This is a genomic window from Frigoribacterium salinisoli, from assembly GCF_054781095.1.
Genome location: NZ_BAAGVB010000001.1, coordinates 1,078,231 through 1,189,913, shown reverse-complemented (window position 1 = coordinate 1,189,913; position 111,683 = coordinate 1,078,231). Strand labels below are relative to the sequence as shown.

General features: G+C 73.5%; 109 protein-coding genes, 1 tRNA gene, 1 other RNA gene and 1 pseudogene (2 of these 112 only partly in view). 59 read left to right on the top strand and 53 right to left on the bottom strand.

Annotated elements, in window-relative coordinates; genetic code table 11:
• The 10 genes from ACYVHQ_RS05580 to ACYVHQ_RS05535 form a co-directional block, all read left to right on the top strand.
• Positions 1–977 carry the 3' portion of a sugar porter family MFS transporter gene (locus ACYVHQ_RS05580; RefSeq protein WP_460511148.1) on the top strand. It extends 469 nt beyond the left edge of the window, so the window shows 977 of its 1,446 coding nt (coding positions 470–1,446); its start codon lies off the left edge, out of view; it ends in the stop codon at positions 975–977.
• Positions 978–1,271: 294 nt separating this feature from the next.
• Positions 1,272–2,207 carry a 30S ribosomal protein S2 gene (gene rpsB / locus ACYVHQ_RS05575; protein ID WP_460511147.1) on the top strand — a complete coding sequence of 312 codons (936 nt, stop codon included), beginning with the start codon at positions 1,272–1,274 and terminating at the stop codon, positions 2,205–2,207.
• A gap of 45 nt (positions 2,208–2,252) precedes the next feature.
• Positions 2,253–3,080 (top strand): translation elongation factor Ts, encoded by an 828-nt coding sequence (gene tsf / locus ACYVHQ_RS05570; RefSeq protein ID WP_460511146.1) that lies wholly within the window; start codon positions 2,253–2,255, stop codon positions 3,078–3,080.
• Positions 3,081–3,234: 154 nt separating this feature from the next.
• On the top strand, positions 3,235–3,954 hold the full coding sequence (gene pyrH / locus ACYVHQ_RS05565; protein ID WP_460511145.1) for a UMP kinase: 720 nt from the start codon (positions 3,235–3,237) through the stop codon (positions 3,952–3,954).
• A gap of 32 nt (positions 3,955–3,986) precedes the next feature.
• The gene (gene frr, locus ACYVHQ_RS05560; protein WP_460511144.1) at positions 3,987–4,544 is read left to right on the top strand and encodes a ribosome recycling factor; all 558 of its coding nucleotides are present in this window, start codon (positions 3,987–3,989) and stop codon (positions 4,542–4,544) included.
• Complete coding sequence (locus tag ACYVHQ_RS05555) at positions 4,544–5,542, top strand: phosphatidate cytidylyltransferase (RefSeq protein WP_460511143.1); 999 nt, start codon at positions 4,544–4,546, stop codon at positions 5,540–5,542. Before frr ends, ACYVHQ_RS05555 begins: the two co-directional genes overlap by 1 nt.
• Positions 5,543–5,626: 84 nt before the next feature.
• Positions 5,627–6,199: a DivIVA domain-containing protein gene (locus tag ACYVHQ_RS05550; RefSeq protein WP_460511142.1), complete on the top strand. Its 573-nt coding sequence runs from the start codon at positions 5,627–5,629 to the stop codon at positions 6,197–6,199.
• Positions 6,200–6,262: 63 nt separating this feature from the next.
• Entirely contained in the window at positions 6,263–7,063 is an 801-nt protein-coding gene (locus ACYVHQ_RS05545) for an aggregation-promoting factor C-terminal-like domain-containing protein (RefSeq protein WP_460511141.1), read from the top strand.
• Positions 7,064–7,123: 60 nt separating this feature from the next.
• Positions 7,124–7,423, top strand: a complete 300-nt coding sequence (locus tag ACYVHQ_RS05540; RefSeq protein WP_460511140.1) for a hypothetical protein — start codon at positions 7,124–7,126, stop codon at positions 7,421–7,423.
• Positions 7,420–8,169 carry an alpha/beta hydrolase gene (locus ACYVHQ_RS05535; RefSeq protein WP_460511139.1) on the top strand — a complete coding sequence of 250 codons (750 nt, stop codon included), beginning with the start codon at positions 7,420–7,422 and terminating at the stop codon, positions 8,167–8,169. Before ACYVHQ_RS05540 ends, ACYVHQ_RS05535 begins: the two co-directional genes overlap by 4 nt.
• Before the next feature lie 82 nt (positions 8,170–8,251).
• Here the strand turns inward: ACYVHQ_RS05535 and ACYVHQ_RS05530 are convergent, their stop codons facing one another.
• Positions 8,252–9,310: an AI-2E family transporter gene (locus ACYVHQ_RS05530; RefSeq protein WP_460511138.1), complete on the bottom strand. Its 1,059-nt coding sequence runs from the start codon at positions 9,308–9,310 to the stop codon at positions 8,252–8,254.
• Positions 9,311–9,370: 60 nt separating this feature from the next.
• A complete protein-coding gene (locus tag ACYVHQ_RS05525; RefSeq protein WP_460511137.1) occupies positions 9,371–10,825 on the bottom strand; it encodes a DivIVA domain-containing protein in 1,455 nt (484 codons plus the stop codon).
• Between the two features lie 252 nt (positions 10,826–11,077).
• On the opposite strand from ACYVHQ_RS05525, the gene ACYVHQ_RS05520 reads away from it, so the two are divergent.
• Both ACYVHQ_RS05520 and ACYVHQ_RS05515 read left to right on the top strand, forming a co-directional pair.
• Positions 11,078–12,847, top strand: coding sequence for a hypothetical protein (locus ACYVHQ_RS05520; protein ID WP_460511136.1), 1,770 nt, complete (start codon positions 11,078–11,080; stop codon positions 12,845–12,847).
• A complete protein-coding gene (locus ACYVHQ_RS05515) occupies positions 12,844–13,875 on the top strand; it encodes a tetratricopeptide repeat protein (RefSeq protein ID WP_460511135.1) in 1,032 nt (343 codons plus the stop codon). Before ACYVHQ_RS05520 ends, ACYVHQ_RS05515 begins: the two co-directional genes overlap by 4 nt.
• An 85-nt stretch (positions 13,876–13,960) precedes the next feature.
• On the opposite strand, the gene glgB is transcribed toward ACYVHQ_RS05515, so the two are convergent.
• Both glgB and ACYVHQ_RS05505 read right to left on the bottom strand, forming a co-directional pair.
• Positions 13,961–16,084, bottom strand: coding sequence for a 1,4-alpha-glucan branching protein GlgB (gene glgB / locus ACYVHQ_RS05510; protein ID WP_460511254.1), 2,124 nt, complete (start codon positions 16,082–16,084; stop codon positions 13,961–13,963).
• A 117-nt stretch (positions 16,085–16,201) separates the two neighbouring features.
• Entirely contained in the window at positions 16,202–18,202 is a 2,001-nt protein-coding gene (locus ACYVHQ_RS05505; RefSeq protein WP_460511134.1) for an alpha-1,4-glucan--maltose-1-phosphate maltosyltransferase, read from the bottom strand.
• 405 nt (positions 18,203–18,607) lie between these two features.
• Between ACYVHQ_RS05505 and ACYVHQ_RS05500 the strand changes: the two genes are divergently transcribed.
• The 6 genes from ACYVHQ_RS05500 (at position 18,608) to ACYVHQ_RS05475 (ending at position 23,915) form a co-directional block, all read left to right on the top strand.
• Complete coding sequence (locus tag ACYVHQ_RS05500) at positions 18,608–19,180, top strand: alternate-type signal peptide domain-containing protein (protein ID WP_460511133.1); 573 nt, start codon at positions 18,608–18,610, stop codon at positions 19,178–19,180.
• Positions 19,181–19,277: 97 nt separating this feature from the next.
• The gene (locus tag ACYVHQ_RS05495) at positions 19,278–19,886 is read left to right on the top strand and encodes a TasA family protein (protein WP_460511132.1); all 609 of its coding nucleotides are present in this window, start codon (positions 19,278–19,280) and stop codon (positions 19,884–19,886) included.
• Entirely contained in the window at positions 19,883–20,806 is a 924-nt protein-coding gene (locus tag ACYVHQ_RS05490) for a hypothetical protein (RefSeq protein WP_460511131.1), read from the top strand. The genes ACYVHQ_RS05495 and ACYVHQ_RS05490 overlap by 4 nt, the downstream gene beginning before the upstream one ends.
• Positions 20,797–21,846, top strand: coding sequence for a hypothetical protein (locus ACYVHQ_RS05485; protein WP_460511129.1), 1,050 nt, complete (start codon positions 20,797–20,799; stop codon positions 21,844–21,846). The genes ACYVHQ_RS05490 and ACYVHQ_RS05485 overlap by 10 nt, the downstream gene beginning before the upstream one ends.
• Positions 21,843–22,511 (top strand): signal peptidase I, encoded by a 669-nt coding sequence (locus ACYVHQ_RS05480; RefSeq protein ID WP_460511128.1) that lies wholly within the window; start codon positions 21,843–21,845, stop codon positions 22,509–22,511. Before ACYVHQ_RS05485 ends, ACYVHQ_RS05480 begins: the two co-directional genes overlap by 4 nt.
• An 87-nt stretch (positions 22,512–22,598) precedes the next feature.
• On the top strand, positions 22,599–23,915 hold the full coding sequence (locus ACYVHQ_RS05475) for a UDP-glucose dehydrogenase family protein (protein WP_460511127.1): 1,317 nt from the start codon (positions 22,599–22,601) through the stop codon (positions 23,913–23,915).
• 1 nt (position 23,916) lies between these two features.
• Here ACYVHQ_RS05475 and ACYVHQ_RS05470 read toward each other — a convergent pair whose 3' ends face one another.
• Entirely contained in the window at positions 23,917–24,213 is a 297-nt protein-coding gene (locus ACYVHQ_RS05470) for a DUF1294 domain-containing protein (RefSeq protein ID WP_460511126.1), read from the bottom strand.
• On the bottom strand, positions 24,210–25,106 hold the full coding sequence (locus ACYVHQ_RS05465) for a LysR family transcriptional regulator ArgP (RefSeq protein WP_460511125.1): 897 nt from the start codon (positions 25,104–25,106) through the stop codon (positions 24,210–24,212). Before ACYVHQ_RS05465 ends, ACYVHQ_RS05470 begins: the two co-directional genes overlap by 4 nt.
• Positions 25,107–25,174: 68 nt before the next feature.
• On the opposite strand from ACYVHQ_RS05465, the gene ACYVHQ_RS05460 reads away from it, so the two are divergent.
• A complete protein-coding gene (locus tag ACYVHQ_RS05460) occupies positions 25,175–26,011 on the top strand; it encodes a LysE/ArgO family amino acid transporter (RefSeq protein ID WP_460511124.1) in 837 nt (278 codons plus the stop codon).
• Positions 26,012–26,066: 55 nt separating this feature from the next.
• Here ACYVHQ_RS05460 and ybaK read toward each other — a convergent pair whose 3' ends face one another.
• Both ybaK and glgX read right to left on the bottom strand, forming a co-directional pair.
• Positions 26,067–26,570 (bottom strand): Cys-tRNA(Pro) deacylase, encoded by a 504-nt coding sequence (gene ybaK, locus ACYVHQ_RS05455; RefSeq protein WP_460511123.1) that lies wholly within the window; start codon positions 26,568–26,570, stop codon positions 26,067–26,069.
• Complete coding sequence (glgX, locus tag ACYVHQ_RS05450; RefSeq protein WP_460511122.1) at positions 26,567–28,603, bottom strand: glycogen debranching protein GlgX; 2,037 nt, start codon at positions 28,601–28,603, stop codon at positions 26,567–26,569. Before glgX ends, ybaK begins: the two co-directional genes overlap by 4 nt.
• A gap of 147 nt (positions 28,604–28,750) precedes the next feature.
• Between glgX and ACYVHQ_RS05445 the strand changes: the two genes are divergently transcribed.
• The 8 genes from ACYVHQ_RS05445 (at position 28,751) to ssrA (ending at position 36,469) form a co-directional block, all read left to right on the top strand.
• Positions 28,751–29,923, top strand: coding sequence for a cysteine desulfurase family protein (locus ACYVHQ_RS05445; RefSeq protein WP_460511121.1), 1,173 nt, complete (start codon positions 28,751–28,753; stop codon positions 29,921–29,923).
• 584 nt (positions 29,924–30,507) lie between these two features.
• Positions 30,508–31,491, top strand: a complete 984-nt coding sequence (locus tag ACYVHQ_RS05440) for a hypothetical protein (protein ID WP_460511120.1) — start codon at positions 30,508–30,510, stop codon at positions 31,489–31,491.
• Positions 31,492–31,765: 274 nt separating this feature from the next.
• A complete protein-coding gene (locus tag ACYVHQ_RS05435) occupies positions 31,766–32,368 on the top strand; it encodes a hypothetical protein (protein ID WP_460511119.1) in 603 nt (200 codons plus the stop codon).
• Positions 32,369–32,458: 90 nt separating this feature from the next.
• On the top strand, positions 32,459–33,565 hold the full coding sequence (gene prfB, locus ACYVHQ_RS05430; protein ID WP_460511118.1) for a peptide chain release factor 2: 1,107 nt from the start codon (positions 32,459–32,461) through the stop codon (positions 33,563–33,565).
• A 178-nt stretch (positions 33,566–33,743) separates the two neighbouring features.
• On the top strand, positions 33,744–34,487 hold the full coding sequence (gene ftsE, locus ACYVHQ_RS05425; RefSeq protein WP_460511117.1) for a cell division ATP-binding protein FtsE: 744 nt from the start codon (positions 33,744–33,746) through the stop codon (positions 34,485–34,487).
• Positions 34,484–35,398, top strand: coding sequence for a permease-like cell division protein FtsX (gene ftsX / locus ACYVHQ_RS05420; RefSeq protein WP_460511116.1), 915 nt, complete (start codon positions 34,484–34,486; stop codon positions 35,396–35,398). Before ftsE ends, ftsX begins: the two co-directional genes overlap by 4 nt.
• A gap of 104 nt (positions 35,399–35,502) precedes the next feature.
• Complete coding sequence (smpB, locus tag ACYVHQ_RS05415) at positions 35,503–35,979, top strand: SsrA-binding protein SmpB (protein WP_460511115.1); 477 nt, start codon at positions 35,503–35,505, stop codon at positions 35,977–35,979.
• A gap of 112 nt (positions 35,980–36,091) precedes the next feature.
• Positions 36,092–36,469, top strand: a transfer-messenger RNA (tmRNA) gene (gene ssrA / locus ACYVHQ_RS05410).
• 100 nt (positions 36,470–36,569) lie between these two features.
• Here the strand turns inward: ssrA and ACYVHQ_RS05405 are convergent.
• Complete coding sequence (locus ACYVHQ_RS05405) at positions 36,570–37,907, bottom strand: LPXTG cell wall anchor domain-containing protein (RefSeq protein ID WP_460511114.1); 1,338 nt, start codon at positions 37,905–37,907, stop codon at positions 36,570–36,572.
• 300 nt (positions 37,908–38,207) lie between these two features.
• Here ACYVHQ_RS05405 and ACYVHQ_RS05400 point away from each other — a divergent pair, with 300 nt between their 5' ends.
• Positions 38,208–39,683: an MFS transporter gene (locus tag ACYVHQ_RS05400; protein ID WP_460511112.1), complete on the top strand. Its 1,476-nt coding sequence runs from the start codon at positions 38,208–38,210 to the stop codon at positions 39,681–39,683.
• 21 nt (positions 39,684–39,704) lie between these two features.
• Here ACYVHQ_RS05400 and ACYVHQ_RS05395 read toward each other — a convergent pair whose 3' ends face one another.
• Both ACYVHQ_RS05395 and map read right to left on the bottom strand, forming a co-directional pair.
• Entirely contained in the window at positions 39,705–39,917 is a 213-nt protein-coding gene (locus ACYVHQ_RS05395; protein WP_460511111.1) for a hypothetical protein, read from the bottom strand.
• Positions 39,918–40,141: 224 nt separating this feature from the next.
• Positions 40,142–40,915 (bottom strand): type I methionyl aminopeptidase, encoded by a 774-nt coding sequence (map, locus tag ACYVHQ_RS05390; protein WP_460511110.1) that lies wholly within the window; start codon positions 40,913–40,915, stop codon positions 40,142–40,144.
• 175 nt (positions 40,916–41,090) lie between these two features.
• Between map and ACYVHQ_RS05385 the strand changes: the two genes are divergently transcribed.
• Entirely contained in the window at positions 41,091–41,402 is a 312-nt protein-coding gene (locus ACYVHQ_RS05385; protein WP_460511109.1) for a helix-turn-helix domain-containing protein, read from the top strand.
• Here the strand turns inward: ACYVHQ_RS05385 and ACYVHQ_RS05380 are convergent.
• The 3 genes from ACYVHQ_RS05380 to aroA form a co-directional block, all read right to left on the bottom strand.
• Positions 41,399–42,391, bottom strand: a complete 993-nt coding sequence (locus tag ACYVHQ_RS05380) for an inositol monophosphatase family protein (RefSeq protein ID WP_460511108.1) — start codon at positions 42,389–42,391, stop codon at positions 41,399–41,401. The two genes, ACYVHQ_RS05385 and ACYVHQ_RS05380, sit on opposite strands and share 4 nt — an antisense overlap.
• Before the next feature lie 408 nt (positions 42,392–42,799).
• Positions 42,800–43,876 (bottom strand): ribosome small subunit-dependent GTPase A, encoded by a 1,077-nt coding sequence (gene rsgA / locus ACYVHQ_RS05375; RefSeq protein ID WP_460511107.1) that lies wholly within the window; start codon positions 43,874–43,876, stop codon positions 42,800–42,802.
• Positions 43,877–44,066: 190 nt separating this feature from the next.
• On the bottom strand, positions 44,067–45,482 hold the full coding sequence (gene aroA, locus ACYVHQ_RS05370) for a 3-phosphoshikimate 1-carboxyvinyltransferase (protein ID WP_460511105.1): 1,416 nt from the start codon (positions 45,480–45,482) through the stop codon (positions 44,067–44,069).
• A 95-nt stretch (positions 45,483–45,577) separates the two neighbouring features.
• Between aroA and ACYVHQ_RS05365 the strand changes: the two genes are divergently transcribed.
• The 3 genes from ACYVHQ_RS05365 (at position 45,578) to ACYVHQ_RS05355 (ending at position 47,043) form a co-directional block, all read left to right on the top strand.
• On the top strand, positions 45,578–46,210 hold the full coding sequence (locus ACYVHQ_RS05365; RefSeq protein ID WP_460511104.1) for a sigma-70 family RNA polymerase sigma factor: 633 nt from the start codon (positions 45,578–45,580) through the stop codon (positions 46,208–46,210).
• Entirely contained in the window at positions 46,207–46,449 is a 243-nt protein-coding gene (locus ACYVHQ_RS05360) for a zf-HC2 domain-containing protein (RefSeq protein ID WP_460511102.1), read from the top strand. Before ACYVHQ_RS05365 ends, ACYVHQ_RS05360 begins: the two co-directional genes overlap by 4 nt.
• A 153-nt stretch (positions 46,450–46,602) precedes the next feature.
• Entirely contained in the window at positions 46,603–47,043 is a 441-nt protein-coding gene (locus ACYVHQ_RS05355) for a GNAT family N-acetyltransferase (protein ID WP_460511101.1), read from the top strand.
• Between the two features lie 148 nt (positions 47,044–47,191).
• On the opposite strand, the gene ACYVHQ_RS05350 is transcribed toward ACYVHQ_RS05355, so the two are convergent.
• Complete coding sequence (locus ACYVHQ_RS05350) at positions 47,192–51,037, bottom strand: multifunctional oxoglutarate decarboxylase/oxoglutarate dehydrogenase thiamine pyrophosphate-binding subunit/dihydrolipoyllysine-residue succinyltransferase subunit (RefSeq protein WP_460511100.1); 3,846 nt, start codon at positions 51,035–51,037, stop codon at positions 47,192–47,194.
• Positions 51,038–51,207: 170 nt separating this feature from the next.
• Between ACYVHQ_RS05350 and guaB1 the strand changes: the two genes are divergently transcribed.
• From guaB1 to ACYVHQ_RS05335, 3 genes are all read left to right on the top strand, one after another.
• On the top strand, positions 51,208–52,647 hold the full coding sequence (gene guaB1, locus ACYVHQ_RS05345; RefSeq protein ID WP_460511099.1) for a GMP reductase: 1,440 nt from the start codon (positions 51,208–51,210) through the stop codon (positions 52,645–52,647).
• A 142-nt stretch (positions 52,648–52,789) separates the two neighbouring features.
• Complete coding sequence (locus ACYVHQ_RS05340) at positions 52,790–54,259, top strand: hemolysin family protein (RefSeq protein ID WP_460511098.1); 1,470 nt, start codon at positions 52,790–52,792, stop codon at positions 54,257–54,259.
• Complete coding sequence (locus ACYVHQ_RS05335) at positions 54,256–55,302, top strand: hemolysin family protein (protein ID WP_460511097.1); 1,047 nt, start codon at positions 54,256–54,258, stop codon at positions 55,300–55,302. Before ACYVHQ_RS05340 ends, ACYVHQ_RS05335 begins: the two co-directional genes overlap by 4 nt.
• A gap of 94 nt (positions 55,303–55,396) precedes the next feature.
• Here the strand turns inward: ACYVHQ_RS05335 and ACYVHQ_RS05330 are convergent, their stop codons facing one another.
• The gene (locus ACYVHQ_RS05330; RefSeq protein WP_460511096.1) at positions 55,397–56,518 is read right to left on the bottom strand and encodes an NADH:flavin oxidoreductase/NADH oxidase; all 1,122 of its coding nucleotides are present in this window, start codon (positions 56,516–56,518) and stop codon (positions 55,397–55,399) included.
• Between the two features lie 119 nt (positions 56,519–56,637).
• Between ACYVHQ_RS05330 and ACYVHQ_RS05325 the strand changes: the two genes are divergently transcribed.
• Positions 56,638–57,456, top strand: coding sequence for an ADP-dependent NAD(P)H-hydrate dehydratase (locus tag ACYVHQ_RS05325; RefSeq protein ID WP_460511095.1), 819 nt, complete (start codon positions 56,638–56,640; stop codon positions 57,454–57,456).
• Between the two features lie 16 nt (positions 57,457–57,472).
• Here the strand turns inward: ACYVHQ_RS05325 and ACYVHQ_RS05320 are convergent, their stop codons facing one another.
• From ACYVHQ_RS05320 to ACYVHQ_RS05305, 4 genes are all read right to left on the bottom strand, one after another.
• Positions 57,473–58,165 carry a YceI family protein gene (locus ACYVHQ_RS05320; RefSeq protein ID WP_460511094.1) on the bottom strand — a complete coding sequence of 231 codons (693 nt, stop codon included), beginning with the start codon at positions 58,163–58,165 and terminating at the stop codon, positions 57,473–57,475.
• A 125-nt stretch (positions 58,166–58,290) separates the two neighbouring features.
• Positions 58,291–59,082: an amino acid ABC transporter ATP-binding protein gene (locus ACYVHQ_RS05315; RefSeq protein WP_460511093.1), complete on the bottom strand. Its 792-nt coding sequence runs from the start codon at positions 59,080–59,082 to the stop codon at positions 58,291–58,293.
• Positions 59,079–59,900 carry an amino acid ABC transporter permease gene (locus ACYVHQ_RS05310; protein WP_460511252.1) on the bottom strand — a complete coding sequence of 274 codons (822 nt, stop codon included), beginning with the start codon at positions 59,898–59,900 and terminating at the stop codon, positions 59,079–59,081. Before ACYVHQ_RS05310 ends, ACYVHQ_RS05315 begins: the two co-directional genes overlap by 4 nt.
• Positions 59,901–59,965: 65 nt before the next feature.
• Complete coding sequence (locus ACYVHQ_RS05305; RefSeq protein ID WP_460511092.1) at positions 59,966–60,796, bottom strand: ABC transporter substrate-binding protein; 831 nt, start codon at positions 60,794–60,796, stop codon at positions 59,966–59,968.
• A 165-nt stretch (positions 60,797–60,961) separates the two neighbouring features.
• On the opposite strand from ACYVHQ_RS05305, the gene ACYVHQ_RS05300 reads away from it, so the two are divergent.
• A complete protein-coding gene (locus ACYVHQ_RS05300) occupies positions 60,962–62,293 on the top strand; it encodes a hypothetical protein (protein WP_460511091.1) in 1,332 nt (443 codons plus the stop codon).
• Here ACYVHQ_RS05300 and ACYVHQ_RS05295 read toward each other — a convergent pair.
• Positions 62,218–62,610, bottom strand: coding sequence for a VOC family protein (locus tag ACYVHQ_RS05295; protein WP_460511090.1), 393 nt, complete (start codon positions 62,608–62,610; stop codon positions 62,218–62,220). The genes ACYVHQ_RS05300 and ACYVHQ_RS05295 overlap by 76 nt on opposite strands.
• 157 nt (positions 62,611–62,767) lie before the next feature.
• Here ACYVHQ_RS05295 and ACYVHQ_RS05290 point away from each other — a divergent pair, with 157 nt between their 5' ends.
• Positions 62,768–63,085, top strand: coding sequence for a thiamine-binding protein (locus ACYVHQ_RS05290; RefSeq protein WP_460511089.1), 318 nt, complete (start codon positions 62,768–62,770; stop codon positions 63,083–63,085).
• 37 nt (positions 63,086–63,122) lie between these two features.
• On the opposite strand, the gene ACYVHQ_RS05285 is transcribed toward ACYVHQ_RS05290, so the two are convergent.
• Entirely contained in the window at positions 63,123–64,739 is a 1,617-nt protein-coding gene (locus tag ACYVHQ_RS05285) for a hypothetical protein (RefSeq protein ID WP_460511088.1), read from the bottom strand.
• 189 nt (positions 64,740–64,928) lie between these two features.
• Between ACYVHQ_RS05285 and ACYVHQ_RS05280 the strand changes: the two genes are divergently transcribed.
• On the top strand, positions 64,929–66,224 hold the full coding sequence (locus ACYVHQ_RS05280) for an MFS transporter (RefSeq protein WP_460511087.1): 1,296 nt from the start codon (positions 64,929–64,931) through the stop codon (positions 66,222–66,224).
• A gap of 79 nt (positions 66,225–66,303) precedes the next feature.
• Here ACYVHQ_RS05280 and ACYVHQ_RS05275 read toward each other — a convergent pair whose 3' ends face one another.
• The 5 genes from ACYVHQ_RS05275 to ACYVHQ_RS05255 form a co-directional block, all read right to left on the bottom strand.
• Positions 66,304–66,981, bottom strand: coding sequence for a response regulator (locus tag ACYVHQ_RS05275; RefSeq protein WP_460511086.1), 678 nt, complete (start codon positions 66,979–66,981; stop codon positions 66,304–66,306).
• Between the two features lie 105 nt (positions 66,982–67,086).
• Positions 67,087–68,349 (bottom strand): hypothetical protein, encoded by a 1,263-nt coding sequence (locus ACYVHQ_RS05270; RefSeq protein WP_460511085.1) that lies wholly within the window; start codon positions 68,347–68,349, stop codon positions 67,087–67,089.
• Positions 68,346–69,503, bottom strand: a complete 1,158-nt coding sequence (locus tag ACYVHQ_RS05265; protein ID WP_460511251.1) for a sensor histidine kinase — start codon at positions 69,501–69,503, stop codon at positions 68,346–68,348. The genes ACYVHQ_RS05270 and ACYVHQ_RS05265 overlap by 4 nt, the downstream gene beginning before the upstream one ends.
• A 92-nt stretch (positions 69,504–69,595) precedes the next feature.
• Complete coding sequence (gene metX, locus ACYVHQ_RS05260) at positions 69,596–70,804, bottom strand: homoserine O-acetyltransferase MetX (RefSeq protein ID WP_460511084.1); 1,209 nt, start codon at positions 70,802–70,804, stop codon at positions 69,596–69,598.
• 97 nt (positions 70,805–70,901) lie between these two features.
• Complete coding sequence (locus tag ACYVHQ_RS05255; RefSeq protein WP_460511083.1) at positions 70,902–72,239, bottom strand: bifunctional o-acetylhomoserine/o-acetylserine sulfhydrylase; 1,338 nt, start codon at positions 72,237–72,239, stop codon at positions 70,902–70,904.
• Positions 72,240–72,398: 159 nt separating this feature from the next.
• On the opposite strand from ACYVHQ_RS05255, the gene ACYVHQ_RS05250 reads away from it, so the two are divergent.
• The 7 genes from ACYVHQ_RS05250 to ACYVHQ_RS05220 all read left to right on the top strand — a co-directional run bounded on the left by ACYVHQ_RS05250 (position 72,399) and on the right by ACYVHQ_RS05220 (position 76,887).
• Positions 72,399–73,187: an SDR family NAD(P)-dependent oxidoreductase gene (locus ACYVHQ_RS05250; protein ID WP_460511082.1), complete on the top strand. Its 789-nt coding sequence runs from the start codon at positions 72,399–72,401 to the stop codon at positions 73,185–73,187.
• A gap of 37 nt (positions 73,188–73,224) precedes the next feature.
• Positions 73,225–73,971 (top strand): YqjF family protein, encoded by a 747-nt coding sequence (locus tag ACYVHQ_RS05245; RefSeq protein WP_460511081.1) that lies wholly within the window; start codon positions 73,225–73,227, stop codon positions 73,969–73,971.
• A 93-nt stretch (positions 73,972–74,064) separates the two neighbouring features.
• Positions 74,065–74,673: a phosphoribosyltransferase gene (locus tag ACYVHQ_RS05240; RefSeq protein WP_460511080.1), complete on the top strand. Its 609-nt coding sequence runs from the start codon at positions 74,065–74,067 to the stop codon at positions 74,671–74,673.
• A complete protein-coding gene (locus ACYVHQ_RS05235; protein ID WP_460511079.1) occupies positions 74,670–75,413 on the top strand; it encodes a type 1 glutamine amidotransferase family protein in 744 nt (247 codons plus the stop codon). Before ACYVHQ_RS05240 ends, ACYVHQ_RS05235 begins: the two co-directional genes overlap by 4 nt.
• On the top strand, positions 75,410–76,090 hold the full coding sequence (locus ACYVHQ_RS05230; RefSeq protein ID WP_460511078.1) for a uracil-DNA glycosylase: 681 nt from the start codon (positions 75,410–75,412) through the stop codon (positions 76,088–76,090). Before ACYVHQ_RS05235 ends, ACYVHQ_RS05230 begins: the two co-directional genes overlap by 4 nt.
• Before the next feature lie 23 nt (positions 76,091–76,113).
• Positions 76,114–76,713: a GNAT family N-acetyltransferase gene (locus tag ACYVHQ_RS05225; protein ID WP_460511077.1), complete on the top strand. Its 600-nt coding sequence runs from the start codon at positions 76,114–76,116 to the stop codon at positions 76,711–76,713.
• Positions 76,714–76,746: 33 nt separating this feature from the next.
• Positions 76,747–76,887 (top strand): hypothetical protein, encoded by a 141-nt coding sequence (locus tag ACYVHQ_RS05220; RefSeq protein ID WP_460511076.1) that lies wholly within the window; start codon positions 76,747–76,749, stop codon positions 76,885–76,887.
• Positions 76,888–76,959: 72 nt separating this feature from the next.
• On the opposite strand, the gene ACYVHQ_RS05215 is transcribed toward ACYVHQ_RS05220, so the two are convergent.
• The 4 genes from ACYVHQ_RS05215 to ACYVHQ_RS05200 all read right to left on the bottom strand — a co-directional run bounded on the left by ACYVHQ_RS05215 (position 76,960) and on the right by ACYVHQ_RS05200 (position 79,438).
• Positions 76,960–77,349 carry a DUF2382 domain-containing protein gene (locus ACYVHQ_RS05215; protein ID WP_460511075.1) on the bottom strand — a complete coding sequence of 130 codons (390 nt, stop codon included), beginning with the start codon at positions 77,347–77,349 and terminating at the stop codon, positions 76,960–76,962.
• A gap of 85 nt (positions 77,350–77,434) precedes the next feature.
• On the bottom strand, positions 77,435–78,079 hold the full coding sequence (locus ACYVHQ_RS05210) for a hypothetical protein (protein ID WP_460511074.1): 645 nt from the start codon (positions 78,077–78,079) through the stop codon (positions 77,435–77,437).
• A 75-nt stretch (positions 78,080–78,154) separates the two neighbouring features.
• Positions 78,155–78,982: a DUF2382 domain-containing protein gene (locus tag ACYVHQ_RS05205; protein ID WP_460511073.1), complete on the bottom strand. Its 828-nt coding sequence runs from the start codon at positions 78,980–78,982 to the stop codon at positions 78,155–78,157.
• A 156-nt stretch (positions 78,983–79,138) separates the two neighbouring features.
• A complete protein-coding gene (locus ACYVHQ_RS05200; RefSeq protein WP_460511072.1) occupies positions 79,139–79,438 on the bottom strand; it encodes a hypothetical protein in 300 nt (99 codons plus the stop codon).
• A gap of 195 nt (positions 79,439–79,633) precedes the next feature.
• Between ACYVHQ_RS05200 and ACYVHQ_RS05195 the strand changes: the two genes are divergently transcribed.
• A complete protein-coding gene (locus ACYVHQ_RS05195) occupies positions 79,634–81,058 on the top strand; it encodes an amidase (RefSeq protein WP_460511071.1) in 1,425 nt (474 codons plus the stop codon).
• A 749-nt stretch (positions 81,059–81,807) separates the two neighbouring features.
• Here ACYVHQ_RS05195 and ACYVHQ_RS05190 read toward each other — a convergent pair.
• From ACYVHQ_RS05190 to ACYVHQ_RS05170, 5 genes are read right to left on the bottom strand one after another with little or no spacing between them, the layout of a single operon-like run.
• Positions 81,808–82,653 (bottom strand): ABC transporter ATP-binding protein, encoded by an 846-nt coding sequence (locus ACYVHQ_RS05190; protein WP_460511070.1) that lies wholly within the window; start codon positions 82,651–82,653, stop codon positions 81,808–81,810.
• Positions 82,650–83,429 (bottom strand): ABC transporter ATP-binding protein, encoded by a 780-nt coding sequence (locus tag ACYVHQ_RS05185; protein ID WP_460511069.1) that lies wholly within the window; start codon positions 83,427–83,429, stop codon positions 82,650–82,652. The genes ACYVHQ_RS05190 and ACYVHQ_RS05185 overlap by 4 nt, the downstream gene beginning before the upstream one ends.
• Positions 83,426–84,307 carry an ABC transporter permease gene (locus ACYVHQ_RS05180; protein WP_460511068.1) on the bottom strand — a complete coding sequence of 294 codons (882 nt, stop codon included), beginning with the start codon at positions 84,305–84,307 and terminating at the stop codon, positions 83,426–83,428. Before ACYVHQ_RS05180 ends, ACYVHQ_RS05185 begins: the two co-directional genes overlap by 4 nt.
• Positions 84,304–85,257 carry an ABC transporter permease gene (locus ACYVHQ_RS05175; protein ID WP_460511067.1) on the bottom strand — a complete coding sequence of 318 codons (954 nt, stop codon included), beginning with the start codon at positions 85,255–85,257 and terminating at the stop codon, positions 84,304–84,306. Before ACYVHQ_RS05175 ends, ACYVHQ_RS05180 begins: the two co-directional genes overlap by 4 nt.
• Positions 85,254–86,771 (bottom strand): ABC transporter substrate-binding protein, encoded by a 1,518-nt coding sequence (locus tag ACYVHQ_RS05170; protein WP_460511066.1) that lies wholly within the window; start codon positions 86,769–86,771, stop codon positions 85,254–85,256. The genes ACYVHQ_RS05175 and ACYVHQ_RS05170 overlap by 4 nt, the downstream gene beginning before the upstream one ends.
• A gap of 279 nt (positions 86,772–87,050) precedes the next feature.
• On the opposite strand from ACYVHQ_RS05170, the gene ACYVHQ_RS05165 reads away from it, so the two are divergent.
• Both ACYVHQ_RS05165 and ACYVHQ_RS05160 read left to right on the top strand, forming a co-directional pair.
• Positions 87,051–87,491: an SIP domain-containing protein gene (locus ACYVHQ_RS05165; RefSeq protein ID WP_460511065.1), complete on the top strand. Its 441-nt coding sequence runs from the start codon at positions 87,051–87,053 to the stop codon at positions 87,489–87,491.
• Between the two features lie 77 nt (positions 87,492–87,568).
• Positions 87,569–88,504 (top strand): siderophore-interacting protein, encoded by a 936-nt coding sequence (locus ACYVHQ_RS05160; protein ID WP_460511064.1) that lies wholly within the window; start codon positions 87,569–87,571, stop codon positions 88,502–88,504.
• A 143-nt stretch (positions 88,505–88,647) separates the two neighbouring features.
• Here ACYVHQ_RS05160 and ACYVHQ_RS05155 read toward each other — a convergent pair.
• Both ACYVHQ_RS05155 and ACYVHQ_RS05150 read right to left on the bottom strand, forming a co-directional pair.
• Positions 88,648–89,001: pseudogene (locus ACYVHQ_RS05155) on the bottom strand (Fe-S oxidoreductase); the annotation flags it as partial.
• The gene (locus tag ACYVHQ_RS05150) at positions 88,998–90,401 is read right to left on the bottom strand and encodes a dihydrolipoyl dehydrogenase family protein (RefSeq protein ID WP_460511063.1); all 1,404 of its coding nucleotides are present in this window, start codon (positions 90,399–90,401) and stop codon (positions 88,998–89,000) included. The pseudogene ACYVHQ_RS05155 and the gene ACYVHQ_RS05150, both read right to left, overlap by 4 nt.
• Before the next feature lie 155 nt (positions 90,402–90,556).
• On the opposite strand from ACYVHQ_RS05150, the gene ACYVHQ_RS05145 reads away from it, so the two are divergent.
• A complete protein-coding gene (locus ACYVHQ_RS05145) occupies positions 90,557–90,727 on the top strand; it encodes a CsbD family protein (protein WP_460511062.1) in 171 nt (56 codons plus the stop codon).
• A 120-nt stretch (positions 90,728–90,847) separates the two neighbouring features.
• Here ACYVHQ_RS05145 and ACYVHQ_RS05140 read toward each other — a convergent pair whose 3' ends face one another.
• The 6 genes from ACYVHQ_RS05140 to ACYVHQ_RS05115 all read right to left on the bottom strand — a co-directional run bounded on the left by ACYVHQ_RS05140 (position 90,848) and on the right by ACYVHQ_RS05115 (position 96,920).
• A complete protein-coding gene (locus tag ACYVHQ_RS05140) occupies positions 90,848–91,639 on the bottom strand; it encodes a crotonase/enoyl-CoA hydratase family protein (protein ID WP_460511061.1) in 792 nt (263 codons plus the stop codon).
• The gene (locus ACYVHQ_RS05135; RefSeq protein WP_460511060.1) at positions 91,636–92,460 is read right to left on the bottom strand and encodes an arginase family protein; all 825 of its coding nucleotides are present in this window, start codon (positions 92,458–92,460) and stop codon (positions 91,636–91,638) included. The genes ACYVHQ_RS05140 and ACYVHQ_RS05135 overlap by 4 nt, the downstream gene beginning before the upstream one ends.
• A 4-nt stretch (positions 92,461–92,464) precedes the next feature.
• Positions 92,465–93,634 carry a DUF418 domain-containing protein gene (locus ACYVHQ_RS05130; RefSeq protein ID WP_460511059.1) on the bottom strand — a complete coding sequence of 390 codons (1,170 nt, stop codon included), beginning with the start codon at positions 93,632–93,634 and terminating at the stop codon, positions 92,465–92,467.
• Entirely contained in the window at positions 93,631–94,353 is a 723-nt protein-coding gene (locus tag ACYVHQ_RS05125; protein ID WP_460511058.1) for a PspA/IM30 family protein, read from the bottom strand. Before ACYVHQ_RS05125 ends, ACYVHQ_RS05130 begins: the two co-directional genes overlap by 4 nt.
• 91 nt (positions 94,354–94,444) lie before the next feature.
• The gene (locus ACYVHQ_RS05120; RefSeq protein ID WP_460511057.1) at positions 94,445–96,412 is read right to left on the bottom strand and encodes a TPM domain-containing protein; all 1,968 of its coding nucleotides are present in this window, start codon (positions 96,410–96,412) and stop codon (positions 94,445–94,447) included.
• Positions 96,413–96,512: 100 nt separating this feature from the next.
• Positions 96,513–96,920 (bottom strand): sortase, encoded by a 408-nt coding sequence (locus ACYVHQ_RS05115; protein ID WP_460511056.1) that lies wholly within the window; start codon positions 96,918–96,920, stop codon positions 96,513–96,515.
• Between the two features lie 52 nt (positions 96,921–96,972).
• On the opposite strand from ACYVHQ_RS05115, the gene ACYVHQ_RS05110 reads away from it, so the two are divergent.
• The 3 genes from ACYVHQ_RS05110 to ACYVHQ_RS05100 all read left to right on the top strand — a co-directional run bounded on the left by ACYVHQ_RS05110 (position 96,973) and on the right by ACYVHQ_RS05100 (position 99,473).
• Positions 96,973–97,890 (top strand): EamA family transporter, encoded by a 918-nt coding sequence (locus ACYVHQ_RS05110; protein ID WP_460511055.1) that lies wholly within the window; start codon positions 96,973–96,975, stop codon positions 97,888–97,890.
• 95 nt (positions 97,891–97,985) lie between these two features.
• Positions 97,986–98,201, top strand: coding sequence for a hypothetical protein (locus ACYVHQ_RS05105; protein WP_460511053.1), 216 nt, complete (start codon positions 97,986–97,988; stop codon positions 98,199–98,201).
• Between the two features lie 423 nt (positions 98,202–98,624).
• Positions 98,625–99,473, top strand: coding sequence for a DUF6602 domain-containing protein (locus tag ACYVHQ_RS05100; protein ID WP_460511052.1), 849 nt, complete (start codon positions 98,625–98,627; stop codon positions 99,471–99,473).
• On the opposite strand, the gene ACYVHQ_RS05095 is transcribed toward ACYVHQ_RS05100, so the two are convergent.
• The 7 genes from ACYVHQ_RS05095 to ACYVHQ_RS05065 form a co-directional block, all read right to left on the bottom strand.
• Positions 99,470–99,940: a hypothetical protein gene (locus ACYVHQ_RS05095; RefSeq protein WP_460511051.1), complete on the bottom strand. Its 471-nt coding sequence runs from the start codon at positions 99,938–99,940 to the stop codon at positions 99,470–99,472. The genes ACYVHQ_RS05100 and ACYVHQ_RS05095 overlap by 4 nt on opposite strands.
• A 5-nt stretch (positions 99,941–99,945) precedes the next feature.
• Positions 99,946–101,076 carry an ImmA/IrrE family metallo-endopeptidase gene (locus ACYVHQ_RS05090; protein ID WP_460511050.1) on the bottom strand — a complete coding sequence of 377 codons (1,131 nt, stop codon included), beginning with the start codon at positions 101,074–101,076 and terminating at the stop codon, positions 99,946–99,948.
• Positions 101,077–101,401: 325 nt separating this feature from the next.
• Complete coding sequence (locus ACYVHQ_RS05085; RefSeq protein WP_460511049.1) at positions 101,402–102,244, bottom strand: phage major capsid protein; 843 nt, start codon at positions 102,242–102,244, stop codon at positions 101,402–101,404.
• 175 nt (positions 102,245–102,419) lie between these two features.
• Positions 102,420–103,019 (bottom strand): hypothetical protein, encoded by a 600-nt coding sequence (locus tag ACYVHQ_RS05080; RefSeq protein WP_460511048.1) that lies wholly within the window; start codon positions 103,017–103,019, stop codon positions 102,420–102,422.
• Positions 103,020–103,054: 35 nt separating this feature from the next.
• Positions 103,055–103,882, bottom strand: coding sequence for a hypothetical protein (locus ACYVHQ_RS05075; RefSeq protein WP_460511047.1), 828 nt, complete (start codon positions 103,880–103,882; stop codon positions 103,055–103,057).
• A gap of 85 nt (positions 103,883–103,967) precedes the next feature.
• A complete protein-coding gene (locus tag ACYVHQ_RS05070) occupies positions 103,968–104,261 on the bottom strand; it encodes a hypothetical protein (protein WP_460511046.1) in 294 nt (97 codons plus the stop codon).
• Positions 104,262–104,481: 220 nt separating this feature from the next.
• Positions 104,482–105,264, bottom strand: a complete 783-nt coding sequence (locus ACYVHQ_RS05065) for a phage antirepressor KilAC domain-containing protein (protein WP_460511045.1) — start codon at positions 105,262–105,264, stop codon at positions 104,482–104,484.
• 439 nt (positions 105,265–105,703) lie between these two features.
• Between ACYVHQ_RS05065 and ACYVHQ_RS05060 the strand changes: the two genes are divergently transcribed.
• Positions 105,704–106,243, top strand: a complete 540-nt coding sequence (locus ACYVHQ_RS05060; RefSeq protein ID WP_460511044.1) for a helix-turn-helix domain-containing protein — start codon at positions 105,704–105,706, stop codon at positions 106,241–106,243.
• A 5-nt stretch (positions 106,244–106,248) separates the two neighbouring features.
• Positions 106,249–107,415, top strand: a complete 1,167-nt coding sequence (locus ACYVHQ_RS05055) for a tyrosine-type recombinase/integrase (protein WP_460511043.1) — start codon at positions 106,249–106,251, stop codon at positions 107,413–107,415.
• Positions 107,416–107,430: 15 nt separating this feature from the next.
• Here ACYVHQ_RS05055 and ACYVHQ_RS05050 read toward each other — a convergent pair.
• A tRNA-Arg gene (locus ACYVHQ_RS05050) sits at positions 107,431–107,505 on the bottom strand.
• Positions 107,506–107,621: 116 nt separating this feature from the next.
• On the opposite strand from ACYVHQ_RS05050, the gene ACYVHQ_RS05045 reads away from it, so the two are divergent.
• Together ACYVHQ_RS05045 and ACYVHQ_RS05040 are read left to right on the top strand one after the other, a co-directional pair.
• Entirely contained in the window at positions 107,622–108,284 is a 663-nt protein-coding gene (locus tag ACYVHQ_RS05045; protein WP_460511042.1) for a pyridoxine/pyridoxamine 5'-phosphate oxidase, read from the top strand.
• Between the two features lie 129 nt (positions 108,285–108,413).
• Positions 108,414–109,184: a gamma-glutamyl-gamma-aminobutyrate hydrolase family protein gene (locus ACYVHQ_RS05040; protein WP_460511041.1), complete on the top strand. Its 771-nt coding sequence runs from the start codon at positions 108,414–108,416 to the stop codon at positions 109,182–109,184.
• Here the strand turns inward: ACYVHQ_RS05040 and ACYVHQ_RS05035 are convergent.
• Entirely contained in the window at positions 109,181–109,753 is a 573-nt protein-coding gene (locus ACYVHQ_RS05035) for a hypothetical protein (protein ID WP_460511040.1), read from the bottom strand. The two genes, ACYVHQ_RS05040 and ACYVHQ_RS05035, sit on opposite strands and share 4 nt — an antisense overlap.
• Before the next feature lie 62 nt (positions 109,754–109,815).
• On the opposite strand from ACYVHQ_RS05035, the gene argS reads away from it, so the two are divergent.
• Together argS and ACYVHQ_RS05025 are read left to right on the top strand one after the other, a co-directional pair.
• A complete protein-coding gene (gene argS, locus ACYVHQ_RS05030) occupies positions 109,816–111,480 on the top strand; it encodes an arginine--tRNA ligase (RefSeq protein WP_460511039.1) in 1,665 nt (554 codons plus the stop codon).
• On the top strand, positions 111,477–111,683 hold the 5' end (the start) of the coding sequence (locus ACYVHQ_RS05025; protein ID WP_460511038.1) for an LmeA family phospholipid-binding protein. The gene runs 591 nt beyond the window's last position; only the first 207 of its 798 coding nucleotides appear in the window; the start codon lies at positions 111,477–111,479; its stop codon lies beyond the right edge, outside the window. Before argS ends, ACYVHQ_RS05025 begins: the two co-directional genes overlap by 4 nt.

Below are 111,683 nucleotides of genomic sequence, written 5' to 3'. Positions count from 1 at the left end.
GCATCTTCGCCGCCCTGCTCTCCGACCAGCTCTTCGCGGTCACGGCGGGCGGCGCGTCCGAGCCCAGCCTCTTCGGCCTCGCCGCGTGGCGCTGGATGTTCCTCGTCGGCCTCGTGCCCGCCGTCGTCTACGGCCTGCTCGCGCTCAAGCTGCCCGAGTCGCCCCGCTACCTCGCCGGCAAGGACCGCGAGGACGAGGCGCGCGAGGTGCTCACCGAGATCGTCCCCGCCGACACGGTCGACACGTCGCTCAAGGAGATCACCGACTCGATCGCCACCGAGGCGGCCCTCGAGAAGAAGTCGTCCGTCCGCGGCGACCGCTTCGGCCTGCAGCCCATCGTCTGGGTCGGCATCATCCTCGCGGTGCTGCAGCAGTTCGTCGGCATCAACGTGATCTTCTACTACTCGACGACCCTCTGGCAGGCCGTGGGCTTCCAGGAGGAGGACTCGTTCCTCATCTCGACGATCACGGCCGTGGTCAACGTCGCCGTCACCTTCATCGCCATCGGCCTCGTGGACAAGGTCGGCCGTCGCCCGATGCTGCTCGTCGGCTCCGCGGGCATGTTCGTCAGCCTCGCCGTCACGGCCCTCGCCTTCAGCCAGTCGCAGATCGTCGACGGCGAACCGCAGCTGCCCGGTGCCTGGGGCCCGATCGCCCTCGTCGCGGCCAACCTGTTCGTCGTCTCGTTCGGCGCCACGTGGGGTCCGCTCATGTGGGTCCTGCTCGGGGAGATGTTCCCCAACAGCATCCGCGCCACGGCGCTCGGCATCGGCAGCTCGGCCAACTGGATCGCGAACTTCCTCGTCACGGTGTCGTTCCCGTCGCTCGCCGACTTCAGCCTCGCGTTCTCGTACGGGCTCTTCGCCTTCTTCGCCCTCGTCTCGTTCTTCTTCGTGTTCACGAAGATCCCCGAGACCAAGGGTCGCTCCCTCGAGGAGATGGGCGTGACCGCCTCGAAGGGCGCCCGCACGCGCTGACCCGCCGCACCGCCACGACGCCCCCGTCCGGACGCTCCGGACGGGGGCGTCGTGCATCCCGGGCGCCGGGGCCCTGGTGCTACCATGAGCGAGCAGCCTGCCCAGCAGGCTGACTTCGCGTGCCCAGTCGTCCCCGACGATCACCGGCCTCCGCATCCACTCGGTCCCCTCAGAGCGCCTCGGCGCCGTGCGGGGCGGATGCGCGCCCGGGCACCAGGCAGGGGCGACCGACCGGTCGCCCGTCCAACCGACAAGCAGGCACGCACCGCCGTGCCACGAACGAGGAGAACGACCATGGCCGTCGTCACCATCCGCCAGCTGCTCGACAGCGGCGTCCACTTCGGACACCAGACCCGTCGCTGGAACCCCAAGGGCAAGCGCTTCATCCTGGCCGAGCGCTCGGGCATCCACATCATCGACCTGCAGCAGAGCCTGGCCTACATCGACCAGGCCTACGACTTCGTCAAGGAGACGGTCGCCCACGGCGGCACCGTCCTCTTCGTCGGCACGAAGAAGCAGGCCCAGGGCGCCATCGCCGAGCAGGCGAACCGCGTCGGCCAGCCCTACGTCAACCAGCGTTGGCTCGGCGGCCTGCTCACGAACTTCCAGACGGTGTCCAAGCGCCTCGCGCGCATGAAGGAGCTCGAGGACATCGACTTCGACGACACCACGCAGGGCTTCACCAAGAAGGAGCTCCTGATCAAGAAGCGTGAGCTCGACAAGCTCCACAAGACGCTCGGCGGCATCCGCAACCTCACCAAGACGCCCTCGGCGCTCTGGATCGTCGACGCCAAGAAGGAGCACCTCGCCATCGACGAGGCCAAGAAGCTCGGCATCCCGGTCGTCGGCATCCTCGACACCAACATCGACCCCGACGAGATCACCTTCCCGATCCCCGGCAACGACGACGCGATCCGCTCCGTGGGCCTGCTCACGCGCATCGTCGCCGACGCCGCGGCCGAGGGCCTCGTCCAGCGTCACCAGAAGCCCGAGGACGCCGAGGCGCCCGTCGAGCCCATGGCCGAGTGGGAGGCCGAGCTGCTCGCGCAGAGCCAGGCCGCCGAGTCCGCCGCCCCCGCCGCCGAGTCCCTCCCCACGCAGGAGAACGACGCCGACGCGCAGGTCGCCGAGAAGCCCCTGGGCGAGTCCGTCGTCGAGCCGGTCGCCGAGCCGGCCGAGGACGTCGCCACGGCGACCGACGCCGACGCCGCAGCGGTCGACGCCAAGTAGTCCTCCCCTCCTCTTCCTCCGACTCCACGAAAGGACGTCAGACACATGGCCAACTTCACCGCAGCCGACGTCAAGGCCCTCCGTGACCGCCTGGGCGCGGGCATGCTCGACAGCAAGAACGCGCTCGTCGAGGCCGACGGCGACATCGAGAAGGCCGTCGAGATCCTCCGCGTCAAGGGACTGAAGGGCGTCGCCAAGCGCGAGGGCCGTCAGACCACCGCGGGGCTCGTCGCCGCCAAGGCGAGCTCGGGCTACGCGACGCTCATCGAGCTCGCCAGCGAGACCGACTTCGTCGCGAAGAACGACAAGTTCATCGCGCTCGCCGACACGATCCTCGAGGCCGTCGCGGCCGCGGGCTCGTCGTCGACCGAGCAGGCCCTCGAGGTCACGCACGGCAGCCAGACGATCGGCGCCTTCATCAACGACGAGGCCGCCCTCCTCGGCGAGAAGGTCGAGCTCCGCACCGTCCGTCGCGTCGACGGCGACGACTTCGCGATCTACCTGCACAAGACCAGCAAGGACCTCCCCCCGCAGGTCGGCGTGGTCGTCGGCTACACGGGCGACGACGCCGAGACGGCGCGCTCGATCGCGCAGCACGTCGCGTTCGCGGCGCCGACCTACCTCTCGCGCGACGAGGTCCCCGAGGACCAGGTCGCCAAGGAGCGCGCCATCGTCGAGGAGACCGCGAAGAACGAGGGCAAGCCCGAGGCGGCTCTGCCCAAGATCATCGAGGGACGCCTGACCGGCTTCTTCAAGGAGATCGCGCTGCTCGACCAGGCCTACGCGAAGGACAACAAGCTGTCCGTCGCCAAGGTCGCCGAGCAGGCCGGCCTGACCCTCACGGGCTTCGCCCGCATCAAGGTCGGCAGCTAGGCACCACCACGACGGGGTCCGGGACGCACGTGTCCCGGACCCCGTCGTCGTGTCCGGGGGTCCGACGGACCCCGGGGCGCGACACGCGGTCACGGGCCTCGGAGCCCGGCACCGCTACCCTGGCCCAGGGCCACGACGAGACTGAGGAGTGCACATGACGAACGGGACGACGAAGCGGCGACGGGTCCTCCTGAAGCTCTCGGGCGAGGCGTTCGGGGGCGGCCAGCTGGGCGTGAACCCCGACGTCGTCGGGGGCATCGCCCGCGAGATCGCGCAGGCCGCGACCGAGGTCGAGATCGCCGTGGTGGTCGGCGGGGGCAACTTCTTCCGCGGGGCCGAGCTGAGCCAGCGCGGCATGGACCGGGGCCGGGCCGACTACATGGGCATGCTGGGCACGGTCATGAACGCCCTCGCCCTGCAGGACTTCCTCGAGCAGGCCGGCGCCGCGACGCGCGTGCAGTCGGCGATCGCGATGACGCAGGTCGCCGAGCCGTACATCCCGCGCCGGGCCGAGCGGCACCTCGAGAAGGGCCGCGTCGTCATCTTCGGCGCGGGCGCGGGCCTGCCCTACTTCTCGACCGACACGGTCTCGGCGCAGCGTGCGCTCGAGATCGGTGCCGACGAGGTCCTGGTGGCCAAGAACGGCGTCGACGGCGTCTACTCGGCCGACCCGCGGCACGACCCCTCGGCGGTCAAGCTCGACCGCCTGACCTACCAGGAGGCCCTCGTCCAGGGGCTCAAGGTCGTCGACTCGACGGCGTTCAGCCTCTGCATGGACAACGGCATGCCGATGCACGTCTTCGGCATGGAGGGCGACGGCAACGTCGCCGCGGCCATTCGGGGCGAGCGCATCGGGACCCTCGTCAGCAACTGACGACTAAGCTCGACACGAACCTAGGGAGCACCATGGCGATCACCGACGTACTGACCGACACCCGCGAGAAGATGGAGCGGGCGCTCGAGTCGGCCAGGACCGACTTCGGTCAGGTCCGCACGGGCCGCATCAACGCGGCCCTCTTCCAGAAGATCCCCGTCGACTACTACGGCACCCCGACCCCGCTCGCGCAGCTGGCGTCGTTGCAGGTGCCCGAGGCGCGCACGATGATCGTGACGCCCTACGACAAGTCGGCCCTGAAGGAGATCGAGAAGGCCATCGCGACCTTCCCGAACCTCGGAGCGAGCCCCACCAACGACGGCACCATCGTCCGCGTGACGATCCCGGAGCTCACCCAGGACCGCCGCAAGGAGTTCGTCAAGATCGTCCGGGGCAAGGGCGAGGACGCCAAGGTGCAGGTCCGCAACGTGCGCCGCAAGGCGAAGGACGACCTCGACGCCCTCAAGGGCGAGGTGGGCGACGACGAGGTGGCCCGTGCCGAGAAGGAGCTCGAGGCCATCACCAAGAGCTACACCGACCAGGTCGACGAGGCGCTCAAGAAGAAGGAAGCCGAGCTGCTCGAGGTCTGATGAGCGACGCTCCCGACGACGGCCGGCAGGAGGCCCCCGGCCCGGTCCGCAAGACGACGCTCGGCAGTCGACGGGCCGAGTTCGACGCTCGCGCCCAGGCGGCGCGGCACGACCTCGAGGCCCAGTTCCGCACGCGCAAGGCGCAGATCGACGAGCGCAACGCGGCGCTGACGGCCCGCACCGGGCGGAACCTGCCGGCGGCGATCGCCGTGGGCGTGGGCCTCGGTGCGGCCGTGGTGCTGAGCCTCGTCTTCGTGAAGGCGCTCTTCATGGTGGTGGCCGCGGCGCTCATCGCGTCGTTGTGCTTCGAGCTGGCGAGCGCGCTGCGCTTCGCGGGGCGTGACGTCCCGCGCCTGCCGAGCGTGCTCATCGGTCTCGCCATGGTGCCGGCCGCGTTCTACGCCGGTGCCCGGGGCCAGTTCCTGGCCCTGCTCGTCGGCGTGCTGCTGGTCACCGTCTGGCGGCTCGTCGAGACGCTGCGACCGTCCCACCGTGCGTCGACGGCCGAGCTGGTCCGCGACCTCGGCGCCGGGGCGTTCGTGCAGATCTACTGCTCGTTCCTCGGCACGTTCATGGTCGTGCTGGCCGCGGAGCCCGGCGGGCAGTGGTGGACCCTCGCCGGCCTCATCGTCGTCATCGCCGTCGACACGGGGGCGTACGCGACCGGCCTGAACTTCGGCAAGCACCCGATGGCACCCCGCATCAGTCCGAAGAAGACCTGGGAGGGCTTCGCGGGGGCCGTCGTCATCAGCCTCGTCGTGGCCGTGCTGCTCAGCGTCCTCATGCTCGGTCAGCCCTGGTGGTTCGGCCTGATCTTCGGTGGGCTCATCATCGTCACCGCGACGATCGGCGACCTCGCCGAGTCGCTCATGAAGCGCGATCTCGGCATCAAGGACATCAGCACCTGGTTGCCCGGGCACGGTGGGTTCCTCGACCGGCTCGACAGCACGCTGCCCTCGGCCGCGGTGGCGTACGCGCTCTACCTCGTCTTCGCGTGAGCGACTGCCCGTGCCCGTGCCCGTGCTCGTGCTCGTGCCCGTGCCCCCAGGCGCTGCGCGGTCGACGTGCGGCATGATGTCCGGGTGACTGCGACCTTCCCCACCGCTGCCAAGGGCCAGCTCGGCTACGACGTCGAGGAGGTCGACGCCTTCCTCGCGGAGGCCCGCCGGGCGTACACGAGCGGGGCCGAGGTCGGCGACGACGCGGGCGCCGACGGGGCCTCCGTCGACGCGACGCGCATCCGCCGCACGGCGTTCACGATGCGCAAGGGCGGCTACTCGACGAAGCACGTCGACGCGGCCCTCGAGCGCCTGGAGGACGCCTTCGCGAGCCGGGAGCGCGAGCGGGCGCTGGCCGGCGGAGGAGAGGCCGACTGGTACAGCGGGGCGCGGGGCGTGGCCGAGCAGCTGGTGGCCCGGTTCGACCGCCCCCAGGGTCACCGCTTCGACCGCGTCGGCCTGCTCACGCAGGGGTACCACCCGGACGACGTCGACCGCCTGGTGCGACGGCTGCAGGCCTACTTCACGGCGGGTCAGCCGCTGAGCATCGACGACGTCCGGTCGAGCGTGTTCCGGGCCAAGCGGGGCGGCTACCGCGAGGCCCAGGTGGACCACGTCCTCGACGCGGTCGTCGACGTCATGCTCGCGGTGCGCTGACCTCGTCCTCCCCGCGCGGGGTGCTGGTCGTCCGCAGCACCATCGGGTAGCCTCGAGCCACTCATGGCCAGGCACTCCGCACCCTCCGTCCCCGACGCGTCGAACGAGCGCGTCGCCGTGGTCCAGCGACCCCGCGCCGAGGTGCCCCGCGCGAGGCGATCCGCGTCCGCCCCCCTGCGCCTGGCGCCCGGTCGAGCGGTCGCCACGGGTCCCGTCGTGCGTCGGCGCCGTCACGTGCTGCCCCTGCTGGGCTTCTGCGCGTCCTTCGCCTTCGTCTCGGCCTCCCTGGTCAACCCGCTCGCGGGTGCCCAGGCGGCCACGGCGACGACAGGGGGCGCGGCGGCCCTGGTCGCGCCCGGCCAGTCGTTCACGGTCGACTCGGCCGTGGCGGCGACCACCGCGTCGCGCGACGCGTACGAGATCACGCAGTACGTGCCCCCTGCGCCGGTCGTGACCGAGACGCCCGAGCCCGGGGCGACCGAGGCCCCCGACGGGGCGGCGGACGCCCCTGCGGCTCCCGCGGCACCGAAGAGCAGCGGTGCCCCTGCGGCCGGCACGCCCGACCCGGGCAGCGCGAAGGCGGCTGCCGCCGAGCTCATCGCCGCGCGGGGCTGGGGCACGGGGGAGTACGACTGCCTCGTCGCGCTCTGGCAGAAGGAGTCCGGCTGGAACACCTACGCCTACAACCCGAGCGGTGCGTACGGGATCCCCCAGGCGTTGCCCGGCAGCAAGATGGCGAGCGCGGGAGCCGACTGGCAGACGAACCCCGCCACGCAGATCACCTGGGGACTGGGCTACATCTCCGGTCGCTACGGCACGCCCTGCGGCGCCTGGGGCCACTCGCAGTCCCACAACTGGTACTGAGCACGACGCGGCACCGTCGTCGCTGACCCCACCCAGCGCGGGGTCGCTACGCTGGACGGCATGCCCCGCAGCAACCGGCCCCGTCGCCCCCGTGGCGTGCAGCCGGACGAGCCGGAGCGCGACCTGTCGCAGGTCGTCCTCGGCGGGCGTCGCACCGAGACGCGCAGCGGCCGGGACTGGACCGTGCAGCCCGTGAGCCGCGCCTCGGCGACGAAGGAGTACCGCTGCCCCGGGTGCGAGCTCGTCATCGCGCCCGGCACCGCCCACGTGGTCGCCTGGAGGGCCGACGGCCTGTTCGGCGACGCCGCCGACCTCGCCGCCCGACGACACTGGCACGAGCACTGCTGGAGGATCGCATGACCGACACCGACACCGACGCCGTCGAGATCCGGGGCGGCGTGCTGCTGCCCGCGCGTCGCCGCGACGTGGAGCTGCGCACGAGCGACGGGCTGACGCTCGTCGGCGAGCTCAGCCTGCCGCTCGACCGGGAGCCGGTGGCGACGATCGTGGCCCTGCACCCCCTGCCGACCGCGGGCGGCTTCATGGACAGCCACGTGGTCCGCAAGATGGCCGCTCGGCTGCCGGCGCTGGCCGGCGTCGCGGTCCTCCGCTTCAACTTCCGCGGCGTGCGGTCGCCGCGCGGCACGAGCGAGGGCAGCTTCGGCGAGGGCGTCGACGAGGCGGCCGACCTCGAGGCCGCGGTCCGCCTCGTCCGCGAGGAGGGCCTGCCGACGCCGTGGCTCGTGGGCTGGTCGTTCGGCACCGAGGTCGCGCTCAAGCACGGCCTCGGGCACGAGATCGCCGGAGCGGTCCTCCTGTCGCCCCCGCTGCACCGCACGAGCACCGAGGAGCTGGCCCGCTGGGCGGGCAGCGGCGTGCTCCTCGCGGCGATCGTGCCCGAGCTGGACGACTACCTGCGCCCCGAGGCCGCCCAGGAGCGCTTCGCCGTGGTGCCCGGAGCGGACGTGGTGGCCGTCGAGGGGGGCAAGCACCTCTGGGTGGGCGAGAAGCAGACGGCGCGCGTGCTCGGCGAGATCGTCGCCCGCGTGGCCCCGCAGGCGCTCCCGCTGCCGACCACCTGGCCCGAGCCCGGCACGGACGCCTGAGGCGCCCCTCCTGCGCGTGCCCCGCCGGCAGGAGGCGCCGGTCGTCCGGCCCGCCCGCTCGCCCTCGCGAGGCGCGGACCGGTCAGACCGTGTTCTGCCGCGGGACGACGACCTCACGGAGCACGATGAGCACCGAGGCGGCGACGGGGATCGCGACGAGCGCGCCCAGCACGCCCAGCAGGGTGCCGCCGACGAGCGCGGCGATGACGACGAGCACGCCGGGGACCTCGACGGCGCGGTTCATGATGCGCGGGCTGAGCACGTACGCCTCGACCTGCATGTAGACCAGGTACCAGATCGCCGCGGTGATCCAGGTCGCGGGGGAGCTCGGCAGGAGGGCCACCTGCGCGAGCACGATGACCGCGGACCCGCTGATGGTGCCGACCAGGGGCACGAGCGAACCGAGGAACGCGACGAACGCGAAGACCACCGGCAGCTCGGCGCCGATGACCGTGAGGAAGACGAAGCTCAGGACCCCGTTGACGGCGGCGAGCGTGAACTGGCCGGCGACCCAGCGGCCGACCGACTCGGTCACCTGCTCGGAGATGTCGACGAACCGGGCGCGCTTCGAGAGCGGCACGAAGCGGTAGAGGCTGCGCTTCACCGAGCCGAGCGACGAGGTGAAGTAGATGGTCAGGATGATGACGACGATCGTGCCGAAGACGCCGTTGCCGACGGCGACGCCGACGGCCAGCACCCCGCCGCCGATGGTGGCGACGTTCTGGGGGTCCGTGAGGAAGGTCAGCAGCTGGTCGAAGGTGGCCTGGACGTCGAAGAACTCCTCGGGCACGAGCGCTTGCAGGTTGTCGACGAACTGCTGCGTCGTGACGCTCTGCAGGTACTCGACCATGTTCGTCACGAGGACCGTGATCTGCTGGACCAGGACCGGGACGATCGCGAACACGACGCCGGCGAACGCACCGAGGGCCACGAGCAGCACGATGACGATCGCGAGGCTGCGCGGCACGCGCCGCTGCTCGAGCCAGGAGACGACCGGGTCGAGGCCCAGCGCGATGAACAGCGAGGCCCCCACGTAGGTGAGGATCGTCGAGAGCTGCCCGACGGCGCCACCGATGACGAGCGCCGTGAGCACGCCCAGCCCGGCGAGGAGCCCCAGCCGGAACGGGTCCTTGATCTTCACGCGGTGGCGCTCCTGTCGACGGGCGGGTGGGCCGCCCGATCGGTCGGCTCCCCGTGCTGTCTACTCTGTCGCAGGATCGCCGGGCTGGCCGAGCATGCCGCGGAGGTTCTCGAAGTACGCGGCGATGCCGTCGCGTTCGCGCCGCAGCGCCTCGAGGCGCTCCTCCGCGTCGCGCGTGAGCTCGTCCGCCTCGGTGCGGGCGTCGCGGACGAGGGCGGCGGCCCGCGCCTCGGCGTCGCCGGTCACGCGCTGCGCGTGCTCGTCGGCCTCGGCCCGCGTGCGCCGGGCCTGCTCGTAGGTGGTGGCGGCCAGTTCGTCGGTCTCGGCGCGCACCTCGGCGGACCGGGAGGTCGCGTCGGCCAGCTCGGCCTTGGCCACGTCGAGGTGGCCCTGGATCTCGGCGACCGCGTCGTGGTGGCGCTGCAGGAGCTCCTTCTCGGCCTCGTCGCGCCACGCCACGAGCTCGAGCTCGACGTCGGTGCGGGACTGCGCGAGCTCGGCCTCGAGCTCGTCGGTGGCCCGGGCCCGCTCGCCCTCGAGCGCGGCGCGGACGGACTCCTGCTCGGCCGCGAGGCGTGAGGCCTGGGCTGCCTCGTCGTCGGTGAGACGGGCACGGACCTCCGCGGTCTCGGCCGCCAGCTGGGCCCTGACCCGTTCGGCCTCGCCCGTGAGCTCGGCGCGCTGCTGCTCGGCCTCGCGCTCGAGGCGCTCGGCCTGTTCGGCGATCTCGCGGGCGAGGCGCTCGTGGGTCTCGGCGGTCTGACGCTCGAGGGTCTCGCGCACGGAGGCGGCCTCGCGCTCGAGGTCGGCGCGCTGGCGCTCCTCGTCGGCGGTCAGCTGCTGGCGCACGCGCTCGTTCTCGCGCTGGAGCTCGCCCGCCTCGTCGCGGGCGTCGGACAGCTCGCGCTCGACGTCGGCCCGGCGCTCGGCGACCTCGCGCTCGACCTCGGCCCGGAGGGCGGCGGCCTCGCGCCGGGCGGTGGCGACGTGCTCGGCGGCGTCGGTGGCGGCGGAACCGCGCTGCGCGGCCGCGTCGCGGTGGGCGGCCTGGAGGAGCAGGTCGGCCTCGGACCGGGCGCGGGCGACGAGGCGGTCGGCCTCGCCCGTGCTCTCCTCGACCTGCGCGGCCGACCGACCCCGGGCGTCGTCGAGCAGCCCCGTCGCCCGCTCGGTGGCGTCGGCGAGGACCTGCTCCGCCTCGGCGCGCGACTCGCGCCGGAGCCGCTCGGCGTCGACGTCGGCCTGCCCGACGAGGCGGGTGGCTTGTTCCTCGGCGATCCTCAGGGTCTGCTCGAGGCGCGTGCCCAGGCCGGAGTAGGTGGGGGAGCCGGTCTCGTCGAGCTCGGCCTGCAGCTCGTCGACGCGGGTCTGGAGGTGCTTGACCTCGGCGGCCACCTGCGCGCGGGAGGCGTTCGAGGCGATGAGCTCGCGCCGCAGGTCGCCCAGGGCGCGGTCGACCTCGTCCTTGCGGTAGCCCCGCAGCTCGGTGCCGAACTCGTTCTCGTCAGCTGCCACGGTGTCGTCTCCTCTTGGTCTGCGCCGGGCCCGTGTTCGTGGTGGTCCGGCTCGCCGATGCTACCGGGCGGGCACGACGCCGGAGCTGGGCGGCAGGATGGTGTGGGACGGCTCCCAGACAGGGCTAGTACGCTGAGTCGTCTTGATTTCTGCTGCCGCGCCCGGCCACCACGCCGAGCCCGTGCGAGCCCGGGTGCACGACGGCGCCCGGTGCTCCGACCCGACCGGGAGGCGGCACGGAGGGAGAGCTCAGTGCGTTTCATCATCGCGGCGGTCGTCGTCGTGCTCGCGGCGCTCATGGTCGCGCTCGGCTTCGCCCAGCGCACCGTGTTCGCGCCGCCCTCGTCGGTGACGTCGTCGGTGACGACGTCGGGCACGCCCCTGACGGTCGTGCCGGCGTCGGCCCTGCAGGGGCACGACGGGCGGCAGACGATCCGCATCTCCGGGGGAGACGAGGCGTTCGCCGCCTACGGGCGGGCGAGCGACGTCGAGGCGTGGGTCGGCGACGCCCCCCACGACGTCGTGGGCTGGGACGACGAGAGCGGCGAGCTCGTGTCGCGCGCGGTCGCCGGCGCGGACGAGCCCGTGCCGGACCCGGAGGGCTCCGACCTCTGGTACCGCGAGTACGACGGGTCCTCCTTGACCTTCACCGTCGACGTGCCCGACGACGTGTCGCTCGTCGTCGCCTCGAACGGCACGGCGCCCGCCCCGGACGAGATCAGCGTCACCTGGCCCCTGTCGACCTCGACGCCGACCGCGGGTCCGCTCATCGTGGGCGGCCTCGTCCTGCTCGTCGTGGGCCTGAGCCTCTACGTCTGGGCGCTGCGGCACCACCGACGCCTGCGCGGCCCCCGCCGACGCGGTGGCGACGGCGGTCGGCCGCAGCGCGCGTCGCGCCGGTCGAGCCGGCGCGCCCTCGCGGCCGCGGGCCCGGGAACGGTCCCGCGCCAGGGCGGTGCCCGCCGCGGACGCCGCTCGCGCACGGCGCTCCTGCCCGTGCTCGTCGTGGGCGCGCTGGCGCTCTCGGGCTGTTCGGCCGACTACTGGCCGAGCGGCGACGGCGGTGCCGCCGCCACGCCGACGCCGAGCGCCGCCACCGCGTCGCCGCAGGCGGACGACATCCAGCCCCCGGTGCTCACCTCCAACCAGGCCGAGCGCATCGTCGAGCGCATCGCGGCGACCGCCGCCGAGGCGGACGCGGCCCTCGACGCCGACGCGGCGGCCGCCCGTTTCACCGGCCCGGCCCTCGAGCAGCGGGAGGCCGTCTACGCGATCCGCGACAAGGACCCGGCCGTGGCCGGTCCCGTCGCCGTCCCCTCGGGCGACGTGACGCTCACGCTGCCGCAGCAGGCCGACGCCTGGCCGCGCACGGCCTTCGTCGTCGTCCAGGGCGAGGACGCCTCGGTGGCACCCGTCGCCCTGACGCTCGTGCAGGAGGAGGCGCGGGAGCCCTACAAGGTCCTGTACCTGACCAGCCTCGAGGCGCAGGCCACGCTGCCGACGGTCGCGCCCGCGGCGGTGGGCGCCGCGCGCCTGGCGCCCGACGTGAAGCTGCTCAAGGTGCAGCCCGGGGACATCGCGTCCGAGTACGCGGACATCCTGCGCAACGGCGACGAGAGCGAGTTCGCCAGCCTCTTCCAGTCCGAGGGCGACACCCTCCGCGAGAAGATCGGCAAGCCCTACAAGGACGCCAAGCGCGAGTCGTTGCCCAGCACCGCGACCATCGACTACACCTCGACCGTCGACGACAGCCCGGCCGTGGCGCTCGCGACGAACGACGCCGGAGCGATCGTGTCGGTCGCGCTCGAGGAGGTCGAGACCGTGAAGCCGGCCGCCGCCGGCGCCGAGGTCAACCCCGCCGGGCAGGTGAAGACGCTGCTCGGCATCGAGAAGTCCACGAAGGGCGTCGAGGCCACCTACGGCGTGCAGCTGCTCTTCTCCGTGCCCCCCGTGGGCAGCGACGACGGCGTCGTCCTGCTCGGGTTCAGCCAGTCCCTCGTCTCAGCCAAGGAGCTGCCATGAGCAACGTCCCGCCCCTCCCCGCCGGCCTGCGCGGCGCCGTCGACCTCTCGTCGCTGGTGAACCGCCCCGCCCAGCCCCCGCACCAGCACGCCCCCGCGCCCGGCGCCACGGGCGGGACCGCCTCCGGCGCCGACGGCGCGGCCGGGTCGACCGCGGTCGACGCCACGGGCGCCCCCGCTGCGGTGCAGGTCCCCTCCCTCGTGCTCGACGCCACTGACGCGACGTTCTCGCAGGTGCTGGAGCTCAGCAACGTGGTGCCGATCGTCGTCGACCTCTGGGCCGAGTGGTGCGGCCCCTGCAAGCAGCTCTCGCCGGTGCTCGAGAAGCTCGTCGCCGAGCTCGGGGGGCGCCTGCTGCTCGTCAAGGTCGACGTCGACGCGAACCCGCAGCTCACGCAGGCGTTCCAGGCCCAGTCGATCCCCACCGTCGCGGCCGTGGTGGCGGGACGCCCCGTGTCCCTCTTCGTCGGGGCGCTGCCCGAGGCGCAGGTGCGCGACGTCTTCGACCAGGTCCTCGACCTGGCGGCGCAGAACGGCGTCACGGGCACCGTCACGGTGGCGGGCGCCGACGGTGCCGCCGAGGGCGAGGACGCGGCCGAGCCCGCTCCCGAGCCGCTGCCGCCGCACCACCAGGAGGCCTACGACGCCATCGACCGGGGCGACTACGCCGCGGCGCAGGCGGCCTACCGCACCGCCATCGCCCAGGACCCGCGCGACCAGCTCGCGGTGGCCGGGCTGGCCCAGGTGTCGCTGCTGGCCCGGCTCCAGGGCGCCACGATCGCCGAGGTCCGCGACGCGGCCGCGGCGGCACCGACCGACCCCGGCGCGCAGCTCGCGGTGGCCGACCTCGACGTCAGCGGCGGCCACGTCGACGACGCCTTCGACCGCTTGCTCACGCTCTTCCCCCAGCTCGACGCCGCGGGCAAGGACGCCGTCCGCACCCGTCTCCTCGAGTACTTCGAGATCGTCGGCACCGACGACCCGCGCGTCGGCGCCGCGCGGCGTCGGCTGACGATGCTGCTCTACTGACGCGCGACCACCGCGACGTCGCCGCACGACGAAGGGCGCCCCTCCTGCAGGAGGGGCGCCCTTCGTCGCGTGCGACGCCGACCGGTCAGCGGTCGAGCTGCAACCAGACCACGCCGAGCGGCGGCAGCTGCACGTCGGCCGAGGCGGGCCGACCGGCCCAGGGCTCGTCGACGGCCGTCACCGAGCCGTGGTTGCCCACGCCCGAACCGCCGTACGCGGCCGCGTCGGTGTTGAGCACCTCGCGCCAGGTGCCCGCCTCGGGCAGGCCGAAGCGCATCGCCACGGGCTGGCCCGAGAAGTTCGCCAGCACGGCGAGGCGCTGCCCGTCGTCGGACTTGCGCAGGAACGCCACGACGCTCTGCTCGGCCGCGCCGCCGTCGATCCACTCGAAGCCGTCGGTGTCGAAGTCGTGCTCCCAGAGCGCCGGCTGCCCGCGGTACACGGCGTTGAGCTCCTGCACCAGGGTGAAGAGCTGCTGGTGCTCGGGCCGGTCGAGGGCGGACCAGTCGAGGCCGTTCTCCTCGCTCCACTCGGTGGGCTGCCCGTACTCGGAGCCCATGAACAGCAGCTGCTTGCCCGGGTGGCCCCACATGTACGCGAGGTACGCGCGCAGGTTCGCGCGCTGCTGCCAGTCGTCGCCGGGCATCTTCGTGAAGAGCGAGCCCTTGCCGTACACGACCTCGTCGTGGCTGATGGGCAGGACGAAGTTCTCGCTGAACGCGTAGTGGAACGAGAAGGTGATCTCACCGTGGTGGTACGGGCGCCAGAGCGGGTCCTTCTCGATGTAGTCGAGGGTGTCGTGCATCCAGCCCATGTTCCACTTGAGCCCGAAGCCCAGCCCGCCCTCGCTGGTCGGCCTGGTGACGCCCGGCCAGCTCGTGCTCTCCTCCGCGATCATGACGATCCCGGGGTTGCGGCGGTAGGCCGTCGCGTTCGTCTCCTGCAGGAACGAGATGGCCTCGAGGGCCTCGTTGCCACCGTGCTCGTTCGGCAGCCACTCGCCGTCGTTCCGGCTGTAGTCGAGGTAGAGCATCGAGGCGACCGCGTCGACGCGGAGGCCGTCGATGTGGAACTCCTCGAGCCAGTACAGCGCGTTGGCGACGAGGAAGTTCCGCACCTGCGAGTCGCCGAAGTTCGGCACGAGCGTGCCCCAGTCGGGCTGCTCGCCGCGACGCGGGTCGGAGTGCTCGTACACCGCGCGGCCGTCGAACCTGCCGAGCGCCCACTCGTCCTTCGGGAAGTGCCCGGGGACCCAGTCCATGATCACGCCGACGCCTGCCTGGTGCAGGCGGTCGATGAGGTACCGCAGGTCGTCGGGGCTGCCGAAGCGGCTCGACGCGGCGTAGTAGCCGGTGACCTGGTAGCCCCACGAACCACCGAAGGGGTGCTCGGCGAGGGGCATGAACTCGACGTGCGTGAAGCCCAGGGCCGTGACGTACTCGACGAGCGGGTCGGCGAGGTCGCGGTAGCCGAGGCCCGGCCGCCACGAGCCGACGTGCATCTCGTAGACGCTCATCGGGCCCTGGTGCGGGTCGCGCTGGGTGCGCTGCTGCATCCAGTCGCCGTCGGCCCACTCGTGGGCGGCCTTCGTGATGACGGTGGCCGTGGCGGGGGCCACCTCGGCGCGACGGGCCATGGGGTCGGCGCGCTCGACCCAGGCGTCGTCCGGGGTGAGGATCTCGTACTTGTAGGCGCCGGAGTCGACGCCGGGCACGAAGAGCTCCCAGATGCCGTTGCCGTCGAGCTTGCGCATCGCGTGGCGCGAGCCGTCCCACCCGTTGAGGTCGCCCGTGACGCGCACCGCGTGGGCGTGGGGCGCCCACACGGCGAAGGAGGTGCCGCGCACGCCCTGGTGCTCGACGACGTGCGAGCCGAGCATCTTCCAGAGCTGCTCGTGCCGGCCCTCGCCGAAGAGGTAGAGGTCGAGCTCGCTCACGGTCGGCGTGAACCGGTAGGGGTCGTCGGCGACCCAGGCCGCGCCTCCTGAGTAGGTCGCCTCGACGCGGTACGCGTCGAGCGAGCCCGAGGTCGTGCCCTGCCAGAGGCCGTCGAGCACGTGCTCGAGCTCGACGCGGGTGCCGGCGTCGTCGGTCACCGTCACGGTCTCGGCGAGCGGCCGCACGACGCGGACGGTCGTGCCGCCCTCGTGCGGGTGCGCGCCGAGCAGGCGGTGCGGGTGGCCGTGCCGACCGGCGGCGGCCGCGCGCACCTCGTGCTCGTCGAGCGGGGGAGCGGCGGGCGCCTCGGGGGCGACGGCGGCGACCGGGACGTCGGGGGGCGTCGGGTCGGCGGGGTGACGGGTGTCGGGTGCGGTCACGGGGCGCTCCTACGGGGTGCGGTCGAGGTCGACGGAGAGGATGTGCACGGGCTCGACGAAGGCGTCCAGGCGCACGTAGGCGTCGTCGCCCCAGGTCCAGGACTGACCGGTGACGAGGTCGCGCACCGTGTAGGTGCCGCCGGGCTGGAGACCGAACTTGGTGACGTCGAGGTGCACCATCGTCTCGCGGGCCGAGTGCGGGTCGGTGTTGGCGACGACGATGATGCCGTCGGCGCGCCCGCTGCGGGTGTGCGCGCGGCCGAGGTACTTCGAGTAGACGAGGATCGCGTCGTCGTCGCTCGAGTGCACGTCGAGGTTGCGCAGCTGCCGCAGGGCGGGGTGGCTGGACCGGATGCGGTTGAGCAGCGTGAGGTACGGCGCGAGCGAGGCTCCCGCCTCTTCGGCGGCGGCCCAGGCGCGCGGCTTGAACTCGTACTTCTCGTTGTCGATGTTCTCCTCCGACCCCGGCCGGGCGACGTCCTCGAAGAGCTCGTAGCCCGAGTACACGCCCCAGGTGGGGCTGGCCGTCGCCGCGATGGCGGCGCGGACCTTGTAGCCCGCGCGACCGCCGTGCTGCAGGTAGGGGGTCAGGATGTCGTGGGTGTTCGCGAAGAGGTTGGGCCGGTACCAGGGGCTCGTCTCGTGCGAGAGCTCCTCGAGGTACTCCTCGAGCTCCCACTTCTCGTTGCGCCACGTGAAGTACGTGTAGCTCTGGTGGAAGCCGACCTGCGCGAGGGCCTGCATCATGGCGGGCTTGGTGAACGCCTCGGCGAGGAACACGACCTCGGGGTGCGACTCGCGGACCTCGGCGAGGAGCCACTCCCAGAACATGACGGGCTTCGTGTGCGGGTTGTCGACCCGGAAGATCGTCACGCCCTGGTCGATCCAGAACAGGACGATGCGCAGGATCTCGCGGCTGAGCCCCTCGTAGTCGTTGTCGAAGTCGAGCGGGTAGATGTCCTGGTACTTCTTGGGCGGGTTCTCGGCGTACGCGATCGTGCCGTCGGGCAGGGTCGTGAACCACTCGGGGTGCTCGGTGACCCACGGGTGGTCGGGGGAGCACTGCAGGGCGAGGTCGAGGGCGAGCTCGAGCCCGGCGTTCTTCGCGGTCTGCACGAACCAGCGGAAGTCGGCGATCGTGCCGAGGTCGGGGTGCACGGCGTCGTGACCGCCGTCGGCGGACCCGATGGCGTAGGGCGACCCGGGGTCGTCCGGCCCGGCCTCGAGCGTGTTGTTCGGTCCCTTGCGGAAGGTGCGACCGATGGGGTGCACCGGCGGGATGTACACGACGTCGAAGCCCATCCGCGCGATGGCGGGGAGGCGGCGCGCGGCCGTGTGGAAGGTGCCGCTGCGCCAGGTGCCGTCGGGCTGCTTCTTGGCACCCTCGCTCCGGGGGAAGAACTCGTACCAGCTGCCGACGGCGGCACGGGCGCGCTCGACGCGGAGCTGCTCGGGCGCGCTGCGCGTGACCAGGCTGGCCAGGGGCTGCTGCTCGAAGACGGCGGCCAGGCGCGCGTCGGTCGCGACCCGGAGGCGGGCGGCGGGCGACAGGCCCGTGTTGCCGAGCGCCTTCGCGGCGTCGCGGACGAGCGTCGTCTGGGGGTAGTCGGCGACGGCTGCCTCGAGCAGCTGGCTGCCGACCTGGAACGTCACCTCGACGTCCTGCTCGGCCGGCACCTTGATCTCGGCCACGTGCAGCCACGTGGCCCAGTCGTCGCGCCAGCCCTCGACGGCCCACGTGTGCAGGCCCTCGGCCTCGAGCTGGACCTCGACGGTCCAGCGGTCGGTGCCCGGGACGCCGGCGGTCATCCGGTGCCGGGTCTCGACGCCGTCCGGCCCGGCGAGCACGAGCGTCGCGCCGATCAGGTCGTGCCCCTCCTTGAAGACGGTCGCCCCGAACGGGACGACCTCTCCCACGAAGGCCTTCGTCGGGAAGGTGCGGTCAGGGGTCGCGGGGGTCAGGCCGGTGACGGGGATCCGCCCCACCTTCGGTTCGTCTGCAGTCGCCACGAGGGCGACGCTACCCGGTCCGCCCCGAGCCGGTGCGCCGCGGGTCGTCCGCGTGCCGCCAGGTGTCGGCCGGGGTCCACGGCGGGGTAAGCGGGGTACACAATGGGGTACAAAACAGGTCCGCATAGTGGCCGACGGGCGAACGAGGGCCAGATTGTCCCCCCAACTGGGTGCATGCGAATGCATCATCACGGTGTCCGCACTTTGGGGGACCGGATAACGTCGGACGAGCAGGACGGCCTGCCCACCCCGGTCCCCGACCGCGGGCCCGGTGCCGCTCCCTGTCGTCGATCGTCACCCGACCACTCGACCCGCTCCGACGAGGGGCTCCCCGCGCGACCGGACCTGACCGGACGTGCGCCGTCTCGTCGACCCAGCGCTCCGCAGCGCAGAACGGAAGACCCGATGAACAAGCTCGTCAAGGGTGCCGTCGCCGGCGCCGCCGGCATCGCCCTCCTCCTCGGTGGCGCGTCCACCTTCGCCCTCTGGAACGCGAGCGCCACGGCGAGCGCCGGCGTCGTCCAGTCCGGCCAGCTCAAGCTCGAGAAGGCCACGACGGCGGGCACCTGGACCGACCTCTCCACCAGCACGCCGACCACCGTCGCGAACATCGCCGACTACCGCATGGTCCCGGGCTCGAAGCTGCAGTTCAGCCAGCCCCTGACGGTGACGGCGACCGGCACGAACCTCCGTGCGACGCTCGCCGCCTCGCTGCCCGGTTCCGACTCGGGGCTCGGTGCCCAGCTCGTGAAGTCCTTCGCCCTCACGGGCCAGGGCGGGGCGGCCCTGCCGAGCGGGTTCACGAAGGCCGGAGAGGCCTACACGGTGACCTCGACGGGCACCGACCCCTCCGCGGTCGTCGCGACCTACACGATCGAGCTGCCCGCCGCCACCACCGGCACCGCCGCCCAGAACGGGACGCTCGACCTCTCGAAGCTGACCTTCACGCTGACGCAGCTGCCCGTCACCGGCAGCTGACCCCGACCACCGCCCGGCCCGGACCGCACCCGACGCGGCCCGGTCCGGGCGGGGCCGCACCCCCTCCCGACCCGCTCTCGACGACCACGAGGACGCCATGACGGAACGACACGACACCGCCCGCCACCGCGCGGCGGCCGTCGGTGCGTCCAGGAGGCTCGGGTCCGCGATCGCGCTCCTCGCCGCGGCCGTCCTCGCCGGGGCCCTCGCGACCGGGGGCACCTACGCCCTCCTGTCCTCCAGCACGACCGCCGCGGCCGGGACCGTGCGGTCGGGGTCGGCGCAGCTCGTCGTCACGGCGACCGGGCCCGTCGACCTCCAGGGGCTCGTGCCCGGCTCGTCGGTCGTGACGAGCGTCCTGCTGCGCAACGAGGGCACGGTGCCCCTGGCGCTGAGCGGCGCCGCCACCGACCTCAGCGCGGCGTGGGACGCGGGCCCCGACCGCTCCTCGGGGGCCTCGCTCGACGAGCTGCGCCTGCGCATCACCCCCGTGGACCGCGTCGCGGACTGCCGTGCCGGGCTCGGCGGGCTCACCCAGTACCTCCGGGCCTGGGCCACGCCGACGCCCACGGGCGACGTCCTGGCCCAGGGCGCGTCGCGACCGTACTGCGTGGAGGTCCTCCTCGACGCCGACGCCCCCACGATCGTGCAGGGAGCCGTCGACGGCCTCACGCTCACGGTCGCCGGGACGCAGGTGCGGTCGTGACCCGCCGCGCCGCCCGCGGGGGCCCCTCGCCCCTGCTGGTCCGCGTCGCGACGGTCGTCGCCCTCGTGGTCGCCGTGACCGGTGCCGGAACGGGCACCGGCTGGGCGCTCTGGAGCGCCACCGCGACCCAGCGCGTGCAGGTCACCCTCGGCAAGACGAGCACCTCGCTGACCGGTGCCACGCCGCGCGTGACGACCTTCACCGATCGCGGTGCCGCGCTCACGACGAGCTTCGTCGCCCGCAACACCGGGACCGTGCCCGCGGACTGGACCCTCTCGACGAGCCTGCCCTCGGGCAGCTCGGAGCAGTCGCGGCAGCTGGCGGCCGCGATCGACGTGCGGATGTGGGCCAAGACGGGCACCACGTGCGACGTCGCGCCGACCGGGGCCCTCGTCGGCACCTGGGCCGCCGCTCCCACCCCGACGGGTCGCCTCGGCGCCGGGTCCACGGCGGAGTGGTGCGTGCGGACCGTGGCGACCTCGGCCGCGCCGGCCGCCGCGAGGGTCAACCCGATCCTGTCGCTCAGCGTCACGAGCGGCGGGTCGTGGACCGCCCTCAGCGAGATCCGCGACCTCTACCAGCACTCGCCGACGAGCTGGCCGGTCCCCGTCGTCACGGCGACCTGCATCGCGAACGACGTCTACTACGCGCGCCTCCGCTTCGACCCGAGCCCGCGGCCCCGCGACACCTGGTACGCGCCCTACGTCGGCGATCGGCGCGTCGGCACGCAGCTCAACACGGGCGACTACCCCGAGTTCGCCTTCACCCGGGACGACCTGCCGGCCGTCCCGTTCGGCGACGACCGCATCCGCGTCGACATCCGCGTGATGACCGGCGACGTCCCCGGCGCGGTCGCGGCGCAGGGCACGCTCGTCCCGGTCTACGACGCCAACGGCCTCAGGAACATCCAGTGCGGCTGACCCGGGTCCCCGCTGCGGTCGCCGCGCTGGCGGTGGCGCTCCCCGCGCTCGCCGGGGCTCCTGCCCTGCCCGCGGCGGCGGCGGCTCCGGCCGCCGCCGTGCCGCGGCTCATGCTCAGCGACGACGGCGCCGTGTGGGAGCGCCACCTGTCGAGCAGCCTCTTCGGCGACCGCCTGCTGCTCGTGCCCGGCGGCTCGGCGACCGAGTCCTTCTGGGTCAAGAACCTGTCCGACGTGCCCGCCGTGCTGCGCACCTCGGTGGCCGACGTGCGCTCGTCGTCGCCGGCCCTCACCCGGTGGCTCAGCGTCTCGACGACCCCGCTCGAGACGCTCGGGGGCACGACCACCGTCGCGCTCGGCGACGGCACCTGCACCGGGTCGACGACGGCCACGGTGCTCGGCGGCGGCGACGCGGTGCTGCTCGACGTGGGGCTCGCGCTCGACGAGCGCGCGACCGAGGGCTCCGCGGGCCAGGCCGTCGACTTCACGGTGCTCGTCACGCTCACGGGCGTGGTCGCCGAAGCGCCCCCGGCGGCAGGATGCGCGACCCCAGACGACGAGGCGGTCGGGACCGTGCCCGCGGTCGGGCCCGGCGCCTCCGGCCCCGTACGGCCCGGGAGCGGGGGCACGGGGGGCGAGCTCACGGCGGGGTCCGGAGGTGCCGGCGGCGCGGCGGACGGCTCGGGCCCCGACCGCGGCGCCCCTCCGGCCGACGGCTCGTCCGACCTCGGCACCGATCCCGCGGACCCGCCCGTGGCGCACGACGAGGCCGTCCTCGTCCCCACCGGCGGCGGTGACCTCCGCACGGCCGGCGTGGGCCCACCGCGTCCCTTCTCCTTCGTGGCGCCGTTCGTGCCGGTGCCGCTGCGGGGCGCGTGGCTGCCCGTCGCGGCGGCCCTCGTCGCCGTGCTCGTCGGCGGTGCGGTGGCCGTGCTGCGGCGACGCCGCGACGAGGGCGACGCTGCCGCGGCCGAGCCCACTGCTCCCGGCCCGGGCCTGGCCGGCGGCCCCGGTGCCGTCGACGCGGGGCCGACCCCGTGAGCGGCGCGAGGCGGCGTGCCCGGCGCGACCACGGCCTCCTGCGCGCCCTCGGCCTCGGGCTCAGCGCGGGCCTGCTGGTGATCGTCGCCGCGCTCGCGGTGCTGCTGATCGTGCTGCCGAAGGCCACAGGGTCCACGCCGTTGACCGTGCTCACCGGGTCGATGGAGCCGGGCCTGCCCCCGGGCACGCTGCTCGTCGTGCGCCCGACGCCCGTCGACCAGGTGCAGGTCGGCGACGTCGTGACCTACCAGATCGCCTCCGGGCGGCCGGAGGTGGTCACGCACCGCGTCACGGGCATCCGGTCCGCCGCCGACGGCGACCTGCGCTTCGTGCTGCAGGGCGACGCCAACGACGAGCCCGACGCCGAGGCGGTCCGGCCGGAGCAGGTGCGCGGGGTCCTCTGGTACTCGGTGCCGCTCGTGGGCTGGGTGGCCCAGGCCGTGACCGGCGAGGCGCGGTCGTGGATCGTGCCGCTGCTCGCCGCGGGCCTGCTCGCCTACGCGGGCCACATGGTCGTCTCGGGTCTGCTCGAGGCCCGTCACGCGCGTCGGCGCGGGGCCCGTCACGGTCGCAGGAGGAGCGGCACGACCGCGCCGGAGGCCCCGGCCCCGCGTCGTGGCGGAGCCCGCACGGGTGACGACGCCGCCCGCCCCGGTGACGTCTGACACTCCAGATCCACCCCGAGTCCTGTGGTAGAAAGTGACGGGTCCGTCACCTGGCGTCGACCCGTCCCCGAGCACCCTGGAGTCCCCGTGAAGCTGTCCGTCATCGGTTGTGGATACCTCGGTGCGGTGCACGCCGCCGCCATGGCCGAGCTCGGTCACGAGGTCGTCGGCATCGACGTCGACGAGCGCAAGATCGAGGCGCTGGCCGCCGGTCGGGCTCCCTTCTTCGAGCCCGGCCTGCCCGAGATCCTCACCTCGGCCACCGCCTCGGGCCGCCTGGCGTTCAGCACCGACGTCACCGCGGCCGCCGACGCGACCGTGCACTTCATCGCCGTCGGCACGCCCCAGAAGCCCGGCTCGCAGAGCGCGGACCTCACCTACGTCGACGCGGCCGTCGACGCGCTGCTGCCGATCCTCAAGCCGGGCGACCTCGTCGTCGGCAAGTCCACCGTGCCCGTCGGCACCGCGGAGCGCCTGGCCGCGGTCGTCCGCGCGGCCGTGCCCGGTGCCGACCTCGCCTGGAACCCCGAGTTCCTCCGCGAGGGCTTCGCCGTGAAGGACACCATCTCGCCCGACCGCCTCGTCTACGGCCTGCCCCGCGGCGACGAGGCGTCGACCGCGGCCCGCGCGGCGCTCGACGAGGTGTACGCCACGGCGCTCGCCGCGGGCACCCCGCTCGTGGCCACCGACTACGCGACCGCCGAGCTCGTCAAGGTGTCGGCCAACGCGTTCCTCGCCACCAAGATCTCCTTCATCAACGCCGTCTCCGAGATCGCCGACGTCACCGGGGCGAACGTCACCGACCTCGCCGACGCCATCGGGCACGACGCCCGCATCGGCCGACGGTTCCTCAACGCCGGCGTCGGCTTCGGCGGTGGTTGCCTGCCGAAGGACATCCGTGCCTTCGGCGCCCGCGCGGAAGAGCTGGGCCTGGGGGAGTCGCTCGCGTTCCTGCGCGAGGTCGACGCCGTCAACCTCCGTCGCCGCCAGCGCGTCGTCGAGCTCATCGTCGGCCTGCTCGGCGGTTCGGTGCACCAGCGCCGCGTCGCCGTGCTCGGCCTCGCCTTCAAGCCCGACTCGGACGACGTGCGCGACTCGCCCGCCCTCGACGTCGCCGTGCAGCTGCACGGCCTCGGCGCCGACGTCGTGGCCACCGACCCCGAGGCGATCGAGAACGCCCGTGCCCGCCACCCGCAGCTGAACTACGCCGAGGACGTCACCGCCGCGGTCGCGGGTGCCGAGGTCGTCGTGCTGCTCACCGAGTGGTCGGAGTACCGCGAGCTCGACCCGGCCCAGCTGGCCGAGCACGTCGACAGCCGCATCGTCGTGGACGGCCGCAACGTGCTCGACTCCGCGACGTGGCGCGCCGCCGGCTGGGTGTACCGGGGCATGGGCCGCCGCTGAGTCAGCGGCCGACCGCCAGCGCGAGGGCGACCAGCCCCGCGACGACCACCACGTTGACCACGACGGTCGCGCGGTGCGCCCTCCGGAACGAGGCCTTGCGCGTCTTGTGCCGGAGGGCGTGCCGTGCCACCTGCGCACCGGGCCAGCCGCCGAGCAGTCCGAGCGTCAGCAGCGTGCGCTCGGGCACGCGCCGACCCGCGCGGCGTGCCGCCCGCTTGTCGACGGCGTAGGCGACGACCGTCGCGAGGTTCAGCACGAGCAGCGCCGCGCCGAGCGCCACGGCGGCCTGGCCCGTCACCGCGTCACCGGCCGCAGGTGCGACCACGCCCCGGCCAGGACGGCCTCGCTGAGCCGGTCCAGCAGCGGCGAGGCGAGGTTCCAGCGCTGCCACCACAGGGCGACGTCGACCCAGCGGCCGGGCGCGACGTCGACGAGCTGACCGGAGGCGAGCTGCTCGAGGCACTGGTCCTCGGGCAGCAGGCCCCAGCCGAGGCCGAGCTCGACGCTGCGCGCGAAGTCGGACGAGGTCGGCACGAAGTGGCGCGGTGCGGTGTCGTCGGCGCCCACGACGTCGCGGACGAACCCGCGCTGCAGCTCGTCCTGCCGGTCGAAGTCGAGGCGCGGCGCCCGGGCGAGGGCCTCGAGGTCGAGCCCGGCGAGGTGGCGGTCGCGGAAGGCGGGGCTCGCGACCGCGAGGTAGCGCGAGACGCCGAGCGGCGTCGACGTGCAGCCCTGCACGGGCTCCGCGGTGCTGGTCACGGCCGCGAGCACGGTGCCGTCGCGCAGGAGGCGCGTGGTGTGGTCCTGGTCCTCGCGGCGCACGTCGAGGGCGACGCCGAGCTCGACGACCACCTCGGCGACCGCCGGCAGGAACCAGGTGGCCAAGGTGTCGGCGTTCACCGCGAGGGGGACCGTCGTCGCGCCTCCTGCCGCGTCGCCCGCGAGCGCCCGTGCCGCGTCGGCGTCGAGCAGCTCGACCTGTCGGGCGTAGCGCAGCAGGACGTCGCCCGCGACGGTCGTGGTCACGGGCGTCGTGCGGCGCACGAGGACCGACCCGGCCTCGTGCTCCATCGCCTTGACGCGCTGCGACACCGCCGACTGGGTGAGGTGCAGGCGTCGGGCGGCCGCCTCGAAGGTGCCCTCGTCCACGAGGGCCACCAGGGTGCGCAACTGGTCGAACTGGAAGGCCATCAGTACAGCTTATCGGGCATCACGAACATGAGCTGGACTACATGCGTACGCAGTCGTAACGTCGCCGGGTGACCTTCTCCACCCTGCTCGGCCCCCTGCTGCTCGGCTTCGGCAACAGCATCGCGCTCATCGTCGCCATCGGCGCCCAGAACGCCTTCCTGCTGCGCGTCGGCATCGAGGGGCGACGCAGCGTCGTCGTGCCGGTCGTCATCTTCTGCGCCGTCTCCGACGCCGTGCTCATCACGCTCGGCGTGCTCGGCGTGGGCGCCCTGCTCGACATCGCGCCCGGGGCCCTGCACGTCATGCGGCTCGGGGGAGCGGCGTTCCTGCTCGCCTACGCCGTCTTCGCGGCGAAGCGCGCGATCCGGCCGCGCACCTCCGGCCTCGAGCCCGCCGACGTCGAGCCGCTCGGTGCCGACGGGACCGCCCCGGCCAGCGACCTCGCGACCGGCACGGCCCTCGCCGCCGAGGCCGGCCGCGCCGTCGAGGCGTCCCCCGGCTCGCTCGTCGTCGAGCCCGGGACCGCGGGCGGCACGACCGCGCCGACCACGGGCACCGTCACCCTGGAGCGTCCTCGTCCGCGCCCCCGCGCCTCCGGCACCGCCACCGGCCTCACCACGCGCGCCGCGCTGCTCACCGTGGCCGCGTTCACGTGGCTCAACCCGCACGCGTACCTCGACACCGTCGTGCTGCTCGGCTCGATCGGCAACCAGCAGGGCCCCGACGACCGCTGGTGGTGGGTGCTCGGCGCCGTGCTGGCCAGCATCACCTGGTTCTCGGCGGTCGGCTTCGGCGCGCGCCTCCTGCGCCCGCTCTTCGCGAAGCCCGGCGCCTGGCGGGTGCTCGACGCGTTCGTCGCCGTCGTCATGCTCACGCTCGGGCTCAAGCTCCTGCTCGGCGGCTGACACCGCCCGCCCGCGCCCGAGCCCGCACCTCCGCGGCGACGACGCAGGAGGCGCGTCAGGGCTTCGCGATCGCGGCCAGCGAGCCGCCGGTCACGCGGAGCAGGTCGTCGGGCGCGAGCTCCACGTCGAAGCCGCGGCGCCCGCCGCTGACGAAGATCGTGGCGAACGTCGACGCCGACGCGTCGAGCACCGTCGGCAGCGCCGTGCGCTGCCCGAGCGGACTGATGCCGCCCACGACGTAGCCGGTCCGCCGTTCGGCGAGGGCCGGGTCGGCCAGGCTGCCGCGCTTCGCTCCGACCGCCCGGGCCAGGGCCTTCGTGTCGAGCCGGGCCGAGACCGGGACGACGCCCACCGCGAGCCCCTGGTCGGTCTCGACGACGAGCGTCTTGAAGACGCGGTCCTCCGTCAGCCCGAGCTCGGCCGCGGCCTCCTCGCCGAAGTTCGTCGCCGTGTCGTGGTGCTCGTAGACGTGCGCGGTGAACGGGACGCCCGCGGCGTGGAGCGCGGTCGTCGCCGGCGTGGCGGGGCCGGGGTCGGGCCTCCTGCCGGCGCGCGTCACGAGGCCTCCCAGAGCACCACCGTCGGTCCCGAGACGAGGACGGCGTCGCCCGGGGCGAGCGAGGTCAGCACGGCCGCGTCGTCGCTCGACCAGAGCGGCAGCCAGCGCGAGACGCCCTCGCGGGCCGGCAGCCGCACGCTCGCGCTCGTCTCGGCGCCGTGCACGAGCAGCAGCACCGTGTCCTGCTCGCCGCCCGCGGGGCCGCCAGGGGTGGAGGCGGCCACCAGCTGCACGGTGCGCGTGGCCGGGTCCTCCCAGTCGGCCGGCCGCATCGCGTCGCCCGAGGCCGCGTGCCACGACAGGTCGTCGGCGCCCGGCGTGCAGGCTCCCTCGACGCCGAAGCGCGTGGGGCGCAGGGCCGGGTGCTCGCGGCGCAGGCGCGTGAGGGTCCGGACCGTGTCGGTGAGGGCCTCCTGCCAGGGGTCCGTCGACCAGTCGACCCAGGTGAGCTCGCTGTCGGTGCAGTACGCGTTGTTGTTGCCGCGCTGCGTGCGGCCGCGCTCGTCGCCGGCCGTGAGCATGGGCACGCCCGGCGAGGCGAGCAGCGTCGCCAGCAGGTTGCGCATCGAGCGGTGGCGCGCGTCGAGGATCCACGGGTTGTCGGTCGGGCCCTCGACGCCGTGGTTGAAGGAGCGGTTGTCGTCGGTGCCGTCGCGGTTCTGCTCGCCGTTGCTGAGGTTGTGCTTGCCGTCGTACGACACGAGGTCGTGCAGCGTGAAGCCGTCGTGCGCCGTGACGAAGTTGACGCCCGCCAGGGGGCCGCGCTCCGCGCCGAACAGCTGCGCCGAGCCCGCCAGTCCCGAGGCGAACGCGCCGAGGCCCGACGCCGGGGTGCCGTGCGAACGGGCCGCGGCGACGTCGGTGAGCCAGAACTCGCGGGTGCGGTCGCGGAACCCGTCGTTCCACTCCGACCAGCCCTCCGCGAAGCGGCCGGTCTGCCAGCCGCCCAGGCCGACGTCCCAGGGCTCGGCGACGAGCTTCACGCCCTCGAGCGCCGGATCGGCCGTGATCGCCTCGAGCAGCGGGTGGTGCGGGTCGAACGCGTGGTGGGCGTCGCGACCGAGCGTCGCCGCGAGGTCGAAGCGGAACCCGTCGATCTGCATCTCGGTCGACCAGTAGCGGAGCGAGTCGAGCACGAGGCGGTGCGCCGCGGGCGTCGACGTGTCGAGCGAGTTGCCGCAGCCGGTCACGTCGACCGGGCGGCCCTCGCGGTCGTGGCGGTAGTAGGCGGCGCCGTCGAGGCCCCGGAGGCTCGTCACCGGCCCGCCGACCTCGCCCTCCTCCGACGTGTGGTTGTAGACGACGTCGAGGAGGACCTCGAGCCCGGCCTCGTGCAGGAGGCGCACCATGCCCTTGAACTCGCGGACCACCGCGCTCTGCCCGGCCAGCTGCGCGTCGCGGCTCGCGTAGGCGGCGTGCGGGGCGAAGAACGAGAGCGTGTTGTAGCCCCAGTAGTTCTCGATGCCCTGCGCGACGAGGCGCTCCTCGTCGACGTGCGCGTGCACCGGCAGCAGCTGCACGGCCGTGACGCCGAGGTCCTTGAGGTAGGCGATGGTCTCGTCGGCGGCGAGGCCCGCGTAGCTGCCGCGCAGGTCGTCGGGCACGAACGGCGCCAGGCGCGTGAGGCCGCGCACGTGCGCCTCGTAGACGACCGTGCGGTCGAGCGGGGTGCGCGGCTTGGCCACGCCGCCCCAGTCGAACGACTCGTCGATCATGGTCGAGCGCCAGCCGCCGCGACCGGTGCGGCCGAGCCCGCGGCCGTACGGGTCGAGCAGCGGCCGCTCGGGGTCGAAGACGGAGCCGCCCGTCGTCACGCCGTCCGCGCGCAGCCAGTACTGGCGGCCCGGCACGAGAGCGCGGTCGGTGGCGCTCCACACGTCGTGCGCGTCGCGGGTCATGGGCACGACGCGGTCGCGCGGGGCGTCCCCGACGACGAGCTCCATGCGGGTGGCGGAGCGCGACCAGACCCGGACGGTGGTCCCGTCGGGGCCCTGTCGCGCGCCGAGGTCGGCGAGGGGATCGTTGTCGAGCACCCGCCCACGATAGGGGAGGGCGCCGGGGCGCCGGAGCGCCGGAGGGTCGGGCCGGGGAGCGAGCCGCGCCGTCGGGCGGGGCCGTCGGTGCGCCGACCTACCATGGTGGGATGGTCGCGCCGCGGCCCGGTCGAGAGGAGCGCCGCCGTGACCGTCTACCTCGACCACGCCGCCACCACGCCGATGCGCCCCGAGGCCATCGCCGCCTACGCCGAGGCGCTCGGCACGGTCGGCAACCCGTCGTCGATCCACAGTGCCGGGCAGGCGGCGAAGCGCGTGCTCGAGGGCGCGCGAGAGCGCATCGCCACCACGCTCGGCTGCGACCCGATCGAGGTGGTGCTCACCTCGGGAGGCACCGAGTCGGTCAACCTGGCCGTCAAGGGGCTCTTCTGGGCCCGCCAGGCCGACCGGCCGCGGCCCCGCGTGCTCGTGCCCGCCGGCGAGCACCACGCCACCGTCGACGCCGTCGCCTGGCTCGCCGCCTCCGAGGGGGCCGTCGTCGAGGAGGTCCCGCTCGACGAGCTCGGGCGCGTCCGCGTCGACGCGCTCGCCGAGGCGCTCGCCCGGTACGACGACGTGGCGCTGGTCACGATGCTCTGGGCCAACAACGAGGTGGGCACCCTGCAGCCGGTGGCCGAGGTCGTGGCCCTGGCCCGGGCCTCCGGCGTCCCCGTCCACGCCGACGCGGTCGCCGCCTACGGGCAGGTGCCGCTCGACTTCGCCGCGTCGGGCCTCGCCGCCATGAGCGTCAGCGCCCACAAGGTCGGCGGGCCGATCGGCATCGGCGCGCTCGTGCTGTCGCGCACGGCCACGGTGGTGCCGCTCATCCACGGCGGCGGCCAGCAGCGTCAGGTGCGCTCGGGCACCCAGGACGCCCCCGCGGCCGTCGCGTTCGCCGTCGCCGCCGAGCTGCCGCACGACCCCGGGCGCCTGCGCGAGCTGCGCGACCGCGTGGTGGCGGGCGTGCAGGAGGGCGTGCCCACGGCCGTCCTCCGCGGCGACCCCGTCGACCGGTTGCCCGGCAACGCCCATTTCACGTTCCCCGGCTGCGAGGGCGACTCGCTGTTGTTCCTCCTCGACGCGGCGGGCGTCAGCGTCTCGACCGGGTCCGCGTGCCAGGCGGGCGTGCCCGAGCCGTCGCACGTGCTCCTCGCGATGGGGGTGCAGGAGGCCGAGGCCCGCGGGGCGATCCGCGTCACCGTCGGGCACGGCACGACCACCGACGACGTGGACGCGTTCCTCGCCGCGCTGCCCGAGGCCGTCGCCCGTGCCACCCGTGCCGGCTACGCGGCCGCCGCGCCCGCGCTCGGCCGCCGCTGAGCCTTCCCCACCCTCCACCCTCCACCCGCCACCCACCTCGGTGCATCGATGTGACCCGAACTGCCGCCCACGGGGCCAGGAGGCAGCAGTTCGCGTCACCTCGTCCGTCGGTCGTGGGCCAGCCCGCCAGCCCGCCGCCCACCCGCCCGCCCGCCCGCCCGCGTGGCCGCGGGAGCGTCGATGTGACCTGAACTGCCGCCTGCAGGGCCAGGAGGCAGCAGTTTGCGTCACATCGTTCGGCGGTGCCCGGGTGAGCGGGGGCTCGGACCTGCCGGGGGCCCGGACCTGTCGGGTGCACGGACCTGCCGGGGGCCGTCCGGCCGGCGGGACCCGTGGCTCCTGCCCGCCCCTCGATGTGACCCGAACTGCCGCCTGCGGGGCCAGGAGGCAGCAGTTCGGGTCACCTCGTTCGTCGATCGTGGGCGGCCGGGCCGGGCTGGGCCGGGCTGGGCCGGGCCGGGCCGGGGGCGCCAGCAGGCCGCCCTCGCGGCGAGCGGTCCTCCACAGGTGCGGGGACCAGCTCGCACGGCACGATCGAGCCGCCGAGGCCCGCGCCGCAGCTGCTCTACGGGCGACCGTGGACCGTGCGACCACGACCCCTGCCGGCCTCCCTCCGCGGACGGCCCTTCACCACCCACGCCGCGTCCGAGCTCGGCGTCACGCCGACCCGACTTCGGGCGTCCGACCTCGAGCGACCCCACCACGGCGTCAGGAGGCTCGGGGCACGAGACGACCGAGCGTCGCGCTCGGCGCTCCAGGTCGCCGCCGACTTCGCACCCCTGCTCCGCGACGACGAGTGCGTCGCGCACGTCAGCGCACTCTGGTGCTGGGGGTTGCCCCTCCGCGCCGAGCACGAGTCCCTGCCGCTCCACGTGGCGTCCATCCGCACCCGTCAGCGGCGACGGCCCGGCATCGTCGGGCACCGCTACGGGGGAGGGTGCCCCTGGACGACGCTCGAGGGCGTGCGGGTCGCGATGCCCGTCCCGGCGTGGGTCCAGGCGGCCAGCGAGCTGCGGCTGGACGAGCTGATCGTGGTCGGTGACGCGCTGGCGGGCCGGTGGTCCCCGTGGTCGGCAGCGTCCGGGGTCGGTCTCGAGACCCTGCACGAGGCCGTGCGCTCCGCGCGCGGGAGGCCCGGCGTGCGCCTGCTCGAGTCGGCGCTGGAGCAGGTCCGCCCCGGCGTGCTGTCGCCGCGGGAGACCGCGCTGCGGCTGCTCGTCGTCCGTGCGGGCTTTCCCGAACCCGAGATCAACGCACCCCAGAGGGCTCCCTCGGGGGCTTACCTCGGCAGGCCCGACCTCAGCTGGCCCGACCTGCGGCTCGGCCTCGAGTTCGAGGGCGACGCCCACCGGACCGACCGCGCCCGGTGGCGGAGCGACCTCCGGCGCTACGCGAGGTTCGCCCGTGCGGGCTGGGACCTCCTCCGCGTGAGCGACGAGGACCTCCGGCCCCCGTACGACCGAGTCCTCCTCGACCACCTCGGTGAACTGCTGCCCCGTGCGACGCCGTCCGCCCGGCCGGCACGTCCAGCCCGGCCCGCGCGACCCGGACGTCACCCGACCATGTGACCCGGTCGGCGGCTCTTGTGGCCCCGGGGCAGCAGTTCGAGTCGCACCGATCCGCGACGGGGTGCCGCGAGGCGGGCGGGACCTGGCGCCTCCTGCCCCGACGCATCGATGTGACCCGAGGTGCTGGCTCGGGGCGCCGGAGGCCGCAGTTCGGGTCACATCGATGAGCGGAGGAGGAATGGGGCACGGGCAGGAGGCACGGGGCAGGGCAGGGGGCAGGGCAGGGGGCGCGGGGCAGGAGGCACGAGGCGCGCGGGCAGGGCAGGGTGGGGGCATGCAGCTCTACTCGGACGTGCCCTCCGCCCGTGCCCGCCAGGTGCTGGGCGACGTCGTCTCGCTCGTGGTCGTGGTGGCCGCGATCGTCGCCGGCGTGACGGTCGCCGCCGCGATCTCGGCGCTCGCCGAGGTGGGGCGCACCGTCGAGCGGGCCGGGGCCAGCCTGCAGGGCACCCTGCGCGACGCGGCCGAGGCGATCGGCGGCCTCCCGCTCGTGGGCGACGCGGCCAGCGCCCCGATCGCCGAGGCGAGCGGCGCGGGCGCGACCCTCGTCGACGCGGGCCGCCAGCAGCAGGAGCTCGTCGGACAGCTCGCCCTCGTGGCGGGGTTGGCGATCGCGGTGCTGCCGGTCCTCGTCGTGCTGCGCACCTGGGTCGCCCGACGGGTCGCGTTCGTGCGGCGCGCGGGCGACGTGCGGGCGTTGGCCGCGAGCGCCGGGGGCGACGACCTGCTCGCGTTGCGGGCCCTCGCCGGGCAGGAGCCGCGACTCCTGCGCGCGGTCGCCGCCGACCCGGTCGCGGCCTGGCGCCGGGGCGATCCCGACGCGGTGCGGGCCCTCGCCGACCTGGCGCTGCACGACGCGGGCGTCCGCCGCCGCTGAGCGGTCGGTCGCGAGCCCCTCCGGCGGCAGTCCACCCGATCGACCCTGAGAGGGCAGGAGGCCCACCCCGGCCGACTAGGCTGGGGCACCATGATCGCGTTGGACCTCTCTGAGCAGATTGCCGCCCTCCGGAGCACGTTCTCCGACATCCGTGCGGTGATCGGCGTCGAGCGGCTGCGCGACGAGATCGCGCAGCTGAGCGAGCAGGCGTCGGCCCCCGACCTGTGGGACGACACCGAGAACGCGCAGAAGGTGACGAGCGCGCTGAGCCACCGCCAGTCCGAGCTCGAGAAGCTCGAGACGACCGAGCAGCGGCTCGACGACCTCGAGGTCCTGATCGAGATGGCGAACGACGGCGACGACCAGGAGAGCGCCGACGAGGCCCACGCCGAGCTGGCCGCCCTGCAGTCGATGATGGACACCCTCGAGGTGCAGACGCTGCTCGACGGCGAGTACGACCCGCGCCCGGCCGTCATCACGATCCGTGCGGGGGCCGGTGGCGTCGACGCCGCCGACTTCGCCGAGATGCTGCTGCGCATGTACCTGCGCTGGGCCGAGAAGCACGGCTACGGCGTCTCGGTCATGGACACCAGCTACGCCGAAGAGGCCGGCATCAAGAGCGCCACGTTCGAGGTCGACGCGCCCTACGCCTTCGGCACGCTGAGCGTCGAGGCCGGCACGCACCGCCTGGTCCGCATGAGCCCCTTCGGTGCGGCGGGCAAGCGCCAGACGAGCTTCGCGGCCGTCGAGGTCATCCCGCTCATGGAGGAGACCGAGTCGATCGACATCCCCGAGAACGACATCCGCGTCGACGTGTTCCGCTCGTCGGGCCCCGGCGGCCAGTCGGTCAACACGACCGACTCGGCGGTGCGCCTGACCCACATCCCGACCGGCACGGTCGTCTCGATGCAGAACGAGAAGAGCCAGATCCAGAACCGCGCGGCCGCCATGCGCGTGCTGCAGTCGCGCCTCCTGCTGCTGCAGAAGGAGGCCGAGAACGCCAAGAAGAAGGAGCTCGCGGGCAACATCACCGCGAGCTGGGGCGACCAGATCCGCTCGTACGTGCTGGCGCCGTACCAGATGGTGAAAGACCTGAGGAGCGAGCACGAGCAGGGCAACCCGTCGCAGGTGTTCGACGGCGACCTCGACGGGTTCATCTCGGCGGGCATCCGCTGGCGCAAGCGGGCGGACGCCTGAGAGGCGACGCGCCAGCGTCGCGCGTCCGTCCCGGCGGAGCCCGCGACGCCGGCTCCGGAGGTCTTGGACCCGTCCGCCCCGGCGGAGCCCGCGACGCCGGCGCCGGAGGTCTCGGACCCGTCCACGGGTGAGTCGTGGGCGGGTCTCCCATCGAGGACCACTTAGGCTGACGCCCGCCATGATCCGTTTTGATGAAGTCACCAAGGTCTACTCGGGCAATCCACGCCCGGCGTTGAACGCCGTCACCCTCGAGATCCTGAAGGGCGAGTTCGTCTTCCTCGTCGGGGCGAGCGGCTCCGGCAAGTCGAGCTTCCTGCGCCTCGTCCTCAAGGAGGAGAAGCCCTCGAAGGGGCAGATCCACGTCCTGGGTCAGCGCCTGGGCACCCTGTCGAGCCGCAAGGTGCCGTACTTCCGGCGCAACCTGGGCGTCGTGTTCCAGGACTTCCGCCTCCTGCCGCAGAAGAACGTGTTCGACAACGTGGCGTTCAGCCTGCAGGTGATCGGCAAGAGCAAGGGGTTCATCCAGGAGGCCGTGCCCGACGTCCTGAAGATGGTGGGCCTGGTCGGCAAGCAGCACCGCCTGCCGCACGAGCTCTCGGGTGGTGAGCAGCAGCGCGTCGCGATCGCGCGCGCCATCGTCAACAAGCCGGCGATCCTCCTGGCCGACGAGCCGACGGGCAACCTCGACCCCTCGACGAGCGCGGGCATCATGACCCTGCTCGAGCGCATCAACGCCTCCGGCACGACCGTGATCATGGCCACGCACGACGCCGGCATCGTCGACCAGATGCAGCGCCGCGTGATCGAGCTCAGCGCGGGCAACATCCTCCGCGACGAGCGTCGCGCCGGCTACCAGACGCAGGCGGTGCCGATCCAGGCGATCGGGGTCGAAGACCTGAGCCTGAGGGGAGCGGACGAATGAGGGTCGGACTCGTCCTCTCCGAGGTCGGCAGCGGCCTCCGGCGCAACGCGTCGATGGTCGTCTCGGTCGTCCTCGTGACGTTCATCTCGTTGACCTTCGTCGGCACGGCCGCGCTGCTGCAGATGCAGATCAACCAGATGAAGGGCTACTGGTACGACAAGGCGCAGGTCGCCGTCTACCTCTGCACCGACACCGACACGACCGGCAACTGCACGGGCGCGAAGGCCACGCAGGACCAGATCGACGCGGTCGAACAGCAGCTGGCCTCGCCGGTGCTGTCGCCGTACGTCGATCGCGACTACTTCGAGTCGCAGGACGACGCGTACGAGCGGTTCCAGGAGCAGTTCGCCGACAGCCCGGCGACGGAGTTCGTGCAGCCCTCCTACCTCAACGAGACCTTCTGGGTGAACCTCAAGGACCCGACGCAGGCCGAGGTGCTGCAGGAGAGCCTGTCGAGCCTGGCCGGCGTGCAGAGCGTGGTCGACCAGCGCGGCTACCTCGATCCGATCTTCAACCTGCTCAACGCGGCGAGCTACACGGCCATCGGCATCGCGGTGCTCATGCTCATCGCCGCGGTGCTGCTGATCGCGACGACGATCCGCCTCTCGGCGTTCAGCCGACGACGCGAGCTGGGCATCATGCGCCTGGTGGGCGCGTCGAACAGGTTCATCCAGACGCCGTTCATCCTCGAGGGCGTGATCGCCGCGCTCGTGGGGTCGATCCTGGCCGGTGGCGCGATCGTGGCCGTGGTGCACTTCTTCGTGAGGGGCTACCTGGTGCAGAACTTCACCGGGACGTCGTTCATCGGCCTCGACGAGGCGGCGCTGGTGGTGCCGCTGGTGGTGCTCGTGGGCAGCCTCCTGGCCGCTCTCTCGGCGAACGTCGCGATCCGCCGCTACCTCAAGGTCTGAGCGGCCCCTTCCGGGTGTAGCCTGATGAGCTGTCTGCGCGAGCGGGCAGCTCGTCCGGGCTCCGACGACCCCGACGACAGGACGACCAGACCCAGGAGGCACGCGTGGCCAAGGAACGCGGTGAGAAGGTCGTGGCCACGAACCGCCGTGCGCGCCACGACTACACGATCGACGACACGTACGAGGCGGGCATCGTGCTCAGCGGCACCGAGGTGAAGTCGCTGCGGCAGGGGCGCGCGTCGCTCGTCGACGGCTACGCCTTCGTCGACGGGGGAGAGGCCTGGCTCGACGCCGTGCACATCCCCGAGTACACCGAGGGCACGTGGAACAACCACGCGCCCCGGCGCAAGCGCAAGCTGCTGCTGCACAAGCACGAGATCGTCAAGATGGGGCAGAAGACGAAGGAGGGCGGCTTCACGCTGGTGCCGCTCAAGCTCTACTTCAGCGACGGTCGGGCGAAGGTCGAGATCGCGGTCGCGAAGGGCAAGCGCGAGTACGACAAGCGCCAGACCCTCCGCGAGCGCACGGCGACGCGCGAGGCCGAGGCGGCCATGAGCGCGCGCAAGAACCTGGGCGAGTAGCCCTCGGTCGGGGTGGCGCAGGAGGCGCGACCGGCCTAGACTGGAACACCGCATCAGAGATGGTGCGGCAGCAGCTCCACAACTCCACAGTGCGTGACGACGGCCCCTCCACGGGGATGATCGGTTTCGACATCGCCTGGGTGCGAACGAGAAGCGGGCCGAGGATTCACGGTCATCTCGTGAACGATCCGTGAAAAACAATAAGTGCCAATAACAAGCGCACTGACTTCGCTCTCGCTGCGTAAGCAGTAGAGCCACATGAAGTCCGTCAGTCTGGTGACCGCCTTCTAACCAGTGCCTGACGTCATCTAGAGGGCTTGCTGCGTGGTCGTGCCTGAGGGCCACGCGGGACTTGAACTCGGGCTGGGCTCGTCGACCTAGATGCCAGTAGCAAAGGTCGGAGCCGAGCAGAACGCCTCAACTGGCTACGCCCGTAGAAGACGTGCAATCCCAGCGTTGGACGGGGGTTCGATTCCCCCCATCTCCACCATCGCGGTCGTCGTCACGCATTGTGCTCCCTCTGGTCCGCCGGGGGAGCGACCAAGCCCCCTGCACCTTCCGGTGCAGGGGGCTTCGTCGTGTGCGGGGTGCTACTCGGCGGCGACGGCCTCGAGGGCACGACGGCGGCGGGCGACGAGCGTCAACACGACGCCGGCCAGGGTGAGGGCACCGGCCAGGCCGAGCGCGACTCCTGACGTCTCGGAGCCGGTGTAGGCCAGGGCCGAGTCCGCGGGGACCACGGCGACGGGGGTCGTGGCGGCGGGGACGACGGCGGTGACCAGGCTGTACTCGACCGGGGTCGAGAGGCCGGAGACGACGGGCAGGCCCGTGGTCGGGTCGGTCACGATGGTGCCGTCCTCGAAGAGGGCGGCGAAGGCGACGACCGTGTATTCGCCGGGGACCTGCTCGAGCGTGACGCTCCAGGTGCCGTCGTCACCGACGACGATGCGGTCGGTGGGGTCGACCGGCTCCGGCTGGGGGCTGGGCTGGGCGAAGGTGCCCAGCTGCGGCTCGAGGGCGGCGAGGGCCTCCTCGACCTGGGCCTCGAGCTCGGCGAGGTCCGCCGTCGGCACGGCGAAGAGGCCGATGTCGGAGCCGGGGGTGCCGGTGCCCTGGAACGTCACGCGGTCGCCGACGACGGTCTCGTCCTGCACCGGCGCGGTGATGACGGGGGTCGCGGGGGCGGTGACGGGCTCGGGGGCCGGGATCGGCTCGGGCTGCGGGGTGGGCTCGGGCTCGGGGGCCGGCGCGGGCGTCGCGGCCGGGAGCTCGAGCGTGACCTCGACGACGCCGGACTCGACGCCGTCGGTCAGCTGCGTGAAGGTCACGGTCTGTCCGACCGGGGCGTCCTCGGCGAAGACGACCTCGAGGGTCCACACGCCGTCCGTGACGATCGCGGGGTCGGCGAGCACGGCGTCGTCGGCGTCGGTCGCGGTGACCGTCGAGTCGTCGGTGCCGGTCCCGGAGAAGGTGACCGTACGGCTCTCGAGGGGGGTGCCGGGGGCGGGCTCCGTGACGTCGAACTCCACCGTGGGGTCGACGGGCACGCCCGGGATGACGAAGTCGCGCGTGATGGTCTCGTCGACGACCGTGGCACCCGCCAGGGTGCTCGTGATCACGAGCGTCTGGTCCGGGGCGCTCTCGGGAGCGAACGACAGGGGGGTCGAGAAGGTGCCGGTGGCGTCGACCGTCTCCTGGGCGACGAGGCCGAAGGGCTCGTCGAACACAGAGACGACCGTGCCCTCGGGAGCGGTGCCGACGACGTCGATGTCGAGGGTGTCGAAGACCTGGCCCTGGGCGGGACTGGTCACCTGCAGGTCGCCGGGAGCGGCGGAGGCGGCGGTCGCGCCGAACAGCGCGCCTCCGAGAGCGAGGGACAGCGCGGCCGGGACGGCGAGGGCGCGTCGCCAGGTGTGGCGAGTGGTCACGGGGGTTCTTCCTGTGGGGAGAGGGCGCACGTCACCACGTGGTCGCACGGCAGCGGGCGGCCGGAATCGGGTCTCCGGTCACGGAGAACGCTATCGTTCGGTGCTCGGTCGCGGGGGATGAACCGAGCACGACTCGGGCGGCTGCGCTCGGCGTGCTGCTCACCCGGGGGTGATCCTCGCCCGACGTGCCGTTCCGGCGGGTGGGCTCCGCGCCACCAGGAGGGGCCTCCGTGCGTCTCGGCGGACCAGGTCGAGCACGGGGCGGTCCTCCCGCCTGCGGGAGTACAACGGAGTGATCCCATGACGAACGCACCCACGCCTCTTGCCCCCGAGCTCACCGACCGCCAGAAGTGGCAGGCCTTCGGCGTCTGCGTCGGCGTCGCCGCCCTGACGATCCTCGACCTGTCGAAGGTCAACGTCGGCCTGCCCAGCATCGAGTCCTCGCTCGACGCCGGGCCCAGCGCCCTCCAGCTCATCGTCGCCGGCTACGCGCTCGCCTTCGGCCTGGCGCTCGTGCCCTCGGGGCGCCTCGGTGACCTGAAGTCGCGCAAGCTCATGTTCGTCATCGGGCTCACGGCCTTCACGCTCGCGAGCCTCTTCTGCGCGCTCGCGCCGACCATCGAGCTGCTCGTCGTCGGGCGCATCGTGCAGGGCATCGCCGCGGGCATCCAGATGCCGCAGGTGCTCGGTCTCGTGCAGCAGCTGTTCCAGGGCAAGGAGCGCGGCCGAGCCTTCGGCCTGTTCGGTGCCGTCATCGGCATCGGCACGGCCTTCGGCCCCACGCTCGGCGGCCTGCTCATCGCGGTGGGCGGGCCCGAGGACGGCTGGCGCCTCCTGTTCTGGATGAACATCCCGCTCGGCCTCATCGCCATCGTCTTCGCGCTGAAGCTGCTGCCGAGGGAGAGCACGGCGCCGAGCGGCCACCAGACCCTCGACGTGTTCGGCATCGTGCTGCTGGGCCTGGCGATCCTCACGCTCATGCTGCCGTTCGTGCTCACCACCGGCCAGGGTGACGACCCGCTGCGCTGGTCGTTCCTCGTCGGCTTCGTCGTCTTCACCGCGGCCTTCGTCGCCTGGGAGCAGCGCTACAAGGCCCGCGGCAAGTCGCCCGTCGTGCACTTCGACCTGTTCCGCACCGCGTCGTACCGCAACGGCACCCTCATCGCCACGGTCTACTTCTGCGCCCTGCCGGCGACGTTCTTGCTCACGACGCTCTACCTGCAGCAGGGCCTCGGCCTCGAGCCCGTCTTCGCGGGCATGGTGACGATCCCGTTCGCGCTCACGAGCGCGGTCGCCGCCTTCTACGGCGGCCGCCTCGTCGACCGGTACGGCCGCAGCCTCGTCGTGCTGGGCCTGGTGCTCGTGCTGGTCGGGTTCGTGCTGATCCTGCTCGCCGCGACCCTCACGTCGGCCGAGGCGACGCCCTGGGCCATGGGCGTCGGCATGCTCGTCGCCGGCACCGGCGGCGGCTTCGTCATCTCGCCGAACCAGACCCTCACGCTGGCGGAGGTGCCCGTCGAGATGGGCGGCGTCGCGGGCTCGATGGGCCAGGTCGGCCAGCGCGCCGGCACCGCCATCGGCACCGCCGTCGCCGTCTCGACCTTCTACGCGATCATCGCGGGGGAGGGTGGCACCGACCTCGACGTCTACCACGACGCCTACCGGGGAGGCTTCTTCGTCGTGCTGGGGCTGATCGCCCTCGCGCTCGTGCTCGGCCTCGTCGACCTCCGCGCCCGCAAGCTCGGCAAGGTGGGCCCGGAGGCGCAGACCGCCTGAGCGGCAGGAGGCGCGGGCGGCCTAGCGGCCGAGCCAGGCCGTCATGTCGAGCGGCTGCGTGGGCGTCAGGTCGACGGCGGCCGGGTCGACGCCCTGCGGCCCCGGGGCGACGATCGACACCGTCACGCTCGCGAAGGCGGGCGAGGGGGCGGCGGCGGGTCGCGCGTCGGTGGTGACGGGGGTCCCGACGGCAGCAGCGGTCAGGTCGACGACGGGGGCGGCGGTGGCGAACACGGGGACTCCTCGGGGCGGCGCGGCTCCTGGGGGCCGCGGACGGACGACGTGGGCGGGGCCACGGCGGGCACCTCAGAGGTGGTGCCCGCCGGGCTCCTGGGCCGCCCTGCCTGAGCGATCAGGGCTCCGTGCGGAGCGGGCGACGACCTGCGTCCAGCCTCCTGCACCCGTGCCCGCTGGCGCATCGAGCACCAGGAGGTCCTTGCCTCGTCCCCAGGGATGACCTAGGCGATCCGGGTGGTCAGGACCTCGGCCCCCTCGTCGGTCACGAGGACGGTGTGCTCGCTGTGGGCCGTCCGGGCGCCCGTGGCGCTGCGCAGGGTCCAGCCGTCGTCGTCGGTGACGAGCTCGTCGGTGTCGGCCATGACCCAGGGCTCGATCGCGAGGAGCAGCCCGGTGCGCAGCTTGTAGCCGCGGCCCGGGCGACCGTCGTTCGCGATGTGCGGGTCCTGGTGCATCGTCGAGCCGACGCCGTGCCCGCCGAACTCGAGGTTGACGGACCAGCCGTCGCCGCGGAGCACCTCGCCGATCGCGGCCGACAGGTCGCCCGTCTTGGCACCCGGCCGGGTGACCGCGATCGCGGCCGCCAGCGCGCGCTCGGTGGAGTCGATGAGCGCCAGGCTCTCGGCGGGCTGCGTCGCCCCCACGACGAAGCTGAGCGCCGAGTCGGCGACGACGCCGTCGAGGGTGACCGCCAGGTCGAGCGTGAGCAGGTCGCCGTCGGCGAGGACCTGGTCGCGCGGCAGCCCGTGGAGCACGGCGTCGTTGACCGACGTGCAGATGTAGTGGCCGAAGGGGCCGCGGCCGAACGACGGGGCGTAGTCGACGTAGCAGGAGGTCGCACCCGCCTCGAGGATCATCGCCTTCGTCCACGCGTCGATCTCGAGCAGGTTCGTGCCGACCGTCGTGCGCTCGCGCACGGTCCGCAGGATGCGCCCGACGAGCGCACCGACCGCCCGGGCCTTCGGGAACTCGGTGGGGTGCAGGATCTCGATCACGGCGGGGCCTCCTCGGCGGCTCGGGTGCGGGTGGGGGTGCGGGTGGTGCGGGTGTTGCTGCGGTGCGGGTGCGGGTGCGGGTCCTGGGGCTGGTCCGCACGGGGCGGGCGCGGGTGCTGACGTCACCTGCGCACCGGTAATGGTATCCCGCTCGGCGGGGGGTTAGGATCGCCGCATGGTCCGCCTGCCGCTCACCCCCGCCGAGGTCGACCGGGGCCGACGCCTCGGCGCGGCACTGCGCCGGGCGCGGGGCGACCGCTCCATGGTCGACACGGCCCTCGCCGCCGACATCTCGCCCGAGACGCTGCGCAAGATCGAGTCGGGGCGGGTCGCGACTCCTGCCTTCTCGACGGTCGCGGCCGTGGCCAGCGTGCTCGGGCTCTCGCTCGACGCCCTGTGGTCCGAGATCGCGACCGCAGGAGGCCCCGCCCTGTCCGGCGCGGCCGTCACCCCCGGCGGGCACGCCGTGGAGCCGCTGGCCTCCTAGGAGCCCGGCGTCGCCGACGGGTCGACCCGCACGGCCCGGACGACCTCGTCGTGCAGGACGCCGTTCGTCGCCAGCGCGGAGCCGTGCCACGGCCCGGGGAGCCCGTCGAGGCTGCTGAAGGTGCCGCCGGCCTCCTCGACGACGACCTGCAGCGCGGCCATGTCGTAGGGGGCCAGGCCGTCCTCGCCCGCGATGTCGAGCGCGCCCTCGGCGACCATGACGTACGACCAGAACTCGCCGTACGAACGGGTGCGCCAGACGCGCTCCGTGAGCGCCAGCAGCTGGTCGAGCCGGCCCCCCTCGCGCCAGTACTCGAGGCCGTTGTAGCTGAGCGACGCGTCGCCCAGCTCGCGGACGCCCGACACCAGGAGGCGCTCGCCCGGCCGGTCCGACGACCAGGCGCCGGCACCGCGAGACGCCCACCAGCGCCGGCCCAGCGCCGGCGCGCTGACCACGCCCACGACGGGCACGCCGTCGACGACGAGCGACACGAGGGTCGCCCACACCGGCACCCCGCGCAGGAAGTTCGCGGTGCCGTCGATCGGGTCGACGATCCACTGCCGCGTCGGGCGGGCGGGGGCGGTCGTCGTGCCGGTGCTGTCGGTGTCGGTGCTCGTGCCCGTGCTCGTGCCGGTGCTCGTGCCCGTGCCCGTGCCCGTGCTGGTGCTGGTGCTCGTGCCCGTGCTCGTGCTGGAGTCCTGGACCGCGCGGGCGTCGGACGGGGCGGCGTCGTCGCCGTACTCCTCGCCGAAGAACGTGTCGTCCGGTCGTTCCGTCGCCACGAGCCCACGGATGGCCCGCTCGACCGCCTGGTCGGCGTCGGTGACGTGCGTGCGGTCGGGCTTCATCGACACGTGCAGGTCCGTGCTGCGGAACCGCTCGGCGCTGATCGCGTCGGCCGCGTCCGCCAGCCGGAGGGCGAGGTCGAGGTCGTCAGCCCAGGCTGCCGCCTCGTCAGCAGGGCAGGAGGCGCGGGTCGGGTCGGTCACCCCGCCAGCGTACCGAGCCCGCCCGCCCGGCCCGCGCCTCCTGCGCTGCCCGTGCGGAGCGCCCCTCGTCCCCGCCCGGCCGCCCGCCCCGCGCCCCGTGCGCCGATGTGACCCGAACTGCGGCCTCGGCGCTCGTGGGGCAGCACTCCGGGTCACCTCGATGCACTGGTGAGGCGTGTGCGGCTCGCACTGCCCGGGAGGGATCTCCACCGAGCATCGAGGTGACGCGAAGTGCGGCCTCGGGGCTCGTGGGGCCGCAGTTCGGGTCATCTCGATGACCACGACGGTGGGCGGACGACCAAGCGAGCATGGCAGGGCAGGGCAGGGCAGGGCAGGGCAGGGCAGGGCAGGGCAGGGCCGAGCGAGCACGAGCACGAGCACGAGGATCGGGCAGGAGGCGCGCCCGGCCTAGCTGCGGGAGGCGAGCAGCGAGCGCAGCGACCGCAGGCGTTCGCGGCCCACCTCGCCGAGCTCGCCGCCCTCGACGCGGTCGACGATCTCCCAGTCGTGGGCCTGGTCGAGCGGCACGCCGTCCGGGGGCGGGCCCTCCGCTGGCAGGGCGTGCGTCGCGAACGAGCGCAGGATGTTCGCCGGGTCCACGTGCCCCAGGCCGAACGAGCGCACGCCGGGCGTGTCGATGATCCAGCCGCCCGTCGGCACCGCGAACGACACGGTGGACGACGACGTGTGCCGCCCACGACCGGTCACCGCGTTGACGACGCCGACCTCGCGCTGAGCCCCGGTCAGGGCGTTGACCAGCGTCGACTTGCCGACGCCCGAGTGGCCGACCGTCACCGTCGTGTGCCCGGCGAGCAGCTCGCGCAGCTCGGCCAGCGCGGGGGAGGGCTCGCCGTCGACGTCGTCGAACGAGGTCGACGTCGTCGTGACCACCCGCAGGTCGAGGCACGAGAAGTGCGCCGCGAACGGCACCGGGTCGGCGAGGTCGGTCTTCGTGATGCAGAGGACCGGCTCGATGCCCGCGTCGAACGCGGCCACCAGGTAGCGGTCGACGAGACGCGGGCGCGGCTCGGGGTCGGCGGCGGCCACGACCACGAGCATCTGGTCGGCGTTGGCCACCACGACCCGCTCGACCACGTCCGTGTCGTCGGCGCTCCGCCGCAGCAGCGTGCTGCGCTCCTGCACGCGCACGATCCGCGCCAGCGAGCCCTCCGCACCGCTGGTGTCGCCGACGACGTCGACGCGGTCGCCCGTGACGACGCTCTTCTTGCCGAGCTCGCGAGCCCGGGCCGTCGTGATCTCGCGCTCGTCGGGAGTGCCCACGTCGAGCAGCACCCCGTACCGACCGCGGTCCACCGTCCACACGACGCCCGTCTCGGCCTGCTCGTACGCCGGCCGCTGCTTCGTGCGCGGCCGGTTGCCCTTCGGGTTGGGCCGCACCCGCACCGACGACTCGTCGTACTCGCCGTAGGCCCGCTCGTCGACGACGTCGTCGTCGGGGGCGTCGGGGTCGCTCCACCAGCTCATGCGCGCGCGCACCCTGCCTGCACGGCCACGCCCCAGGATGCCGCCTGCGCCCCAGGTCTCGTCCTGGGGTCCGGGCGGGTTCCTGGGGTGTCGGCGTGCATCGCCGTACGGGTGTCGGCGTGCATCGCCGTGCGGGCATCGGCGCGCGTCGCCGTGCGTGCACCACTGCGCGTCCGGCTGCCCGCGCCGGTCACAGGAACCCCAGCAGGTCGATGTCGGCCGGCGTCTCGTGCACGCGGCGCCCCAGGAGGTCGTCCCACAGCTCCGTGAACTGCGGCAGCGTCTTGCTCGTCACGCGCACGTCGTCGACCTCGACGCCCTCGACCGCGAGGCCGATGATGGCCGCGGCCGTCGCCATGCGGTGGTCTTCGTAGGAGCGCCACTGCCCCGCGTGCAGCGGCGAGGGCTCGAGGTGCAGCCCGTCGTCGAGCTCGGTCACGCGCCCGCCGAGGGCGTTGATCTCGCTCGCGAGGGCGGCGAGGCGGTCCGTCTCGTGGCCGCGCAGGTGGCCGATGCCCGTGATCGTGCTCGGGCCCGAGGCCAGGGCGGCCAGGGCGACGAGCGCGGGGGCCAGCTCGCCGCCGCGCGAGAGGTCGAGGTCGACGCCCGGCAAGCTGCCGCCGCCGACGAGGCCCACGCCGCCGTCGACGGTGAGCAGGTCGCCGTCGAGGGTCACGGTCGCGCCCCAGAGCGGCAGCAGCTCGACGAGGTCGGCGCCGACCTGCGTCGTCTCGGCGGGCCAGTGGCGGACCTGCACCGTGCCTCCTGCGATCAGGGCCGCGACGAGGAACGGCGCGGCGTTCGACAGGTCGGGCTCGATCGTGAGCTCGCGCGCCGCGATCGGCGTCGGAGGGACCTCCCAGACGCCTGCCGACGGCGACGTGACCTCGACGCCGCGCTGGGCGAGCACGTCGACCGTCATGGCGATGTGCGGCAGGCTCGGCAGCGTCTCGCCGGTGTGCCGGAGGGTCAGGCCCCGGGCGAAGCGAGGCGCGCTGAGCAGCAGGCCCGAGACGAACTGGCTCGACGCCGACGCGTCGATCTCGACGTCGCCGCCCTCGACCTCGCCGGTGCCGTAGAGGCTGAACGGCAGCTGCCCGCGCCCGTCGTCGGAGACGTCGACGCCGAGCGCGCGCAGCGACTCGATCGTCGTGCGCATGGGGCGCCGGCGGGCGCTCTCGTCGCCGTCGAAGGTGACCGGGCCGAGCGCCAGGGCGGCGACCGGGGGCAGGAACCGCATGACGGTGCCCGCGAGCCCGCAGTCGACCGTCGTGCCGCCGGTCAGCTCACCGGGGGTGACGCGCCAGGCGGGCACGGCCGGGTCGTCGGAAGGGACCTCGTCGACGGTGGTGCCCAGGGCGCGCAGCGCGTCGACCATGAGGGCGGTGTCGCGCGAGTGCAGGGGAGCGTGCAGGAGGCTCGGACCGTCGGCCAGCGCCGACAGCACCAGCTCGCGGTTGGTGAGCGACTTCGACCCGGGCAGCGACACGGTCGCCGAGAGGGGGCCGGCGGCCGACGGCGCCGTCCAGCGACCGTCGTCGACCTCGGGCTGACGACCGTCTTCGTAGGGGCTGAACTCGGGCCCGGAATACCGCGATACCTGCATCGGTTGACCACTGTACTGCCGACCCCGACGGGAGAACCGTGATCACTGCGCCACCCCCCGAGGATCTCCTCCTCGCCGAACTAGACTCGGCCCTGATGAGCACCTCCGACGACCTCGCCCCCGAGCCCGACGCCGCCCAGCTGCGCGCGCTGTTCGAGGAGCAGGCGCTGCCCTTCATGGACCAGCTGTACGCCGCCGGCATGCGCATGACGCGCAACCCGGCCGACGCCTCCGACCTCGTGCAAGAGACCTACGTGAAGGCCTTCGCGGCGTTCCGCCAGTTCCAGCAGGGCACGAACCTCAAGGCGTGGCTGTACCGGATCCTCACGAACACGTTCATCAACACGTACCGCAAGAAGCAGCGCGACCCCTACCAGGGCACCATCGACGAGCTCGAGGACTGGCAGATGGGCGGTGCCGAGAGCGCGACCCGCACGTCGCGGTCGAACCGGTCCGCCGAGGCCGAGGCCATCGACCACCTGCCCGACAGCGCCGTCAAGGACGCCTTGCAGCAGGTGCCCGAGGACTTCCGGATGGCCGTCTACTTCGCCGACGTCGAGGGGTTCTCGTACCAGGAGATCGCCGACATCATGAAGTCCCCCGTCGGCACCGTCATGAGCCGCCTCCACCGCGGGCGTCGGCTCCTCCGTGAACTGCTGGCCGACCATGCCCGCGAGAGGGGCATGACCGTCCCGGCCCCCGTGACCAAGAAGGGCGCGAAGCGATGACCGAGTACGACTGCGACAAGGCCAAGGCCGAGCTCGAGGAGTTCCTGCACGGCGAGCTGTGCCGCGAGGACGCGGCCGACATCCGTGAGCACATGGCCGGTTGCGCCGACTGCGCGGGCGAGCACCACGTCGGCGTGGTCCTCACCGAGGCCGTGCAGCGCGCCTGCCGCGAGTCCGCCCCCGAAGACCTGCGTTCGACCGTCCTCGCCCGGCTGCGGGCACTGCAGGCCTCGCACTGACCCCGCAGGAGGCCCGGGCCGCGTCGGGCAGGGCGACCCGCGTCGCGTGCGTCCCCGTCGCCTCCTGCGCCGCCGTCGCCCGCACCTCCTGCCGCGCGTGAGCACCGGCGTCACGTGCACGGCTGCGCCGGGAGGCTGCGCTAGCGTCGGGGCATGACCGCCACGGTGGAGGTGCTCGGCACCCCGACGCCCGACGACCTCGACGACCTCGTCACGCTCATCAGCTCGCTCGGCTACGCGCTCGACGCCGACGTGCTCGCGACCCGGCTCGACCGGCTCACGGGCGCCGCTGGGCACGAGACGTGGGTCGTCCGCGACGACGCCGGCCGGGTGAGGGCCGTCGCCGGTGGGCACCTCATGTGGGCCTACAACGCCGACGCCCCCGTCGCGCAGCTGCTGTTGCTCGTCGTACGGGACGACGCGCGCCGGGACGGCATCGGCTCGCAGCTGCTCTCGCACTTCGAGGCCTGGGCCGACCGCCACGGTGCCCGCACCCTCGACGCGGTCTCGGCCGCCGCCACCGACTCGGCGCACCGCTTCTACCAGAAGCGCGGGTACCACTCGACCGGCAGCCGGTACTCCAAGCTCGCCTGACGCCGCGTCATGCCGCGCGACAGCACGCCGCGCGACAGCACGCCGCGCGACAGCACGCCGCGCCACAGCACGCGGCGCGCGTCGCCGCGGAGCACGACGGAGGCCGCACCCTCGAGGGGTGCGGCCTCCGTCGTCCCACGAGGTCGACCTAGAGGTCGAGCGCCCGCCCGATGAGCTCGACCTGCTGCTGCGCGCTGGCCTTCGTCGAACCTGCCGCGGGGGAGGCCGACGCCGCACGCGACGCGACCCGGATCGGCCGGTCGAGGTGCTTCGCGAGCTCGAACGCGAGGAACGGCCACGCGCCCTGGTTCTCGGGCTCCTCCTGGGCCCAGACGAGCTCGGCGTCCGGGTAGCGGTCGAGGACCTGCCGGATGCGCTCGAGCGGCAGCGGGTAGAGCTGCTCGAGGCGCACGAGCGCGATGTCGTCCTGCACGCCGCGCTTGTCGAGCTCGGTGGTGAGGTCGTAGTGGATCTTGCCCGAGTGCAGCACGACCCGCTTCGTGGCCGCGGGGTCGCTTACGCGGGTGCAGTCCAGCACGGGCTCGAAGCGGCCCGACGTGAACGCGTCGACGTCGCTCGTCGCGCCGCGGAGGCGCAGCATGGCCTTCGGCGTGAAGACGATGAGCGGCCGGCGCGGGCGGGCGTAGGCCTGGCGGCGCAGCAGGTGGAAGTACGACGCGGGCGTCGACGGGCGCGCGATCGTCATGTTGTCCTCCGCGGCGAGCTGCAGGAACCGCTCCATGCGCGCCGACGAGTGGTCGGGGCCCTGGCCCTCGTAGCCGTGCGGCAGCAGCAGCACGACGCTCGAGCGCTGGCCCCACTTCTGCTCGGCGCTCGAGATGAACTCGTCGACGATGGTCTGGGCGCCGTTGACGAAGTCGCCGAACTGGGCCTCCCACATGACCAGGGCGTCGGCGCGCTCCACCGAGTAGCCGTACTCGAAGCCCATGGCCGCGTACTCGCTGAGCAGCGAGTCGTAGATCCAGAGCTTCGCCTGGGTGCCGTCGAGGTTCTGCAGCGGCAGCCACTCCTGGCCGTTCGTGCGGTCGTGCAGGACCGCGTGGCGCTGCACGAAGGTGCCGCGCCGGCTGTCCTGCCCCGCCAGGCGGACGGGCGTGCCCTCGGTGAGCAGCGAGCCCATGGCGAGCAGCTCGCCGAAGGCCCAGTCGATGCCTCCGGTGCGGCTCATCTCGACGCGCTTCTTGAGCAGCTGCGAGAGCTTCGGGTGCACCGAGAAGCCCTCGGGCGGGTTGTCGTGCGCGTCGCCGATGGCCTGCACCAGCTCGCGCGAGATGCCGGTCGTGTCGGGTTCGCCGGCCGCCTTCTCGTCGCGCTGGCTGCGCGGCTTCTCGAGGTCGTCGACCTCGTCGAGCGAGTCGACGTCGACCACGGGGATCGAGCCGGTCTGCGCGGCGTGCGTCTCGGCGAAGGCGCGCTCCAGGCGGTCCTGGAAGTCCCGGTGCGCGCCGTCGTACTCCTCTTGCGTGATGTCGCCGCGGCCGACGAGCGCCTCGGTGTAGAGCGTGCGCACGCTGCGCTTGGCCTCGATGAGGGTCGTCATCAGCGGCTGCGTCATCGAGGGGTCGTCGCCCTCGTTGTGCCCGCGGCGGCGGTAGCAGATGAGGTCGACGACGACGTCGCGCCGGAACTCCTGCCGGTAGGCGAAGGCGAGCTCGGCGACGCGGGCCACGGCCTCGGGGTCGTCGCCGTTGACGTGGAAGATCGGTGCCTGGACCGTCTTGGCGACGTCCGTCGAGTACACCGACGACCGGCTGTCGGAGGGCGAGGTGGTGAAGCCCACCTGGTTGTTGATGACGACGTGCACGGTGCCGCCGACGCGGTAGCCGCGCAGCTGCGACATCTGCAGCGTCTCGACGACGACGCCCTGGCCCGCCATGGCCGCGTCGCCGTGCACGAGCACGGGCAGCACGCCGAACGTGCCGGGCGCCCTGCGGTCCTGCTTGGCACGGACGACGCCCTCGAGCACGCCGTCGGCGGCCTCGAGGTGCGAGGGGTTCGCCGCGAGGTACACGGGGATCGTCTCGCCGGTCGCGCTCGTGAACTCGCCCTCGGTGCCCAGGTGGTACTTGACGTCGCCCGAGCCCTGGACGGTCCTCGGGTCTTGCGTGCCCTCGAACTCCCGGAAGATCTGGCCGTACGTCTTGCCCGCGATGTTCGTGAGCACGTTGAGGCGACCGCGGTGCGCCATGCCGATGGCGACCTCGTCGAGGCCGGCCCGCGCCGCCTGCTGGATCACCGTGTCGAGCAGCGCGATGGCCGACTCGCCGCCCTCGAGGCTGAAGCGCTTCTGGCCGACGTACTTCGTCTGCAGGAACGTCTCGAAGGCCTCGGCCTCGTTGAGCTTGGCGAGGATCCGCATCTGCTCGTCGTGCGAGGGCTTCTCGTAGGGCACCTCGACGTGCTCCTGGATCCAGCGTCGCTGCGCCGGGTCCTGGATGTGCATGTACTCGATGCCGATGGTGCGGCAGTACGTGTCGCGGAGGATCCCCAGCACGTCGCGCAGGAGGGCGTGGGTGCGCCCGCCGAGACCGCCCGTCACGAAGTCCCGGTCGAGGTCCCAGAAGGTCAGGCCGTGGCTCTCGATCGAGAGGTCGGGGTGGCTGCGCTGCTTGTACTGCAGCGGGTCGATGTCGGCCATGAGGTGACCGCGGACCCGGTAGCTGTTGATGAGCTCGAGCACGCGCGCGGTCTTGTTGACCCGCTCGGCGAGGTTGACGTTGATGTCGGCGTTCCAGTGGATCGGCTCGTAGGGGATCCGCAGCGCCGCGAAGATCTCCTCGTAGAAGCCGTCGCCGCCGATGAGCAGCTCGTGCACGATCTTGAGGAACTCGCCCGACCCGGCGCCCTGGATGACGCGGTGGTCGTAGGTGCTGGTCAGCGTGATGGTCTTGCCGATGCCCAGCTCGACGAGGGTCTTCGGCGACGACCCCTGGAACTCGGCCGGGTAGTCGAGCGCGCCGGCGCCGATGATCGAGCCGGCGCCCTTCATGAGGCGGGGCACGCTGTGGACGGTGCCGATGCCGCCCGGGTTGGTCAGCGAGATCGTGTTGCCCTGGAAGTCGGCGGCCGTCAGCTTGTTCTGGCGGGCGCGCTTCACGACGTCCTCGTAGGCCGAGAGGAACCCCTGGAAGTCCATCGTGTCGGCCTTCTTGATGCCCGGGACGAGGAGGGCACGGGTGCCGTCGGGCTTGGGGATGTCGATCGCGAGCCCGAGGTTGACGTGCGCGGGGGTGACCACGCTCGGCTTGCCGTCGACCTCGTCGTAGAAGACGTTCTGGCTCGGGAACTTCGTGAGCGCCTTCACGAGCGCCCAGCCGATGAGGTGGGTGAACGACACCTTGCCGCCGCGAGCGCGCTTGAGGTGGTTGTTGATGACGATGCGGTTGTCGATCATGAGCTTCGCCGGGACGGTGCGCACGCTCGTCGCGGTGGGCACGGTGAGGCTGGCGTCCATGTTCGTCGCGAGCGACTTGGCCATGCCGCGCAGCGGCGTGACCTCGTTCTCGGGCTCCGGGGTCGGCTCGGGCGCGGGGGCGCGCTTGCTGGCCCTCGCGGGGGCGGGGGCGTCGGCGGGGATCGGCTGCTGCTGCGGCTCGACGCTCGTCGTGCGGGCCGGGGCCTTGCCGCCCGTGGCGGGACCGGCAGGAGGCGCGGGCGGCGCCGTCGCGTCGCTCACCTCGGGCGCGATCTGCGCCTCGCCGCCGTCGGCCTGGTCGGTGGTCTGCCGCTCGCTGCGGCCGGGGGAGCCGGCGTCGCTGCCGGAGGGGGCGTCGCCGGCGGCGTGACGACCGGAGCCGCCGTCGGAGGGAGCGTCGCCGCGGGAGGGGTGGTAGGCCTCGAGCACGGGCCACCAGGACTCGGCCACCGAGTGCTTGTCGTCGAGCCACCGCTCGTACATCTCGTCGACCAGCCACTCGTTCGCGCCGAACTCCGCGGCGCCCTCGTCAGTCGTTCCGGTCAGGTGGCTTGACACAGCCGATCGCCCACTCTCCGTTGATCGTGATCCGCGCAGGCCTCGATGCCCGCGCCCGCCCAGCCTAACGCGCGCCCGGCGGGCCGGACCGAGCCCGCGCCGCCCCCGGTCACGGGCTGCGCGCCCGCCTGCCCGGCCCGCTCCCGGCCTCCTGGCGGGATACTGGTGGCATGCGGTTCTACGAGACGACCCCGACGCACGACCTGACGTACTCCGACGTGTTCCTGGTGCCCAGCCGGTCGGCCGTCGCCAGCAGGCTCGACGTCTCGCTCGCGCCCGGTGACGGCACGGGCGCGCAGCTGCCGATCGTGGCCGCCAACATGAACAGCGTCACGGGCCCCCGCCTCGCGGCCACGCTCGCCCGACGCGGCGGCCTGGGCGTGCTGCCCCAGGACATGCCCCTGCAAGAGCTCGACGCCGCGATCCGCTGGGTCAAGGACCAGCCCGTGGAGTGGGACGCCCCCTTCTCGCTGTCGCCGGCGTCGACCGTGGCCGACGCCCTCCGGACCGTGCCCGCCGTCGAGGGCCACGGCATCGTGCTGCACGACGACGACGGCCGCTACCTCGGCTGCATCGCCGCCTCGCGGCTGGGCACCGCTCCGCGCGACGCCGTGCTGGGCGACCTGCTGCACGGTGCCCTCACCTCGCTCGACGCCGACGACGTCAGCGGCCCGCGCGAGGCCTTCGACCGGCTCGTCGCCGCCGACCTCGAGTTCGCGCCCGTGCTGCGGCACGGCCGCGTCGTCGGCACCGTCAGCCGCAAGGGCGCGCTGCGCTCGACGATCTACCGTCCCGCGCTCGACGGCGACGGGCGCCTCCGCGTCGCCGCGGCCGTCGGCATCAACGGCGACGTCGCCGGCAAGGCCAGGGCGCTCGCCGCCGCGGGGGTCGACGTGCTCGTGCTCGACACCGCGCACGGCGACCAGGAGGGCATGCTGCGCGCCCTGCGCGCCGTCGCCGACGAGCGGCTGGGCCTGCCGCTCGTGGCGGGCAACGTCGTCACCGAGAGCGCCGTCCGCAGCCTCGTCGCCGCGGGCGCCGACGTCGTCAAGGTCGGCGTCGGTCCCGGCGCCATGTGCACGACGCGCATGATGACGGCCGTGGGCCGCCCCCAGTTCTCCGCGGTGCTCGAGACCGCCGCCGCGGCGCGCGCCCTCGGTGCCCACGTGTGGGCGGACGGCGGCGTGCGCTACCCGCGCGACGTGGCGCTCGCCCTCGCGGCCGGCGCCTCGAGCGTCATGATCGGGTCGTGGTTCGCCGGCACCGTCGAGGCTCCCGGCGAGCTCGCCACCGACGCCTCCGGTGCCCTCTACAAGGAGAGCTGGGGCATGGCCTCGACCAAGGCGGTCCAGGGCCGCTTCGAGCGCCTCGACCCCTACGAGCTCGCCCGCAAGACGCTCTTCGCCGAGGGCATCTCGTCGTCCCGCATCATGCTCGACCCGCTGCGCCCGTCGGTCGAGGACCTCCTCGACATGATCACCGCGGGCGTGCGCAGCTCGTTCACCTACGCCGGTGCCACGAGCCTCGCCGAGTTCGCCGAGCGGGCCCTCGTGGGCGTGCAGTCGGCGGCCGGCTACGAGGAGGGCAAGGCGCTCCCCGTCAGTTGGTGACGGACGCTCACGAGCGCTGCCGGCGGGTGGGCAGCACGGGGTAGGATCGTCGTCTCATGGACGAACCTCCCTCTGCCCAGCGCTCACCCGGTCACCATCCCGGCCCTCACCCCGGTCCTCGTCAGCGGGGTGAGCACCTCCGGTGAACGAGTGGATCCTGCTCGCGGTCGGCCTCCTGCTCACGGTCGGCACCGGTCTCTTCGTGGCGAGCGAGTTCTCGCTCGTCAACCTCGACCGCTCCGACCTCGAGGCCCGGCAGGAGCGCGGTGAGAAGGGCCTCGCGCCCACCATCGGCGCCCTGCGCATCACGTCGACGCACCTGTCCAGCGCCCAGCTCGGCATCACCCTCACGACGCTCCTCACGGGCTACACGATGGAGCCCGCCTTCTCGCGGCTGCTCGCACGGCCCGCGACGGCGCTCGGCGTCCCCGAGGGCGTGGTCGCCGTCGGCGCCCCGATCGTCTCGGTCGTCGTGGCGACGCTGCTGTCCATGGTCATCGGCGAGCTCGTGCCCAAGAACTTCGCGCTCGCCCTGCCCCGGCAGACGGCGAAGCTCGTGATCCCGTTCCAGGTGCTCTTCACGACGGTGTTCCGGCCCGCCGTGGCGCTGCTCAACAACACGGCGAACGCGATCCTGCGCTCCATCGGCATCGAGCCGAAGGAGGAGCTCTCCGGAGCGCGCACCGCCCAGGAGCTCTCCTCGCTCGTGCGCCGGTCGGCGACCGAGGGCAGCCTCGACGCGGACACGGCCACGCTGCTGGCGCGCACCCTCGTGTTCAGCGACCACACCGCCTCCGACGTCATGACGCCCCGCCCGCGGCTCACGACGGTGTCGCGCACCGACAGCGCCGCGTTCGTCCTCGAGCAGTCGCGCCGCACCGGCCTGTCCCGGTTCCCGGTGACCGACGAGGGCATCGACGACGTCGTGGGCCTCGTCCACGTCAAGCAGGCCGTCTCGGTGCCGCGCGAGAAGCGCGCCGACGTGCCCGTCTCCGCCCTGCTGACCGACGCCGTCAACGTGCCCGAGACGATGAACCTCGACGCGCTGCTCACCGAGGTGCGCGGTCGCGGGTACCAGATGGCCGTGGTGCTCGACGAGTACGGCGGCACCGCGGGCGTCGTGACCCTGGAGGACCTCATCGAGGAGCTCGTGGGCGAGGTGTCCGACGAGCACGACCGCAGCCGCGTCGACGTCGTGCGCTCGCGCAACTGGCTCACCTTCCCGGGCCTCCTGCGCCCCGACGAGCTGCTCGAGCGCGCCTCGGTCAAGGTGCCCGAGGACGGCCCCTACGAGACCGTCGGCGGCTGGCTCATGAGCGAGCTCGGCCGCCTGCCGCGGCAGGGCGACGTCGTCGGGACCGATGACGGCACCTTCCGCGTGGAGCGCCTCGACGGGCGCCGCATCGACCGGATCCGGTTCACGCCGACCGCCGACCCGGCCGACGGGGCCGCAGCGCCCGAGCCGGTCGCCGCGGGTGGTGCGACGTCCGCGGGCGGGGCCTCGCGGTCGACCGCCGGGTCGCCCGCCGACGGGTCCGCGGCCTCGCTCGAGGCCGACACGAGCGCCGACCGCCGTGGTGCGCGTCGTCGCGCGAAGGAGGGAGCCCGATGAGCGGCGACTGGTGGGGCATCGTCTGGCTCGTCGTGCTGCTCGCGGGCAACGCGTTCTTCGTCGCGGCCGAGTTCGCCGTCATCTCGGCCAAGCGCTCGCAGATCGAGCCGCGCGCCGAGCAGGGCAGCCGGGCCGCCGCCAAGGCGCTCTGGGCCATGGAGCACGCGACCATGATGCTCGCGACGACGCAGCTGGGCATCACGATCTGCTCGTTGCTGATCCTCAACGTCTCCGAGCCCGCGATCCACCACCTGCTCGAGGGGCCGCTGCACCTCACGGGGCTCAGCGAGCAGTTCGTGTCGGTGGCGGGCTTCGTCATCACGCTGCTGCTCGTGTCGTTCCTGCACGTGGTCTTCGGCGAGATGGTCCCCAAGAACATCTCGTTCTCGCTGCCGGACCGGGCCGTGCTGCTGCTCGCGCCGCCGCTCGTCGCGGTCGCGCGGGTGTTCCACGTCGTCGTCGTCGCGCTCAACTGGGCGGCGAACTCGGTGCTGCGGATCTTCAAGGTCGAGCCCAAGGACGAGGCGGCCAGCGCGTACACCGTCGACGAGGTGCAGACGATCGTCGCGCAGTCGCAGCGCGAGGGGACCCTCACCGACGCGAGCGGCACGGTGACGGCCGCGTTCGAGTTCACCGACAAGCAGGTGCGCGCCGTGGCCGTGCCCATGCCCGGCCTCGTGACGCTCCCGGAGGACGCCACCCCGTCCGACGTCGAGCAGGCGGTCGCCCGCAACGGCTTCTCGCGGTACGTGCTCGTCGACGAGGCCGGCGACCCGACGGGCTACCTGCACCTCAAGGACGTCATCGACCTCGACGAGGACGAGTCGAGCGACCCGGTGCCGCCCAAGCGGATCCGGCAGCTCATCTCGATCTACGAGGGCACCGAGCTGGAGGACGCCCTGGCCACCATGCGCCGCAGCGGCGTGCACGTGGCCCGGTCGTTCGACGAGCAGGGCACGACCAAGGGCGTGCTGTTCCTCGAGGACATCCTCGAGGAGCTCATCGGCGAGGTCCAGGACGCCACCCGCCGTCGGGCCTTCTGACCCGACGCGCGGCACGCCGCCCGACGCACGGGAGCGCCCCACCGGTCCGACCGGTGGGGCGCTCTCGTCGTGCCCCTGGGGCAGGAGCCGCGGGTCAGGCCCGGCGGAACGGCGCGCGCTGGTACTGGGCCGGCCAGTAGTCCAGCTCGACGCCCAGCTCGGCGGCCGCCCGCAGCGGGAAGTGCGGGTCGCGGAGGAACTCGCGCGCCATGAGCACGACGTCGGCACGCCCGGAGGCGACGACCTCCTCCGCCTGCTCGGCCGACACGATGAGGCCGACGGCCCCCGTCCCGACCGAGGCCTCGCGGCGCACGTGCTCGGCGAACCGCACCTGGTAGCCGAGCCCCACGGGGATGCTCACGCCGGCCACGAGGCCTCCGGTGGAGATGTCGAACAGGTCGGCCCCGGCCTCCTGCGCCCATCCCGCGACGGTCGCGGTGTCGTGCTCGTCCCAGCCGCCCTCGGCCCAGTCGGTCGCCGAGAAGCGGACCAGCAACGGGAAGCCCTCGCCGACCTCGGCCCGCACGGCCCGGACGACCTCGAGCAGGAGGCGGGCGCGGCCCTCGAGCGAGCCGCCCCACGCGTCGGTGCGGAGGTTGCTCAGCGGCGAGAGGAACTGGTGCAGCAGGTAGCCGTGCGCCGCGTGCAGCTCGACGAGCCCGAAGCCGGCGTCGACCGCGCGGCGGGCGGAGGCGCGGAACGCCTCGACGACGGCCTCGACCTCGTCGCCGGTCAGCTCGCGCGGCGCCTCGTAGCCCTCGAACGCGACGGCCGAGGGGGCGACCGTCGACCAGCCGCCCTCGCTCGCCGGGACCGTGCCCTGCACCTCGGACCAGGGGCGGTAGGTCGACGCCTTGCGGCCCGCGTGCGCCAGCTGCACGCCGGGGACCGTGCCCTGCTCGCGGAGGAACGCCGTGATGCGCGTGAACGCCTCCTGCTGCTCGTCGTCCCAGAGGCCGAGGTCCTGCGGCGAGATGCGGCCCTCGGGCACGACCGCCGTCGCCTCGGCGATGACGGCACCGGCACCGCCGCGGGCCAGCGCGCCGAGGTGGACGAGGTGCCAGTCGGTGGGGACGCCGTCCTCGCGCTCGACCGAGTACTGGCACATGGGCGCCACCCACAGGCGGTTGCGGAAGGTCGCGTCGCGCAGCGTGATCGGCGCGAAGAGGGCGCTCTCGGGGCGGGCGGGGGAGTCGGGGCTGGTCGTCGTGGTCACGTGTCGGGCAACGCGCGAGGCGGTGCGGGTGTTCCCGGGGCCGCCCCGCGGGCCCCGCGGCCGCGCGTCGGGGTGCGCGTCCGCGCGTCGGGGCGCGCCGCCCGACTACCGTCGAGCGCATGAGCGAGCCCACCGACTGGACCCCGACCGACGCCTCCGCCTGGATCGCCGTGCCCCGCGCCGACGACGACAAGTACTCGCGCGGCGTGCTCGGCGTCGCGACCGGCAGCGACGAGTACCCGGGCGCCGCCGTGCTCGGCGTCGAGGCGGCCCTGCACACGGGGGTCGGCATGCTCCGCTACGTCGGTCCCGAGCGGGCGGCGTCGTTCGTGCTGCAGCGCCGTCCGGAGGCCGTCACGAGCCCCGGCCGGGTGCAGGCCTGGCTGCTGGGTTCGGGCGTCGACCCCGACCGCCTCGACGACGTGACGGCGGGGCGCTTCGACGAGGCCGCCGCCTCCGGCCTGCCGCTCGTGCTCGACGCGGGCGCGATCCCGCTGCGCGAGCGCGCGACGGGGCCGGTCGTGCTGACCCCGCACTTCAGGGAGCTGGCGCGGGCGACGGGGCAGGAGGTCGACGACGTCGCGGCCGATCCCGGTGCCGCTGCCGTGCGCGCGGCCGACGCCTGGGGCTGCACGGTGCTCGTCAAGGGGCACCGCACCCATGTCGCGGCGCCCGACGGGACCCACCTCGTCGCCGCGAGCGGGACCTCCTGGCTCGCGACCGCGGGCTCCGGCGACGCCCTCGGGGGCGTGCTCGGCGCGCTCGTCGCCACCCACGCGCAGGAGGCGCAGGACGACCCCGGCGCGCTCGCCCGCCTGGCCGCCAGCGCCGCCGTCGTGCACGGGCTCGCCGCCCGCCGTGCCAGCGGGGGAGGGCCGTTCACGGTGCTCGGCCTGGTCGACGCTCTCCCCGCGACCGTCGCGGAGCTCGTGCGTTGACGCTCCCCAGCGCGGGTCAGGAGGCGGGGGTCGCCGCCACGAGGAACTCCACCGTGCCCGTGTCCTCCACCTCGACGAAGCCGAGGCTGGGCGCCTCGACGCCGTAGTCCGAGAAGGTCACCGGGACGGCCCCGCTCACCTGCACGCCGTCGCCCGAGAGCGCCGCCTGCAGGTCGACCGTCACGCGCTGCGTCACGCCGTGCATCGTGAGGTCGCCCGTGGCCCGCACGGTCTCGACCTGACCGTCGGCGGGCACGGCCGCGTCGATGGGCTCGGCGAGCGTGAACGTCGCCGTGGGGAACTGCTCGGTCTCGAGCGCCACGTTGCGGAAGTACTGGTCGCGGTTGCCGCTGTCGGTCGCGATGCTCGCGACGTCGACCGTCACGGTCGCCGCCGTCACGGTGTCGCCGTCGACGGTCACGGTGCCGCTGACCTCGTCGGTGGTGCCGACGACCGTGACGTCGGTGCCGTTGAGGACCTCGTCGAGGCGGTAGCCGGCGGTGCTGCCGGCCCCGATCGACCAGTCGCCCGAGACGTCGTCGGCGGCGATCGACGTGCTGCCGGGCGTGACCGAGACGGTGGGGGCCGCGGAGGGCTCGCCGACGATCACGTCGCGGTAGAAGGCCGGGCCCGCGATCGCGGCGGTGGCGCCGAGGCCGACGACGACGACGGCGGTGACGGCCAGGACGATGGTGGTCTTCTTCTTCACGTCGGTCTCCTGCGGTGGGCGCCCTCGGGCGGGCGGGGGATCGGTGCGGTCGGTGCTGCCGAGAAGAGGGTGACGCGTCCACCTCTCGGTCGGCTGGGAGCTGCCCGCGAGGGGGCCGCCGCGGCTCAGCCGAGCGAGAGGCGTGCCAGGAACTCCTTGGTGCGCTCGGCCCTCGGTGCCCCGAAGACCTGCTGCGGCGTGCCCTGCTCGGCGATGCGCCCCTGGTCGAGGAACACCACGCGGTCGGCGACGTCGCGCGCGAACGCCATCTCGTGCGTCGCCATGAGGATCGTCGTGCCCACCTGCTTGAGCGTGCGCACGAGGTCGAGCACCTCCCCGACGAGCTCGGGGTCGAGCGCGCTCGTGACCTCGTCGAGCAGCAGCACGGCCGGCCGCGGCGCCAGGGCCCGGGCGATGGCGACGCGCTGCTGCTGTCCGCCCGAGAGCCGGTCGGGGTAGGCGCCCGCCTTGTCGCCGAGGCCGACGCGCTCGAGCACCTCCCGGGCGCGCGCCTCGGCCTCGGCACGCGGCTGCTTCAGCACGTGGCGGCTGGCGAGCGCGACGTTGTCGAGCACCGACAGGTGCGGGAACAGGTTGTAGTGCTGGAAGACCACGCCGATGGCCGCCCGGACGGCGTCCACGCGCACCCGCGGGTCGCTGATGTCGTCTCCGCGGAGGAGGATCCGGCCGTCGTCGATCGTCTCGAGCAGGTTCACGGTGCGCAGCAGCGTCGACTTGCCGGAGCCGCTCGCCCCGATGAGGGCGACGACCTCGTCGCGCTCGACGTCGAGGTCGATGCCGTCGAGCACGGTGACGTCGCCGAACGCCTTGCGCACCCCCTGGAGGCGCAGGACGGGGCCGTCCGCGGCCTCCTGCGCAGGAGGCGCGGCGCGCCCCCGTCGGGTCGACCCGGTCACACGACGCTCCCTGCCTGCTCGCGGCGGCGCAGTCGAGCGCTCGCCCAGTCGGTCAGCCACAGCGTGGGCAGGGCGAGCAGCACGAAGAGCAGCCCGGCCAGCACGTAGGGCGTGAAGTTCGCCGCCGAGGCGGTCTCGATCTGCGCAGCGCGGACGGCGTCGACGGCGCCGAGGACCGAGATGAGGCCGACGTCCTTCTGCAGCGAGACGACGTCGTTGAGCAGCGCGGGCGTCACCTTGCGCAGGGCCTGCGGGAACACCACGAGCCGGAGCGTGCCCGCGTGCCCGAGGCCCAACGAGCGCGCGGCGAGCCGCTGCGACGGGTGCACGGCGTCGATGCCGGCGCGGAACACCTCGGACACGTAGGCCGAGTAGGTGAGGATCAGCGCGAGGGTGCCCCAGACCTCGGCGGGCAGCCGGGGGATCCCGAGGCCGAGCCCGGGCACGCCGAAGCCGACGAGGTAGAGCACGATGATGAGCGGCAGCCCGCGGAAGAGGTCGGTGTAGCCGCGCACGAGCGCCCGCACCGGGAAGAACACGGGGCCGCGCAGCGTCCGCAGCGCGGAGAGCACGGTCGACAGCACGGCCACGCCCAGCACCGCGACGACGAGCACGCGCACGTTGAGCCACAGGCCCTCGATCACGCGGGGGAACGCCGACGCGAAGGTCGCGCCGTCGAAGAAGCTGAAGCGCACCTGCTCCCAGCCCGGCGTGCTCGTCACGGCGAGCCAGGCGACGACCGCGAAGGCGACGGTGCTGACGCCCGCGATCGCGACCGAGCGCGTCGACTGCCGTCGCCGCCAGGCGCGGCGCTCCAGCTCGAGCTCGCTGACAGGAGGCCCGTCGACGCCGTGGCGGACGACGCCCGCCCCGGCGCGGGGCGCTACGAGAGCTCCTGCAGGTCGTAGTCGGCGAGCCACTGCGACTGCAGCTCGTCGAGGGTGCCGTCGGCGCGGAGGGCGTCGACGGCGGCGGTCACCTCGTCGGTGAGGTCGCTGCCCAGCGGCAGCACGATGCCGAGCTCGTCGCTCGTGCCCTCGGCGGCGGGCAGCTGGCCCAGGACGACGCCGCCCTCGACGAAGTACGTCGCGGTGGGCACGTCGAGCACGATCGCGTCGACCTGGCCCGACTCGAGCGCGGCCTTGGCGTCGTCGTTCGAGTTGTAGGCCTGCACGGGGGAGTCGGGGTCGATGACGGACTCGGCGGCCGTGAAGCTCGTGGTGCCGCCCTGGGCGCCGATCGCCAGGCCGGCCAGGTCGTCGAGGCTCGACGCGTCGGCGGCAGGGGTGTCGGGCAGGGCGACGACGGCCTGCTGCGTCTCGTAGTAGGGCGACGACAGGTCGACGGCCCGACGGCGCTCGTCGGTGATCGAGAACTGCTGGAGGTTGAGGTCGAAGTCCTTCGGGCCGGGCGCGATCGCCTGGTCGAAGGTGGAGCGCACCCACTCGACGTCGTCGCGGTCGTAGCCGAGCCGCTCGGCGACGGCGTAGGCCACGGCCGCCTCGTAGCCCTCACCCGAGGCGGGGTCGTCGCCCTCCACCCACGGGCTGTAGGCGGGCTCGCCCGTCGCGATGGTGAGCGTGCCCTCGGTGATCGTGCCCGAGCCTCCTGACGCACCGTCGGAGCCGTCCGAAGGCGCGCACGCGGCGAGCGTGGTCACGAGGGCGAGCGCGGAGGCCGCGGCGGCGAGGCGGCGGAGGGCAGGGCGGGGCATGCGCACGAGGATAGTGCGCTGCGCGACGGTCGCCGCGCAGCGCGACGTCCCGTGACGCGGGGACCGCCGGACCGCGACCGGTGCAGGAGGGGTGGGCGGGGCCTCCTGCACCGGCCTCGTGCGGTCCGGCCCCTGGCCCGCGGCCGCGGCGGTTAGCCTCGACACATGTCGACGACCGCAGCACCCGTCGCCGGGTTGCGCGCGCTGGCCAGCCGCCCGCTCGTGCTGTGGACCGCCTTCGTGCTCGTGCACGTGCTCGTCTCGGCGCAGGCGCTCCTCAGCGCGCGCCAGCCGATGGGCGACGTGACGGCCGTCTACCCGGGCTGGGTGCAGCGGGGCCTCGACGGCGACGGCTGGGTCGGCGTCGACGTGCCCTGGGTGTACCCGCTGCTCGCGCTGCTGCCGATGCTGCTCTCGCTCGTGGCCGGCGTCGGGGCCGTCGCCGAGGTGTGGCTCGTCCTCGTGCTGGTGCTCGACGTCGCGGCGTTCGCGGTCCTCCGGCGCGTGGCCCCCTCGCCGGGACCGGCGTGGGGGTGGATCGCGTTCCTCGCCCTGCTCGGCCCCATCGCGCTCGTCCGCGTCGACGCCGTCACCGTGCCCGTGGCGCTCGTCGGCGCCCTGCTGCTGCTGAGCCGCCCGGCGCTCGCGGGCGTCGTGCTCGCGGTCGGCGCGTGGACCAAGGTGTGGCCGGCGGCTCTCGTGCTCGCGGGCGCGCTCGCCCTGCGGGGGCGAGGGTGGTGGCGGGTGCTCGCCGGGGCCGGCGGCACCTCGGGCGTCGTCGTCGCGGTCTCGCTCGCCCTGGGCAGTGGCGCCACCGTGTTCGGGCCGATCACGCAGCAGAGCGGGCGGGGCCTGCAGCTCGAGTCGCCCCTGGCCACGCTCGCCCTCTGGCGGGTGGCCCTCGGGGTCCCGGGCAGCCGCGTCTACTTCGACCACGAGATCATCACGTACCAGGTGGCCGGCGACGGGGTGGCCCTGGCCGCGCGGCTCGGCACGCCCCTCATGGCGCTCGCCGTGCTGGGGGTGCTGCTGCTGGCGTGGCGGGCGCTCCGGGCGGGGGCGGGCGGGGCGGACCTCCTGAGCCCCCTCGCGACGGCGCTGGTGGTCGCCCTCATCGTCACCAACAAGGTGGGGTCCCCGCAGTTCGTCGCCTGGCTGGCCGTGCCGACGGTGCTCGGCCTCGTGCTCGTCCGCCGCGGTGGACCGCCCGTGGCGCTGCCGACCGCGCTCGCGCTCGCCGCCGCGGCCCTCACGCAGGTCGTCTATCCCGAGCACTACGACGCGCTCGTCACGGCGCAGCCGTGGATGGTGACCGTCATCACCGTGCGCGTCGCCGTCGAGCTGGCGATGCTCGTCGTCGCGTGCCGCGCCCTGTGGCGGGCGGCAGGAGGCGCGGGTCGCGCCCCCCGCACCGGCCCCGGTCAGTCGCGGGGCGACAGCACGCAGAACTCGTTGCCCTCGGGGTCGGCGAGCACCACCCAGGTCTCGTCGCCCTGACCCACGTCGACGCGGGTCGCCCCGCGGGCGACGAGGGCCGCGACCTGCTCGGCCTGGTCGTCGTCGGGACCGGGCGCGAGATCGATGTGCAGCCGGTTCTTCACCGTCTTGCCCTCGGGCACCGGGACGAACACGAGGCCCTGCGGCTGCTCGTCGAGCGGGATGTCGCGGCCGTCGTCGACGGCGTGCGGCGGCACGACGGCCGCCTCGTCGTCGGCCTCGAAGACGAGCTGCCAGCCGAGGGTCTCGGCCCACCAGCGCGCCTGCGCGTGCAGGTCGGAGCAGTCGACGACGACGGAGTACCAGCGCAGGCCCATGCCGCGATGATGCCAGGCGCGGGCCCGCGCGGGAAGGGCGGATGCGCGCCGTGCCTCGCGCACCGCACCCCGTCGCGCGGGGGTGCGGTGCACGGGACGGGGCGCGGTGGCACCTGCGACCCTCCCGCGGCGCAGGAGGCGGTGCCAGACTGACCGCATGATCGTCGCCTTCTCCGTCGCCCCCTCCGGCGGTCCGTCCGCCGCCGCCGACGCCTCCGTGCACGACGCCGTCGCCGCCGCGGTCGCCGTGGTGCGCGCCTCGGGCCTGCCGAACCGCACCTCGTCGATGTTCACGGAGCTCGAGGGCGAGTGGGACGAGGTCATGGCCGTCGTCAAGGCCGCCACCGAGGCCGTCGCGCCGTTCGGCACCCGGGTGTCGCTCGTGCTCAAGGCCGACATCCGCCCCGGCCGCACCGGTGAGCTCGACGGCAAGCTCGAGCGGCTCGAGACGGCGCTCGGGGCCCAGCAGGCCTGAGCCCGGCCCAGCCCGGCTCGGGAACGCTCGTCCTGGTTCAGCGGGCGTTCCAGGCGACGACGAAGGCCTCGGTCCACGCCCGGGACTGCTCGGCCTCGCCGTCGTCGGGCACGCGCGAGCCGCCGGTCTCGACGTCGCCGACGTCGAGGTGCCGTGCGGCGACGAACGACAGGCGGAGGGGCGGCCCGATCTCGGTGTCGTCCTGGCCGACGCGGGACCGCTCTCGTGGGCTGAAGTCGATGCTGACCGCGGTGCCGTCCGGCACGGTGCGCAGGGCGTCGGCGACCCGCACGAGGCGCTCGTCCGTCGTGGCGACGCCCGTCGAGACGTCGACCGCCCCGTCGCGGCGCAGGAGGACCGTGACCGCGTCCGGCGAGCGCAGGAGGTCCGTGAGCTCGGGCAGGACGACCGCCGCCCGCCCCGCCGACGTCCCCTGCACGAGCACCTCGCCCGACGAGCCCGACGAGCCCGACGAGCCCGGCGGCGTGGTCGAGCTGGGCGCACCCGACGTCGGCGCTGCCAGCACCCGCAGGGAGAGCACCACCTCGGCGAGCTCCGCGTCGCCCTCGATGGCGGAGCGCAGCGCCAGGGCCAGCCGAGGCCCGGCGGTCGTGGCCTCGAGGCGGTCCTCGACCTCCTGCCCGGGCGGGACGACGCCCTCGCCGACCTCGACGGCTCGCGTCGGGGCGGTCCCGTCGAGCTGCGCCCAGAGGCGACGGGTCGGCGTGACGGCACCGTCGCCCGAGGTCACGTCGACGTCGCCGTAGACGAGGTGGAGGTCGTCGGGCGCCCCGTCGCCGGGCAGGGCGCGCACGGCGCTCTCGACCGCCAGGAGCCTGGTGCGGTCCGGGACGCCCACGCGCGCCGACGTGCCGTCGACGGTCCAGCCGATCACGCCGGGGACCTCGTCGACCGCCTCGAGCCAGGCCAGGTCGGGCACCTCGGACCCGGCGAGGCCGCCGACCACGGTGCGTGCCCCGCGCGCGGCGTGCACCGACGCCTCGCGGGCGAGCCCCTGGCCGGCGACGGTCCGGGAGGCGGCGTCGGCGCGAGCGTCGGGCGCGGGCAGGGAGACCTCGAGCGTGACGGCCGACCGTCCGGCCGCCGTGAGGGCCGTGCCGGCGGCCACGTGCGCTGCCCAGGCCGTCCACGTCCCGCCGGGTGGTGCCTCCTGCGCGCGCCGGACGACGACGTGCGTGCGCCCGAGGACGGCGTCGACGTCGACGTCGAGGCCGGTGACGTCCGGGTCGCCCGCCGCCTCGGCCACGAGCACGAGGGCGGCGTCGAGCACCTCGGCGTCGTCGGTCACGTCCACGGCACCGCCAGGGCCCTCGACGCGCAGCATCAGGGGCGGATCGGGGTGCGCTCGCGCCCACCCGCGGGCGTCCCGCGCGACGCGGGCGACGTCGTCGGGCTCGGCGTCGTCGTCGAGGACGATCGTGGCGGACCCCTCGGAGTCTCGGGAGAAGGGGTTCGCCGCGTTCGTCGCGCGCACGTCCGCGTCGACGACGCCGACCACCGCCTCCTGCTCGGCGGCCCACGAGCGGAGGTCGTCGAGCGCACCCTCGGCGTCGGGGAACAGGGCGCAGCCCGACAGCAGGGCGGCCGTCGCCAGGACCACGGCCGTGGCCCGCGCGAGCCTCCCCCTCGTCATGGGGACGACCCTAGGGGACGGGAGATGCCGTGACGCGCGGATCGGACGACCCCGCTTCACAGGACGGTGTCGAATCGATACGATCGACGTCGTCCCGTCCGACGGGCGCACCGCCCTGCTCGACGGAGAGCCCGGCACCACCCCGGCACCACCCGAACCTCTCCTCCCGACCAGCGAAGGCAGCCGCCCGTGACCGAGCTCAGCACCCGCCACAAGACGTTCGCCCTGATCGCCCTCGCCCTGGGCGGCTTCGGCATCGGCTCGACCGAGTTCGTGGCCATGGGCCTCCTGCCGAACATCGCGCAAGACCTGTTGCCCCGCCTCTACGACGCGAACAGCGACGAGGGCATCGCCCAGGCCGGCTGGCTCGTCAGCGCCTACGCGCTCGGCGTCGTCGTGGGGGCGCCGACCATCGCGGCGATGTCGTCGCACCTGCCCAAGAAGAAGCTCCTGCTCGGCCTGCTCGCGGCGTTCACGCTCGGCACGATCGCCTCGGCCCTGCTGCCGACGTTCGGCTGGGTGCTGGGCGCGCGCTTCGTCGCCGGCCTGCCGCACGGCGCCTACTTCGGCATCGCCTCGATCGTCGCGGCGAGCATCATGGGGCCCGGCAACCGGGGCAAGGGCGTCGCGCTCGTGCTCAGCGGGCTCACCATCGCCAACGTCGTCGGCGTGCCCGCCATCACCTGGCTCGGACAGCAGTCCGGCTGGCGCGTCGCCTACCTCGCCGTCGCGGCGATCTTCGCGCTCACCTTCGTGGCCGTCTCGGCGGCCGTGCCGGACCAGGGCGGCGACTCCGCAGCCTCGATGAAGCGCGAGCTGAGCGCGTTCAAGGTGCCGCAGGTCTGGCTCGTCATGGGCATCGGTGCGATCGGCTTCGGCGGCTTCTTCGCCGTCTACAGCTACATCGCCAACGCCGTCACCGAGGGCGCAGGAGCCGCGGAGGGCGTGGTCCCGTGGGTCCTGGTCACCGTCGGCGTGGGCATGACCTTCGGCAACGTCTTCGGTGGCTGGCTGGCCGACCGCACCCTGCGCGGGGCGCTCTACACGGGCTTCGTGGGCCTCATCGCCTCGCTCACCGCGTACGCCCTGCTGTCGGAGTTCATCGTCGGCATCTTCGTCACGACGTTCTTCGTCGGCTTCGTCGGCTCGATGGTCGGACCGTCGATCCAGTCGCGGCTCATGGAGGTCGCGGGCGAGAGCCAGGTCATCGGTGCCGCGCTCAACCACTCGGCCATGAACCTCGGGAACAGCTTCGGCGCGTACCTCGGCGGCGCCGTCATCGCCGCCGGCTTCGGCTTCGGTGCCCCGGGCTGGGTCGGCGTCGTGCTCGCGGTGGCGGGCGTCGTGCTCACCGTCGTCAGCTTCGGCCTGCAGCGCGCCAGCGACCGCCGCCAGGCCGTGTCGCCGTCGATCCTCGGCGCCCCCGGCGACGTCGACGGCGAGGTCGGCACCGACACCGGCTCCCGCGAGGCCGTCCGCGTCTGATCCGCGGGGCCCCACGTGGCGACGGCGCGGCCCCGGGCGGGGCCGCGCCGTCGTCGTCGGAGCGGGGGAGCGGTGCGCGTCAGAACGCGGTCTGGGCCGGCTCGTCGGTCTGCAGCAGGATGCCGTCCTGGATCGCGCGCTTGCGCAGGGCCACCTTCGTGCCCACGTCGTAGCCGGCCACGCGGTACTTCTCGCGGATGCGCTTGAGGTAGCTCTTCGCCGTCTCCTCGCTGATGCCCAGCTGGTAGGCGACGGCCTTGACCGGCTCGCCGCCGCCGTAGAGCGCCATGACGCGGCGCTCCTGCGCGCTGAGCTTCGGCACGCCGCCGACCTCGGCCGCGTTGAGCGCCAGGTCGAGCTCGGCGGAGATGTACGACTCGCCCTTCGAGGCCGAGCGGATCGCCTCGACGATCATGTCGGCGTCCTCGCTCTTGACGAGGTAGCCGAGGGCGCCGGCCGCGAGGGCCTCACGGACGACGTTCGGCTCGGAGTAGGTGCTCATGAGCACGGTCTTGACGCCCGTGGTCTTGAGGGTGTTGATCTTGAGCGAGATCGGGATCGCGTCCTTGAGGTCGAGGTCGAGGAGCACGACGTCGACGGGGAACTCGGGGTGCGTGAGCAGCTCGGGCCAGGAGGCCACCGCGGCGACCATCGTGATGTCGCTGGCGGCCCCGCGGATCCATTCGCTCAGCGCGCCGAGCAGCATCTTGTGGTCGTCGACCAGGGCGAGGCGGATGCGGGCGTCTGGCTCTGACACGGCGTGGTCCTTCGATCGGTGGGAGGTGCGGATCCTGCGGGCTCGTCCATGCTAGACGAGTCGTTGCACCCTGCAGGGGTGCGGCACGCGGCGGGGCGTCGCGCGTCAGCTCTCGGCGGGCGCCTCGACGAGGCAGGTCACGGTGACCTCCACGCTCGAGTCGACGTTGGCGACCGTGCAGCCGCCGACGCGGTCCAGGGCGGCCCAGGCGGCGGGCACGACGCGGTTGCGCCGGATGCCCGTGGTCGTGATCGTGATCGGCACCTCGACGGTCCGGCCCGCGGCCGAGACGGCGGCGGTGGCGATGGGGCCGAGCGTGAGCGTGATGGTGGTGCCGGGTCGCCGGGACTGCTTGTCGCCCAGCAGCAGCCAGACGGCCTGCAGCAGGCCGTCGCGCTGCGGCGGCGCCAGGAGGCCCGCGAGCGACGACGGGTCGACGAGCGTGACGGCCCGCCCCAGGTACTCCGACTCGGTGACCGCGTGGTACAGCCAGGTCTCGCGGCGCCCCTCGATGAGGTGCAGGCGCAGTTCGGTCGCGAGCGAGGCCGCCTGCGAGGCGACGGTGGGCGTCAGCGGCAGGGGCACGTCGCCCGAGGCGACGCCGTCGAGGAGCTTCTCGGCGGCCAGGTCGAGCCGGGCGAGCTCGTCGCTGGCGAGCATGCCGACCGCGAAGCGCGGCTGGCTCGTGTTGCTGGCGACGAGCACCCGGTCGAGCTCGACCTGCACCATGCGCCGGAACCGGTGCACGACGTGGGCGGCGACCGCGGGCGGGAGCACGGCGAGCGACAGGGCCGCGAGCTGGCGGGGAGCCGTCTCGGCCGTGAGCGGGGTGGTCACGACGATGGCCGTGACGAGCACCGCGGCGAGCACGGCCGTGGCGACGGCGACCTCGCGCCCTGGCCGGAGCGTGACCACCGGCAGGAGGCCGAACCCGGCCGAGATGCTCACGGTCGCGTACGCCCCGAAGTCGTGCAGCGGCGCCACGGCGACCACGTCGAGCGCGACGACGACGGTGAGCAGCGTGCAGACCCCCGCGAACACGGGACCGGGCAGCTGTTCGCCGCGCACCAGGACGAAGGCGACGGTCGCGACGAACCCCGCGACGTAGAGCATCCAGGCGAGGAGCACGGGCGTCGGGTCCGGGTAGTCCCGCAGGTGGACGAAGAAGAAGAAGAGGCCGTAGAGCGCCTGGAGGCCGGCGACGACCGCGGCGCCCAGGCCGAGGTGGCCAGTGCCGAGGGTGGCGCCCGCTCGCCGGGCCTGCCGGAGCGACCGCGCTCCGGTGGACTGGGCCGGCAGGCCGCGTGACGACCGTCGGCCGCGCAGCAGCCCGCCGGTGGTGCCCAGGGTCCGTTCGTCGACGCTCATCGGGGTGCCTCCAGCACGACGGTGGTGCCCGATCCGGGGGCCGAGAACAGGCGCGCGCTGCCGCCGACCTCGCGGAGGCGGCCGACCACGGACTCCTTGAAGCCCAGGCGCTCCTCGTCGACCTCGTCGAGCGCGAAGCCCACGCCCGAGTCGGTGACCATGGCCCGGACGGTCTTCTCGTCGTGGATGATCGTGACGTGCGCCTCGGGGACCCCCGCGTGCCGCCTGACGTTCTCGAGGCACTCGGCGAGGGCGAGCAGGAACGCGTCGAGGACGTGCGTGGGCAGCAGCACCTGGCCGGTGCCGTGCCAGCTCACCTCGAGGCCCATGCGGCCGAAGCGCTGCTTGACCGACTCGAGGGTCTGGCCCAGGGGGCTCTCCTCGACGGTCTCGAGGGAGTAGTCGCCCGAGGCCTGCGGCTGGGGCGTGCCGCCGAGGCGAAGGTGGCGGAGCAGGCGGGCGTCCTCCGCCGCCTGCAGCTGCAGCGCCTGCGGGGTGACCCCGAAGCCGGAGTGCGCCAGGAGGGTGAGGGTCGCGAGCACGGTGTCGTGCAGCAGTCGCGCGCCCTGGCGACGCTGGGCCTCGGTCTCGCTGGCCTGGCGCTCGGCCCGGTGCGCGTTGCCGATGCCGTAGATGCGGCGCGCGGCGCGCGGCACGGCCCGGGCGATCCAGAGGCCGGTGACGCTCGTCAGGGCCCAGCCGAGGAGCACGCCGGCCACGGGGGCGCTGAGCAGGGTGCCGGTGCCGCTCGCGACGGCGGCGATCGTGACCGCGAACGCGGCCGCGGCGACGACCAGCCGGGAGCGGCTCGAGACCAGCACGATGCAGAACGCCGCGGTGGCGCCGCCGCTCAGCGGCACGAGGGCGGTCGCGAGCCCGCTCTCGGAGCTGCCCTCGAAGGGCAGCACGGCGACGACGGTCGAGGCGACGCCGGCGGCGAGGCCGACGAGGAGCCAGGTGCGCGAGGGGCGGTCGCCGACGAGCCAGAGCGAGACGGCCAGCACGAGGACGAAGGGGACGAGCACGAGCAGGTGCGCGGGGGAGGCGACGCCCGGCACGGCCAGCGACGCGGTGGTGACCGCGACGCACGCCAGACCGAGGGTGCGCGTCGTGCCACGGAGGAGCCGGTCACGCTCCTGCGCGAAGAGGTCCATGCCCGTCCTGCCGCCGTCGTCCTGGTCCGCGATCGGTGCGGACACCGACACTCTTCCACACCTCGGCCCCTTTCGAGGGTCCTGGGGACAGGTCAGTCTGCCAGGAGGCGTCGCAGGTGGTGCCCGACGGCGTCGTCCTCGATGAGGAACCCGTCGTGGCCGAACTCGCTGGTGATGACCGTGGCGCGACGTCCGTCGAGCGCGTCGGGCAGGTGCGCGGCGATGCGCTCCTGGTCCTCGACGGGGAACAGCCGGTCGCTGTCGATGCCGAGCACGAGGGTGCGGGCGGAGACCCGCCCGAGGGCGGCGGCGAGGCCCCCGCGCTCGCGGCCCACGTCGTGCGCGTTCATCGCGCCGAGGAGCGTCACGTAGCTGCCGGCGTCGAACCGGCGGGTGAACTTGTTGCCGTGGAAGTCCAGGTAGCTCTCGACCTGGAACCGGCCGCCCTGCGACAGCGGCGAGAGCTCGCTCTGCCACCGGCGCGCGAACCGGGCGTTGAGCTCGTGCGGAGAGCGGTAGTTGAGCAGGGCCATGCGGCGGGCCAGGGCGAGGCCCCGGTGCGGGCCCTCGCCGTCGAGGGCCTCGTGGTAGTCGCCGTCACGCCAGGCGGCGTCCATGCGGATCGCCTCGACCTGGACGGTGTTGAGGGCGATCTGGTCGGCGCTGGCTACGGGCGGGGCCGCGAGCACGGCGAGGCGCTCGACGCGGTCGGGGTGGCCGACGCCCCACTCGAGGGCGTGCATGCCGCCCATCGACCCGCCGACGACGGCCGCCCAGCGCGACAGGCCGAGCCGGTCGGCGAACGCCACCTGGGCGGCGACCTGGTCGCGGATCGTCAGCCGCGGGAACCTCGACCCCCACTCGAGCGCGTCGGGCGCGAACGACGACGGCCCGGTGCTGCCCTGGCAGCCGCCGACCATGTTGGGGGCGACGACGAACCAGCGATCGGTGTCGATCGCGAGGCCGGGCCCCACGACCCCCGGCCACCAGCCCGCGGTCGGGTGCCCGGGACCGGCCGGACCGAGGACGTGGCTGTCGCCCGTCAGCGCGTGCAGCAGCAGGACGGCGTTGCCCGCGTCCTCGTCGAGGGTGCCCCAGGTCTCGTAGGCGAGGCGGGGGGAGGGCAGGACCTGGCCCGACTCCAGCGGCAGGTCGTCCACGACGACGAAGCGACGGTCGCCGGGGTCGTCGCCGTCGCGCCACGCGCCGGTCGCGGGCGGGCGCCCGAGCATGGCGAGCCGGTCGCGCTCGCGGACGACGCTCGACGGGACCGTGTCCTCGGGTGTGCTCTGCCAGTCCATGGGTGCTCCATCGTGCCCCGTGGCCGGGGCGTGTTACGGCCGCTGCGCCCCGCCGCGGTCGGGAGGGGGCGCAGCGGGGCCGGGCAGGAGGCCCGCCCTACGAGGCCCGGAGGGTCGCCTCCGTCACGGCCTGCGCCGCCGCGAAGCCCGCGGCCAGGTCGGCCTTGAGGTCGTCGACGTTCTCGAGCCCCACCGAGAGGCGCACCAGCCCGGGCGTCACGCCCGTGGTGAGCTGCTGCTCGGGCGTGAGCTGGGAGTGCGTCGTCGACGCGGGGTGGATCACGAGGCTGCGCACGTCGCCGATGTTGGCGAGGTGGCTGAACAGCTGCAGCGAGTCGACGAGGGCGCGGCCGGCGTCGACGCCGCCCTTGAGCTCGAACGACAGGACCGCACCGACCCCGCGCGGGGCGTAGCGGTTCGCGGCGGCGTACCAGGGGCTGGTCGGCAGCCCGGCGTACCAGACGGCCGCGACGTCGTCGCGGGCGTCGAGCCACTCGGCGATCTCCTGGGCGTTCTGCACGTGGCGCTCGATGCGCAGGCTGAGGGTCTCGATGCCCTGGATGAGCGAGAACGCGCTGTCGGCGCTGTTCGAGGCGCCCAGGTCGCGCAGCAGCTGCACGCGCGCCTTGACGACGTAGGCGAGCGCGTCGCCGACGGCCTCGCTGTACACGGCGCCGTGGTACGAGGGGTCGGGCGTCGTGAGCCCCGGGAACCGCTCGGCGTGCTCGGACCACGCGAAGCGCCCGCCGTCGACGATGAAGCCCCCGATGACCGTGCCGTGCCCGCCGAGGAACTTCGTGGCCGAGTGCACGACGACGTCGGCGCCGTGCTCGAGCGGGCGGATCAGGTACGGCGTCGCGATGGTGTTGTCGACGATCAGGGGCACGCCCGCCGCGTGCGCGACGTCGGCGACGGTCGCGATGTCGAGGATGTTGATCCGGGGGTTGCCGACCGTCTCGGCGAAGAACAGCTTGGTGTTCGGCCGGACCGCCCGGCGCCACTCGTCGGGGTCGTCCTGGTCCTCGACGAAGGTCGTCTCGATGCCGAGCTTGGCGAGCGAGTACCGGAAGAGGTTGTAGGTGCCGCCGTAGATCGACGACGACGAGACGATGTGGTCGCCCGCCTCGGCGACGTTGAGCACGGCGAAGGTCGACGCGGCCTGGCCCGAGGCCAGCAGCAGGGCGCCGGTGCCGCCCTCGAGCGCGGCGATGCGCTGCTCGACGACGTCGTGCGTGGGGTTCATGATGCGCGAGTAGATGTTGCCGTTCTCGGCGAGCGCGAAGAGGTCCTGCGCGTGCTGCGAGTCGCGGAACACGTACGACGTCGTCTTGTAGATCGGCGTGGCCCGGGCGTTGGTCGTCGGGTCGGGGCGCGCTCCGGCGTGGATCTGCTGCGTCTCGAACTTCCAGTCGGGCTGGTCGGGCGTACCGGGCATGGCATCTCCTGCGGTCGGGGTGGCGTCTGTCCTGCGGGCGGTGCCACGCTACGAGGCCCCGGGCCGGGCGGCAACGCCCGGGGACTCGCGGCGTAACGCCGGGACCACGGCGGCCCCGGGTCTAGCGTGGTGCCACGAGCATCGACGGAAGGGGCCCACGTGGTCAGGCGTGCAGTGGTGACGGGAGCGAGCTCGGGGATCGGCGCGGCGACGGTCCGCCTGTTCCGCGAGCGCGGCTGGGAGGTGCTCGCCGTCGCCCGGCGCGAGGACCGCCTGCGGGCGCTCGCCGACGAGACCGGTGCGACGACGTTCGCGGCGGACGTGACGAGCGACGCCGACGTCGCGGCGCTCGCCGAGCACGTGGCGGCGACGGGCGGGGCGCACGCGCTGGTCAACAACGCCGGGGGAGCGTTCGGCCTCGACAGCGTCGAGGCGGGCAGCGTCGACGACTGGCGCGCCATGTTCGAGGTCAACGTGCTCGGCACCAAGCGGGTCACGAGCGCCCTGCTGCCGCTGCTGCGGCGGGGGGCGCAGGAGGCCGGCGTCGCCGACGTCGTCACGGTCACCTCGATCGCGGGCCACGTCGCGTACGAGGGCGGCGGCGGGTACAACGCGTCGAAGTTCGCCGAGCACGCGCTCGTCGCGGTGCTGCGGCTGGAGCTCGCGGGCGAACCGATCCGCGTGGTCGAGATCGCGCCCGGCATGGTGCGCACCGACGAGTTCTCGCTGGTCCGCTTCGGCGGCGACCAGGAGCGCGCCGACGCCGTCTACGCCGACGTGCCCGGGCCGCTCGTCGCCGACGACGTGGCCGAGTCGATCGTGCACGCGGTCGAGCTGCCGGCGCACGTCAACCTCGACCTCGTGACGATCAAGCCCGTGGCGCAGGCCGCGCCGCACAAGGTCGTCCGCGGCGAGCTGCGCGTCGCCGAGGCCCCCGAGGGTCGCTGACCGACGCACCGTCAGGGGCGGGGAGCACACTCGACGCGTGGACCCCGCCCCCGTCACCTCCGTCGCCCCCGCCCTGCCCGGGCCTCCTGTGATCCGGCAGCACTGGGGCGGGCTCGCCTTCGCGCACTGGCGGGTCGAGCCGGACCGCGTCGCGCCGCTGCTGCCGCGCAGCACGGTGCCCGACGTGCACGACGGTGCGAGCTGGGTGGGGCTCATCCCGTTCGAGCTGTCGCGCAGCGCCTTCGGCCCGCTGCCGCCCGTGCCCGTGCTCGGGACCTTCCTCGAGACCAACGTGCGGCTCTACGCCGTCGACGGCGCGGGGCGTCGCGGCGTCGTGTTCCGCACCCTGGAGGCGGCCCGCCTCCTGCCCGTGCTCGCGGCGCGGAGCGGCCTCGGGCTGCCCTACCGCTGGGCGAGCATGACGCGCAGGAGCCACGACGGCGTCGTCGAGTACGCCAGCCGCCGCCACGGCCCCGGTCCGCGGCCGCGCACGCGCCTCGCCGTGCGCCCCACCGACGACGCCGTGCGCGACGACCCGCTGGCCGAGTTCCTCACCGCACGGTGGGGCATGCACGTGGAGCGCGCCGGCCGGACGCGCTGGTGGCCGAACGAGCACGCGAGCTGGCCGCTGCGACGGGCCGAGCTCGTCGACCTCGACGACGAGCTGGTCGCCGACGGCGGGCTGCCGGGCGTGACCGACCGCGAGCCCGACTCGCTGCTCTGGTCGGACGGGGTCGACACGTCGTTCGCCCTGCCGGGCGGGCGCTGGGTCGCCGCCGACTGAGCAGGTGCTCCGCGGGCCCTCGCGCGGCCCGCGGACGACGGCTGTCGTCGGCCGTCTCGCGGCGCGGGCGCCCCGGGCAGTACGGTGGTCGGCATGGTTCCCGCACCCGACGACCCCACCCTGACGGCACCCACGTCGGAGGAGGGGGCGTCCGGCGCGACGTCCGGGCCGAGCCCCGCGCCCGCGCGCGAGGTGCTCGGCTGGCTGGAGTTCGGTGAGGCCGCCCGGCACCTGGCACGCGACGTCGTCGACGCCGACTTCCGCCCCGACGTCATCGTCGCGGTCGCCCGCGGCGGGCTCGTGCTCGCCGGCGCCATCTCGTACGCGCTCGACACGAAGATGTGCGGGTCGATCAACGTCGAGTTCTACACGGGCGTCGACGAGCGCCTGCCCGAGCCCGTGCTGCTGCCGCCGACCCTCGACGCGCCGTCGCTCGCCGGCAAGCGGGTCCTCGTCGTCGACGACGTGTCGGACTCGGGCCGCACGCTCGTGCTCGTCCGCGACCTCCTGCTCGCCGTCGCGGACGAGGTGCGCACGGTCTGCCTCTACAGCAAGCCCCGCACGCTGCTCGAGCCCGACTTCACCTGGAAGCGCACGGACCGCTGGATCACCTTCCCGTGGAGCGCCCTGCCGCCCGTGACCGCGGGCGGTGCCAGCGACTCCGGCGTCGTCGCCACCACGGCCGAGGGCGCCGCCTCGTGAGCGTCCACCTCGTCGGGGGCGGCTCGTCGTCCGGTGCGGAGGACCTCTACGCGCCGTTCGTCGCCGAGGCCGCCGCGCGGGGAGCCGCGCTGGGCCGGGACGTCCCGCGCGTCGCCGTGCTGGTCGTCGACGCCGACGGCACGCCCTCGTCGGAGCACCGCGACGAGTTCCCGCGCATGGTCGCCGACGGCGGTCGCTGCGAGGCGCTCGTCACGGTCGTCCCTGCCGGCAGCACCTTCGACACCAGGGTCCTCAGCGACGTCGACGGCCTCGTCGTCGCCGGCGGCCTGACGCCCGCCTACCTCGAGGCCGTGCAGCCGCTCGTCGACCAGGTGCGCCTGCTCGTCAGCGACGGCCTGCCCTACCTCGGCTTCTCGGCCGGCGCGGCGCTCGCGGCCGACCGTGCCCTCGTCGGGGGCTGGCTCATCGGCGACGTGCCCGTCTGCCCCGAGGACGCCTCGGAGGACCTCGACGACGTCACCCTCGCCGAGGGCTTCGGCCTCGTCGACCTCGCCGTCGACGTGCACGCCGCCCAGTGGGGCACGCTGACCCGGCTCATCGCCGCCACCGAGGCCGGGCTCGTGCCCGGTGGCGTCGCGCTCGACGAGGACACCGCGCTCGTCGTCGGCGAGGGCGCCCTCACCGTGCTCGGCGCGGGCAGCGTCTGGCGCGTCGAGGCCCAGCTCGACCCCGACGGCGAGCTCACCGGCGTCGTCGTCGGCACCCTCGGCGCCGCGTGACCCCGCAGCCGCTCGCCGAGCTCGTCCACCCCTCCTGGCTGCCGGCCCTCGAGCCGGTCGAGGAGCAGGTGCACGCGGTGGGCGACTTCCTGCGGGCCGAGGTCGAGGCGGGTCGTCACTACCTGCCCGCCGGCAACCGCGTCCTCCGTGCCTTCGAGCAGCCCTTCGACGAGGTGCGCGTCCTCGTGCTCGGCCAGGACCCGTACCCGACGCCCGGCCACCCGATCGGGCTGTCGTTCGCGGTCGACCCCGAGGTCCGGCCCCTCCCGCGGAGCCTCGTCAACGTCTACCGCGAGCTGCACGACGACCTCGGCGTGCCTCCTGCCGCCCACGGCGACCTGACGGCCTGGACGCGGTCGGGCGTGCTGCTGCTCAACCGCGTGCTCACGGTGCGTCCCGGCGAGCCGGGCTCGCACCGGCGCGTGGGCTGGGAGGCGGTGACGCAGCGGGCGATCGAGGCGCTCGGTGCCCGCGGCGGCCCGCTCGTGGCGATCCTCTGGGGGCGCGACGCGGCGGGTGCGAAGGCGTGGCTCGGCGACGTGCCCACCGTCGAGTCGGCGCACCCCAGCCCGCTGTCCGCCTCGCGCGGGTTCTTCGGGTCGCGGCCGTTCAGCCGCGCCGACGAGCTGCTCGTGGCCCAGGGCGGCTCGCCCGTCGACTGGCGGCTCCCCGCCTGAGCGGCGCGTGGCAGAGTGGTGCCGTGCTCGAAGAGGAATACCAGCCGCGTCGCCGGCTGCCGCGCGCGCTGCGCACGCCCCCGGCCCCTGAGGCCTCGTTCGCCTACGAGATCCGCCCCGCGACGGACGCGGACCTTCCCTACGTGCGCGACATCTACAACCACTACGTCGCCAACTCGACCGTCACGTTCGACGAGGACGCCATGACGCTCCCCGAGTGGCGCGCGAAGTTCGAGCGCGGCGCCGCCCAGGGCATGCCGTTCCTCGTCGCGGTGAACCCCGCCGGCGAGGTGCTCGGCTACGCCCTCGTCTCGCCCTGGAAGGCCAAGGCCGCCTACCGCTTCACGGTCGAGAACAGCATCTACCTGCGCCCCGCCTCCACGGGCAAGGGCCTCGGCCGCGCGTTGCTCGACGCCCTGCTCGACGCCTGTCGCGAGGCGGGCGTCCGTGAGGTGATCGCCGTCATCGCCGACCGGGGCGCGGACGCGTCCATCGCCATGCACGAGCGCTTCGGGTTCCGCGAGATCGGCCGCATGGGGCGCGTCGGCTTCAAGTTCGACCGCTGGCTCGGCACCGTGCTGCTGCAGAAGTCGATCAAGAAGCGGCGGCCCGCGCGGGGCTGACGGGGCGCCGTCGGGAGGCGTACCGTGCACCGCATGAGCGCACACGACACCGACACCCCTGACGGCTCGACCGACATCACGGACGAGCAGGCCGAGAACACCGAGCAGCTCGCCGACGGCTCCAAGGAGGGCCTCGTCGACGACGACAAGGACAGCGACGCCGACAAGGCCTGAGCCGCCCCTCCGCACGAGAGCGCCCCACCCGATCCCGGGTGGGGCGCTCTCGTGCGTCCAGCAGCTCGGTGGTCAGACGGGGTCGACGTCCCCGTCGACCACGACCTCCTCGTGCCGGAGGGTCGCCTCGACGGGCTCCTGCGTCGTCACGCGGTCCACGACGACGCGGACGCGCTCGACCGGGACGACCTCGCGGTCGACCACGAGGCGCTCCTCGTGCAGGACCATCTCGACGACGCGGGGGGCGTCGTCGGCGGTGCCCGGGGCCTCCTGCGCGGCATCGTCGGGGTCCAGGGGCTCGCGCACCACGCGGAGCTCCTCCCGGCGCACCGTGACGGTGACCGTGCGCTCCTCGGTGACGACGACCTTCTGCACGCGGACGCGCTCCACGGGGACGCGGACGGTGCCGAGGCGCAGGCGCTCCTCGTGACGGAGGACCTCCGCGGGGTCGGGTGCGGTCATGACGGGCCTTCCTGGTCGAGCGGGTGGGGGAGGGACGGCGAACGGGCGGCCGCAGTGCGACCGCCCGTCCGTGCGTGGGGTGGGCTCAGCGGCCGAGGCCGACGCGGTCCACCTCGCGGTGGTAGCGCATGCCGGCCTTGCCGCCCAGGAGCGCACCGGCCAGCGTGACCAGCAGCACGCCCACGAGGGTGAGGACGCCGCCGAGCGTCGCCTGGCCCTCGTCGAAGGTGCCCGTGGGGACCGTGCCGATCTGCGAGAGCACGTCGAGCTGCGCGCCGGCGATGAGGCCGATCACGACGAGGACGACCGTGATGACGATCGCCCAGAGCCAGACGGCCAGGCCCTGCTTGACGCCGGAGAAGCGCGCCATGCGGCCCGCCACGTAGCCACCGCAGAAGTACGACAGCAGCAGCACGAGGAGCAGCGCCACGATGCCGATGATGCTGGTCGTGGTCGCGTCGTCGGCCGCCGCCTCGGCCGCGTCGCCGTCGGTCCCGGCCGTGACGCCGAGGCCGATGCCGCCGAGCAGAGCCAGCAGGAGCACGGTGAGCCCCGTCGCGGTCAGCCAGCCGAAGAACGCGGAACCGAACTTCATCCCGCCGAACTCGGCTTCCTCGCGCTCGACGACGTCGTGGCGGTCGACGCCGCCGACCACCGGCTGGCCGTGGTCGTCGCGGCGTGCTGCGGCGTCGCGGTCAGCGTGACCGTCGCCGTTCAGGGGTGTGCTCATGTCGTGCTCCGTGCTCTCTCGGGTGGTGCTGGTGGTCGTGCTCGTGCGGGTCCCGGGGTCGCCCCCGGGGGCGGGTCAGCGCCCGGTCGTGCCGCGGTCGGTGCCGTCGACGTCGCCGTCGACCTCGATCTGCTCCTTGCGGACGTCCTCGGTGACGCGCTCCTGCTCGGTGACGGTGTCCTTGTCGAGGCGCACGCGCTCGACGGGCACGGTCTCCTTGTCGGTGACCACGTGGTCGGCGCGGAGCGTGACCTCGTGCTCCTCCTCGGTCAGGTCGCCGCCGCGGAGGGCGTCGCCGACGTTGGCGTCGGTGATGGGCTCGCGCTCGACGCGGACCTCGTCGTGGCTGACGGGGACGGTCTCGCTGACCTGCTCCGACACGATGTACTTGCGCAGGCGCGCGGTGCCGACGACGTCCTGGCGGGTGCCGACGTGCAGCTGCTCCTCGGAGCGCGTCATGGCGTCGTCGGTGTTCGCGCCGGACGTGTCGTGACCGACGTCCCCCGACGAGTCGCGGTCGACGCCGCCGGTCGTGCCGACGGTGCCCGCGGTGAGGTCCTGGTCGGTGCCGGTGCGGTCGGTGCCGCCGAGGTCGTAGTAGCGGAAGAGGTCCGCCTCCTGCGCCTCGGAGAGGTGCCCGCCGGCGTCGTCGCTGTGCGGCGCGTCCTTGATGCGGTCCTTGGTGTGGCCGACGTGGATGTCGTCGCCCTGGACGGTCGCGTCGGCGAGGGGGACGAAGGACTCGCCGCTGCCGAAGAGACCGGTCGAGACGGTGACCCACTCGGGCTGACCGCCCTGGTCGTCGAGGTAGATCTCGCCGATCTTGCCGACGCGCGTGCCGTCGCTGTCGATGACGTCGCCGCCGGACTGGAGCAGGGTGTCGAGCTGTGCCGTGGTGATCATGGTGTCTCCTTCTGGAGGGCCGGGGTGCTGCCCGGTGCCTGTCGGTGGTGTGGTTCGTGGGGGGCTCGTCGCCGAGCACCTGGGCGGGACGCTACGCCCCGGCCGTTCCGGTCTGCACCCCGTTCGAGGGGTGCGGACCGGCGGTAGGCAAGGCGGTCAACGACGGGCGACGTGGTCCTCGTCGTCGTAGAACTCGCGGCTGCCCGACTTGGCGAGGCCGCGGCTGACCATGTAGCCGACGGTGAGGATCGTGGCGTAGAGCCAGACCTGGTCGGCGCCGAAGCCCTGGCCGTCGTCACCGTTGTCGGTGACGGCCGCGGCGATGAACATGCCGATGAGGATCAGGACGTAGGCGATGAGCTCGGTCGTCTTGAACGACGCCTTCGTCTCGGTCGAGAGACGGCTCGTGCGGGAGGTGCTGGTGCTGCTGGTGGTCGTGCCGGGCGTGCTGGCCATGGTGGGCTCCTCGTGTCGCCCCGGCGACGGGACGGCCGTCCGGGTGCACCGCCCACGCTCGTCCAGCGGTGGCGAGGAGCGCCCGATGCGCGCTGACCCCTTGTGCATCGTGGGCGGGTGTGAGTGAGGGACGTTCGCGGGGGTCAGGGGCGACCGCCGGGTGGCGAGGGCCCCCGACGCCTAGGCTCGCAGTCGATGTTCGAACTCCACCACCTCACCGCCCAGGAGCAGTGGGACTGGCTGCGCCGCGGCGACGTCACCCCTCGCGAGCTCGCCGAGCACCACCTCGCCCGCATCGAGCGGCTCGACCCATCGCTCGGCGCGTTCGTCACCGTGACCGCCGACCGCGCCCTCGAGCGGGCCGACGCGCTGCTCGCCGCCGGCCCGACGGCCGCACCGCTGTGGGGACTGCCGCTCGCCGACAAGGACCTCTGGGACCGGGCGGGCGTGCCCACCTACGCCGGGTCGCGGTTGTCCCGGGGGCGCGTCCCCGCCACCTCCGGTGAGCTCGTGGCGGCTCTCGACGAGGCCGGCTCCGTGAGCCTCGGCAAGACGGCGACGCCCGAGTTCGGCCTCACCGGCTACACCGAGTCGCGGGTGGGCCCGCCCACGCGCACCCCGTGGGACCTCGCCCGCGGTGCGGGCGGATCGTCAGGAGGCGCGGCCGCGGCCGTGGCGGCGGGCCTCGTCCCCGTGGCCCCCGGCTCCGACGGCGGCGGTTCGATCCGCATCCCCGCCTCCGCGACCGGCCTGGTCGGGCTCAAGCCCTCGCGGGGTCGCGTGCCGACGGGGTCGGGCCTCGGCAGCCTCGGCGGCCTCGCCGTCGCCGGGTCGCTCGCGCGCACCGTCGCCGACGCGGCCATGCTGCTCGACGCGCTCGTGTCGCCCGACGGCCGACCGCCGCGCCACCACCAGGCGCTCTGGGCGCCGCCGTCGCCCGACGGGGCCTACCTGGGCACGGCGACCCGCGGCGAGGGCCGGTTCCAGCTGGCCGTCGCCACGACGAGCCCCTGGGACGACACCTATGACGTGCAGCTCGACCCGCGCATCGCCGCGGTGCTCGCCGACACCGTCGACGCGCTCTCCGTGCTCGGGCACGGCGTCGACGAGACCGTCGTGCCGGCCGGCGACTACGGGCGGCTCTTCCGCACGATCTGGCAGGCCGGTGCCGCCGGGATCCCCGCGGACGACGAGGAGGAGCTCGCCCTCCTCGAACCGGTCACCCGCTGGCTCGTCGAGCGCGGCCGTGGCCTCGGTGCCCGCGAGCTCGGCGAGGCCCTCGCCGGGCTCACCGCCTACGAGCGCCGGGTCGTCGAGGCGTTCGCCCCGTTCGACGCCGTCGTCACGCCGACCCTCGCGCAGCTGCCGCCCCCGGTCGGCTGGTACTCGACCGACGACGCCGAGCGGGCGTTCGAGCAGCAGTGCCTCGTGTCGCCGTTCACGTCGTTCGTCAACGTCGCCGGCCTGCCCGCCGTGTCGCTGCCCGTCGGCGAGGTCGACGGCGTCCCGGTCGGCGTCCAGCTCATCGGCCGACCCGGCCGCGAGGACGTCCTGCTCGCCATCGGTGCCCAGCTCGAGCGTCGGCTCCGGTGGCAGCGCCGCCACCCGCCCGGCTGGTAGCCCCACCGCCTGCCCGCCCCGCTCCTCCTGCCCCGCCCCTCCTGCCCCGCCCCGCCCCTCCTGCCCCTCCTGCCCCTCCTGCCCCTCCTGCCCCTCCTGCCCCGCCCCTCCTGCCGGGCCCACCCGTGGTCCATCTCGGAAAAGGCGACAACGGGCGCCTCGGTCGCCCGAGTTCCACCCCTCAGCGCGGCGTGTCGCCCGCGGACTGTCGCGTTCGGCGCCGAACGCGACCGCGGGACACCAGGGGTCCCTTCGACGACGGGCAGGAGGCGCGCGAGGGCCGGGCACGTCGTCCCGCCTCCTGGTCGCGACGGGGCGACGGGCAGGAGGCGCGCGAAAGTCCGGCACGTCGTCCCGCCTCCGGGTCGCGACAGGACGACGGACAGGAGGCGCGCGAGGGTCGGGCACGTCGTCCCGCCTCCTGGTCGCGAAAAGGCGACGGGACGGGCTGTCGTCCGGCCACGACCGATCGGTCTCGCGGCGAGTCGGCCCGCGCCGGTCGCCTTTTAGGCCCACGAGGCGGGGGACCAGCAGGGCGGCAGGAGGCTGCAGGCCGACAGGCCGACAGGCCGACAGGCCGACAGGCCGACAGGCCGGCAGGCCGACAGGCCGGCAGGCCGACAGGTCGGCAGCCAGGGCGGCAGGAGGTACGGGACCAGCAGGGCCGCACGAGGCCGGGACCGGCGAGCCGGGAAGGGCGCCGGGGCGCCGGGGCGCGGAGCCGCGGGGCGAGGCAGGGGCCCGCGGCCTCAGTCGAGGGTCGGGACGGCCGCGACGAGCTGCTGCGTGTAGGGGTGGCGCGGGGCGCGCAGCACCTCGTGCGTGGTCCCCTGCTCGACGATGCGGCCGGCGTGCAGGACCGCCACCCGGTCGGCGAGGTGCGACACGAGCCCGACGTCGTGCGACACGATCAGCAGGCTCAGCCCCAGTTCGGAGCGCAGCTCGCGCAGCAGCTCGAGCACCTGGGCGCGGACGGCGAGGTCGAGGGCGCTCAGGGGCTCGTCGCCGACGAGGAGGTCGGGGCCGTGCACGATGGCGCGGGCGAGGGCGATGCGCTGCCGCTGCCCGCCGCTGAACTCGTGCGGCCACCGCTCGGCGGCGTCGGCGTCGAGGCCGACCCGGCGCAGCACGTCGGCGACGAGCCGGTCGTGGTCCCCGGGCAGGCGCAGGGCGCGCAGGGGCTCGGCGACGGTGTCGCCGACGCGCATCCGCGGGTCGAGGGAGGCGTACGGGTCCTGCAGCACGATGCCGGTGCGGCGCCGCAGCCACAGGAGGCGCGACGACCGCCCGGCGCGCACCTCGCGCCCGTCGAAGGTCACCGTGCCGCGGGCCTCCGCGGCGGGGGCGTCGAGGGCGAGCAGTGCCCGCACGAGCGTGGACTTGCCGGAGCCGGACTCGCCGATGAGCGCGACGCTCTCGCCGTGCCCGACGTCGAGGTCGGCGTCGACGACGGCCTCGCGCACCGGTCCGGGGACGAAGGGGGACGTGCGCGGGAGGCGGAAGGTCCGGCCGACGCCGCGCGCCCGCAGCAGCGGGACGCCCTCGGCGGGAGCCTCGTCGGGTCCGCCGAGGCGGGGGCCGGCGCCCCCGGTCACGACGCGCTCCACGTCGTGGCGCGCGCGGCCGCGACGAGCTCGCGGCCGACGGCGCTGGCGGGATCGTGCAGCAGGCGGGCGACGGGCCCCTGTTCGACGGCGCGCCCGGCGTCGAGCACGACGGCGTGGGTGGCGACCTGGGCGAGCACGGCGAGGTCGTGCGTGACGAAGAGCAGCGAGCTGCCGCGCTCGTCGACGAGGCGGCGGAACAGCGCGAGCACGGCCGCCTGCGTGGTGACGTCGAGCGCCGTGGTCGGCTCGTCGGCGAGCACCAGGCCGGGCCGCGTCACGAGCGCGGTCGCGATGCCGACGCGTTGCCGCTGACCACCCGACAGCTGGTGCGGGTAGGCGTCGACGATCGTCTCGGGGTCGGGCAGGCCGACCTCGCGGGCCGCCTCGACGGCCCGGCGCCGCGCCTCCTGCCGGCGCAGCCCCTCGTGCAGCCGCAGCGGCTCGGCGATCTGACGGCCGATGCGCTGGACGGGGTCGAGGGTGGAGGTCGGGTCCTGGAAGACGGTCCCGACGAGCCGGCCGCGCACCCGGGCGAGCTCGCGCTCGGGCAGGCCGACGAGCTCGCGCCCGTCGAGGCGGACGCTGCCCGACACGACGGCGCCCTCGGGCACGAGCCCGAGGACGGCGAGCACGGTCATCGACTTGCCCGAGCCGGACGAGCCGACGAGGCCGACCCGTGCGCCGTCGGGCACGGCGAAGCTGAGGCCGTCGACGAGTCGGCGGCCGTCGAGCTCCACGACGAGGTCGTGCACGTCGAGGGTCACGGTGCGGTCCTCCCGGTCGGGGCCGCGGGGGAGCGGCGGGTGGCGCGCCGACGGGTCCGGAGGCGCGGGTCGCCCGCGTCGCGGAGCGCGTCGCCGAGCAGGTTGAAGGCGAGCACGGTGAGCGTGATGGCGAGGCCGGGCCAGGCCACGGTCCAGGGGTGCGTGCCGACGAACGGCTGCAGGTCGCTGAGCAGGCGGCCCCAGGAGGCCATCGAGGCGGGGGCGCCGTAGCCGAGGTACGACAGGCCGGCCTCGGCGAGGATCGACGTCGCCATCGCCAGCGAGACCTGCACGACGAGCACGGGTGCCGCGTTGGGCAGCACGTGCCGCCGGAGGACGGCGGCGGGGCCGAGGCCGGAGGCGCGCGCGGCGAGCACGTAGTCGGTCGCCGCGACCCGGCGCAGCTCGCTGCGGCTGACGCGGGCGATGGCCACCCCGTAGCCGATGCCGACGGCGACGACGACCACGCCGAGCGAGCCCCCGAAGACGGCCGCGAGGGCCATCGCGACGAGGATCGTGGGGAACGCGACGAGCACGTCCACCAGCACGACCACGGTCTCGCGCACCCAGCGCGCGGTGAGGGCCGCGAGCGCCCCGAGGGCGACGCCCAGGACCAGCGCCACGGCGGCGGACGCGGCCGCGACGAGCACGGTGGTGCCCGTGGCGGCCATCACGTAGCTGGCGACGTCGCGGCCGATGGCGTCGGTGCCGAAGAGGTGCTCGGCGCTCGGCCCCTGCCAGGCCGAGTACGGGTCGGCACGGAACGGGTCCTGCGGCGTCCACCACCGGCTGACGACGGCGGCGACCACGACGAGCAGCAGCCACGCCGCCCCGAAGGCGCCCTGCGGGCGGCGCAGCACCTCGCGCAGCACGGTCACGGGGTCCGCTCCCGCAGTCGCGGGTCGAGGGCCCGGTGCACGACGTCGACGACGAAGCCGACGACCAGCACGAGCCCGGTGAGGGCGAGCAGCTCGCCCTGCACCTTCGTGAGGTCGCGGCGTCCGACGTCGGCGACGAGCATCCTGCCCACGCCCGGCAGGGCGAACAGCTGCTCGACGAGCACGGCGCCGACGAGCAGTCCGGCGATCTGCAGGCCGAGCACCGACACGACGCTGAGCAGCACGCCGGGCAGGCCGTGCCGCACGAGCGACCGGGCGAGCGTCTGCCCGCGCGCGGCGCCGGCGACGACGTGGTCCTCGCGGAGGGCGCCGATCGCGGCGGAGCGCGTGAAGCGGAGCAGCACCGCGCCCTCGACGAGCCCGATGGTGAGCGCGGGCAGCACGAGCGAGCGGAACGCCCGGCCGGGCTCGGCCCAGCCGTCGATCGGGAACCCCTGCGTGGGCAGGAGGCCCAGGCCGACGGCGAGGACGGCGATGAGCAGCATGCCCATCCACACCGCCGGCACCGCGGCGACGAACTGCGACACGGCGCTCACGGCGACGCCGGAGGGGCGCCGGTGCCGGAGCGCCGACAGGACCCCGAGCGGCACGCCGACGACGAGCCCGACGACGAGCGACAGGCCCGCCAACGGAAGGGTCACGGCGAGCTTGTCGAGCACCTCGGCCGCCACGGGAGTGCCCGTGACGAGCGAGGCGCCCAGGTCGCCGCGCAGCAGCCCGCCGAGCCAGTCGAGGTACTGCACCGGCAGCGGTCGGTCGAGGCCGAGCTGCTCGCGGAGCCCGGCCACCTGGGAGGCCGTGCCCTCGGTGCCGGCGATGACCTGGGCGACGTCGCCCGGCAGGAGGCGCAGGGTCCCGAAGATCAGCAGGCTCGCGAGGAGCAGGCCGACGACGAGCAGCAGCGTCCGGCCGAGGACGAACCGGGTCACGCCGTCGTCGTCACCGTCGTGAGGTCGAGGCGGGCGCTCGTCGACTCGGTCGGGAACCCGGACACCCCGTCGCGCACGGCGGTGAGCGTCGTCGCCGTGTAGAGCCACTCCGCGGGGGCGTCCTCCGAGACGACGCGCGCGGCCTCGGCGAGCTTCGCCTCGGCCTCGTCGGGGTCGGTCGCCGCGAGCGCCTCGGCGTACAGGGCCTGCACCTCGGGGCTGTCGTAGCCCCAGTAGTAGTCGGGGTCGGCCCAGTTCGCCAGGTCGTGCGACTCGGCGTGGTCCACCATGCTGAGCTCGAAGTCGTGGTCGGTGTAGACGTCCTGCAGCCAGGTCGCGAACTCGACCTGGCGCACCTCGAGGGCGACGCCCACCTCGGCGTACTGGGAGGCGAGCACGTCCCCGATGGCCGAGGGGTAGATGTTCGGGTACTCGAGGGTCAGCTGCAGGTCGGTCGCACCGGCCTCCTCGAGCAGGTCGCGGGCGGCCTCGGGGTCGTGGGCGTCGACGTCGGTGAGGTCCTCGTAGCCCGGGTCGAGCTCGGGGACGGGCCCGCCCTGGTCGACGGCGGAGCCGCCCACGGCCGCGATGAGGGCGTCGTTGTCGACGGCCAGGCGGAGGGCGCGGCGCACGCGCTCGTCGGTGAACGGCTCGCGCGCGTTGTTGAAGGCCAGCGTGTACTTGTCGGTGGTGCGGCCCTCCTCGACGGTCACGCCCTCGACGCCGTCGAGCTGCGATCGGAGCGTGGCGTCGACGGCGGTCTGCACGTCGACGTCGCCCGAGGCCATGGCGTTGATCGCCGCGGAGCCGTCGGTGACGTAGCGGAAGGTGACCCCAGCGACGCCGGCGGGCTCGCCCCACGTGTCGTCGACGCGGGCGAGCTGCAGCGAGTCGCCCTGGTTCCAGCGGGCCACCTCGAAGGGGCCGGTGCCGTTCGAGGTGGTGGAGAGGTCGTTCGTGGCGTCCTGCTCGAGCACGAGGCCCGCCCGGCCGGTGAGGGACCACAGCAGCGAGGAGTCGGGGCGCGACAGCGTGAGCACGACCGTCGAGGGGTCGGGGCTGGAGATCTCCTCGACGGCCGCGAGGTCGGCGTGGCCGACCAGCGTCTCGTCGTCGGCGACCTGCTGGAGCGACCAGACGACGTCGTCGGCGGTGAGCGCGTCGCCCGTGCCGGCGAAGGTCACGTCGTCGCGCAGCGTGAAGGTGTACGTGAGGCCGTCGTCGCTGATCTCGTGCCCGCTGGCGAGCACGTCGACGACGTCGGCGTCCTGCGTGCGGCCCACGAGGCCCTGGTAGACGTTGTCGATGAGCACCTGGTCGAGCGCGATGCCGGAGGTGCGACGGATGTCGAGGTCGGTCGGTTCCAGGACGAGCCCGACCGTGAGCGTCGCGTCGGGGTCGGGGGTGCCGGAGGCGCCGCCCCCGTCGTCGGAGGACGGCGAGCAGGCGGTCACGCCGAGCGCGAGGGCGACGGCGAGGGCCAGGGCGGCAGCGGTGGAGGGGGCAGGGCGCACCGGAAGGGCCTTTCGGGGTGGGCGTGACGGTCGTCGTCACGACATCGTGGTGCCGGGCGGACCCGGTCGACGGTCTGGGCGCCGGTGGTCGCTGCCGGACCATCGGTCGTGCCCGGTCCGCGTCGCTGACGGACGAGGTCGGGCCCCTTCTCCGCCGATCGCTGCCGGACCGACGGACGACGAGAACCTATCACCTGTCGTCCGGGAGCAGGTCGTCGCACGCCGGGGCGGTCCTGCGGGGGCTGGTGGGTCAGGCCAGGCTCACCTAAGCTCGGTCCGATGTTCCTCGACACCCCACGGCCCCCGCTGCCCGCCGACGCCCTGCGCGTGCTCTTCGCCGGCGACGCGTCCGCCGTCGACGACCTGCGCGGGGCCCTGGCGGCCCTGCCGATCTGCGCGAGGGGCCAGGTCTTCGTCGAGGTCGACGACGCCTCGCAGGTCGTGCCGCTCGCGGCGCCGGGCCGCGTGACCGTGACCTGGCTCGCGCGCGACGTGCGCAGCGGTCGCCCCGGGACGAGCGCCTCCTGCGCGGTCGGCGAGGCGACGGAACGGGCCGTGCGCGCCTGGCTCGCCGAGATGTACCTCGACGACGACGCGCTCGCCGCCGGGGAGCACCTCGTCTGGATCGGTGGCGCCGAGTCGTTCGCCTGGGAGCTCCGGCACGACCTGCGCCGGGTCTTCGCCGCGTCGGCGCCCGTGGCCGGTCCGCTCGCCACCTGACCCCCGGCCACCGCGCCCTGTCTCCACGTCGAGAGACCGCCGTCGACTCCCAGGTCAGGTAAGGCTAAGCTGACCTCGTGCTCACGCAGACCCGACAGGCCCCCGTCGCCGCGAAGCCCGCCCACCGGCCCTACCAGGTCGTCGTGAGCCGCGTGCGCCGCCTCAGCCCCTCGTTCGTGCGGCTCACCTTCACGGGCCCCGACCTCGGCGACTTCGGCACGGACGGCCTCGACCAGCGCATCAAGCTCGTGCTGCCCCTGCCGGGCACCGGTTACGCCACCTGGCCCGAGAGCGACTGGTGGACGGCCTGGCGCCAGCTGCCGGCCGAGCAGCAGAACCCCTTCCGCACCTACACGGCACGGGCCGCACGCCCCGACCTCCGCGAGGTCGACGTCGACTTCGTGCTGCACGGCGACGCCGGGCCGGCCTCGGCCTGGGCGACCTCCGCCCGCGTGGGTGACGAGGTGGTGCTCATCGGTCCCGACGCCACCAGCGGCGTCTCGGGCAGCGGGGTCGAGTGGCGCCCCGGCGAGGCCGGCACGGTCCTGCTCGCCGGCGACGAGACCGCCGTGCCCGCCATCAGCTCCATCGTCGAGCAGCTGCCGCGCGACGCTCGGGGCTGCGTGTTCCTCGAGGTGCCCACGCCGGGCGACGTGCTCCGCATCGACGCCCCCGAGGGCGTCACCGTGCACTGGTGCGCCCGCTCCGAGACCCGCGCGGGCCACGGCGAGCGGCTCGTCGAGGCCGTCCGGGGCTGGACGGCCCGCTACGTCGCCGCCTGGCACCGCGGGGTCGACGTCGACGACGTCGACATCGACCACGAGATCCTCTGGGACGTCCCCGACGGCGCCGACCGCCACGGCGCCGGCATCGACGGCGAGCTCTACGCGTGGCTGGCCGGCGAGGCGCAGGCCATCAAGACGCTGCGCCGGTTCCTGGTGAGCGAGGTCGGCCTCGACCGCCGCCAGGTGGCGTTCATGGGGTACTGGCGCGTCGGCAAGGCCGAGCTCTAGGCGGTCGGGCGCCGCCCGGTCGTGCCCTGCACGGTCCTGTCCTGCCCGGTCGTGTCCTGCCCGGTCGTGCCCTGCACGGTCGTGTCCTGCCCGGTCGTGCCCTGCACGGTCGGTCGCCGCGCGCTCCCAGGCCGGGTCCTGGGCCGGTACCCGCCGTCGACGAGCCCCGCCTCGACCTCGAACCGGTTGTGCAGCGGGTCCCGACCCGCCAGCGCGTAGAGCAGCGGCATGAGCAGGCCGTAGCGTTGCCACTGCCGCACGTGCACGGCCTCGTGCCGCAGCACCGCAGGCCCGTCGTTGTCGCGCGTCAGGTAGACCCGACCGACGCACGTGCCGCCCCGCTGGAACGCCCAGCGGGGCAGGCCGCGGCAGACGACCAGGTCGCCCACGCGCCGCACCCTGCCCACGCTGAGCGGGACCCCGACCAGGAGGCCGACGGCGGTCGCGACCGCGCAACCGGCCCGCGAGACGGGGGAGTCGAGGAGGGGGTTCCTCACGGACGACCGTAGGCGTCGAGCAGGCGCAGCCAGACCTCGCTCACGGTCGGGTACGCGGGCACCGCGTGCCACAGGCGGTCCACGGGCACCTCGCCGACGATCGCGATGGTCGCCGACTGGAGCAGCTCCGCCACCTCGGGCCCGACGAAGGTCGCGCCGACGAGGACGCCGCGGGCCTGGTCGACGACGATGCGTGCCCGTCCGACGTACGAGTCGGACTGCAGCGCGCTGCCCGCGACGGCGGCCAGGTCGTGGTCGACGACGCGGACGTCGATGCCGCGCTCCCGGGCGCTCTCCTCGGTGAGGCCGACGCTCGCGACCTCGGGGTCGCTGAAGGTCACCTGCGGCACGGCGGCGTCGTCGGCCGTGGCGACGTGCGCGCCCCAGGGCTGCGTCTTGAGCTCACGGCCCTGGGCGCGCGCGGCGATGACCTCGCCCGCGGCGCGGGCCTGGTACTTGCCCTGGTGGGTGAGCAGGGCACGGCCGTTGACGTCGCCGACCCCGTAGAGCCAGTCGGTGCCCTGCACGAGGAGGGTGTCGTCGACCTGGAGGGGGCCGTCGGTGGGGACGCCCACGTTCTCGAGGCCGAGGTCGCCGACCCGGGCGGCGCGGCCGGTCGCGACGAGGATCTCGTCCGCGACCACGGTGCTGCCGTCGTCGAGGGTGACCTCGACGAGGCCGTGCTCGGTGCGGAGCACCTGCGTGGGGCTCGTGCCGACCCGCACGTCGACGCCGCGGTCGCGCAGCGCGTCGCCGACGAGCTCGCCGGCGAAGGGCTCCATGCCGCCCAGCAGGCCGCTGCGGGCGACGAGCGTGACGACGGTGCCGAACGACCGGTAGGCGGTGGCCATCTCGACCGCGACGACGCCGCCGCCCACGACCACGAGGCTCTGGGGCACCTCCTGCGCGCTCGTGGCCTCGCGACTGGTCCACGGACGCGCGTCGCGCAGGCCGGGCACGTCGGGCACGACGGCCTCCGAGCCGGTCGCGACGACGACGGCGTGGGTCGCCGTGTACGCGGTGCCGTCGACCGTGACCTCCTTGACGCCCGTGAGGGTGGCGTGGCCGCGGAGCAGGTCGATGCCGGTCGACTCGACCCACTGCACCTGCGAGGAGTCGTCCCACCCGCTCGTGAACGAGTCGCGGCGGCGGAGGACGGCCGCGACGTCGAGCTCTCCGGTGACCGCCTCGGCGGCGCCCGGGACGGCCTGCGCGGCGCGGAGCACGGAGCCGCTGCGCAGCAGCGCCTTCGAGGGCATGCAGGCCCAGTAGGAGCACTCACCGCCCACGAGCTCGGACTCCACGAGGGCGACCCGGAGGCCGGCCCTCGTCGCGTAGTCCGCCACGTTCTCGCCGACCGCGCCGGCTCCGATCACGATGAGGTCATAGGTCGTCGTCATGGGGCCGACCGTACTCGCGAGAGGTCAGGAGGCGCCCGTCGCGGTCCGCGGACGCGCTCCCTGGACACCACCTGGGTGCCGGCTCACGACGACGCGTACGGTCTGCTCCAGGAGCCCTCGTGTTCCGGACCTGACCACCGACGAAGGGAGTTCCCATGGGACTGGACGACAAGATCAAGAACGCTGCCCAGGACATCGCGGGCAAGGCCAAGGAGACGATCGGCGACCGCAAGGACGACGACTCGCTCCGTGCCGAGGGTCAGAAGGACCAGACCGCTGCCTCGGCCAAGAAGGCCGGCGAGGACGTCAAGGACGTCTTCAAGTAGGCACGCGATCCGCACGCGTTCGAGAGGCCCGTCCCCGCTGGTGGGGGCGGGCCTCTCCTCGTGCCCGCGGCGGCCCCGCACCGGTGGCGCCCCGTCCGACGGGGCGCGGTCGGCGACCGGTCAGCGACCGGTCCACTCGGGCGCGACGCGGCGCGCGGACGCCTCGGCCCCTCGCCGGGCGTCGCCCGTGGCGAGCAGCCGCACGAGCTCCGGCTGCAGCTGCGCCTCCGCGGCGGCCTCGCCCTCGCGCGCGGCCAGGCGCGCCGAGGCCAGCGTCGCCTGCACCGCGAGCGGCGCCTGTGCCGCGATGCGGTGCGCGAGCTCCGCACCCCGGGCGAGGACCTCGTCGTCGTCCACGACCTCCTGCACGAGGCCGATGCGCAGGGCCTCGTCGGCGCCGAAGCGGTCGCCCGTGAGCAGCCAGCGCATCGCGTCGCCCCAGCCGACCCGCCGGGGCAGCCGCGTCGTCGCCCCGCCGAAGGGGAGGATCCCGCGGGCGACCTCGAGCTGCGCGAAGACCGCCGAGCGCCCCGCGACGACGACGTCGGCGGCCAGGGCGAGCTCCACCCCGAGCGTGAAGCACGTGCCGCGCACGGCCACGACGACGGGCTTCGAGACCGCCGAGCCGTCGACGCGCCAGGGGTCGACGCCGCCGTCGGGCACCACGTCGAGGCCGCTCGCCGTGACGGCGGGGACCACGTCGGCCAGGTCGAGGCCCGCCGTGAAGTGGTCGCCCAGCGCGTGGACGAGCCCCACGCGGAGCCCGGGGTCGCGGTCGAGCTCCCCGTAGGCGAGCGCGAGCTCGCGGAGCATGCGGAGGTCGGCGGCGTTGCGCTTCTCGGGGCGGTCGAGCCCGATGCGCAGGACGTGCCCGTCGCGCTCGACGACCACGCGCCTCCTGTCGTCGCTCATCGCGACAGCGCCCCGACGACGCGGAGGATCGTGCCGAGGTCGTCGCCCGCGGCGTCGGCGTCGACCGGGGCGAAGGCGCAGACCCCCGCGCCGACGAGCGGCCACCGCTCGCGCAGCGCGGCGATCGAGGCCACGAGCACGGCCACGTCGAGGCCGAACGGCTGGGGGTCGAGCAGGCCGCTGAACACCGCGGGGTCGAGCACGTCGAGGTCGACGTGCAGGTAGACCTCCGTCGCACCGGTCGCCTCGACGGCCTCGACCAGCTCGTCGGGCGAGAAGTCGAGCGCCGAGACGGCGGCGACGTCGCGCTGCTCGGCCCAGGCGTCCTCGTCGTCGTCCCAGGACCGCACGCCGGCCAGGACCACCCGTGACGCGGCCACGCCGGGACCGGGGCTCCGCAGCACGTCGGGCAGGTCGTCGCCCGCCTCGTCGACGAGCGCCCGCAGCACGGAGCCCGCGAAGGCCGGCTCCGCGGTGCGCGACGGGTCGCGGAGGGCCGGACGAGCGCCGAACCAGACGAGGGCCGTCGTCGGGGTCGCGGCCCGGCGGACGGCCGCGAGCTCGACGCCGCAGTCGCCGCCGACCACGACCGCGGGGGAGTCCTCCTCGCGCAGGGCCCGGTCGACCTGCTCGGCGATGGTGAGCACGCTCGAGAGCCGGGGCACCCGCGTGCCCAGGGCGTCGCCCGCACCGACGGGCACCTCGACGAGGGTCGTGGCGCGCGAGGGCAGGTCGCCGTGGACGGCGTGGGCCCCGTCGGCGAGCCGCATCGCTCGGGACGAACCGGACCCCTGCCACTGCGGCACCACGACGAACCTCACGTGCTCATCCTCGCACCGACGGAGCCGCGACGACAGGGCCGGGACCGTGACCGCCGTGCGCTCCACCGTCGGGCCCGGGGGCGTCCGGCCCTCCGCCCCACGACCAGGGGCGGCTCAGCCGGCCCACGACGCGCTCGAGCGGACCGCGCCCCAGCCAGCGCTGCCAGAGGGTGGCCGCGAGCAGGGTGAGCACGACCGACGCGACGAGCCAGCCGATCGGCAGCCCGTACGCGCCCCCGGCGAGGCGGTGCAGGACGAACAGCGGCGCCGTGAGCAGGAGGTGCGCGGCGTAGACGGTCAGCGGCTGCGCGCCCGTCGCGGCCAACGGGTGCAGGGTCGTCCGCAGCACCCGCCGCGATCGGCCCGGGGAGCCGTCGAGCAGGCCGAGGAGCACCCCGAGGACGGCGACCGCCACCCCGCCCGAGCCGAGGACCTCGGCCGGGGCGCCCCCGTGGGCGGCGGGGTCGAGCGCGGCGACGTCGGCCGCGCCGGGCAGGGACCGCGCGCCGTAGCCCACGACGGCGGCCAGGACGCCGCCGACGACCAGGACGAGCCGGGTGCGCCCGCGACGCAGGTCGCTGCGCGCGGCCAGGAGGCCGGCACAGAGGAAGGGCAGCCAGACGAGGGCGGGGTAGGCCCCGACGAGCAGGGCGTCCTGTGCCAGGCCGACGCCGCCCGCGGCGACGGCGTCGCCCCGCGCGTCGACGGGCACGAGCGACGCGGCCCAGGGCGCCCCGACGAGGAGGACGGCGCCCACCACGGCCACGACGGCCCGGGGGGCCCGCAGGAGCGGCAGGAGCAGCAGGAACATGACGCCGTAGTAGGGGAGGATCACGAGCACGAACTCGTTCCAGGCCTGCAGGGCGAGGCCGAGCAGCACCAGCAGGGCCGCCCGGAGGGCGATCGACCCGTACAACCGGGGCCACCGTCCCCGCGACGGCGGTCGCGCCCCACCCGTGAGCAGGCCGAGCGACGCGCCCGCGAGCGTCGCGAAGAGGATCGCGCTGCGCCCGTCGAAGAGGCGCTCGTCGAGCACGTCGCGGGGCCACAGGTGGGCGGCGAACATGCCCAGGACGGCGAGGCCGCGCGCGACGTCGACGGCCACCAGGCGCCGGTCGCCCGCAGGAGGCCGCTGGGCCCCCCGCGGACGACCGAGCGGCCCGGCCGTGGTCACCGGTCGAGGGCGCCGTGCTTGAGGGCCGCCAGGCGGGCCTCGACCTCGGTCTGCTGGTCGAGGTCCTCGAGGCCCTGGAACTGCGCGTCGAGCGACGAGGCGGCCAGCTCCTGGCGGCCGATCACCTTGGCCTCCTCGCGACGGACCTTCTCCTCGAAACGGCTGAGCTCGCTCGTGGGGTCGGTGACGTCGATGGCGCCCATGGCGTCGGCGACCTTCGTCTGGGCGTCGGCGGTGCGGGAGCGGGCGACGAGCTCGTTGCGCTTGCCGCGCAGCTGCTCGAGCTTCTGGCGCATGCCGTCGAGTCCCGACTTGAGCTTGTCGACGACCTCGGTCTGGGCGGCGATGGTGGGCTCGGCGGTCCGGGCCTCCTGCTCCGAGGCGATCTGCTTGCCGAGGGCGACGCGGGCGAGGGCGTCGAACTTGTCGGCGTCCGTGGCGTTGCCGGCGGTGCGCAGCTCGTCCGCCTTGCGGCTCGCGGCGAGGGCCTTGCGCTCCCAGTCGGCAGCCGCGGCGACGTCCTCGGCGTGGTCCTGCTCCAGCAGGCGCAGGTTGCCGATCGTGGTCGCGACGGCGCTCTCGGCCTCGGCGATGCTCGACGTGTAGTCGCGCACCATCTGGTCGAGCATCTTCTCGGGGTCCTCGGCCTGGTCGAGCAGGGCGTTGACGTTCGCCTTGGCGAGCTGGGCGACGCGTCCGAAGATCGACTGCTTGGTCATGGTGGTCCTTCCGTCGGGGGTCGTGCTGGTCGTCGAGTGGTCGTGGTGGGCGGGTGCGGATCGGGCTGTGCGTCGGGGTCGCGGGGCAGGCCTAGAACCGGCCGCCGCCGGAGCTGAAGCCGCCGCCCCCGCCGCCCCCTCCGCCGAAGCCGCCCCCTCCGCCGAAGCCGCCCCCTCCGCCGAAGCCGCCGCCGCGGCCGCCGCCGTTGAGGAGGCCGCCGATGACGAGCCCGGTCACGATGCCGCCGAGGTCGGCGCCGGCCGAGCCGCGGCCGTAGCCGGGTCGCCCGAAGGGCCCGACCTGCTGGTAGGCGCCGACCTGCGCCTCGGCCTCGGCCGCGGCCCGATCGGCCAGCTCGTTGGCCTGGTGCGCCTCGATGAGGGCGTGGTCGAGGTCCTCCGGGGCGAGGGCGAGGGCGGCACGGAGGTGGCGCTCGGCCTCCGACAGGCGCGTGCGCGGCTCCGGGCCGAGGCCGCCACGTCGGGTGTCGACGAAGTCGCGGGCGGCCTCGATCTTCGCCCGCGCCGAGAGGAGGGCCTGGTCGAGCGCGGCCCGGGCCCGACGGCGGCGCTCCTCGGCGTCGCGCACGCGGGCGAGGGCCTCGTCGATGCGCGTGTTGGCCCGTTCCAGCTGCGTGAGCACGGCGAGCGGGTCGTCGTGCTGCGTCTCGGCGAGGGCGACGGCCGCACGGGCCGTGGCGACGGAACCCGCGACGTCGACGCCCTCGGGGACGGAGGCGGGCGGCAGGGATCCCGCCCGGGCCATGTCGCCGCGGAGCTCGGCGGCGAGGGCGGCGATGGTCGAGCCGGCGGTGCGGAGCCGCTCGGCCTGGCCCTCGACGGCCCTCAGCAGCTGGTCGACCTGGGCGAGGGCGTGGCGCGCGGCCTTGATGCCGTCGACGGCCTCCGCGCGTCGATCGGCGGCGAGGTGCGCCTCGATCTGCTCGTGCGCCTCGTCGGCGTACTCGAGCAGGCGCTCGGACTGGTCGAGGTTGCCGGCGACGGTCCGCACGGCGGCGGCCGAGTAGGTCGCGGTGAGCGAGCCCAGGAGGCTCGTCGCGCGTTCCAGGGACCGGCGCCGGCCCGCGATCTCGCCCGGGAGCGCCCGGGCGTCACGCCCGGCGGACTCCTCGGCGCGGCGCATGGCGTCGAAGGCCTCGGACTGCTCGTCGACGGTCGCGCCGGCGGCCTCGCAGAGCTCGATGATCTCGTCGACCCAGCGGCGGCGGTCCTCGGGGGTGTCGGGCACCTCGTCGTCGAGGGCCTGCTGCCGCTCGAAAGCCTGCCGGGCCTGCTCGCGTGCGCCGACGAGGGCCTCGGCGAAGGGCCGCACGACCTCCTCGCCGAACTGCGCCGACGCGAAGCCGAGCTCTTGCTGCCCGGTCGTGAGCTCGTCGTCGAGGCGCACGAGCAGGGCGCCGGCCTGCGCCGCGCGGGCGTCGAGCTCGGCGCGCTCGGCGTCCTCGCGACGGCGCCGACGGCGCGTGCGCACCGCGAGCACGGTCACGACGGCGACCACGGCCAGCAGCGCGAGCACGAGCGCGGCCCAGAGCAGCCAGCTGAGGTCGGCCGGGGCCGTCTCGTCGCGGATCCCGTCGGAGAGCGCGAGCGCCGCCCCGGCCCAGTCGGACGAGCTGAGCTCGGGCACGACCACGTCGGTCTCGAGCCGTTCCCGTTCGGCGACGCTGATCGGGCCCGCCTGGTCGCTGGAGAGGGCGTAGAGCCGGTCGTCGACCGCGACGGAGAGGAGCACGTCGCTCGTGCCGAGCTGGTTGAGCTCGGCGGTGGCCTTCGCCCAGGCCGACCGGTCGGCCGGGTCGGTGAACGAGTCGACGTAGACGACGTAGAGGCCCGTGCCGTCGGCCCGGAGGTCCTGCAGCGAGGCCGAGACCTCGCGCTCCTCGGCGTCCGAGAGCACGCCGGCCCGGTCGACGACGTACGCGCCCTCTAGCGCGACCGGCGCGGTCGCGGAGGCCGCCGTCGCGCCTCCTGCCCCTGCCAGCAGCCCCGCGGTCACCGCGACGGCCGTCGCCAGACCCCTCCTCGACCTCGACCGCACGGTGCTCCCCTCGTCCTTGCCGCGGAGTCTATCCACGGCGCTCGGGCGGGAGGCCGGAGCGGGGGACGGCGGCCCGCGTCGGGCGCGGGGGGAGGGACGCTCAGCCGGCGAAGAGCAGGGCGATGCTCGCGAGGGCGCACGCGCCGCCCACGACGAGCAGGGCCGCGCCGGCGGCGCGCAGCGCCCTGCCGTCGTCCGCCGGGGAGTCGGTCCGGGCGCGCCAGGGGCGGTCGGGGTGGAACCACAGCGGCACGTCGGTCTCGACGGGCGTGGAGACCGGCCAGCCGTGCAGCTCGGCCTCGTGCAGCTCGCCCTCGTGGTCCCGGTAGCGGACGACGGCGCAGCGGGCCCAGGCAGGGGGGTCGATGACGACCGCGACCGTGTCGACCTGGTGCGCGCCCCGCGCCCGCAGCGCGAGCCCGACGAGCAGCAGGGGCGTGCCGGTGACGAACCCGAACCAGCCGAACAGCTCGACGATGGTCGCGAGGGCGGCGAGACGGTCGGGCACGGACCGATGCTAACGGCCTCCTAGACTCGGCAGCGGACCGAGGAGGACGACGTTGAGCACGCCACCGACCGGCCCCCGCCCCGCGGGCGCCCGGGCGCCCCTGGTCCTGCCCGCCCCGCTGGTGGCCGTCGCGGCCATCGTGTCGGTGCAGTTCGGCAGCGCCCTCGCGCGGACGCACTTCGACGAGGTGGGGGCGACGGGCGCCGCCGCGCTCCGCCTCGCGTTCGGGGCGGCCCTCCTGCTCGCCGTGTTCCGGCCCCGCGTGCGGTCCTGGTCGGCGCGGACCTGGTCCGGCGTGGTCGTGCTCGGCCTGGCGCTCGCGGGCATGAACTCGCTCATCTACCTGGCGATCGACCAGGTGCCGCTGGGCGTGGCCGTGACGCTCGAGTTCCTGGGGCCGCTCACGGTCGCCCTCGTGCAGACGCGGCGCTGGGTGGACGCGGCCTGGGCGCTGCTCGCGTTCGCCGGCGTGCTCGTGCTGGGCCTCGACCCGAGCGGCGCGCTGCCCCTGGCGGGCGTGCTGCTGGCGCTCGGCGCCGGCGCCTTCTGGGCCCTCTACATCGTGGCCAACGCGGCGCTCGGTCGCACCGGGTCGCCCCTGCAGGGGCTCAGCGCGTCGATGGCGGTGGCGGCGCTCGTCGTGGTGCCGTTCGGGGCGGCCGACGCGGTCGCGGCGGCCCGGGTCGATCCCGCGGTGCTCGGCGTCTTCGCCGTCGTCGCGCTGCTCACGTCGGCCCTGCCCTACGCGCTCGAGAACGTCGCCCTGCGCCGGCTCGCCACCCGGGTCTTCGGCGTGCTCTCCAGCCTCGGGCCCGCCGTGGCCGCCCTCGCGGGGCTCGTCGTCCTCGGTCAAGGGCTCGGAGCGCGCGAGGTCGTCGCCCTCGTGCTCGTGACGGCCGCGAGCGTCGGGGTCACCGTCGGTGCGGGGCGGGCGGCGCGCCGGCTCCCGGTCGACCCGCCGGGTGCGTGATCCGGACGACCCGGCGGGCGTGTACCCCGAGAGCGGGGTACGGTGCAGGACACGGCGCACGGACGCGTCGGAGCGCTGCAGCAAGGAGGAACACCATGGGTGCTGTTCTGGAACGGACGTCGCGGGCCGAGGTCGTCCCGCTGGGCGAGGGGTACCACCGCGTGTCGACCCCGACGGCGGGGGTCATCGGCTTCGTGCGCGAGGCCGAGGGCCGGTTCGAGGTGCTCCGCGGGAGGTCGCGGTCGGCGACCAGGGCCGAGGGTGCGTACCGCACGCTCGACGTCGCGGTCATCGCGCTGACGTACTCCTGAGCCCGGCGTCGTCGCGACGACGTCCGAGCACGAAGAAGGCCCCGCCTCGGCGGGGCCTTCTTCGTCGTGCCCCCAGAAGGATTCGAACCTTCGCCCCTGCCTCCGGAGGGCCATCTATTGTCCATGTCAACGGCGGCTCTGGCCTACATGCCTGTCAAGTTGCGGAATTGAGGTCCTTGGGCTCACGGACGGTACTGAGAGAAGCGCTTCAGTTGTGGGCAGGATGTGGGCAAGCCGTAGCTGCACTCCGCCGGTATGCGCGTCCTGGGAACACTGGTGGTTGTCGCGACCGACTTAGACCAAGCCGGGGCATCAACTCCAGACTGCGCCTGGTGACTCCAGCCTGCGCCTGGCAACGCTAGGGTGCTCGGCAACCGGGTCTGGCTGTCAAGCTGGCATCGAAGGAAGTCGAGGTAGTCCACGTTGGATTCACTGGAGCGCTACTGGACGGGCATAGGGCAGTGGCTAGCCCTGCAAGCCGACGCCTTCAATTCGCCCATAAGCCACATGGGGGAAAAGGGGCGCGCTAACGAACTCACCGTGGGAGAGTTCTTCGGGAAACTCTTGCCGCAGGGTCTAGCTATAGGCGGGGGGGTAATAATATCTCCCTCCGGTGGGCAGTCTCGTCAGTGCGACATCATTGTCCACGAAGTTTCCGAACACCCTCAGCTATTTGCTCAAACAGCGCAGTTTATCTACCCAGTCGATACGGTAGTGCTGACTGTTGAAGTGAAGACAACTCTGGATAAGGCTGAAGTTGTCGCAATTGGAAAAAACACTGCTTCCGTACGGTCCATGGAGCGGGCTGTGAATCCACATGTCCATCCCGTCACCGCCGTCTTTGCATTCGCTACATCAGCGACTACGTCGACGACGCTGGGATGGTTCAAGGGGTTACCAGTTGATCAGCGACCGGACCTGGTTTGTCTTGTTAGCCCTGGCGTCGTTATGAGGAAAGACGGCGAGAGGTTTTCGGCTCACGCTGTGCTTCTTCACGCACTAGACGCAGGTGGTAGGCCGGTACCGGGAAATTGGGTGCCTTCAGGCCCAAGTCAATTTACGGTCCGGAACGGTGCAAGTAACCCGTCGGCAAGGGTTAAGACAAGTACTTCAAATGAATGGTTGGCTCACGAACCCGGGCGGGCTCTATTGTTGTTCACCGTTGATCTTCTTGGGCAGTTGGGGGAGAGGGGTCTCACTAAAACAAAGTGGTGGGAATCTTATCTAAATAGTACTGCCCAAGAGACGGTTGAAGTTATCTTTGTGGACTAAAGGCTGTATTTTGTGATGAATTCATTTACGCGCATTGAACCCATTCCAAGCTGCTGAGCTGCGCTAGCGATGGACGAGCGATAAGGCAAGTCCAGAACGTCTTCCGTGACCACGGTAACTGGGTCTTGGGCGTGGAAGTGCAGTGCATAACCCAGGAGTTCGACTTGAGGCTGTTCTTCATCGTCGCTTAAGTCGTCCAGTATGGCGGGACAAATGGCGAGCACGTCCGCCTGTCTAGCGTGAGGTACAGATTTGACCGACAGCGACGCGTGGGTAGGGCCGGCCCAGGTCGCGGCGACGTTTACTTCATCAAAGTCTCTGCAACCGCTTGGCACGCACGGTGGAAATCCGAGTTGCCCTTGCGCACTAAGGGTAAACATGAAATCGAGCACCCGAAGCGTTCGTGGGGCGTCGTTATGGCAATATTCTTCAATTTCGAGCAAGCTGCTCGAGTCGACGACGTACACAGGGGTTACCGCACGCCGGAAGTGAGCTGCCACAGACTGCCGAGCTGCTTAGCATTCGAACGTAAAAGACGACCCGCCTCTAGTTCGCTCAATCTGTCGTCTACCACGGCGTCGCGCAGCGCGCGGACGTAACCTGAGCCGAATTCTTCTTGACGAAGGACGGGTGTACTGCGGTCAATGCCAGGAACGGGGGCCGGCGGATCCTGTTCTAAGATCGCATTTTTTCTAACGTAATCCGGAAGGGTCGATCCGGCTCTTCCGATTTCCTGGAGTCGAATGGCTATTGCAAGCCAACTTGCATGGAAGTAGTTAGACGCTAGACGAACTGGTTCTAGGTTCGTTTCGGTGACGTAGGTGAAATTTCTCTTGTCCAGGTAGGCCTTGAATTCCTGTGCAGGCATAAGGAACTCGGTCGCTACCTGATTGCACCACCGCTCGGCTTTCGTATCGTCGTAATAACATGAGCGGCCCCCTGTTCCGCTTCCTAGATGGGCCATCTCATGAATCAGGGTGAAGGATCGTAAGGCTGCGCCCTTGTAGTCCCGGTTTACAAAGATAAGCGGTACTTCGCCGCTGAGAGAAAAGCCTCGAAAGCTTTTCTGGCCAGCGCCCTGCAGTAAAACGACAACGCCAAGGTTCTCGATGCGCTCGCGCAGGCCGCGGAAGACGGCGGACTTTGAAGTCATCTGCCGTTGGATTTGAAGATTCCAGCCCAGGCTTTGCCGGAGACGTTTCGCGTAGGAAGCGGGCGTCTCCTGGGCGAGGCGGCGCGGGATACCAGCGCTCACCCTCGCATCGTCAAGTGCCCAGTACGCAACGTCCTGAACTCGCTTAGCCGTCCTTATCGCTGCTGATTCCTTTTCCGGCTCAGGCACTTCCTCATGAAGCGACTTTCGAAACCGGGCAGAAACGGGTGCGCTCTCTGGAGGTGCCGGGAGCATGAAGAATTGGAAGGAGCGACCGAGACGGCGCGCTAGCTGGCGAACTTGGCCTGTGTTGGGCTTGGCCTCCCCGGATATCCAGGACTCGTAGATTGCCCAGTCCACCCCGCACGCTGCTGCGGCGTCTTCATCGGTGATGCGGGCCTCTTCGACAGCCCAGCGAAGAACTTCCGGATTGATCGGTACGTCGGCCACGTTCGAAGCATATGCGGAGCATCTGTCAGGTGTGGTGAAGCCACGCGCGTCACTTCCCCAGACCCGCGCGCACTGCGAAAGGCAGAACGCGAAGCGGTCAGACGTGGACCCCTGGGGGGAGGGTGGCCCCGCCCCCCTCGCCGTGTCCTGTGCAGGGCTGCGGCCGGTCGGGCGTGTCGGTTGCCGCTCGGCGTGGTGCTGCGTGTCGTGGTGGGTGTGCCGGGCGTCCTCCCCATGTCCAGCGGTCCCAGACGCCCGGCACGGCGGGGTGCAGCCTGTTGCCTGCTGCGGCTTTCCCGGAGCCGCCCCGGTCAGTGGGCTGCTGCTAGGCGGCAGCCTTGATCTTCACGACGGCCTTGGTCTGAACGAACCCGAAGGCGACGCGGGCGATCGCGCGGATGGCGGTCTGGTCGGTGGTGAAGAACGCGGACTTGTCGACGTCGACTGAGACGTCCTCGCGGAGGACGGAGAAGGCGCGTCCGTCGGGGATGCCCCATGCGGTGCCGGCGACAACGTAGGGCGAGACGAGCAACGGGACGCCGAGCACGTTGCGCTCGATGCCGTTGGTCGCTCCGGTGCCGAACAACGGCATGTTGCTGCCCGTGCCGGCGGTGAGCTTTGCCAGAGCTCGGGCGGTGGCGGGGTCGACGACCCAGGCGCGGAGGCTGACTCCGAGCGCCTCTGCCTCGGCCAGACCGTCGATGTAGGCGCTGAGGCCGGCAGTCGGGTCAGCGGTGATGGCGGTCGCCTTGCCCCCCAGTGCCTCGAGTCCGTTGGGCTGCACGGAGCCATTGGCGGGGGCGGGGCCGAAGAAGGCTCCGTCGATCTTGCGGGCGATGTCGCGGGCGAGGCCGTCGCCGATGGTGGTTGCGGCTTCGGGGCTAGTGTCGTTGGCGAGCTCGTTGGAGATGACGGAGAGCCCGGCGACCTTGCGCGGGACGACGGCGACCTCGTCGGCGACGGCTTCGCTGGTGGGAATCTCGTCCCCCTCGGCCACCCAGGCGGCCTGGGGGTCTTCGGTGATGACGGGGAGCCGGTAGGTGTGGCCGGCGGTGGTGATGACGGTGCTCACGGCGAGGGCGAGGGAAGCGGCCTGCAGGGGCTCGATGATGAGCGGGCCGGCCTCGGTGATGCCGGTGAACGATCGGAGGGTGCTGCTGTTGACCATGGGGAAGCTCCAGAGAGAGGGCGGGGCGCTGACGTCTCGCGCGGCACTGCCTGCTGCGAGTGGTGCCCTCTGGGCTTCTGCCTAGTCGAGGGAGCCGCGGGCTGCCTTCTCGACCGAACGCCCCCAGTCTACCGCGCCCGAAGGGGCCGGGAGGCCGGGGGCGAGCAGGCCGCGACTAGGCGTCGTTGCTGAGTGCCTGTGCCCAGGGCGTGGTGGCGGCGGACACGTCCGGGTTGCGCTGGCCCTGAGCGTGCAGCTCAGCCATCAGCGACCGGGGAGGTCCTGCCGGCAGGGGCGGGCGTGTGAGGTACTCGCGGGTCGTGGTCGCCTGGGTGAGTTGCTCAGCGAGGGCGGCGCGGTCGAGGTTGCCCTCGTCGTCGAAGAGGTCGGCGACGTCGACGCCCAGGACGCCCCAGAGGTCCTCGGGGTTATGCAAGGTGCGCACTTCGTCACCCTCGCCGGTGGCGCGGAGGTCCTGGGCGTTGGCGAGGAGCGTCTCGACGACCTGGCGGCGGCTCAGGGCGAGCTGTCCCGTGAGCGCGTCGCGCTCAGCCTCGGCCTCGCGGAGCTGCCGCCGGTAGTGCGCGGCCTCGGATGAGGGGTTCCGGCGTCGGTCGCCGTCGCCGTCTTGAGCGGCGTCGTCGTGCCCGGCCGGCTGGGCGACCGTGCGTGGCTCACCCGACGCGGGAGGGGCGGGCACACCCGCAATGGGTGCGCTGGCCTCCGTCAACGCCGGCGTCTGCGCGGTGCGATCGCCTGTGGGGGTCGTGGTCATGCTGGGTCCTTTCGTGAGCGGAGGCGGAGTGGCGTTCACGCCACGGCCTCGCGGGGGTGGGGGTCTTGGTGGCGCTCGACGCGAGCGCCCGGCTGCATCCACGCGTTCGGGTCCCTCGCCGGGCCGGCCGCCGGCAAGGACGGACCTCCGGCCTCGGGAGTGCCTGGGAGCGGGTCCTCCCAGCGCTCCCCGTTGAGCCAAGGCGTGAGGCCCGGGATGAATCTCGCTTCGGTGTGGTGACGGTGCTCCTCGGCGTGCCGCGTGATGGCGGCGACGAGGTCGTCCTCGTGTCCGCGGAAGCCGCGAAGGGCGATGGCGAACTTCTGTCGAGCTGTCTTCTTGCCAGTCTTCTTAGGCCAGGCCGACCACGCCTGCTCGAACAGGACGTCGGCGTCGAGACTTGCGCTCGCGCGCGTTCCTTCTCCTAAGTCCTTGCCTGTCCTGTCCTGTCCTATCCTGTGCGGTCCCCGGGACACGTCCCGGGGACTGCCCCCGGGGACTGTCCCCGAAGACATGTCGACGTGGTCCTCCTCGAGCGCGTCTTCCTCGTGGTCCTCGCCTGCCTCTTCCGCTCGGCGACGAGCGCGCTGCCTCGCCTTCTTCTCAGCAGCCACTTTTCGTGCTCGCTGAGCTCGAGCGATCTGGTCGGACGAGGTCTGCTCGTCCTCCCAGCCGACGACTCGCCAGCCCCGGTCGTGAGGCTCGAGGAGCCCATGGCGTACGAGCGCGTCGAGGCAGGCGGGGTCGGTGCGCGGCACCAGATCGACGTCGTCTCGCTCGAGGAGGCCGTCCGTCCGGTTCGACACCGCCCAGAGCTCGATCATGACGAGCGACCGGAACTCGGCGTCGGTGAGCTTGAGCACGCGTCTGTCTGCGAGCCAGCGCTCCGGCACGCGTAGGTCGGTCACGGGTGCGTGTCCGCGGGGACAGCCCCTGGACAGGGCATCGTCACGAGGGGTAGCCGTCGCCTTCGGGGTGGGAGAAGAGACGGCCGGGCTCGAGCTGCTCGGCGGCGTCGGCCGCGCGGACCAGCCTGGCGGCCAGCTCGCGGGCCTCGGCGGGGGTGAAGTTGCTGACGTTCTCGCTGGCGGTCCCGACTCGCCAGAGGTAGACGATGCCCTGGTCGGTGTCGGCGGGGTTCCTGACAGGGCCGACGGCGTAGGCGTCGCTGGTCAGAGGGGCCCAGAGGGTCTCGGAGGTCTGGTCGGGCTGCTCGTGCTGGCGGCGGTTCGTGTCGGACATGGCTACTCGTTTCGCTGGTTGCGGAGGTCGGTGGGCGAGACGTGTGCTCGACCTTGAGGGGTGGGGCTTCTCATGAGCGCGATCTGTTCCCGGATCGGGGCGTGAGCCTCCGCGACGATCTGTTCCATCTCGGTCACCGTCACGAGACGGCTGGCCTGCGCGAGGCGTCGAGCCTCGGCGCGGCGAGTCGACGCCATCACAGGCCCCGGCCCTCGCCCGATCATCGGGCGACCTGCGCGTCGGTGCGGGCGGGCGACAGCATTGCCTGCAAGCGCTCCAGACCGCGGGGTGTAATGCGCACTTGGGGTGAGTCGACCACCATGTGCCCGTCGCGGGGGTGGCGGTGCGACTGTGCCTTCTCGACAAGCCATCCCGCGGTCACGGCCTGTTGCTTCGCCCGCCACGCGCGGTCACCGCCTCGGAACGTCCATCCAAGGTCTGCGAGCCTCTCGAAGAGGCGCTGACGCCCCAGGGCGTGACCGTCATTCGCGAGCATCTTGGCGGCGTCGCCGACCTCAAGCGACCCCTCGCCACTGACGATGGCGTCCCACGCAGCTGCGCGTGGCGTCATCTCCGCGAGTAGCTCGGCGGCCATGACGGCGGCCCTGGCGATGGTTCGCTCCGGAGGTTCTTCGACCGTGTAGCGGCCGGTCCGCCGGATGCTGGGCAGGACGTCGCGCACCACCCATCGACGGAAATCCCGCGCAGCAGGGACGCGGCTCGTGAGGATCAGCTCATAGAGGCCGGCCTCGTTCAAGACGCGAGTGCGTTGCGCGCGGCCGAGAGCGTCGATGACGTCGGTAGTACCGACCCCATCCTCGTCGAGTCGACCAATGGCGTCGCGGTGGTTTCCGAGACCAAGCGCCCGAGCGACGTCGACCGCGACGAACACTGGTTCGCCGCTCACGTCTAGGACGCGCACGACGGAGTCGCCGAACGCGAAGAGAGCTGGGGGTGCCGGTACGGCTGGCGTGGTGGCCGGCACGGGTGCAATCATGGTCATGAGTGGCCTTCCTGATAGTCGGTTCTGCTCGTCGCCCTCGCTCGGTGCTCCAACACCGGCGAGGGCATTTCTTTTCGTCACGAGGCGCGTGCAGTGCTCGTCTGGACGCTCGCCTCGAGCCACGCCTCTACATCGCTGCGGCGGTAGAGCACCTTGCGAGGCGTGGGCTTGAGGAACTGCGGGCCCGTGCCCCTGAAACGCAACTGAGCGAGTAGGGGCTCGGTGATGCCGGGAGCCAACTTCGTGACGTCCTTCGGCGTGAGGTACTCAGGCATATGTCTTCCCGTCTGACAGATCGTTGCCCCGGCGGGGCAAATTCATCTCACGCTGACGGTACCTGTCAATCCAAGACGTCTCTACAGCGCGGGAAATAGTCTCAGCAGTGCATCAGCTTGTCTGTATTGCTGACAAACCGGCTAAACTGCCCTAGCATGACGCGGTGAGTGAAAAAGCAAGCGACGGTATCGGCGAGCGTCTTAAGGCCGCGCGCAAGGCGGCAGGGCTGAGCGCTCGTGAGCTCAGCGAAAAGCTTGGGGGCCAGTTGTCGCGAGGGGTGATTGCGAACATCGAGTCGGGTGCACGGCGCGATCTGACGGTTGACGAGCTCATTGCGCTTTCATGGGCCCTCGACGTGCCCCCTGCTGCGCTCGCGCTTCCTTACGACGAGCCCTACAAGACGGTGTCCGTCATTGCAGGGCCGGGTGCTTCAGAAGACGTCATTGCCGGCGAGCTACTCGCGTGGTTCACGAACCCTGATAGGCCGGCGGCCAAGGTCACGGGTGCGGGGGCCCTCATGCGCGAGCGGGTCCGACGCGCTATGCAACTGCTCCAAGCGGTCTCTGCCTTGGCGCAAGCAGAGGCGAGACCGGATGGCTGGTTCTTTGGTCAGCACGTTCACGATTTGGAGCTCGATCGGGATCAAGCCGTGTACGAGGCCGAACGTGTGGGCATCAAGTTGGCCAAGCCGGACCTGGAGTAGCTGGTATGGGGAGCATCAGTCGTTACAAGACGGCCGCTGGTGATCGCTGGCGCGTTCGCTATCGCAAACCAGACAGATCGCAGACGGACAAGCGCGGGTTTAGGACTAAGCGCGAGGCGGAGCTTTTCGCAGCAACTGTGACTGTGGACACAGCCACGGGCCGCTACGTCGATCCGTCGAGGTCGCGCGTCCTCGTTGCCGAGTGGTTGGCGAGCTGGCTGGAGGGCCGCTCGGACCTCACGCCTACATCACGCGAACGGACGCTCGGCATCGTTCGCATGCACATCGTACCGGCGCTGGGCGAGCGCTCCCTGGCTGACCTCACACACGGCCAGGTCCAGGCCTGGGCCGGCGGCTTGTCTTCGTCGCAGGGGCCGTCCAGCGTCCGCAAGATCGTCAACACGCTGAGCGGGGCGCTCGAGGTCGCCGTGCGGGACGGGCGACTCGCGAACAACCCGGCCCATGGCCTCAAGCTGCCGAAAGTCGGACTCGCGCGAAAGACCTACCTGACGCACGCGCAAGTCGCAGACCTGGCGGCGGCGACGGACGCGAAGCTTCCCGGGGCCGGCTACGGGACGCTAGTTCGAGTGCTCGCTTACTGCGGGCTTCGTTGGTCAGAGCTGTCGGGGCTCCGAGTCGGCGATCTTGACGCCGCGCGTGGGCGCCTAGAGGTTCAACACACGGTGACCGAGTCCGGGGGAGTGCAACACGAGGGGGTCCCGAAGAGCCACGAGGCGCGCTCGGTACCCGTGCCGGCGTCCATCCTCCGCGAGCTCATGGTCCTAGCGGTTGATCGCCCGCCTCAGGCACCGCTCTTCACCAGCAGTCGCTCGCGCGGGTGGTTACGGAACCGGGTCTTCCGGCGAGGGGCTTTCGACGCAGCGGCTATCGAGGTTGGCCTCGAGGGCTTGACCCCGCACGAGCTGCGACACACTGCCGCGTCCCTGGCAATCAGCGTCGGCGCGAACGTGAAAGCCGTTCAAAGGATGCTTGGTCATGCTTCCGCGGCTGTCACCCTCGACGTCTACGCGGACCTGTTCGATGACGACCTAGACACGGTTTCGGACGCCCTCGATCAGGCCATGTTGCCCGCAGTTGTGGGCAAAAAATGGGCAGGACCAAAAAAAGTCGGCCGACCTGGTGGAAGTCGACCGACCGAAAATATCGCCTGAACTGCGGTTTTTGCGTGGTGCCCCCAGAAGGATTCGAACCTTCGCCCCTGCCTCCGGAGGGCAGTGCTCTATCCCCTGAGCTATGGGGGCCCTGGGACTCGTCCAGGGTAGCAGCCCGGGCACGTGCGTCCCGACACGGCACGGCTCGCACGCCCCGGAGCGCAGGAGGCGGGCGTCGCGCCCGTCCCGGGGCCAGGCTCGGGTGCATGACCCAGCCCGACGCCTCCTTCCGCGACCTGGCGCACCGTGCGCGCCGACCCGAGCCCGACGTGGCCGCGCTGACCGTGGACCAGGCCCCCCGCGAGCCGTTCCGGCTCTTCCACGACTGGTTCGCCGACGCCGTCGACGCGGGCGTGGCCCAGCCCCAGGCCGCCGTCCTCTCCACCGTGTCGACCGGGGGAGGTGCGGCCGGTCGCGTCGTGCTGCTCAAGGACGTCGACGACGCCTTCTCCTTCAGCACCTCGGCGGAGAGCCCCAAGGGCCACGACGTCGCGGGGGAGCCCCGCGTCGCCCTGACCCTCTTCTGGCCCGACCGCGGTCGGCAGGTGCGCGTGGTCGGGGAGGTCGAGCCGAGCGACCGGCCCGTCGCCGAGCAGGACTTCCGGCACCGCCACCCCGAGACGCGGGCCGCTGCCGTCGCGGTCCGGCAGAGCGACCCGGTCCCCGCCGACGACGAGCTCGCCACCCGCCTCGACGAGGCCCGCGCGTCGCTCGAGGCCGATCCCGACCTCGTGCCCGACGACTGGCGGGTGCTCCGCGTGGTGCCGACGTCGGTCGAGTTCTGGCAGGGGACCACCGGACGCGACCAGGTGCGCGTGTCGTACCGCCGGGAGGGCGAGGGCTGGAGCCGCACGGCGCTCTGGCCCTGATCCGGTGCGGGGCCCGCGGTGCTCCGGCCGCGCGGCGGCACCCGGGCCGGCGGCGGCACCCGGGCCCGTCGGCGTCACGCGGCGTCACGGTCGTGCCGACCCGGGCGGGCCTCCGGCAGGCTGGACGACGTGACCAGCAGCCCCGCTCCGCGCCTCGCCGTCGTCGAGGTGACCCGCAGCCGTCCGCACGCCCCCGGGTACCACGCGTACGTCGACGGCATGAACGCGCGCCTGCTCGAGGCCGTGCTCCGTCGCGGCTGGGACGCCGAGCGGCTGGCCGCGGGCGACCTGGGCCGCGCCGCCCTGCTGCGGCGGGCCGACACCGCCGACGCCGTGGTCGTGATGGGCGGGGAGGACCTCTCGCCGGCGCTCTGGGGCGGGCCCGCCGACCACCCGCACGAGGGCCGGCACCACGACGTCGCCGACGAGGCGCAGCTCGCCCTCGTCGAGCGCGCGCTCCGACGGGGCACGCCGCTCCTCGGCATCTGCCGCGGGCACCAGCTGCTCGCGGTCGCCACGGGCGGCACCCTCGTGCCCCACCTGGACGACGCCGGGGGCGAGGTCCGGCACCGGACCGCGGGCGCGCCTCCTGAGCGCCTCATGCACCGGCACCCCGTCGACCTCGTCGCGGGCAGCCGCCTGCGCGCCGCCCTGGGCGCGCGGCCCGGGGTGCAGAGCGCCCACCACCAGGCCGTCGACCTCGTCGGCCCCGACCTCGAGGTGGTCGGCCGCGCGGCCGACGGCGTCGTCGAGGCCGTCGAGCACCGGTGGGCGCCCGCCGTGGGCGTGCAGTGGCACCCCGAGGACCGCCGGGCGCCCTCCGGGCAGCTCGGGGCCGTCCTCGACCTCGTCGCGCCGCGCTCCGCGACCCTCGCCCGTCGCTCCCGGCTCGCGGCCTAGGGGCGGTCGGCGGTCAGCGTCGCCAGCGCCGCCGCGACGACGGGCTCGGCGTCGCCCGGCTCCACGAAGGACCCGCTCGTCGCCACGACCCACCACGGCTGCGCGACCGCCTCGGCCGTGCCCGGGCCCTCCGCCCGGTCGAAGTAGCCCTCGACGCCGTAGGTGGGCACCGCGGTGCTCGTCGTCACGAGGCGGTTCGCCACGCGGTCGAGGCTGGCGCCGTCGAGCTCGGCCACCGCGACCGTGATCTCCACGCCCCCGTCGGCCACGTAGCGGCACACGGTGCCGTCGAGGTCGCCGACCAGGGCGACGTCGGGGCGCGCGTCGGCCCCGTCGCCCGCGTCCGGCGCCGGCTCGAGCCCGGGCCAGAGCGGCAGCACGTCGTCGGCCGCGACGAGCGTGGCGCAGGGCACGTCGAGGGGCGTCGAGGCGAGCTCGGGCGTCGCGGGCGCGGACGGCGCCGACGAGCCGTCGGGGGAGCCCGACGAGCACCCCGCCAGCACGAGCACCGCGACGGCGGCGACGACGGCACGGGCCGTGGGAGCGGACGTCAGGAGGCGCGGGGTCATCCCGCCATGATGGCGGACCCGCCCGCGGCCCCGCCGGGTGCCAGCCGGTAGGATCGTCGCTCGTGACCCCCGCTGAACTCTCGTCGTCCCTGCTCGCCGTCGTCCAGGGCGTCCTCGAGCGACGCGGCGTCGAGGGCGACGTCACGGTCGCCCCGGCGGACGTCGTCCTCGAGCGTCCCCGCAACCGCGATCACGGCGACTGGGCCTCCAACGTCGCCATGAAGTTCGCCAAGCGCGTCGGCGTGCCCCCGCGCGAGCTGGCCACCGAGATCGCGGGCGACCTCGCCGAGACCGACGGCGTCGCCGCGGTCGACGTCGCGGGCCCCGGCTTCATCAACGTGACCCTCGACGCCGCCGCCGCGGGCCTCCTGGCGAAGACGATCGTCGAGCAGGGCGAGGCCTTCGGGCACGGCGACGCCTACGCGGGCGTCACGATCGACCTCGAGTTCGTCAGCGCCAACCCGACGGGCCCGATCCACATGGGCGGCGTCCGCTGGGCGGCCGTCGGCGACAGCCTCGCCCGCGTGTTCCAGGCCCAGGGCGCCCTCGTCACCCGCGAGTACTACTTCAACGACCACGGCGGTCAGATCGACCGCTTCTCCCGCAGCCTCCTGGCCCGCGCCCTCGGCGAGCCGACGCCGGAGGACGGCTACGGCGGGCAGTACATCACCGAGATCGCCGACCGCGTGCTCGCCGCCGCCGGCGTCGACGTGCTCGCCCTGCCGCGCGACGAGGCACAGGAGGCCTTCCGGTCGTACGGCGTCGACTTCATGTTCGACGACATCAAGAGCTCGCTGCACGACTTCGGCGTCGACTTCGACGTGTACTTCCACGAGAACTCGCTGCACGAGTCGCGCGCGGTCGAACGGGCCGTCGCCCGCCTCCGCGAGCTCGGCCACGTCTACGAGGCCGAGGGCGCCACGTGGCTGCGCACGACGGAGTTCGGCGACGACCGCGACCGCGTCGTCGTGAAGAGCGACGGCGAGGCGGCCTACATCGCGGGCGACCTCGCCTACTACCTCGACAAGCGCGAGCGCGGCTTCGAGCGCAACCTGATCATGCTCGGCGCCGACCACCACGGCTACGTCGGCCGCATGATGGCCATGTGCGCCGCCTTCGGCGACGAGCCGGGCGTCAACCTCGAGATCCTCATCGGACAGATGGTCAACCTCCTGCGCGACGGCGAGCCCGTCCGCATGTCCAAGCGCGCCGGCACCGTCGTCACCATGGAGGACCTCGTCGACGCGGTCGGCGTCGACGCCGGTCGCTACGCGCTCGTGCGCAGCCCCGCCAACAGCTCCATCGACATCGACCTCGACCTCTGGACGCGGCGCACGAACGACAACCCCGTCTTCTACGTGCAGTACGCCCACGCGCGCACGCGGTCCGTGGCGCGCAACGCCGAGGCCTCGGGCGTCACGCGCGAGGCGTTCGACGCCGGCCTGCTCGTCGAGCCCAGCGAGAGCGCGCTGCTCGGGGCGCTCGCCGAGTACCCGCGGGTGCTCGCCCAGGCCGCCGAGCTGCGCGAGCCGCACCGCGTCGCCCGCTACGTCGAGGAGCTCGCCGGCACGTACCACCGCTGGTACGACACCTGCCGTGTGACGCCCCTGGGCGACGAGCCGGTCACGGACCTCCACCGCACCCGCCTGTGGCTCAACGACGCTGCCGGCCAGGTCGTCCGCAACGGGCTCGGGCTGCTCGGCGTCGCCGCCCCCGACCGGATGTGACCGCCGTGCACGGCGACGGCGGGGACGACTTCTTCACGGCGCGCGACGTCCCGCGCCGTCGCCGCAGCGGCCCCGCCAAGCTGCTCGTCGTGCTGCTGGGCCTCGTCGTCGTCCTCGGCCTCCTCCTGGTCGCGGCCGAGCTCGTCCTCCGCCCGGTCGCCGAGGCACGGGCCGCGTCCGAGCTCGAGCAGGCGCTCCCGTCC

Excerpts from the sequence above, each read along its gene's own strand:
- rpsB (WP_460511147.1), top strand. The coding sequence starts at position 1,272 with ATGGCCGTCGTCACCATCCGCCAGCTGCTCGACAGCGGCGTCCACTTC.
- tsf (WP_460511146.1), top strand. The coding sequence starts at position 2,253 with ATGGCCAACTTCACCGCAGCCGACGTCAAGGCCCTCCGTGACCGCCTG.
- pyrH (WP_460511145.1), top strand. The coding sequence starts at position 3,235 with ATGACGAACGGGACGACGAAGCGGCGACGGGTCCTCCTGAAGCTCTCG.
- frr (WP_460511144.1), top strand. The coding sequence starts at position 3,987 with ATGGCGATCACCGACGTACTGACCGACACCCGCGAGAAGATGGAGCGG.
- ACYVHQ_RS05555 (WP_460511143.1), top strand. The coding sequence starts at position 4,544 with ATGAGCGACGCTCCCGACGACGGCCGGCAGGAGGCCCCCGGCCCGGTC.
- ACYVHQ_RS05545 (WP_460511141.1), top strand. The coding sequence starts at position 6,263 with ATGGCCAGGCACTCCGCACCCTCCGTCCCCGACGCGTCGAACGAGCGC.
- ACYVHQ_RS05540 (WP_460511140.1), top strand. The coding sequence starts at position 7,124 with ATGCCCCGCAGCAACCGGCCCCGTCGCCCCCGTGGCGTGCAGCCGGAC.
- ACYVHQ_RS05535 (WP_460511139.1), top strand. The coding sequence starts at position 7,420 with ATGACCGACACCGACACCGACGCCGTCGAGATCCGGGGCGGCGTGCTG.
- ACYVHQ_RS05515 (WP_460511135.1), top strand. The coding sequence starts at position 12,844 with ATGAGCAACGTCCCGCCCCTCCCCGCCGGCCTGCGCGGCGCCGTCGAC.
- ACYVHQ_RS05500 (WP_460511133.1), top strand. The coding sequence starts at position 18,608 with ATGAACAAGCTCGTCAAGGGTGCCGTCGCCGGCGCCGCCGGCATCGCC.
- ACYVHQ_RS05495 (WP_460511132.1), top strand. The coding sequence starts at position 19,278 with ATGACGGAACGACACGACACCGCCCGCCACCGCGCGGCGGCCGTCGGT.
- ACYVHQ_RS05465 (WP_460511125.1), bottom strand. The coding sequence starts at position 25,106 with ATGGCCTTCCAGTTCGACCAGTTGCGCACCCTGGTGGCCCTCGTGGAC.
- ACYVHQ_RS05435 (WP_460511119.1), top strand. The coding sequence starts at position 31,766 with ATGCAGCTCTACTCGGACGTGCCCTCCGCCCGTGCCCGCCAGGTGCTG.
- prfB (WP_460511118.1), top strand. The coding sequence starts at position 32,459 with ATGATCGCGTTGGACCTCTCTGAGCAGATTGCCGCCCTCCGGAGCACG.
- ftsE (WP_460511117.1), top strand. The coding sequence starts at position 33,744 with ATGATCCGTTTTGATGAAGTCACCAAGGTCTACTCGGGCAATCCACGC.
- ftsX (WP_460511116.1), top strand. The coding sequence starts at position 34,484 with ATGAGGGTCGGACTCGTCCTCTCCGAGGTCGGCAGCGGCCTCCGGCGC.
- ACYVHQ_RS05400 (WP_460511112.1), top strand. The coding sequence starts at position 38,208 with ATGACGAACGCACCCACGCCTCTTGCCCCCGAGCTCACCGACCGCCAG.
- ACYVHQ_RS05385 (WP_460511109.1), top strand. The coding sequence starts at position 41,091 with ATGGTCCGCCTGCCGCTCACCCCCGCCGAGGTCGACCGGGGCCGACGC.
- rsgA (WP_460511107.1), bottom strand. The coding sequence starts at position 43,876 with ATGAGCTGGTGGAGCGACCCCGACGCCCCCGACGACGACGTCGTCGAC.
- aroA (WP_460511105.1), bottom strand. The coding sequence starts at position 45,482 with ATGCAGGTATCGCGGTATTCCGGGCCCGAGTTCAGCCCCTACGAAGAC.
- ACYVHQ_RS05365 (WP_460511104.1), top strand. The coding sequence starts at position 45,578 with ATGAGCACCTCCGACGACCTCGCCCCCGAGCCCGACGCCGCCCAGCTG.
- ACYVHQ_RS05360 (WP_460511102.1), top strand. The coding sequence starts at position 46,207 with ATGACCGAGTACGACTGCGACAAGGCCAAGGCCGAGCTCGAGGAGTTC.
- ACYVHQ_RS05355 (WP_460511101.1), top strand. The coding sequence starts at position 46,603 with ATGACCGCCACGGTGGAGGTGCTCGGCACCCCGACGCCCGACGACCTC.
- guaB1 (WP_460511099.1), top strand. The coding sequence starts at position 51,208 with ATGCGGTTCTACGAGACGACCCCGACGCACGACCTGACGTACTCCGAC.
- ACYVHQ_RS05335 (WP_460511097.1), top strand. The coding sequence starts at position 54,256 with ATGAGCGGCGACTGGTGGGGCATCGTCTGGCTCGTCGTGCTGCTCGCG.
- ACYVHQ_RS05325 (WP_460511095.1), top strand. The coding sequence starts at position 56,638 with ATGAGCGAGCCCACCGACTGGACCCCGACCGACGCCTCCGCCTGGATC.
- ACYVHQ_RS05305 (WP_460511092.1), bottom strand. The coding sequence starts at position 60,796 with ATGCCCCGCCCTGCCCTCCGCCGCCTCGCCGCCGCGGCCTCCGCGCTC.
- ACYVHQ_RS05300 (WP_460511091.1), top strand. The coding sequence starts at position 60,962 with ATGTCGACGACCGCAGCACCCGTCGCCGGGTTGCGCGCGCTGGCCAGC.
- ACYVHQ_RS05295 (WP_460511090.1), bottom strand. The coding sequence starts at position 62,610 with ATGGGCCTGCGCTGGTACTCCGTCGTCGTCGACTGCTCCGACCTGCAC.
- ACYVHQ_RS05290 (WP_460511089.1), top strand. The coding sequence starts at position 62,768 with ATGATCGTCGCCTTCTCCGTCGCCCCCTCCGGCGGTCCGTCCGCCGCC.
- ACYVHQ_RS05285 (WP_460511088.1), bottom strand. The coding sequence starts at position 64,739 with ATGACGAGGGGGAGGCTCGCGCGGGCCACGGCCGTGGTCCTGGCGACG.
- ACYVHQ_RS05270 (WP_460511085.1), bottom strand. The coding sequence starts at position 68,349 with ATGAGCGTCGACGAACGGACCCTGGGCACCACCGGCGGGCTGCTGCGC.
- ACYVHQ_RS05265 (WP_460511251.1), bottom strand. The coding sequence starts at position 69,503 with ATGGACCTCTTCGCGCAGGAGCGTGACCGGCTCCTCCGTGGCACGACG.
- metX (WP_460511084.1), bottom strand. The coding sequence starts at position 70,804 with ATGGACTGGCAGAGCACACCCGAGGACACGGTCCCGTCGAGCGTCGTC.
- ACYVHQ_RS05255 (WP_460511083.1), bottom strand. The coding sequence starts at position 72,239 with ATGCCCGGTACGCCCGACCAGCCCGACTGGAAGTTCGAGACGCAGCAG.
- ACYVHQ_RS05240 (WP_460511080.1), top strand. The coding sequence starts at position 74,065 with ATGGTTCCCGCACCCGACGACCCCACCCTGACGGCACCCACGTCGGAG.
- ACYVHQ_RS05220 (WP_460511076.1), top strand. The coding sequence starts at position 76,747 with ATGAGCGCACACGACACCGACACCCCTGACGGCTCGACCGACATCACG.
- ACYVHQ_RS05215 (WP_460511075.1), bottom strand. The coding sequence starts at position 77,349 with ATGACCGCACCCGACCCCGCGGAGGTCCTCCGTCACGAGGAGCGCCTG.
- ACYVHQ_RS05210 (WP_460511074.1), bottom strand. The coding sequence starts at position 78,079 with ATGAGCACACCCCTGAACGGCGACGGTCACGCTGACCGCGACGCCGCA.
- ACYVHQ_RS05205 (WP_460511073.1), bottom strand. The coding sequence starts at position 78,982 with ATGATCACCACGGCACAGCTCGACACCCTGCTCCAGTCCGGCGGCGAC.
- ACYVHQ_RS05200 (WP_460511072.1), bottom strand. The coding sequence starts at position 79,438 with ATGGCCAGCACGCCCGGCACGACCACCAGCAGCACCAGCACCTCCCGC.
- ACYVHQ_RS05195 (WP_460511071.1), top strand. The coding sequence starts at position 79,634 with ATGTTCGAACTCCACCACCTCACCGCCCAGGAGCAGTGGGACTGGCTG.
- ACYVHQ_RS05165 (WP_460511065.1), top strand. The coding sequence starts at position 87,051 with ATGTTCCTCGACACCCCACGGCCCCCGCTGCCCGCCGACGCCCTGCGC.
- ACYVHQ_RS05150 (WP_460511063.1), bottom strand. The coding sequence starts at position 90,401 with ATGACGACGACCTATGACCTCATCGTGATCGGAGCCGGCGCGGTCGGC.
- ACYVHQ_RS05145 (WP_460511062.1), top strand. The coding sequence starts at position 90,557 with ATGGGACTGGACGACAAGATCAAGAACGCTGCCCAGGACATCGCGGGC.
- ACYVHQ_RS05140 (WP_460511061.1), bottom strand. The coding sequence starts at position 91,639 with ATGAGCGACGACAGGAGGCGCGTGGTCGTCGAGCGCGACGGGCACGTC.
- ACYVHQ_RS05125 (WP_460511058.1), bottom strand. The coding sequence starts at position 94,353 with ATGACCAAGCAGTCGATCTTCGGACGCGTCGCCCAGCTCGCCAAGGCG.
- ACYVHQ_RS05105 (WP_460511053.1), top strand. The coding sequence starts at position 97,986 with ATGGGTGCTGTTCTGGAACGGACGTCGCGGGCCGAGGTCGTCCCGCTG.
- ACYVHQ_RS05085 (WP_460511049.1), bottom strand. The coding sequence starts at position 102,244 with ATGGTCAACAGCAGCACCCTCCGATCGTTCACCGGCATCACCGAGGCC.
- ACYVHQ_RS05080 (WP_460511048.1), bottom strand. The coding sequence starts at position 103,019 with ATGACCACGACCCCCACAGGCGATCGCACCGCGCAGACGCCGGCGTTG.
- ACYVHQ_RS05070 (WP_460511046.1), bottom strand. The coding sequence starts at position 104,261 with ATGTCCGACACGAACCGCCGCCAGCACGAGCAGCCCGACCAGACCTCC.
- ACYVHQ_RS05065 (WP_460511045.1), bottom strand. The coding sequence starts at position 105,264 with ATGACCATGATTGCACCCGTGCCGGCCACCACGCCAGCCGTACCGGCA.
- ACYVHQ_RS05055 (WP_460511043.1), top strand. The coding sequence starts at position 106,249 with ATGGGGAGCATCAGTCGTTACAAGACGGCCGCTGGTGATCGCTGGCGC.
- ACYVHQ_RS05045 (WP_460511042.1), top strand. The coding sequence starts at position 107,622 with ATGACCCAGCCCGACGCCTCCTTCCGCGACCTGGCGCACCGTGCGCGC.
- ACYVHQ_RS05035 (WP_460511040.1), bottom strand. The coding sequence starts at position 109,753 with ATGACCCCGCGCCTCCTGACGTCCGCTCCCACGGCCCGTGCCGTCGTC.